Below are 114,900 nucleotides of genomic sequence, written 5' to 3'. Positions count from 1 at the left end.
GCGGGGGTTACACCTGGCACCGCTTCGACACCTCACGCTCGGTCAATTACGGCATGCAGTCAGATCGTGAAACCGCGAAATACAGTGCACGCACGGAGCAGGTGTTTGCCGAAGCGGGTTACAGCGTGAAGGCGGGCTGGGTCAATCTGGAGCCGTTCGCCAACCTGGCGTACATCAACTTCCAGAACAACGGTATCGCGGAAGACGGCGGGGCGGCGGCATTGCACGGCGACAAACAGCACACCGACGCCACGGTATCAACGCTGGGTCTGCGTGCGGATACCGAGTGGCAGGCGAGCAAAACCACGTCGGTGGCGCTGCGCAGCGAACTGGGTTGGCAGCATCAGTACGGGGATCTGGATCGCGGTACCGGGCTGAGATTCAACGGCGGCAGTTCCCCGTTTGTGGTGAACAGCGTGTCGGCATCGCGTGACGGTGCGGTGCTGAAGGCCAGTGCAGAAGTGGCGGTGAACAAGAACGCTACCCTGTCGCTGGGCTATGGCGGTCTGCTGTCGCAAAACTACCAGGACAACAGCGTTAACGCCGGTTTTACCTGGCGCTTCTAATCCTTTTACCTGAGTGGTCATAAGGGGGTCAGCTTGCTGGCCCCCTTTTTTGCATGAATTAACCGCTCATGCTCAGAAGGGCGCAGGTTTATCTCTCGTCGTCTTAGGGTAAAAAAGGCAAGAAAAAACCGGGACCCTTGCGGATCCCGGTTCAAATGCGGGTAAAACAGATTAGCGCTTACGGCCCATATTTCGGAGAGAGTCTGGTGCATACATTCTCTCAGAGTAACAACCGAAACGAGCTTTCCCTGGTGTCATTATGATTATTTGGTGGTGCGATTTTACTGTTGTTATATTTTTATTGTGGTGTTGCTGTGTGTCTCTTCTGGTACCATGTTTGACTATATAATGTGGTATGTCAAGCAATGTTTAGATTGTACATTGTATGATATACCAGTTTTTGAGCGCTTTTTTTGCACGGCAAGTACGAAAACGACTGAAAAAACAGCAAAAAAAAATCGAAGGAAAAAATGGATAATAATCACCAGAAATTCGATTCACAGTCGATTGCAAACCGGGTTAGGGAACTGTTTGTACATTATGGGATTGGTAAGCGTCAGCATGCGAAAGAGCTCAGTCGGATTCTGGATCTCAGTTTTTCACATGCACACCGTAAGCTGAAGGGCCAAAGCCCTTGGACGCTGGAACAAATTAGCCACGTCGCGGCGGCATTAGGGGAAAGCCCGGCAGCGATAGTGGATACGGGTACAGAACATGACATCTCTGCACAAACTATTGCACGGGATGCCATCTTTTATGTTGGCGGTGTGGAATTAGCCTGCGTTGGCTATATCGGTCATGAGTTGGTTGGCGGGCGGACATCGGAATATGTCGCGTTACAACAGGCTGGGCAGTGGTGTCTTTATCGTTCAGATGATGCACCGCAAGGGCAACCGTATTGTGTGGAGCTGATTGAGCTCCGTCCTGCTGCCGTTGAAGACGAGCGGTTAAGCATTGCGGTACTCGACGACTCACACCAGGCCGCTGACGAACTGACAAAATACCTTAACGGGCGTGGTTTCCATGCCGTCGCTTTTTACGATGTCAGCAGTTTCTGTTTGGCGCTGCAACAAAGTCTGTTCGATGGTTATGTGGTCGACTGGTTGATTGGCCAGGAAACGGTGGTGCGATGCATCGAAACCATCCGTGCTTCGGACAACCCGGATGCGCCGGTTCTGGTGCTCACGGGCCAATTGGGGACCGATCAGCGCGAATCCGAAATCGCCAGGGCGATGCGTGACTATGACGTATTGGGGCCGTATGAAAAACCCGTGCGGCTCCATGTCATTGAAGCCGCACTGTTGCGGTGTTTTAATCTTTAACGAGCAGTGAAGCCAGCGTCGTTGACAAGGCATCAAGCCGTACTGGCTTCATTAAATAGCTGTCGAACAGCGCCCGCTGCTCGGCAGACAGCTGCTCCGGGGTATAGGCGCTGATGCCAACAATCGGAATATGACGATTGGGGCCACGCTGGCTACGCAGTTGTTTCGCCAACGCAGCGCCATCAATACCCGGCATTTGCAGGTCTAACAGCAACGCGTCGTAAGGACGTCTAAGCAACTTTTGCAGCGCACGTTCGGGTGAATTGCACAGTTCATGTTGATAGCCCAGTTTGTCCAGCAGCGCGGCAAAGGCGTCGCTCACGGATTTATTGTCATCCACCACTAAAATATGTTGCTGCTTGTCCATCAGGCCACGCTGGTGCGGCAATTTTTCGCCTTGCTCCTCGTCGTCGGTAATGTCGACGGGAATACTGACGATAAAGGTACTGCCTTTTTTGATCTCGCTGTAGACAGTGATCGTGCCATTGAGCAGCGTCACCAGCCCATGCACAATCGCTAATCCCATGCCTACACCGCCATACTGGCGGGTATGAGATTGATCCAATTGAGTGAAGGGCCTGAATATTTGGTCAAGCATCTCCTTTTCAATACCAATACCGGTATCAGTCACTTCAATAATCAACGAATTACCCGTGGGCTGGCGTCGCAGGCAACTGTGCAGCGTGATGGTGCCGCTTTCGGTATATTTGAACGCGTTGGTCAGCAGGTTGACGATAATCTGCCTGATGCGCAGCGGATCGGAATGTATCTGCAGATGACCGCATTCAATTTCGCACAACAGTGTTACCTGTTCTTTCTGGCTGAGCGTCTCGATTTCATGCGCCGTGTCTTCGATCAGCCGTTGAGCGTCAAACGGTGCGAGACGCAGCTCCATCATGCCGCTGTCCAAATGGGCATAATCGGTGAGGTCTTTCATCTGGCTTTCAATTTGCTGTGCGGCAATCTCCAACCGTTGGAAAGTATCCGCATGTTCGGCCGACACCTTGGTATTCACCAGCACGTCAATGGCAGACATAATGCTCTGCAGCGATGTGCGTAACTCGTGGCCAATGGCGCCCAGAAAGGCATTCTTGGTGCGGGTGGCTTTCTCCGCTTCTATTGCTTTGGCTTGTTGCCGGATGGTCAGGCGCTGCTGGCGGAACATAATCAGCGTAATGGCAATAAGCGCAATCACTGAAAACATCACGATCACCAGACCATAAAAAATGATGTGTCGTTTTTCGATATAGTCTTCGTAGGCGGCGGTGCGCTGCTTCACTTCTGCGTGATCGGTCAGGTTGGCCATTTCAATCGAGTAGGGCTTGATTTGCCTCATGGCCTGCGAAATGAGTGAGAAATCAATCTTCGGGCTGTTCAGCAAATTATCAATCTGATCCATTTTCTGGCGCATATGTGCGACAACCTCGGGGTAGCCCGGTTCGGCATACAGAGGTTGGGTCGACTCAGACACCGTTTCCAACACGTAGAAACGGGAATAAAGGATTTCAAATTTGAGACGCAGATCTTCGCTATCGACCTGTGGTGCGTTTTTCTGCTGTTCGACCAGCGTTTCAAATTCGGCAAGCTTGATAGCAAATTTGGCGATCGACCAAGAATAATTTTCCTGCGTGCCGGCAATAGCATACAACCCTTTTTTGGACAGCGTTGCGCTGTAGTAATACAGCGTCACCGCGGAGGCAACCAGGAAAAGGGCAGCAAAAATAGCCGGGATTGCCAGCCTGCTGTTGTTTTTAAACCCTGTGAATTTCATTTAATCACGATCCTGTCCACTTGCCAGATAAAGCGTGAGTTGTAGAGCGGGGAGTTCAACTCAGGCCCAGCGGCATCCCTGGGATAAACCAAAAACAGCGGTCCGAAGTTTCTGATCTTCAGCATTTCGCCGTCCATCTTGTAGGCCAAAATCATATTGTATTTCTCAACGTCAGACAGCGGGACGTCGATGTAATAATCGTTTAACGCATAAAATGTCAGCGTACTGCCCTTGGCGCCAACCCGGGCCAAAATGTCCGCGACGGCAATCCCTTCAAACTTTCTTTGGGGCGTCCAAGAGGTTGACGTGGTGATGCTGTGCACCGGCATTGCCAACAGTTGTTTATCGGTAAAAAGATAGCTTTTCTTTACCGGATCGGTCGTATTTTGGATGTCTCCCGCAACCTCCAAAGTAAAACTGAGTGCGCTGGATTGGACGATCGCCAGCGAAAAAAGTGCCAGCGTGAAGTTTTTAAAAAGAGTGAACAGCATCGGTGTTCTCCAGTGTTGCGGGTGCTTATATGAGCGCCGTCCATGTGGTCAGGCAAAATAATGGCAGAAAATGGACGTTTGTGTTGAGGGGAATGGTAAAGAGCACGAAAAGAAAAGGCCAGGAATTACCCTGGCCTGATGTTATGCCGTTTTTAATGCTTAGCGCATGGTAACAAACTCTTCCGCGGCGGTCGGGTGGATCGCGACGGTGTTGTCGAAGTCTTTCTTGGTTGCACCCATCTTAATGGCCACGGCGAAGCCCTGCAGGATTTCGTCCATACCGAAGCCGATACCGTGCAGGCCGACGATCTTCTCTTCTTTGCCCACGCACACCAGTTTCATGCGGCACGGCTGGCGGTGCTGCGTTACGGCGCTGTACATGGCGGTGAAGGAAGATTTGTACACTTTCACGTTGTCTGCACCGAACTTCTCAATCGCTTCCGGTTCGGTCAGGCCAATGGTGCCGATCGGCGGGTGGCTGAAGACCACGGTAGCGATGTTGCTGTAATCCAGGTGCTCTTCCGGCTTGTTGTTAAACAGGCGCTCGGACAGGCGACGGCCGGCGGCCACGGCGACAGGCGTCAGTTCGACGGCACCGGTGTTATCACCCACGGCGTAAATACCCTTAACGTTGGTATTTTGGTATTTATCGACGTCGATATAGCCTTTTTCGTTGGTTTTCACCCCGGTTACGGCCAGGTTCAGGTTATCGGTCGCAGGTTCGCGGCCAATCGCCCATACCAGGCTGTCGACGGTGAATTCCTTGCCGTTTTCCAACTGCAACGTCAGGCTACCGTCAGCGTTTTTGACGATGGCTTTCGGTACCGATTCGGTGTGCAGGCTTGGCCCTTCGGTGTTCATCACTTCCACCAGGGTGTCGACAATCATCGGATCGAAGGTGCGCAGCGGTGCGTGTTTACGCACGAACAGGTGCGTTTCGGCCCCCAGCGCGTTCAATACACCGGCGATTTCCACCGCGATATAGCCCGCGCCGACAATGGCAACGCGTTTTGGCATGGCGTCCAGGTCGAAGAAGCCATCAGAATCGATACCGTATTCTGCACCCGGAATATTAGGGTGGCTCGGGCGGCCGCCGGTGGCGATCAGGATATGGTCGGCGGTGATTTTCTCACCGTTGACTTCCACCGTGTGCGCGTCGATAAAGCGTGCAAAGCCTTTGATCACGTCGACTTTGTTTTTGCCGAGCACGTTGTCGTAAGACGTATGGATACGGTCGATATACGCAGTGCGGTTAGCGACCAGCTTTTTCCAGTCAAACGCGTTGACGGTGGTATCGAAGCCGTAATCTGGGCCGTACATATGGATGGCCTCGGCGATCTGCGCCGCGTGCCACATGACTTTTTTCGGTACACAACCCACGTTGACGCAGGTGCCGCCCAGTTCTTTGGCTTCAATCAATGCGCATTTCTGGCCATACATGGCTGCCCGGTTGATCGATGCGATGCCGCCGCTGCCGCCGCCAATTGCTAGATAATCGTAATGTTTGGTCATCTGGGATTTCCATGAATTGTGTGAATCGAAGAGCGTAAGAGTTTAACGCCTGATCCAGGTTTGTCGCAAAGGTTGCGTCGATGGTTGTGATAGGTCGGATAAAGGCGCGGCTGGCCGCGCCCCGGACGCTTATTCCGGTACCACCCAGTTCACCAAATGGTGGCCATGCCCTGACGGCACCAATATTTTGTGCAACCATGGCAGCACGTTTTTCATCTGTTGTTCCAGCTTCCACGGCGGGTTAATCACGATCATGCCAGAAGCCGTCATACCGCGTTGGTCACTGTCGGGTTTAACCGCCAGTTCGATCTGCAGAATATTGCGGATACCGGTAGCTTCCAGCTCTTTTAGCATGCGCTTGATCTGCTGGCGCATAACCACCGGATACCACAGCGCGTAGGTGCCGGTGGCAAAGCGCTTGTAGCCTTCCTGCAGGCCTTTGATCACGTCCTGGTAATCGGTTTTCATCTCGTACGGCGGGTCCATCAGGATCAGCCCACGGCGTGACAGGGGGGGCAACTGCGACTTCAACTGTTGGTAGCCATCGGCGCGTTGCACCTTGGCGCGTTCGTCCTTTTGGAACTCACCGCGCAGGAGCGGGAAGTCGCTCGGGTGCAGTTCTGTCAGGTGGATTTTATCCTGCGGGCGCAGCAATTCGCGGGCAATCAGCGGCGAGCCAGGGTAGTAGCGCAGCTTTTCGGTACGGTTAAAGTGGTGCACGACACGCATGTAGGCCGCCAGTTCTTCCGGCAGATCGTCTCGTTGCCACAGCAGACCGATGCCTTCCAGGTATTCCCCAGTGCGTTCGGCATGCTCACCGCTGAGCTGATAGCGCCCTGCGCCGGAATGGGTATCCAGATACAGGAAGGGCTTCTCTTTTTCTTTCAGCGACTCAATGATCAGGCTCTGAACGGTGTGCTTGAGCACGTCGGCGTGGTTGCCGGCGTGGAAACTGTGGCGGTAACTTAACATGGCTTGTGGTAATTCCTTGTGCTCCTGACGGAGCCGGCTGAACAGAATAAGGCTTATATTCTGCACAGTATAAACTGTCTGGGCGGGAAAAACTGAAATGCGTTACCGCAGACCCTCTATCAAGGAGCAGGGCAATGACTGAATCGGCAATTTTAGCTAATTATCCCGGCGCATCGCGCTGGTCATTCGGCGACAGCCCGGCACTGGCGGACGCGCTGTTGCAATTGGTGCTCGACGGCCAAAAAACCGCAACCTGTTGTTCATATGCTGCTTATCAACAAGAGCAGGCGCCGTTGGTCGGGGATTATAACGTCGTTCTTGATGGCCGCGGCAAACCGGCCTGCGTTATCAGGATCCTGTCCCTGAGGCGGGTTCGCTATGCCGATGTCACGGCCGAAATGGCGGCGCTGGAAGGCGAGGGAGATCAGAGCCTGGCATTTTGGCGGCAGGAGCATCAGGCGTTTTTTACCCGGGAAGGCACCTTTTCGCCGCAGATGTGGTTGATGTTTCAACAGTTCGAGTTGGTTGACGTCCTAGAGTGATGCCGCAGGTGGCTCCAGGGCGGCAACCACCTGCTCGCGCAACCAGCTGTGGGCTGGGTCGAGGTGAGAACGTTCATGCCAGACCATCACCATGTCATAGCCTGGCAGTGCCAGCGGTGCTGGGCAGGTGCGCAGATCGCCCAGCAGTTCACCCAGCATGCGTGAAGGCAGCATGGCCACCATATCGGATCTTGCCAGCAGCGTGGGGATAAACAGGAAGTGCGGCAGCGACATCACGACGCGCCGTGCTAATCCCTGTGCCTCCAACAGCGTGTCGATCAGGGTACGAAAACCGCCTCCGTCCTGTGAAACCATGACAAATTCAAGCTGGCAGAACTGCTCCAGCGAGGGCGGGGTTTGTAATAACGGGTGGTCATGACGGCCTACCAGCAGGTAGTTCTCGTGAAACAACGGGCGATGACGCAGCTCGGCAGGGGCTTCTTCACGGGCCAGAAAGCCCAGATCGATCACGCCGTCGGCCAGGTCGCGACTCATGGTTTTGGGTGAGGCTTCACGGATCGCCAGACGAGATTTCGGCGCTGCCAGCCGCAGTGTGGGCAGCATCGGCAGCAGAATGGCGTATTCGGCCGCGTCGGCGGCGGCCAGTTGCCAGGTCATTTCGGCCTGCAGCGGATCAAACGGCTGTTCTGCGGCCACTAAACGGCCGAGATCGGCCAGCGTTTGGCGCAGCGGCGTTAGCAGACCGAGTGCGCGTGCCGTGGGCAACATGCCGCGTGAGCCAGGTAGCAGCAGCGGATCATGGTAAATCTCGCGCAGTTTGGCGAGCTGAATGCTGACCGAAGGCTGGCTAAGATTAAGGCGTGCCGCCGCCCGCGTCACGTTACGTTCAGTGAGCAGCGCTTCCAGCGTGACCAACAAATTGAGATCGACTCGCTTTAAATTGTTGATAACTATCCCTCGTATTAAATCTATCAATTTCAACTATAGCGCTAATCCCCCTACCGTGAAATGGACGTCGGAAAAGCCGACGAAACCGCAACGGATAAGGGCGAGATGATGAAATTGAGCGAGTATGTTAACTACGATGCGCTGGGGTTGGCCGAACTGGTACAGCACGGCGAAGTCAGTGCGCAAGAGTTGCAACAGACGGCGCAGGCCGCCGTCGCGGCGGTAAACCCAAGAATTAATGCGGTGGTGGAATATTGGGGGCAGCCGCAACCTGAGGGTGAAGGCCCACTGTCAGGCGTGCCTTTCCTGATTAAGGACATCGCCATCAGCATGGCCGGTAAGCGTCTCGAGTTGGGGAGTCGATTGGCGCAGGGCAATATCGCAGCGGCAGACAGCCATCTGATGAGCAATGTTCGTCGAGCCGGGCTGGTGACTTTCGGTCGTACCACTACGCCAGAGATGGCATTCAGCACCACCACCGAAGCGGTGCTTTACGGCGCGACGCGTAATCCCTGGAACCCGGATTTTAGCGCGGGTGGCTCCAGTGGGGGCGCCGGCGCGGCGGTTGCCGCCGGGATCGTGCCAATCGCTCATGCCACCGACGCCGCGGGATCGATCCGGGTTCCCGCCTCGTCAAATGGGCTATTTGGCCTCAAACCGACACGTGGGCGGGTATCCCATGGCCCGGCGATGGACGAAGTGTTCAACGGTTTTGGTGTTCAACTGGGGCTCAGCCGCACAGTGCGCGACAGCGCAGCGCTACTGGATGCCCTGCAGCATCCGCATCCCGGCGACCCCTATTACACGGCACCGCCAGGGCACACTTGGCTGTCACAGGTTACGTCCGAACCCGGCCGACTGCGTATTGGTATGATGACTCAGGCGTGGAACGGCGGGAAAACCGATCCGCAAATCGCCCAGGCCACGGCCAATACCGCCGTGCTGCTGAGTGAGTTGGGCCATCAGGTGAGCGAAGTCGACATGGCGATTGGCGTCAGTTGGCAGGCGTTGGTGTTCGCCAATGCGCAAATCTGGTGTGCCAATCTGGTGGGTTGGGTCGATGGCCTGAGCCAGGCGACAGGGCGGCCTGTATCAACCGACACGCTGGAGCCGGAAACGCTGGCCTGTTACCGCTACGGGCTGGCCGCTAGGGCGGTGGATATGGTGGCGGCGCTTGAGGTGCGTAACCGGGTGACCCGTGCCGTCGCGGCGTATTTTCAGCAGTACGACCTGCTGCTGACGCCGACCCTGCCTGACTTGCCTTGGCGGATCGGCCGTTACGGCACAGGGACGGCGGACATGAGCGGCCTGGAGTGGACGGCGCACTTATTCGATCACTCGCCTTTTACGCCGGTATTTAATGTGGCTGGCGTGCCTGCGATGTCAGTCCCTCTGGCGCACGATAAACAACATAACCTGCCGATAGGCATGCAATTTGTGGCCGGTTTTGGCCGTGAGGATCAGCTCTTGCAACTGGCAGGGCAACTGGAGCGGGCAGCGCCCTGGCATCATCGGTCTCCGGCCATTTGGGCAGGAAATGCAGGGGAATAGCAGTCAAAAGGCAAAATATCGGCTATGTTGCTGAAGGGCCTTTTACGGCGGGCCGTTGGCTCGCCGCTGCATTCAGGAGGGGACGATGAACTGCATATTTTGCGAAATGGTGGCGGGCAGGGTGCCGTGCCATAAAATCTGGGAGGACGATAACCATATGGCGTTCCTTTCCATCTACCCGAATACCGAGGGTTTCAGCGTGGTGATCCCCAAGGCGCATTATGAGAGCTACGCCTTTGCACTGCCGGATGAGGCGCTCAGCGAATTGATGCTGGCCACCAAGCGGGTCGCGCAATTGCTCGACCGGGCGTTTGACGACGTGGGGCGCTGCGGCATGGTATTTGAAGGCTTTGGCGTCGACCATGTGCATGCCAAGCTGATCCCGATGCACGGCACCGCTGTGCTGGCGGAGTGGCAACCGATTGAATCGAAATCAGTGAAGTTCTTCGAACGCTATGAAGGCTACCTGTCTTCCCACGACGCAGCGCGTGCCGATGACGAGCATCTGGCCGCGTTGGCAGCGCAGATCCGTGGTTATCAGGACTGAATCGATGGATAGGTTTATAGGGCGGCTGTGTGCGGCCCTGTTTTGTCTGGCTGCGTTTCAGGTTCAGGCAACGGAGAGTTGCACGACCAATAAGCAGGGCAATCCTCCGTATAACCGTTCGTTTTAGCCGCGATGAAAAAGCCAAAGTGAGGCTAAGTGGTGTACCGTTCCGTTAGACGGCACTATCTATCAACGCCCGGCCATTGATTTTCCTGCTACTTGGCTCCATGTTAGATATTCATACGCATTTTAAGGCCTGCCCGTTGCGGCGGGCCCCAACGCTAATCAGGACTGCCCTATGACAAATCCGTTGCTGACCCCGTTTTCCCTGCCGCCGTTTTCCGCCATTCGCCCTGAAGATATCGTGCCTGCGGTGCAATCCGCGTTGGCCGATTGCCGCGCTGCGGTAGAGCGCGTTGTCGCGCAGCCGGGGCCATTCACCTGGGATAACCTGTGTCAGCCGCTGGCGGAGTCTGACGATCGCCTGTCGCGCATCTGGTCGCCGATTGGGCATCTGAATTCGGTAAAAAACAGCCCGGAGTTGCGCGCGGCCTATGAGCAGGCGTTGCCGTTGCTGTCTGAGTACGGCACCTGGGTTGGGCAGCACGAAGGCTTGTACCAGGCTTATCGCAGCCTGAAAGAAGGGGCGGCATTCAATGACCTGAGTGCACCACAGCGTAAGTCGGTAGAAAATGCGCTGCGTGATTTTGAATTGTCAGGCATCGGCCTGTCACCGGAAAAACAGCGTCGCTACGGCGAGATCGTCGCGCGTCTGTCCGAGCTGGGTTCCACATACAGCAACAATGTTCTCGACGCGACGATGGGCTGGAGCAAGCTTATCACTGATAAAGCTGAGCTGAGCGGCCTGCCGGAAAGCGCATTGGCTCAGGCTCAGGCAATGGCGCAGGCCAAAGAGCAGGACGGCTGGTTGTTGACGCTGGATATGCCGAGCTATTTGCCCGTGCTCACCTACGGGGACAACCGTGCACTGCGTGAAGAGATGTATCGCGCGTTTGCTACCCGTGCTTCCGATCAGGGGCCGAATGCCGGCAAGTGGGACAACAGCGACGTGATGGCGGAAACGCTGGCGCTGCGCCACGAACTGGCCCAGTTGTTGGGCTTTGACAGCTACGCCGACAAGTCGTTGGCGACCAAAATGGCCGAAAACCCGGAGCAGGTGCTCGGTTTCCTGAACGATCTGGCCAAACGTGCCCGTCCTCAGGCTGAGCAAGAGCTGGCTCAACTGCGTGCCTTTGCCAAACAACATTACGGTGTGGATGAGCTGGAAGCCTGGGACATCACCTATTACGGCGAAAAGCAGAAGCAACATCTGTTCTCGATCAGCGACGAGCAACTGCGCCCCTACTTCCCGGAACAGCGCGTGGTGGAAGGGCTGTTCGAAGTGGTTAAACGTATTTACGGCATCACTGCCAAAGAGCGCAAGGATGTGGATACCTGGCATCCAGAGGTCCGCTTCTTTGACCTGTTCGACGCGAGCGGCGAGCTGCGCGGTAGCTTCTATCTTGACCTGTACGCACGCGAGAACAAGCGCGGTGGGGCATGGATGGACGACTGTGTCGGCAGCCTGCGCAAGGCCAACGGCGAGTTGCAAAAACCGGTTGCTTACCTGACCTGTAACTTCAACCGGCCGCTGGGCGACAAGCCAGCGCTGTTCACGCATAACGAAGTGACTACGTTGTTCCATGAGTTTGGTCACGGTCTGCACCATATGCTGACTCAGATCGACACCGCGGGCGTTTCCGGCATCAGCGGTGTGCCATGGGATGCCGTCGAACTGCCGAGCCAGTTTATGGAAAACTGGTGCTGGGAGCCGGAAGCGCTGGCGTTTATCTCCGGTCATTACCAGAGTGGCGAGCCGTTGCCGAAAGAGATGCTCGACAAGCTGCTGGCCGCCAAAAACTACCAGGCGGCGCTGTTCATTCTGCGTCAGTTGGAATTCGGTCTGTTCGATTTCCGCATGCACGCCGAATACAACCCTTCACGGGGCGCACAGATCTTGCCAACACTGGCGGAAGTGAAAAAAAGGGTAGCAGTCGTGCCTTCACCAAGCTGGGGCCGTTTCCCGCATGCTTTCAGCCATATCTTTGCCGGTGGTTACGCAGCGGGTTACTACAGCTACCTGTGGGCGGAGGTGCTGTCGGCCGATGCGTATTCGCGCTTTGAAGAAGAGGGGATTTTCAACGCCGAAACCGGCAAGTCCTTCCTCGACAACATCCTGTCGCGCGGCGGTTCTGAAGAACCGATGGAACTGTTCAAACGCTTCCGTGGCCGTGAGCCGCAGCTGGATGCTATGCTGCGCCATTACGGCATTAAAGGATAACCCCACCGGTGAGCGTGTGTTTATTGTGTGAAGAAGGCGCCGATCCCGGCGCCTTGTCTATTCTGGCGGAACGCTGGCAGTTAACCTCGGACGACGACGCGCTGATGGCGCTGGTATTGACGCCTGAACGGTTGGAGCTGCGTAAGCGTGACGAACCCAAACTCGGGGCGATCTACGTCGATTTCATTTCCGGCGCTATGGCGCATCGGCGCAAATTTGGCGGCGGACGGGGTGAGGCTGTGGCGAAGGCCGTCGGCATCAAGGGCAGCTATCTGCCGGACGTGGTGGACGCCACTGCCGGTCTGGGGCGCGATGCTTTTGTGCTGGCGTCGCTGGGCTGCAAGGTGCGGATGCTGGAACGTAACCCTGTGGTGGCGGCATTGCTGGACGATGGCCTACAGCGCGGCTATCAGGATGCGGAAATCGGCCCGTGGTTGCGTGAGCGTATGACGTTGTTGCACGCTTCCAGCCTGACGGCGCTGGGTGATATTGAGCCACGGCCGGAGGTCGTGTATCTGGACCCGATGTACCCGCACAAGCAGAAGAGTGCGCTGGTGAAGAAAGAAATGCGGGTATTCCAGTCGCTGGTGGGCAGCGACGATGACGCCGATGGCCTGCTGGAACCGGCACGCCGTTTGGCGACCAAGCGCGTAGTGGTAAAGCGCCCGGATTACGCCCCGCCGTTGGCTAACGTGCCGGCGCATGCGGCTTCGACCACCAAGAGTCACCGTTTCGATATTTATATGCCCTATCCACGGTAATTTGGACGCAGCATGCTGCGTCCCTGCAAGCCGCCTTGATACAACGCCAATTATTTAGGGCATAGAGGGCGAAATAGGGAGGTATTCATTGATCCACCTCCCAATTTTATTTTTTACCTTGCAAAGATACTAGCAAGCTTGTGTTCCAGATCGCATGATTCCTTTTCATTTCCCTTCCTATAATTAGATAAATATGAAGAAGACACTCCTTGCCGCTTTGCTATGCCTGGGTACCTCTGCGATGGCCTCTGAACCTGTCAATATCACCATTCTTGGCACGTCTGATCTGCACGGCACCTTTGTGCCCTGGGATTACTCAACCGATACCGAAAACCTGGCCGGCAGCCTGAGCCAAATTGCGACTCAGGTGCATCAGGTGCGCGCTCAGCAGCCGAATGTGATCCTGGTCGATGCCGGCGATACCCTTCAGGGTAACTTTGTCGAAACCTTTAAGAACGATAAAACCAGCCCGATGATCCTCGGCTTTAACGCGCTCAACTACGACGTTTGGGTGATGGGTAACCATGAATTCGACTTTGGCCTCAAACCCCTTTCCACCTCACTGAACCAGTTCAAGGGCACGGCATTGGCCGGTAACATTCTGTGGGACAGCGGTAAACCCTACCTGCCGGCGTATAAAATCATTGAACGCCAAGGCGTGAAAATCGGGATTATCGGCATGGATACGCCGATGACCGCAGAATTTGCCAAGGGCACCGACCGGGTGAAAGGGCTCAACTTTACCGACCCAGTGCAGGCGGTAAAGCAGGTGATTCAGCAGATTCAGGGTGAAGTAGATGCCATTGTGCTGGTCGCGCACATGGGGATCGACAACGAAAACCAACGCCCAGGCACCGGTGTGGGCGACATTGCTCGCGCTAACCCGGAACTGGCGGCGATTGTTGCCGGGCATATGCACGTGAAAGTCGATAAAGACGTGATCAACGGCGTGATCGTTACCGAGCCGGACAAATATGGCCGCGCACTGTCGCGTATTGATTTACAGTTTGAGCAGCACAACGGCAAGTACGTGCTGATCAACAAAGACAGTTATACCTACCCGATCAAAGGCATCACGTCGGATAAAAAGCTGGAAGAGATTTACCGGCCGTACCACAAGATTCTGCGAGCGAACGCCAACCGACCTATTGCTCAACTGACCGGCCAGGATCTGGTACCACCGGATGCGATAAAGGGGATTCCGCAGGTTCATGTGCAGGACACCGGCATCAGCAAACTGTATCAGGAAGCCAGCCGTTACTATGCGCCTAAGGCGCAGGTGATTGCGTTGCAGATTGATAACGACCGACCAAAATTGAACGTCGGTACGATCACGGCCAAAGACATCGCTTTTAACTACCAGTATGCCGGCGGTGAGATCACCGTCTATCAACTCAGCGGTAAAGAATTGAAGAAGTACATGGAATGGTCGGCAGGTTACTTTAACCAACTGCATGATGGCGATGTGACTTACAGCTTCAACCCGCAGCGTCGTGCGTCAAAATACTCCACCAATGATTTCTTCGATGGCGTGACCTACAAAATCGACCTGCGCCAACCGGCCGGGCAGCGTATCCGCGATCTGCGCATGGCCGACGGCACGCCAGTGACCGACAGCACGCCGATCCGTCTGGGCATGAACAGTTACCGCATGGGGCACCTGACGCAAAAAGGCGGTGCGTTGGAAGGCATGCAGTTCCCGGTCCTGTCGGACAGCAAGGTGGAATACGGCGAAGAGGCAGGCACCATCCGCAATCTGACTATCCGTTATTTGACCGAGGTGAAAAAAGGTCAGTATCAGGGACAGGCGGTGCAGCGCTGGCAGTTGGTTGGGCTGGAAGGTTATGACCGTGAGCGTAAAATCGTCGAAAAGTTGCTGAACGACGGCAAAATCAGCGTACCAACCAGCGAAGATGGGCGTTACGGTAATGTCGCGTCATTCAACGTGAAACAGCTACTGATCGGTGAGCCACAAGCACGCCAACAGCAACAGGCAGCGTTGAAGGCACAGTTAGCCACCGCCAGCGATCCGGTGGAGAAAAAACGTCTGAGCGATCGGTTAGTGATTATTGAAGCGATTAATAAGGCCTGATAGTTGCAGGCTCAGCATGCGTAAGGGCTCAGCATGCTGAGCCCACATCATACCGGCTAAAGCTTAATTCCCCTCCAGCAGGCGCTTGCCGACGTCCCCTCCAGGGTGTACCGCCAGCAGCGTTTCTTTGTCGTAGCCACTGCGTTCCATCAGGCAGGCGCAGGCAGCATCGAAAATTGCCAATACCAGCACGATAGAGGTCGTTGCCAGCATATTCAGCGGATCTATTTCATTTTCCACGCCTGTGCTTATCACCAATGGCGAGGCTTTGGCGATCGCCGAATCCGGGTTTTCCGTCACGCCAATCAGCGGTACGCCCTTGGCTTGCAACGTGGGTAACAGGCGGGTCAGTTCGTCGGAATTGCCCCCGCGTGAAATCAAAATCATCAGATCATCACTGCGCAGAAAACCCAGATCGCCGTGTGCCGCGTCGGTGGGATTGAGATAAATGGCCGGTCGTTCCACGCAGGCCAGCATATGGGCAATCTTGCGCGCCGCAATGCCGGAAGTGCCGACGCCAGTGACCACAATTTTGCCCTGACACTCCGCCAACAACGTCAGCAACTTTTGCCAGGTCTGCGCGTCGATGCGTTGTCCCAACTGGGCCAGCTCCTGGCTGTAGATTGCCCAGGCCTCAGTTGCTCGCTGCCATTCCTGTTGCATCAGGCATCCTCCTGCATCAGTTGGCGGTATTTCATATGGTCGTTATACAACTCATGGAACACGCGGTATTTACGGTCATAGTATTGTTTGATTTTGTTGGTTTGCGGCGTGACGGTTTTACCGATACGGCTCATGGCGCTCATCGCTTCCGGCAGGGTATCGAATACCCCGGCGGCCACGGTTCCCATCATCGCGCCGCCCAACAGCATCGCCTCGCTCTCTTCCGGCAACAGCATGGCGCAGCCGGTGGCATTGGCATGTTCCTGCACGAAGATTGGGTTCTTGGTGCCGCCACCGCTGGCCATGATGGTATCGATGCTGTAACCGCTTTGATTCATGGTTTCAATAATATGGCGAGTGCCGAGCGCAATGGCCTGGATCGTTGCCAGATAATGCAGCGCCATGTCTTCCGGCGTGCGGGACAGTTTTAGCCCGGTCAGGGTGCCGGTCAGCGTCGGATTGGCGCGCGGCGAGCGGTTGCCGTGGAAATACGGCAGCATATGAATGTCTTTGGTCAGATAGGCAATATCCTCCGGCTCGCCAGCCATACGGCGCAGCAGGGCGTTCAGCACTTCATAGATGGTCTGACCCTGCGTTTTTGCCTGCGCCAGCAGTTCCTGATAACACGGGTGCGACTGGATGACGTGGTCAATCAGTGCACCGGTGGCGGACTGGCCGCCTTCATTCAACCAGTATTCCGGCAGAATGGCCGAGTAATAGGGCCCCCACACGCCGGGAATAAACCGGGCGGTGCGTGACATGGCCATATGGCCGGTGGAGGTGCCGCCGATCAGTGCGACGCGGCGGTTAAAGTCTGCCACTTCACCGGAGGCCCCGGTGGCGCCCAGCGTGCCGAGGGTGCCGGCATGGGCATCGATAATCGACACGCTGACCGCCGTGCCGGCGATCAGCCCCATTTCACTGGCGGCACGCAGAGTCAGGCCGTGGCCGAGCGGTTCGCCCATCATTTTGACGTCGCTGCCGATCTTGGCCGCATCGTGCTCTAGCACGTCCTCCAACCCAATTTGTTTGAAATAGCTTTTGTCCCAGCGCTGTTCATGACCAAGATAAGTCCATTTACATACCGTCGAACACAGCGAACGGGTGGCGTCCTGGGTGGCACGCCAGGTGAGGAAGTCCGGCAGGTCGAACAGGTAACCCGCATTGGCCCAGGTGGTCGGCATATGCTGCTTCAACCACAGCATTTTGGGGGTCTGCATCTCCGGCGAAATGATGCCGCCGACGAAATCCAGCACCCGGTGTTTGGTGGCGTTAATACGCTCGGCCTGAGTGATGGCCCGGTGATCCATCCACACAATAATATTCTGTTCGGTACGGCCGGATGGGCTGACGGTCAGCGGTTGGCCTTCTTTGTCCAGCACCACCAGAGAGCAGGTGGCGTCAAAGCCCAACCCTTTGACCTGAATGGGGTTGATGTCGGCCTGGTTGACTGCATCACGCACTGCGTTGCATACCGCCTGCCAGATATTGTCAGATGACTGCTCAACAAAGTCCGCCTTCGGGCGGTACAAATCGATAGCCCGGCTGGCCTGCCCGACCATGTGGCCATTGAGATCGAACACCCCTGCGCGCGCACTTCCGGTGCCTACGTCTACGCCAATAAAATAGCTCGCCATTATTTTTCTCCTAAAGGTTGTGTCCGCAACCTAAACTTTTCGATTCTGTAACGCGATAAACAAGATCAGCACCGCACCCCACAGGGCCATGGTCAGATAGCTGCTGACGCCCAACAGGTTGAGACCACTTTCCAGCATTTGCAGTACGATCAGCGCCAGCACCAAGCCGAGCACCCGACCAAACCCGCCGTCTGGGTTAATGCCGCCGAGCACCGAAGCCAGAATGGTCACCAACAGGTAGGATTCGCCGTAACCGGCCTTGGCCGAGTTGAATTTGGCCATCATCAGCAGCGCCGCGCCCCAACCGAGCAGGGCGGACAGGATATAGACCGCGATTTGCACTCTGGCCGTGTTCACCCCGCTAAAACGGGTGGCTTGCTCGTTGGAGCCGATTAAATACAGGCTTCGCCCCAGCGTGGTGTGTTCCAGCAGCAGCCACAGGCCAACGGCGACCAGCAGGAACAGCAGCAGCGCCACCGGGATGCCGAGCAGGCTGCCATTACCCAGATACTGAATCGCTGCCGGGAAGCCGGAGATCACCGCCCCGTTGGACAGCAATATATTCAGGCCGGTGATCAGCGTCATGGTGCCGAGCGATGCGAGAATCGGCGAAACGCCGATCCAGGCCACCAGCACACCGTTAAGTGCACCAATGGCGACGGCAACCAGCAGCCCGGCAAGCAGGGCTAGCACCAGGAACAGGGGGTGATCCGGATGGCTGACGATAATGGCAGCCATCACCAGTGAGCAGGCGTTGGCACCGGCGATAATCGACAAGTTGATGCCGCCGGTCAGCATGGTAATGCCCATGCCAAGCGCCAGCATGCCGAGGATCGGTAACTGCGAGGCGATCGACTGGAAATTGCCAAGACTGAAGAAGCGCGATCCAAGCAGCCCGGCGAACAGCAGCGCCACAACGACAATGATCGCACTCTGCAGGCGGATGATCCGATCGTTCGGGATCAGGCGGGTTAACTGAGTCATGTCATAGCTCCTTGGCCAGCTTACGTTTTTCATTCCAGGCGGTGCTGCTGATGCTGATCAAAATGATCGCGCCGCTGAATACCTGGTGCCAATAGGCCGATACGCTGAGCAGCGTCAAACCGTTCTGCAGGAAAGCCAGCAGTACCACACCGAGCAGCGTGCCGGTCAGTGAACCGCGACCGCCCGTCATGCTGGTACCGCCCAGCACCACCGCCGCCAGCACCGTCAACTCAAAGCCGAGCAGGGAGTTGGGCGCCACCGACTGGGTGATCTGTGCCTGCACCACGGCGGCGATGCCTGCCAGAATGCCCATGTAGCCGTAAACGTAGAAATGCAACCGCAGCAGGTTTAGCCCCAGGCGCGACGCGGCATCGCGGTTGCCGCCCATGGCGAAGATCTGGCGACCAAGGCGAGTAAAGTTCATCAGCACGCCAGTGACGATAATCACCGCCAGCAGGCACAGTAGCGGCAGCGTCAGGCCATAGTCATAGCCGTCACTCCCCTGGAACGAAAACCAGCTGATGCCATCCATAAACCAGTCGGGGAAACCGTATAACCAGGTACCCTTGGTGGCATACACCAACAGGCCGTAGAACAGGTTCAGTGTGGCAATGGTGATGATGATCGCCGGCACCTTCAGCCAGTAAACCAGAAAACCGTTCACCAGGCCCAGCAGCAAGCCGACGCCGATCGCCAGGCCAAAGGCCAATGGGAAGCCGCCGCCGTGCTGAATCACCCAACTGGCCATCACATACTGGGCGATGGCGGTGATGGCCGGGAACGAAATATCGATACCCCCGGCAATCAACACCACGAAAAGGCCGCAGGCGAGGATGCCGAGAATGGCATAGCTGGTGGCAACATCGGTCAGGTTGCCCAGCGTCAGAAATTCGCTGGTGCTGACGCTCAGGCCAATGGCCAGCAGTAACACCAACAAGCCAAGGTAAAACTCGTGCCGGCCAGCCAGGCGGGCCAGTAATGACTTATCCATTCACCACCTCGGCGATCTGTTGTTCGGTACTCTGGTGCGGCGAAAACTCGGCGATCAGCTCGCCTTTACGCATCACCATCACCCGATGGCTGTTGTAGTAGGCTTCTGGGATCTCATCGCAGATCATCAATACGGCCATGCCGAGTGCGGCCAGATCTTTGGCGATCTGGTAGATCCCCTCTTTGTTAGCGATATCGACCCCCACGGTGGGGGAATCGAGGATCAAAATCTTCGGTTTGGTCGCGACCCACTTGGCGATAGCGATGCGTTGGGCATTGCCGCCTGACAGGGTTTTGACCGGCAATGCGCTGTCGGAAACTTTAATGTTCAGATCGCGGATCAGCCGATTGACCAACTCGGTGGCTTTGGCGTGATCCAGCAGCCCGAGCGAGGTGTGCAATTGATCAAACACCGTGACGATGGTGTTGTCGTAGATCGACTGATCCATGATCAGCCCTTGCGTCAGGCGATCCTCAGACACATAGCCGATCCCATGACGTACAGCTTCGCGGTTGTTATGCAGTTGCACCGGCTGGCCGCCTATCTTGATTTCACCGCTGTCGGGACGCGTCATGCCGAACAGGCTAAGGCACAGCTCGGTACGGCCCGCGCCAAGTAACCCGACGATCGAGACGATCTCGCCGCCGTGGAGTGACAGATTAATCGCCTGATATTTTCCTTGCCTGCTCAGGTTGCGAACCTCAAGCAAGGGGGCGCCGTCGGTCGGTGGCAGCGCGGGCAGTTGGCTGTAGTGGAAGCGTTGGCCGGTCATCAGGAACGCCAGTTCATGGCTGTCCAACTGGCTTGCCGGGTAAGTGCCGACCAGTTTACCGTCGCGCATTACGCTGATCCGGTCGGCGACTTCCATCACTTCGTCCAGTCGGTGGCTGACAAACACCACGCAGATGCCTGCTGCTTTCAGCTCGTTAACGACCCGCAGCAGGCCGTCGACCTCTTGGCGTGTGAGTGAGGCAGTGGGTTCATCCATGATCACCAGCCGTGCTTCGGCGGCAATGGCGCGGCAAATCGCCACCAGTTGGCGGTCGGCAATCGACAGTTTTTCGACTTTCGCGTCGGGATCGATATGCACGCCGACGCGTGCCATGGCGTCCAGAGCCGTCTGGCGCATAACCCGTTTTCGCACCCAGAAATGGCCGCCCGGCAGATAACGGTGAATGGCGATATTTTCCGCCACGGTCAGGTTGGGGAATAAAGACAGATCTTGATAAATCACCTGAATACCGTAATAGCCAGACAGCTGCGGTGTCAGGGAATGAAAGAGTTTTCCTTCCAACGAAATATTGGCGCCTTTTTCCGGCTGATAAACGCCGGAAATAATTTTAATTATGGTGCTTTTGCCACAGCCATTTTGTCCGGCCAGGCAGTGCACTTCGCCAATATTTAGCGTCAGGTTGATCTGGTCCAATGCCAGCACCCCTGGGAATTTTTTACTGATATTCTCCAGGGTAATAAATGCGGAGGATGTAGCCATAGCGTTAACCTGTGCAGGTTTTTATTATTGTCGGGCGCGGTAGGCTGCGCACCGACGTTATTTAATAACTTTCCCGGTGTGGCGTAATATTACTGAAAATTAAAATCCTAGTGATTTGGCATTATCTTTGGTGACTTCAAGAATTTTATTAAACCGAATCACTTTCTTATCCATATCGACGTCGGCTTTACCCAACCCTTCGATCGACAAGTCTTTCGTCACTTCTTTGCCCTGTAACAACCGATCGGCGATCGTCACCAGCGCATAACCCGCGTCTTTCGGGTCCCACAGCAGCGCTTTCTTGATGTCACCGCGTACCAGGTAAGGTGCAGCCTGTGCCGGCATGGCAATACCGACTACGGCAATCTTGTCCTTGGCGCGCTTCTTGGCGACTGCCTGGCCGGCACCGATCGGGCCGAGAGAGCCGAAACCGATAATGCCTTTCATCTGCGGGTAGGTTTTCATCAAATCCAGCGTGGTGGCGTAGGATTTATCGATGCTTTCCGCCACCGGCAGGCGCGAAGTGACCTCGAACATGTCCGGGTATTTGGCTTTCTGGTACTTGATGGCGGAATCCGCCCACGCGTTGTGCAACGGCACGGTCAGTGACCCGACGTAAATGGCATAGCCGCCTTTGCCGCCCATGTCTTTTGCCAGCTCATCGACGTTGGCCTGTGCATACTTCTCGCTGTCGATGGTTTCAATGTCCCACTGGCCAATCTGCTGATCCGGTGATTCATGCGTCAGCACCACGATGCCTTTTTCACGTGCCTTCTTCAGCACCGGCTCCAGTACCTTGGCGTCGTTGGGTACGACGATGATGGCGTTAACGTTCTTGGCGATCAGGTCTTCAATCACTTTGACCTGTGCGGCAGGATCTGGGGTAGAAGGCCCTGTCTGATAGGCATTCACATCGAGCTTTTTCGCCGCGTCATTGACGCCGACTTCCATACGGTTAAACCAGGGAATGCCGGTCACTTTGGCGACCACGGCAATCTCGTACTTTTCAGCCGCTAAGGCAGGTGTTGTCGATAACATGCACGCAGAAACCACACATGCATTTAATAATGCGAGGTTAAATTTCATTCGCTGTACCTTTTTTATCTGTAGGGGTGGTTTTATTCCACCGGAGCAGATTACAAAGGAATGGAAGAGGGCGCGTAACGAGAGTTAGGGAAGTGTGATCTGCACACATTTAGGTAAAATTATGACGGTTTTAATGTTAATTAAATGTTTAATAATTTAGGGGTGGTAATTTTACCACGTAAAAACACCATAAAATTAACAATTAATTAAATTAAGAATAACAAATAAGAAACAAAATGAGTGTCGATGCGGGGGTGTTGAGGGGGTAAAAACGCCGGCCTGGGGGCCGGCATTGAAGCATTTATCTGTTGTGTGAACAAGATCACCTTACGGCGATGTTAGAGCACGCCCTGTGCCAGCATGGCGTCGGCGACTTTGACGAATCCAGCGATATTGGCGCCGTGTACGTAGTGAGTTTGCTTCCCTTCACCGCCATATTCCACACAGGATTGATGAATATCCGCCATGATATGTTGTAAACGTACATCCACTTTCTCCGCCCGCCAGCCAATGCGTGCGGCATTCTGCGCCATCTCTAAACCAGACGTCGCCACGCCACCGGCGTTGGCGGCCTTGCCTGGCGCAAACAGCACGCCGGCGTCCAGGAATGCATCGGTTGCCTGAATGGTGGTTGGCATATTGGCGCCTTCAGCCACGGCTTTCACGCCGTTGCGGATCAGCATCTGCGCGGCGTCCAGATCCAGCTCATTTTGGGTGGCGCAAGGTAGGGCGATATCCACCGGCACGCTCCACGGCTGCTGACCGGCCAGATACGTCAGACCGCGCTCGCGGGCGTAATCTTCCACCCGGCCATAGCGCTGGTTCTTGATCTCCGCCAAATGGGCCAGTTTTTCGGTAGTGAAACCGGCCTCATCGACCAGCGTGCCACCGGAGTCTGACACGGTGATCACACGCGCATCCAGCTCCAGCGCCTTCTCAATGGTGTACTGCGCCACGTTACCTGAACCGGAAACGGCGACTCGCATGCCTTCAAAACCTAGCCCATGGCGTTGCAGCATGGCATCGGTAAAGTACACCAACCCATAGCCGGTAGCCTCTGGGCGAATCAGACTGCCGCCAAATGAAAGCCCTTTGCCGGTAAACACGCAGGCAGTGTTGTTGGACAGTTTTTTCATCATGCCGCTCATAAAGCCGACCTCCCGGCCGCCAACGCCGATATCCCCGGCAGGCACGTCGGTATCTGGCCCCAGATGGCGATACAGCTCTGTCATCAGTGCCTGGCAGAAACGCATGATCTCTGCCTGGCTTTTGCCTTTGGGATCAAAGTCCGAACCGCCTTTTCCGCCGCCCATTGGCAGGGTGGTCAGCGCATTTTTAAACGTCTGCTCAAAGCCAAGGAATTTCAGAATCGACAAATTCACCGATGGGTGGAAGCGCATACCGCCTTTGTAGGGGCCGATGGCGGAGTTGAACTGCACGCGCCAGGCACGGTTGACCTGCACCTGGCCGCGATCGTCTACCCAACTGACGCGGAACTGGATGGTGCGCTCTGGCTCCACCAAGCGTTCCAGCAGTGCATATTCGCGATAGCGCGGGTTGCGCTCGATAAACGGCCACAGCGAGGTGAAAACCTCTCTGACTGCCTGCAAATATTCCGGCTGATGGGGATTATGCTGTTGTAACGAAGACAGGAATGATTCTACCGATGAAGCATTTTCCATGGATAACTCCTTTTTACCCTTCGTCTTCCACACTACAGCGTGGTTGGCTTCCCGCCCTCACCCCAGCCACTTGATATAGCCAAGTTATTGGGGATTCATGCGTTTGCCGCCTGGCTGTAACCTGTAAGCGATTGGGTATAGCGTGATTTTTCCCCCATTATTTTTATAAATATGGGTATGGATAACCTCTGGGGGAGGATGTTGTGTCTTTAGCGACTATATCATTGGAGGGCGGTTGATTATCAAGCGATTAATGATGACTGCGGAACAAAAAACGCCCGCGAAAGCGGGCGTAGGCTAATTATGTTAGTGTGTGCTTACTTAATCTTCGGCTTTTTCGTCTTCGTCACGCAACGGCACAATCAGCATGTCGATGTGCACGGTGTTGATCAACTGACGTGCGGAGGACATCAGCTTGCTCCAGAAATCCTGATGGTGGCCACAGAGTACCAGGTCCATATCGTATTTCTTGATGGCATCGACCAGCACCTGCGCCAAATCGCCACTGCCGCTCAGGGTTTCAGTAATTGGATAGCCGGCATTTTGTGACAACTCGGTCAACGCGTGGTGCGTTTCTTCCGAGATACGTTTCTGCATGTCGCCGAGATTAACGTCGATCAGGCCGGTGTACAGGTCGGAATAGTTAACATCTACGTGGATCAGGGAAACTTTGGCGTTGTACGGACGCGCCATAGATACGGCTTTTTCCACCAGGATTTTGCTCTCTGGTGATAGGTCTACCGCGATCAGAATGTGTTTGTAAGCCATGAGAATACTCCTTCCATATAATGCCGATTAAAAGGTTAGCAGGCATTCAGCGTACCAGCCTGGCGCTTCAGGTTTACCTGCATTTTATCATTCAGATAACGTAATGATATGTTGGGGCGATCACACTGCATCGCATCAAAAAATCTCTTTATCTCTACTCAGTCAGTTGTACACCCACCAGGCAGGAAATCCTATCGCCTATAGGGCTGCGTGAAGGTTGACCGATTGAAATATAAGCATTCTTGAACAGAGTATAGCCCTAAATACCCCTTTGGGCAGAAGAAAAGACCGTCAGCGTCTGTCAGGGCGGTTATGAGTTATAACCCATCGGCAGATGACAAAATGGCGGGTTGCGGTAAATTTTATCTACTGCTCAGGCCAGTTTGTGTTTCGTTAACCTACAATAATGACTATGGGCCTTATCATTTCCCCTCTGAGCTAAAGCTGCGCGATAGGTATCCGCATGGCGATAGGCTGTCTCCAGAGGCGGTGGGTTATGCGCGGCCTGTGCGGTGACAAGGGGATCGGAGCGGTAGGCTCCAGCAGTAATGCGTGTATAGAGGTAGGGCAGTTGGACCCGGCGGAGCGCCGTGGATAACAACGCCTTGAGGAGGCAATCATGATCAGTACCGTCGCGCTATTTTGGGCTCTGTGTGTGGTGTGTGTGTTAAACATGGTGCGGTATTACTCTTCTCTGCGTGCGCTGCTGGTGGTTCTGCGCGGCTGCGACCCGCTGCTGTACCAATATGTCGACGGTGGCGGCTTCTTTACCGCTCATGGCCAGCCGAGCAAACAGATAAGGTTGGTGCGCTATATCTTCTCGCAGCGCTATGTCGAGCATCATGATCCGGAATTTATTCGCCGCTGTGAGCGGGTGCGCGGGCAGTTTATGTTGACGTCCGCCCTGAGCGGGCTGGTGTTTATCAGCCTTATCGCGCTGATGATCTGGTATTAAGGCCGTTTGTTTTCCGCGTAGCAGACAAAGAAAAGGCGGCCACCAGGGCCGCCTTTCTCATGGAGCAAACTGCTTAGATCAGCTTAAGTGCCAACCAATACAGTGAACCGGAAAGCAGTATCGAGATCGGCAAGGTCAGTAACCAGGCCAACAGGATGTTCTTCACGGTTTTGCTTTGCACGCCGCCGCCGTCCACGATCATCGTCCCGGCAACCGCCGAAGAGAGTACGTGGGTAGTGGACACGGGCATGCCGGTATAGCTGGCAACACCAATCGACAAGGCTGCGGTCATCTGAGCCGACACGCCCTGGGCGTAAGTCATGCCTTTCTTACCGATTTTCTCGCCAATGGTGGTCGCCACACGCTGCCAACCCACCATGGTGCCGAGTGACAACGCCAGAGCAACCGCGACGATAATCCAGATCGGTGCATACTCAACGGTTTGCAGCAGATCTTGACGCAGGTTTTTCAGGAAACGTTGGTCCTGGCTTGAGGTTTCAGGCAGCTTAGCGATCTTGTCTGCAGTATCCGTTACGCACATCAGCAGGCGACGCAGATGGCTGCGCTGATCTACCGTCAGTTGATCGTAACTTTGCAGGTTGTTCAGCAAGCCGGAAGCAAGCTGAATCGCCGGCATAGCGCGGGCACTGTCACAGTGGAACTCGGCGGGTTTATCCGACGATACGTCCTCGTCCGGGCTTGGCACCAACGGAGTGAGAGCGACCACGTGCGACAAGGCATCACCGTGCTGTTGGTAATATTGCTGCAGGTGGGCAACGGCATCACGTGTACGGGTGATGTCATAGCCGGTTGCATTCATATTGAGCACGAAGCCCGCTGGCGCCACGCCGATCAGCACCAGCATAATCAGGCCGATACCTTTCTGGCCGTCGTTAGCGCCATGCGAGAAGCTGACGCCAATAGCCGACAGGATCAATGCGATGCGCGTCCAGAACGGCGGCTTACGTTTGCCGTCGACCTTTTCACGTTCCGCAGGGGTCATGTGGATACGCTGGCGTTTCTTGGTGCCACTCCAATAGCGGCGCAAGGCAAACACCATCAACCCGGCGACCATCATGCCGACCAGCGGCGAGATGAGCAATGACAGGAAAATACCAATCATTTTCGGGACGTTAAGCGCATCCACCACCGAAGTGTGTGTCATCAGTGCGTTGGTCAAACCCACACCAATAATTGCGCCAATCAGCGTATGGGAGCTGGAGGCCGGCAGACCGAAATACCAGGTGCCGAGGTTCCAGATGATAGCCGCCAGCAGCATGGAGAACACCATGGCTAATCCGTGTGCTGAACTGACGTTCAACAACAGATCTGTTGGCAACAGATGAACAATGGCGTAAGCAACACTCAAACCGCCGAGCATAACGCCAAGAAAGTTAAACAAACCAGCCATCACGACCGCAAGTTGCGAGCGCATGGCACGGGTATAGATTACTGTAGCAACCGCATTGGCCGTGTCATGAAAACCATTGATGGCTTCATAAAACAACACGAACAACAATGCGAGAATTAACATCAGGCCGGTATGGAAATCCAGGCCAGCGAACAAATGCAGCATAAGCGTTACGCCAGTTTGTGGACATGAACGCCGCGCATTATCAGTGACAACCGGGGCCGGGGAAAAGGAAAATATGACGTTTTTTTGATTTAGATATGACGAAACGATGGCGCCGATATGACAAAGATATGAAATATCAGCGCGTTATGCTGTCTGGCTCGTTGTAATATTTTCTTACTATGGCGTTGCCGGCGTCATGGCTTTACAATCTGCCGCCGTAAAGTTGCCGGTTACCGGTGGCGAAACGGCGTAATATGGCGGCCTTTTGTCGCGATTGTGGTTTTTACACCCAAAATAATTGGAGCTGCAGCTTCAAGTATGCAGGGGATATTCAGAGAGGCGCAGGTGGAACAGTTTGATGTCGTGGTAATAGGTGCGGGCGCAGCGGGTATGTTTTGCGCGGCTCAGGCAGGGCAACTGGGTTGCCGGGTGCTGCTGCTCGACAACGGCAAAAAACCGGGGCGTAAAATCCTGATGTCCGGCGGCGGGCGCTGTAACTTTACCAATATGTACACGGAACCGGCCGCTTACCTGTCGAATAACCCACATTTCTGTAAGTCGGCATTGGCGCGTTACACCCAGTGGGATTTTATCGATCTGATCAACCGCTATGGCATCGCCTATCACGAGAAAACGCTGGGGCAACTGTTCTGCGATGACTCGGCACAGCAAGTGGTCGAACTGCTGGTCAAAGAATGTGAGTTGGGCCAGGTGACGACCCGTCTGCGCAGCGAAGTGCTGAGCGTGGAAAAAACCGCGGATGGCTTCGAGTTGACGCTGAATGGCGATAAAGTAAGTGCTTGCTCACTTGTGGTGGCCAGCGGCGGTCTGTCGATGCCGGGCCTGGGCGCTTCACCCTTTGGCTACAAGTTGGCCGAACAGTTTGGCCTGAAGGTGCTGCCAACGCGCGCCGCGCTGGTGCCTTTCACGCTGCATAAACCGCTGCTGGAGCACCTACAGACCTTGTCCGGTGTGTCTGTGCCGGCGGTGATCACCGCAGAAAACGGCGTCAGCTTCCGAGAAAGCATTCTGTTTACCCATCGCGGCCTGTCTGGCCCGGCGGTGCTGCAGCTGTCCAGCTACTGGCAACCTGGTGAGTTTGTGAGCGTTAACTTACTTCCTACGCTTGATTTGGCGGGCTTCCTCAATGAGCAACGTCAGGCTCATCCTAACCAAAGCCTGAAGAATACCCTGGCGCTGCACCTGCCAAAGCGCTTGGTGGAGTGTTTACAGACGTTGGGGCAACTGCCGGAAGCCACGCTCAAACAGCTAAACCCGACGCAGCAGGCTGCGCTGGTGGAAACATTACAAAACTGGCGTGTACAGCCTAACGGCACCGAAGGTTATCGCACGGCGGAAGTGACGCTCGGTGGCGTAGACACCAAAGCGCTCTCTTCCAAGACCATGGAAGCTGCCAAGGTGCCGGGTCTGTATTTCATTGGTGAAGTGGTGGATGTGACAGGGTGGCTGGGGGGATATAACTTCCAGTGGGCCTGGAGCTCGGCGTGGGCCTGCGCTCAGGCGCTGGCGGCGGTGCCGAGACAACAAAGCCGTACGGAGCATGAAGGCCGATAATCAGGCATTACTACATTCACCCTGTGATAAACGTGGTTATGGCGTGATGTTTTCTTCACAAATGCGTAAGTATGATCGCGATCAGTTTGAGAACGGCCTGGACACTTCAAAAATGCCGGTCGATCAGGCGTCATTCAAAGGTGTCTTTAAAAAAGACTCATCTAATACTTCAGTATTACCGGATAAGCTAAGTTAATTTTTGATAGCTTATCCGGGGGCTAAGTAGGTATTTCGCCCTTGTGCAACGGACGCTCAGCTATCGATTTTCTCGGGCAGTGACACCAGCAAGACATCGGTTTTGGCATTGTTAATCAAATGACGGGATGTCGGCATGAGTCGGCTCAGGAAATTATGCCGATGCCCGCAAATCAGCAGCTCGATATGTTTTTCAAACAGGATTTTCTCGATTTCCCGATTAAAGTCACCGACGACCTCCAGTGCTTCGACAATCGAGGATGTATCATAGCCGCCATCGAGTAGAAATTTCTTTAACAGGTTAACGTCATCGTTAATCACCCGAGTTTGAAAGCTATCCAGAGGATCGATAACCACGCCAGAATACAGCTCACTGACATCGACGCCGACATGCACGACATACAACTTCGCCTGGGTGGCATGGCTGAGAGAAAGGGCGCGGTCGAGCAGTTTCTTGTTGTTGTCTTTTAAGTCCAATGCCACAAGTATATTTTTATAAAGCATACGGCTCTCCTTTTCTATTCTGATTGTCTTGATAATAGCGTCTACCCAGAAGGGTTTTAAATCAAACCTGAATAACCGGTCAGGGTAACGACTTTTTTGTATTAATGTGGTCGTTGAATTTAAAGGTTAACAATGTTTATTATCAATCGTCGAAAGCAAAGTCATCGAGAAGCGTAATATCAAAGGAGGTGATTATCCGTTAATCCTAGGTAGCTGGCGTTAAGTATGCAATTTGTGAATCCAATTTTCTGGTTTTGGGGGAGTGATGACTTCCGACTTTTGCTCCCTCATTTTTTTAACGATAAAAATTTATTATTAACATGATGCCAACAACATACTGACGAGGAAATAAGATGAAAGATTTGCTGGATAAATGCAGTGATAAAGGGTGTTCCATTGATATGGGCTCGGTACTGGACAACGAGAATTGCACGGTGACCGTCACTAACCATTTCGATACCTATGAGCAGGCCATGGCACACTTTGAGGAGATGGAGATCCGTGCCAACAACGTGGCATCTGAAAAGTACCCCTGCCATTTGTCTCATACCGTCAAGATATTGAATAAAAAGTATATTGCCAGGATCGACATGACGTTTTCCTGCCAGGCAGAAGCGATTATCTTTGAGTTGGAGATGCAGCATCGTATCCACGACTAATCCCGCCGTTTAATTTTCCAGGTTATGAAATCATGAAAGATATGACAATAGCGATCGTCATTTGTGAGAGAGAACTGACTCGTTTTATTCAGGGGCGAATTTGCGACATCAATCAGGGGACGGAAACGCCTCGTCTGGCGGTGGCTTTTATCCAGAAATACGGCAGAGGCATGGCCGATGCGTTGTCATCGGTCTATGGTACGGCGGTCGCGGGTGAAAGTATTATTAAAATAACCGAAGGAAAGTTAAGCCTGATAGACCCTGACTGGAGTGAACATAATAAAGACAGGTTTTGTGCACGCCCAGCCGATCTAAAGTTAACGCCTCCTTAATTTATAGACAAAATACCGGGAAGGATAATGCAATGGATTATGCTGTTGCTGGCCATATTATTTGAGGTGATGGGAACCATTTGCATTAAATACGCGCAGGTCTATCAGTGCGATAAACTTTACCTTATTACATTAATAGCGATATGTATTTCCTATTTTTTCTTTGCCAAAGCAATCAGAACCATTCCTCTGGGCATTGCTTATGCCCTATGGGAAGGCATTGGCATTATACTGATCGTTTCTTTGAGTTATCTGCTGTTTCATGATTCGGTATCGCCCCTCAAGCTATTGGGTTTTTTATTCATTATCTGTGGTATTGCCTGTCTAAAATGTGGGGTAGTCAAACCTGCCGCGAGCCGTTAAGCCTTGTGCGTCGAGAGAAGAATGCTGGTTTCGGTGCTGGAAATGCCATCGATACGGCGGATGCGGCCCAAAATTTTATCGAAATTCTCCAGGCTGTCGGTGCGGATTTCCACCAAAATATCCCATTTACCGTTGGTCGTATGCAGGGTGAAGACCGACGGTTCGATACGTAATTGCTGCAACACACTTTGTGCACGGGTGCCTTCAACGGCCACAGACATCCAGGCGCGAATGCGGTTATGTTCCACGCCTGGCTTTATGCGGATGGTGTAGCCGGTAATGATTCCCTGCGCTTCCAGCGCCTCAACTCTTTTTTGTACCGTAGCGCGCGAAACTCGCACCTTATTGGCGATCTCGGTGATCGAAGCACGGGCATTTTCACGCAGCAGGGCGAGGATCTGGCGGTTGTAGCGCGGCGATTTATTTTGCATAGATTAGCGGCCTATTTTGCATAGACCACCACTACTAGCAACTTATACCTAGGTCAGTTATTCATGCCCTCTTGGGCCGCGAGCAGCTTGACCGCCAAGGTAATCGCTAACCGCCTCACCAATAGTGCGCTCATCAAGTTTAACAACAGATGTTAGATGGATTTTTAGGTCATCCTTCGTTAGTGAGGCAGGCTGTCTTTTTAAGTAATCAGGAACACCGAAATTAGCAGTATCAGGTAAGGAGCCGAATGGGTCGACACTGCCACTGGATACCTTCGGCACCTTAATTCCACTGGAAGGGTTATCCCAGCGATTTTTTATAATTTCAGTAGCAATATCAACAAAGCTATAACCAGATGTTCCCGCTTTAATTGAACTGACTTTACCGGACATGTCGTTATTCTTAAATTCATCGCGAAGATAATCACGTGTACTTGTTAGAGCAACAGAACCCGCTGTTACGTAAAGTGCTGGTATAGAAATACCCGCAGCATTTGCAGCCCCTGGGATAGGTGAAGACGTTTTAGGTAAACCAATATTAGTCCCACCCTGTAATAGTCGTATGCCACCAAAAACGACAGCAGCCGCTGTCATTGCCTTAATACCAAGTTCAGCGCCTGCTAACGCAGTAGTTAACCCCGGGTATTGACTAGAGTAATCGGAAAGTTCTTTTGATAATCGCCCCAAAACATCAGATACAGTTTTCATTGAGTCGATCTCTGCAAAATCCTTATCATTCTGGAACTGTTCAGTTTTGAAGTCATTACTAGATGATATGACTTTAAACGCAGCCTCGCCTGCACCAAAGGAATTCTCAGTTCCGGCAATTTGTTCCTTAATGAAATCCCGCTTTAAAATCTTTGTCTTTAAAGCCATCCCCGCTTGCTGGTCTGCGACTATATTTGCAACTAAAGATGAAACCAGCACATCCATAGCGGCACTTAGGTCAGCTTCTTTACTTGTACCCTTATATTTATTTAATTTATTTTCGAGCGCTTTATAATCCTTATTGCTCTCGACAATTCCAGTTATGGCTTTCATATTGGCATCAGCAGTGTTGACCCCCTGAGAACGCTGAGAAACAAGATACTGCTCATAAGACAATGCCTTCCCATCTTTACCCCTGAACTTATAGTTCTTGAGTGAATTTTTAATATCAGCGCTGACAATTTTATCCATTAGGTTATTGATATTAGTCGAGGCAGCACTGTTATCACCAGCTGTAAGGGCGTTTGCTTGGTTTTCTGCTAGCAATTTATCTATATCCTTTAACCCTCCCATCCCTAAAGCTTTACCTTTTGACATTTGCTGAGGAAGTCCTCTTGCCATGTCAGCTAACTCATAGCTGCCGTTTTCGCCAGAACGAATTAATTTATCAAAGAGTTCTGGCAATTGTTCTTTAGTAATACCGAAAAGGGCAATAGCCGCAGAAGCAACTTTTGCAAGGTCTTGAGGGGCAGCACCTGACGCAGTAGAATAGCGCATTATTGATGGCAGCATCTCCATGGCAGTTTCAGAGTCAACCTGCCCATCAGCAAAAATATTATTTAATGTTTCCGCCGCTGTTTCTCTTGTTCCACCACCATATTTTACAGCCTTTTTTATAGCATTATTCATGACGGGAACTTTTTTAATACGCTCCTCCGGGCTAAGGTCATTGAAACCGGTATTTGACATCATGAGAAGCCGTCGCTCATAACTCATCTGGTTTTTCACTGGCTGAGCTATCACAGATGCACCCGCCAAAATCCCACCACCTATGGCTAATGCATTAGAGCCAATGCCACGGGCGCGCTCCATGCGACTCATAGCTAGGCCTGCACCATTAAGTTCTTCCCGCAACCGCCCAACTTTTTGCGTCATTGCTGTGAATGCCCGGCTTTGGTCGTTTGCCGACATTATTCCGCTACGAGTCAAACGCATATAAGCTGCTTGTGTTTGTGTTATTTCACGCTGAATTTCACGTTCTGATCGGACTCCAAGTGTAGACCTTGCTGAAGCTGCTCTTCGATATTCATCTTGCAGGGCTCTGGATGCCTGAATGCCTCGAGAAGCATTCTGTTGCTGAGATTTGGCAAGTTGATCCCCTTGCTTCTCAGCAGCCTTCGTTTGTTGTATAGCGTCTTGCATTGCTTTGCGTAAAACCTTTGAACCAGTATCACGCGCCGTTAATTGCAGGGCTAAAGAAAGATTTCTAGACATGATTTTTCCTTTCTATAGGAACATAATAACGTTAATTAATAACTTACATTAACTATGCAAAATAAATCGCAAAACAATGCAGAATAAATCGCAAATTAAGTGAAGTCATTCACAACAAAAAGATACCATAATGTGATAATGACAAAGAAGGAAAAACAAAAAGCCATGATTTCTAATATAAAATAGCCAGCTATAAAGCTGGCTTTAGGTAGTTACCCTTTAGGTGTTATTCCTCGAGCATGTAATTCTTTTCGCAAAACACGTTTAATCCAAGTTGCTAAAGATGAATCTCCATCGAGCCTAGCTTGCTCCTCTAACTGCGATCGGAACTCCTCCGGTAGTCTCATCTGATACTGTGGAGATCTCTTCTCTTGCTGTGTTGACATGGTCGTTACCCGGGTCTATTATCATTTACATGGTAACGACCATTGTAATTACAGTTGCCACACAAAGCAACGCCTCTGAGTGTTACCAGCACAGCAGAGGCGTCTGACCACTACGTTACGGAGATTAACGCTATGGCTAAGTTCCATTGTACTCATACTCAACCAAAATATCAGTATCGCTTTCTTGCGATAGCTCGGCTTGACTTGGCCGCTGTTCCTTGTCGCCTGAGTGTCGAAGCCGCTTCGGAAAGCGAGGCAAGACAGATTTTAGCTCAACAATTCATCCTGTCGCTCGCTGCACGCCTCCCATCTAAGGAGACCACTCATGGATAAAAGAGAGGTAAGTTCGTGTGTCGACCTGCTGAGAAGCGGCGATCTACTCAAATTATCGGGTGAGGAAGCTAAGAACATTCTATCTGATGCGGAAAATACGAAGGACGCCTTAATCTGCGGGATGGAATCGATAGGAACATTGATGGAACACTATTCCGCCGAATGTCTTATCAGGCGTACAGCTCATGATATGAGCGCTCAAGATATGCAATCCATTGGTATGTTTTTAATGACAGCGACAAAGCTGGTACGTGCACTAGACGATGTCATCACGAGAAGCGCTGACAGTACCGAATGAATTATGCATTGATTGTTCACCTTAAGGCTCCCGGCACTGTCGGGAGTTTTCACATTGCCACATCAAAACCGCCTATTTTCAAATTCGCCATGTAAGCCACTACAAGAAGACATAACCTTATAGCTGTAGGTTAGGGTGAGTGACAATCAATAAAGCTAAATTAAAGCGATTTAAACGGGTTTTAAAGTAGCATTCTAAGGTGGTCTTAGCGAACTTTAACGTTTTTATTGAATCGGTGTATTTTCAGAGGGCAGCGCTGTACTAGTTGGCATGGATAAGGATGGCACTAGATGGTAGTTCATAGCCAGAAAGAGAAAAAAGAAACCCCGGGCATACTGATTATATGACCGGGGTTTTAGGGATAAATACTCGAACGATTAAAACTTAGTGTATGTTATTTATAATGTCAACTGCTGTGTTAAATTTTTTCCAAATATCCCACCCATGCCTGTCGCTTATCTGGTGTGATATTGAAACGCTTTTGATTGCACTGGTAAGAGATGAACCTTTCATAATTGCCTTTTTCACATCGCTTACAAAACGTAGATGTCTCACCCTCGTCAGTAAGATATTTTCCCTTGGAATATATAGTTTTTCACCACTAAAATGGTTACATAATGCGCGGGCGGCTTCTAGACCAATAGCATTAGAAAGCTTTGAAAAAGAATCGCAATTCCATTTGCGTTTTGGAAAATCAAAGTAAGCACCGCCGAAACTTCCAAATAGTTTTCTTGCGTTTTCAATACCAATAACCTGAACAATCAATTCACCTGTTGGTGTAAGTAGTTTTGATAATTCTTGATTACCAAATTTATCAATACAATAATTCATTTTAGCACCCACTTTGAAAATCCAAAATTACGTGGCAAGCATGGCTCGCCAGAAATATTTAAGGAAGGTGTGGTGAAACAACTACCTCAACCAACCCGTAATTTGGGTTTGGTTTCTGATTATCTAAGGTCTCAGCCTTCGCAATATAAAACGCCGCCTCCCTGTTTGATTGCCCTACTAACAGAATTTTAGGTTGAATAGCCAAGGGGCGTTCTTCTTCTGTTTTTTGTGATGACATTCTATCGTACAATTCTGCAAAGTTAGTGGGGGTTAGGGCTAATTTACTTGCAAATGCTAACTGCCAGAAACTAAAGCCCATATTCCCACGGGCACGAACACCGAAAATAAACTCATCGCGCATAAACGTATTATAATCATCGATTTCGTTAACTCTGGCAAGTTCATACTTTTCGCGCACTTGAAAAATGAACGGTTTAACTGCTCGTGAGTTATCCAAAAGATACCATGCGGGCATTTCATCTTCACTGCTTACCGGTAATTGAACGTTGGATGCTTTAGATTCTTCAACGCCGTTCATTACCGGATGCTGTTCACTGAAAAACGGTTTACCATCATAACAACGAGCAACAAAACCAGACTTAATTAGCTCAAATAGTAATTCATCCGGATGCCGAGCGGCAGCGCCACCCATTTCCTGGAAGAATGCCGCATACAATCCTATTTGGTCGTCGGCAATATCATCACGCTTAATTTTAATTGTTGATTCAAACTTTCTATTTTTAATATTATAGCTATAAGCGCTTATGTTTTTTACTATGCGTTCACCCACCCATTCACGCAGTGACGGAAACCCACTCAACCATGCATAATTCGTTTCACTGGTTGATGATGGGATTATTGTTGAAATCTGCGGATAGAGAGTTTTGACTGATTCAAACTCTTTCTTATACAGAACTTGACCATTGATAAAAAGGCCGCCGATTGTTTGCTTGTTAACTAGCATGTGGAGATATCCTTTGGTTTAAACGGGTAGGTTACGTTAATACAGAGCAAGGATATCACCACTGAACTCGTTCACCTGCATGAAGGGGTTCAGTGCCTTTAATTGGCTCGCTTACCTTTCAAAAAGAAAGGCACGATTTATCTATATTGGTTTCTTGATCAAAATCATAGAGTTAACTAAAAAGAAAGGAGCGAGGTAAACTTTATCATGATTTTCTTTTCACTAAAACAATAAAGAAAGCCTTCGATCACAAGGCAAGATAAAAATCATCCACTACTTAAACTCACACTCTTATCTCTAAGCTACTGTTTAAGATCGATTTTATTATTGTTGCTCAATAGTTTTAAAAAAACGTTCAAAATCCTTTAAAAGATGCTCAGATTTATGCAAATTAAAACGCAAAACTTGCCTATATTGATCATTTTATTATCAGCTATGCAAAATCAAATAAGTCGTCCGGAATCCTTATTTTCACTGGCCTCGCGGCGAAATTCCCCCACCTCACCAAGTGTGCAAAATAGATCACTCCCCCACACGGTCGGTGTCATTCATGTTGTCAAAGTGTCACGGGTTGGTGTCGGTTTGTAAAAATATAGAGCAATTTAGCCAGTTATCACACTGTTTGGCGTCAAATTGATTTTCCATAATGGGGGCGCATTTTCATCCCCAATCCCAGTGAGAAACAGCATGCAAACCACCCAATCCGTTTTTATGGTTCGGCCATCTGGCTTTGCCGCCAATCAAGAAACCCGGCACAGTAATTTCTTCCAGAAAAACGCGGTGAATCATGAAGATCACGCGGTGGGAGCCTTAGCTGCCTTTAACGGTTATGTCGACGCGCTGACGCAAGCTGGCATCGAGGTGACGGTGATAGAGGATACTGGCGGACAGGAAACGCCGGATGCGTTATTCCCCAATAATTGGATTGCACTGCTGGCTGACGGCAGCCTGTACACCTTTCCGATGGAAGCCAATAACCGACGACGGGAGCGCCGCGAGGACATTATTGCGCAGCTCGCCAACGATTTTAAGGTTGAACGACAGATTGATCTTTCGGCCTACGAGCTGACAGGGCGTTTTTTGGAAGGCACCGGCTCGCTGATCCTGGATCACGTTCACAAGCTGGCTTACGCCTGTCTGTCGTCACGAAGTTCGCCGGACGTAGGGCGCGAATTTGAGCACCACTCCGGCTACCGGATTATCTGGTTCGACGCTGCAGACCGCCTCGAGCGGCCCATTTATCACACCAACGTGATGCTGAGCGTCGGCGCGCAATATGCCGTTGTTTGCCTTGCCAGCATCCGCGACCAAGCGCAAAAAAGCGTGCTGATCGCCACGCTGAAGCGCAGTGGAAAAACCGTTATTGACGTCAGCTTCGCTCAGATGGAGGCCTTTGCCTGCAACGTGCTGGAACTGCGAGCCAAAGACGGCCACCCGGTTTACGCCATGTCGACCCGGGCCTGGGCCAGCTTCACGCCACAGCAGCAAGCGCTGATCGGCGGCTATGCCCGCCTGGCGTTAGGGCCGATCGATATCATTGAAGATCTCGGCGGCGGCGGGGCGCGCTGCATGTTGGCGGAGATTTTCCTGCCAAAGAAGCTCTCGCTGGCCTGAGCCGGCCTGTACTCAGCCTAATCCCAATTGATTGAGCAACATTTTGTTCAGCTCGGTGCTCTTGTTGACGTTGAGCTTGCGCATTGCCGAGCGTTTATGGGCGCTGATTGTCTTTTGGCTGCGGTGCAACATGCCGGCGATGGTGCAGGCAGACATGCCGGTGCTCATCAGCCTCAGCACTTTTTTTTCGCAGTGGCTCAGGGCGGCGATGCGGCACTGCCGGCATTTCCAGATGCCGCTGGCGTGCAAGGCGACCCAGGGTTGCTGGCAGAAACGTTCCAATGCCAGTTGTAGCTTGCTACGGATGACGGCGTCATCGTCGCGCCGATTAATGCAAAACAGCGCCGGATGCTTATGCGCATAGTGAGCTTCGCGATCGTTGAGGATCAGCACGGTCATTTGCCGGTGGCGTGGCGTCTGATAAGGGCTTTGATAACAGCGGGCACAGCCGCAACCCTCTTCCAGCGTGCGGAAGATAATTTCTATCGGCTCCAGTTCCTGCAAATCAGCCGAATAACCACGACGGCTTGCATTGAGACCATTAAGGTAATCTTCGACCAACAGGCGCAGACCAAGCTGATAAAATTTATCGTTACCCAACAGGGTGAACCGAATATTAAGCATAGTTACTCCTCAAAGCGCAGATCGTGCGGAAACAGTCGCTTGGCTTGACGTTGCAGACTGGCGGCTCGCTCGGGGTGTTGCAGCAATCGGCTGACGGCCATCAGGTTGATGTAAATATTGGCGTCCGGACGCACGCGGATTTCGTTTTCCGCCCACTGTTGGTAGCTCAGCAACGTCGACGTATCACGGGTTTGCGGGTATTGCAGCAGCCGTTGTAACTGCACGTCGTAGTCGTAACGCACCTGCCAGGGCGTCGGCGTGATGACCCGGCCCATAGGGTCGAATTGCCGCAGGCCACTTTTTTCCACGGCGGTAATAATCAACGCGCTGTGCAGGCCATTGAGCAGATAAGGCACCATCAATGCCGCGATGCCTGCGGCGGCCAGCCGCAGCGGGGTTTGAGCACGGGAGCGCAGCGGCAAACGGCGGCGCACGTCGGCGGCGCGCAGGATCGCCAGCAGCAGCACCGCATGGGCAGCAGAAAGGTAAAGTGGGTACTCCACCATCATATGTAGCAGGATGGGCAGCGCCGCCATCCAGGGGGCAGGGCGCAAAGGCAGCGCGTACGTGCGTTGCAGTAAGCGCCAAAACCCCCAGCAGATCACGGCGACACCGCCCAGGCTCAACAAGCCGCCTTCGATGCCCCACAGCAATATTTCGTTGTGCGGGTGGCTGATAGCGACAGTTTCCATACCCGTGCTATGGGTGGTGTAAAAGTGATGCAGGAAATCGTGCTGGAAATGCCCATAGCCCCAACCGAACCAGGGGCGCTCGGCGATCATGCGCAACGCCTCCAGCCAGTAGGCCAGTCGATAAACAATCGGCTCCGCCACGGTGATTGCCCTTGTGGCACCGTTAAGCATTACCAGCAGCAGTCCAGCGGCTATCCCGGCAATCAGTAAAAGCACGGCGACGGCGGCACGGCGGCGATGAAGGCGGTACAGTACCCACAGCTGGAACGGCGACAGCAATATGGCCGCCAGCACCCCAACGCGTGAGGCAATAACGATCAACAACAGCGGTGCCAGCACCAGCATGCTTGCTGCCAGCCATTGCAGGCGGCGCGGCAAAGGGCGACGGGTGCTCAACAGATACAGCGCCAACGCCAGGCCGGTGGCCATAAAACTGGCCATCAGGTTCCATTGTTGGAAGATGCCGTAAGGGCGATTTTTCAGGCTGTTGTAACCGATCCAGTTACCCGGTTGCAGCAGCGCGTATTGCACCAGGCCGAACACGGCTTCGATCACCGTTGCTGCCAATAACAGCATCAGCAGGTTGCGCCTGCGTACGCGGTCGAGCGGAATTTGCAGCAGTGCAAAGTAAGCGAGCACGCCGAGTACCAGCCCCATCAGACGCGGCAGGGCTTCACTGAGCCAGGGTTGCTGTGCCCATAACAACGGCAATAATAGAATCAGGCCGCCCAGCGCCAGCCGGTTAAAAAAGGCCGAAGTCACTAACGGCGGGCGGCTGAACAACATCGCGCCGATAACTGTCAGGGCGATGAAAATCCCGCCGACCAGATTCCACGGCAGGTAAAACCCGCTGCCGCCGCGATTGGGCCAGTAAATGTGCATGGCGATCAGGCAATAAAATGCCGCCAGCCCGAATAACCAGGCCGCTTTGGGTTTGGACATCATGACGTTTTCCTGCAACCGCCGGGCTTACTGGTAAGCCAGTACGAAGTTGGCCACCGAGCTGAATTCACCCTCGGTAATGGTTTTATTCTGTATCGCGCTGGGGTGGCCTTGCACATAGGCGGTGAAATTCAGGATATTGGCACCGTCCTGCAATGCCACTGCGCTGGTGGCCTGGTTCAAATCAATGTCGGCCCCCTTGCTGTCAAACAGGGCGATGGCGGCACCGTTGGTACCGTTATTGATCGCCAGTTTGCCCGGCAGTTCGCTGTCTTCGGTGCCGCTGAAGGTGACATTGACCGATTTGAACACCGACGTTTTACAGTCGGTCAGCTTGATGTTGAACGGCACCGGGTTGCTGTGACCGTAGCGATACAGGGTTTTGACGATCACGGTGTCCATCTCCACCACCTGATCGGCCGATTGCGGCTCAATATTGCACGGCCGGCTCACGACGGTGCCGTGAAACTGTAATGGCGAACCGACCAGTTCGGTATCTGCCAGGGTGGGCAGCGTTGCAAACAATAAGGGTGTGCAACTCAATAGTGCTAAGGCACGCAAACGCATCGTCTTTTCTCCCTGGGCTACTCGAAGGCTGCCACTATGGTGGCTGAGGCGTTAAATTCCCCTTCCGCGATTTCCTTACCGCCGTTGGCCAACGGTGCGGCAACCAAATTCCAACTGCCGCCGTTACCGATGTTGGGCACCGGGTAAAACTCATTGGGGATCACCAGGCTACCGTTATGTTTGATCTCGATACCGAGATCGGTTTTATCGGTTTTAAACGCGTTGTTGCTGAAGGACGCGGGGGTGCCGGAAACCGCCAGTTTGATATTCAGCGTGCCGTCTTCGAAGCTGCCGCCTTCACACTGAAAACGCACCGGTATGCTTTGTGGATAGCTGGTGCCGTTCAGGTTGCTGCCGCTGATTTCACCGAATTCGACGTTGATCAGCTGGCCCTCATTCACCACGCATTTATCCGGCACATACAAAATGGCGGACTGAATAAACACCTGCGCCATCGGGTTAGGGCCGAACCCTGCGTCGGTTGATCCTAACCGGCCATACATCTCGATGATTTGCCGGTCATTAATCTGCACGCCGTTGATGATTTTTTTGCGCACCCGGAAGGTGACCTTGCCCTTGGATCCGCTTTCATAGTTATTGATCTGCGCATAAGGCGGATTACATGAGTGGTTGGTGTATTCATTGGAGACGTTGTAAAAAGGCACGGTGACATAGGCCTTTTTATTACCGGCAATCCACACCTCGGCTTTTAAATCCAGGTAGTCATTCAGTTTTAAATAACCGTTGCCGTATTCGGAAGGCGGCAACGCCGAATCCGACTTATAAAAGTGTGGGCTGCGGGGGATTGGCGTATCACAATAGGCTTTGCCGGTATATTGACCGCCTAATGAGTAGGTGAACTCTTTGGTAAAACCGACGGTATTGGTAATGTTGGTTTCGTTCAGATCGATATAAAACGGCTTCGGGCCGCCGTCTGGCGTCACATAGCCGTTAGCCCAAACTGCAGGGGCCGACAGCGCCAGTGCCAGCGGCAGGCAAACGTTCAGGTAGGTTTTTTTCATCGCGTTTTTGAACCTCACAGGTAAATCACCTGAATGTGCGCCACGCCGGAAAAGCCGGCCGCCATCACTGCCCGCTGCGTTGATTCCACGCTGGCACTGAACCACAACGTATTGCTGCCGGGTTGCAGAATGTAGGGCTGGCTCTGTTGGTTGAGTGACAGCGCACGCCCCTGCTGATCCTTCAACCGCAGGCCAATACCTTGCACGCCGCCGTTAAGTTTCAGCAGATCCGGGTTGTTGATATCGCTGTCGCCGAGAAACACCAGCGTGGCCGCTTGCTCACCTTTTAAATAAAGCTGTCCGGCATCGCCGTTTCGCTGGCCTGCCGGGTTATCCGCGAGAGCCTTGGCTCCCAGCAGACAGTTGCGGAACGAGAGGCGAAAACGCACCGGCGTGCTCTGGTCGCCGGCATTTTGGAAGTCACGTGCGTTGACGTCGCCCAAATCAATGGCCTGATCCTGGCTGTCCGGCGTCAGGCTGCAGGGGGAACTGAGCAGGCCGCCATGAAAGCTGACGGTGCCCGTGGTGCCTTGGATTACGCCCAGTGGCGTCGCCGCCGTTGCGCTGCCGGTGAACAGCAACACGCCGAGCAGCAGGGGCCGCAGACGGCCGCCGGTGAATTCAGCCATGTGGGATCTCCTTATTTTTTCGCATCGGGCACGGCGTTGCAGACGCTGCCATTACAGGCAAAGCGCAGCTCAGGGTGGCCGCCGTAGTCATTGATATAGGTGATGACAAAGCTGTTGAGGCCGTTGTCGCGCAGCTTGAGGGTTTCGCTGGATTTCGGTTTCAGCATGACGGGCTGGAAATCGCTCAGTGCGCCGCCACCTTGTTTCTGCGTCTGACGGGTCATGCCGGTCAGGGTGATATAAAACGGCGTAGGGTTTTCAACGGTGAAGCCGCCAGCGCTTTTGTGGAACACCAGCTTTTCCTGCCACACGTCACCTTTTGGCGCGACGATAGCCTTTGGCCGGTAAAACAGTTTGATCTGGGTTTGCAGCGCCAACTGCATCACATTGGTTTTGCTGCTTTTTGGCGGAATTTCACGCAGGTTGAAATAGAACACCGATTCGCGATCCTGCGGCAGGCGATCGGCCTCCGGGGTCTTGGTGATACGCACTACGCTGCGTTCGTTGGCCTCAACCCGCTGCAATGGCGGCAACACCACCAGAGGCGACGTGATTTTCTGGTGCTGTTCGTTTTCCAGCCAAGACTGGGCCAGGAAAGGCAGTTCCTTGTTCTCGTTGACAATATTCAGGCTGATGGATTTCGCGTCGCTAAGGTAGACGGCACGCGTACGATCCAGCGATATTGCCGCATTGGCGACAGGGGCTGCAGCGGCCAATGCCAGGCCCAGCGCGGCCATTTTTGCTAACGGTGAGTTATTCATAGTCATCAATTCTCTGTGTTACGGATTACAGTTTGGCGCACGGCAGCAACAGCTGGTCCAGCGGCTTGGCGGCGCCCGGTATGACAATGCGGCACTGGCGCTGGCCTTCCCAGGCGACATCCAGTTGCTCTTGCGGCTGTACACCGGTCAGATAGACCGAGCCACCGTCGTTCACTACCGCCACTTCGCGGCCACGCTCGCTCAGCACCGTGGCACCAAACGGCGGCTCGCTGCCGTCGGCCAGTTTGATGGTGGCCAGCAGTTTGCTGCCTTTCACGACCTCAAAGTGGCGGTAACCGATGGCACCTTCGGTCAGCGTGCCTTGCACCACCGCGCGGGTGGCTTCAACATCGTCTGCCAGCGTATTGACGTCGATACGGGTGTCGGTGTTGTAGTAACTGGTGATGTCGGAGATCACCGCCAGGCCGAAGCGGTTGCTGTAGGCGCGGCCGTTGTTGATTGGCACCCCGGCAATACCGTCGGTATCCAGCATCATCCGGCTGCCGCCGTTGCTGGAGTTTTGGTGCGCGGCAACGCCATGTCGGGTAGCGGTAATGCCACTGCGGAAAGTACCGCCAATCGACGAGTAGCTGTCCTGCTGGTAAGACGCGCTGGCGTTGAGCGAGCCAAATGACGCGTTATGGCTGTAGTAGCCACGGGCCAGTGATTTACCGGATTGGTTAAAGCCGCCGCTGACCTGCCAGGTGTTGTTCGGATCGGTGTAGTCGTTGTAGGACGCCATCTGTGTAACGTCGCTGTTGCTGGTTTGCAGCGAGTAACCCACTCGGCGGCGATCGCCAATGGGCACGCTGAAGTTCACCATCACGCTGTCATCGGTACGGCCGTGGTAGGTCGTGCGATACGCCGACAGCGATGCGGTGATGTTGCTGACATTGCCGACGTTGAATAATTTGCTGGCGGACAATCCGTAACGATCCTGTGCCCTCGCGTCCCAATAGGTTTGGTGCGAATAGGTCAGGTAGGCGGTGATCGCTTTGGCGCTGTCTTCCGCCATAAAGGTTTTGCTGGCGGTAATGGTGTACAGCTCTTTCTGGCGCCCGTCGTAGCGTTCATCGTAGTCGCTGTAGCGTTCTTGCAGATACTGCGACATGTTCATGAATTTACGCTGTGAGAAGCGGTAGCCGGCGAAGGTAATCTGGCTGTTCAACTCATCGAAACGTTTGGCGTAGTTGACCTTGAATGACAGGCCACTGGCGGTCGGTTCGTTGGGCAGGCGGGCGATGGACTGAGTCACATCCACCGACATGGCGCCAAACACGTTCAGGTCACGCCCCAGGCCGAGAGCCCAGGCGTTGTAATCACCCCCAATCAGTGCCCCGCCGTACAGTGACCAGGCGCTGGTCAGCCCCCAGGAGAAATCACTGGCGGAGAACAACGACCCCTGCATGCGATGATCGTAAGCTGAGGGTTTGCCCACGGCGACGTTGTAGCGCACATAGCCAGGGCGAGTCAGGTAAGGGATGGTCGCGGTATCTACCTGGAAAGTGGACACGCTGCCATCCTGCTCTTCCACTTTCACGTCCAGTCGACCACGTACCGAGCTGTTGAGATCCTGGATGGCGAACGGCCCTGCGGGCACGGTCGTTTCATACAAGGTGCGGCCTTCTTGCGACACGGTAATCTTGGCATTGCTTTTGGCAATACCGCGAACTTCCGGCGCATAGCCCTGCAAGTTTGGCGGCAGCATGCGTTCGTCGCTGGCCAGATTCAGGCCGGTAAAACGGTAGGAATCGAACACGCCCGAGTCGAGGAAAATTTCGCCAAGGGTCAGTTTGGCGGCCTGCATCGGCAGCGCGCGGTAGGCGTAGATCTGGTTCCAGTCGAAATGACTGTCGCGTTCGCCGGCCTGCTGGTTGTAATTGGCCTGATAATCAGCGCGCAGGCGCCAGGCACCCAGGTTGGCACCTACGGTCCCGTAACTGCTGAGATTTTCTGCGGTGTTGTTATTGTGGCTCTGTTTACCGACCTGGCCGCTGATGCTGTAATCCAGGAGCAATCCGGGGATGCCGTCATCCCATTGTTCCGGTGGCGTCCAATCCGGATCGGAATATTTCATCCAGGCCTGGGGGATAGTGATCGCCAGTACGCCGCCGCCGATACGATCGGAAATCGTCGCCCCTTTGATGCCACTGATATCGGCGCAGCTGTTGTCGTGCCACAGGGTGATTTTCTTGGCGGCCTCTTCTTTCAGCGCCATTTTTTCGACCAGATCCGGCGGCAGGCAGACACGGGAGCGATCCTGTTTATCCGACGACGGATAATAGTGAATGCTGCGCTGGGGCAGGGTTTTCTGGTTGATTTTAATATCCAGCAGATAGGCGCCGGGCATGACGTAATCGGCGTCGGAAAAGCGTGATAAATCCACTTTACTGCGTTCGCCAATATCTAATACGTCGGTATTAAATTCCGTGGCGGAAAAAGCCGAATGCACCCAGAGGAAAGATAGAATGACGGTGAGGGGTATTTTTTTCCGTGTCAGTAATGACGTCATAGAATAATCACTCATGGCAAATCCGCGCCCAATAGCAGGTCATCCTGTACGACCTGAATACGTAATACGTGATGTCATTCAGTGCCAAAAATCGGCACTCGCCTATCAAGGCGTTACAGATAAGACAGGGTAAATTTTGCCAGTGAGTTGAATCCGCCGGCTCGGGCCCTGTCAGGCTGAATGCGTAGCTGGGCGCCAAAGCGCAGCGTATTGTCGCCGGCAACGATCTGGTAATCCGCGGTGGTGCTACCTAAGGGGATCGGGGTACCGGCTGCAGTCAGCAGCTCAATGGCTACGCCCTGTGCTTCACCATAAACACCCAATAACGCGGGATCCCGGCTGTCTGCGGTACCGTCGAAAGTGACGGTGGCGGCGCGATAGATAAAGTCGGGTTTTACAATGCTGGCCAGTTCGCAATTCACCAGCTTGATCTCAAAATTGCGTCGGCTGCCGATCAGGACCGGCTGTGAACCCAAGGAGGCATCGGTCATGGATACCAGCCCGAAATCGACGGTCTGATCCAGGCTTTCACTGGCAATGCCGCACGGGGTTTCGACGATTTCGCCGCCCAGACTGAGCGTGCCGTGGCCCTGATTTTTTGCCGCCGCTTCTGCGCTACACACGCTGAGCGTGATAAGCAGTACGCCCAAAATTGGGTTTGTCATGCTGGCGTCTCCCTGTTGCCTTTGGTCCCGTTACCCACTATCCGTACAGGTAAAACGGGGACACCAATACGGCGTCCCCGAGGGGATTACAGGTATGCCAGAGTGAAGTTTGCAACGCTGGTGAATTCGCCTGGAACCACGGCGCCAGAAGCGCTGCTGCCTTGCAGATAGGCGGCGAATTTCAGGGAGTTGTTGCCTTCGGTCAGGCCCTGGCCGTCGGTTGCTGTACCCAGCTCAACATCTTTGGAATGCAGGTTGTCATAGATCATGATGCCAGCGCCGGTTGCGGTGCCGCTCAGAGCCAGAAGTTTGTTGTTATCTGGATCCGGGGTACCTGTAAAGGTCACTTGGACGTTCTTCATCGTCGCGATGGAGCAGTCTTTCAGTTCGATGCTGAATGGCTCGGAGCTGGATTTACCTTCTTTAGCCAGCAGACGGCTGCTGATTTGGCCCATAGGTACAGTCTGATCAACAGATTCCGGTGCTACGCTGCATGGCGCATCAATAATTTCACCGGTAAAAGTGACTTTACCGCTACCCTGGTTAGATGCGGCATGAGCAACAGATGCGGAAGCGAAAGCAATCACAGTTGCCAGCATTAATTTATTCAGTTTCATTTCTCAAGTTCCTGTAGAGAGTATTTAAATAAAAAGAACAGCACATCTAAATCCCCCACAACAGCAGCAACGTCATGTCGCCGACGCCGTAGTTGGAGCCAGATCCTTTTGCTCTGGGCAATACGCCACCCTCCATTATTCATGAGTGAATAACGAAAGTTTTCAGAATTCGTAAAATCGAAATCCTTAAAAGAAAAATAGGTATATCACCATAGCGTCTTGCTGGGATTATTCTTGCAAATAATAGGCGTGATTGGGAATAGCTTTTATTAATTTAAGTCAAATACAGAATATAAAACCAAAAGGAAAAAGAAATATATATGATTGAAAATCAATAGATCGTATACAAATATTATCCAGAATAAATGACTATATAAATGGCAATATGCGAGATATTAGATCGACAGAATTAGCGTTCACACTACAATTAACAATATTGTTTTGATAATATCGCCATCAGACAGCAGATGATGAATTCTGGCTGTTAATCATGGGGTAAAAGTTAACTCTTTGTTTTGAAAGGTAAGCAGGTCAGTAATACTGGCTTGAAATGCGGCTTTTATTCATCGTTGCGACGATAACTTCTTTTCGGTGTTTAACAAAATTATAACAATGTCAGTGGGGCGGGATTATTACCCATTCCCTTCCGTTATTGCGATTTTTTGTTATTTAACTCGTTAGGATTAATCAGAAACGGTCAGATCCCGCAGGGCTTCGCGACATAATAATGACCTAAGTGATAATTAAGAGATGATAAACGGAATGATTACCATAATTAATGATTCAATGCGCCGTTCTGCAGTCACTACATCTGTACTGATAATGTCTTTCTTACTGCTGTCAGGTTGTGCAGGGAAAAACAGTGTTGGTACTGTTGCTGTGAAAAATGTTTCACAGAACAATCCTAAGGAAAAAACCGATGAGCAACGTATCGCGCTCTGTCAGCAGCGGGTTAATTCACTTAAGAATATTAATCCGCAAAGCTATCAGAAACGGATTGCTTATTTTAATGGATTACTCACCAACGCTTCTGGATATGCCGGTATTCGCAGCAATGTTGATGAAAGTACGCGTAAGGCGATAGACGCGCTTTATAAGTATAAAACCGAGAAATTCTGCGCTGACGTTGAACATGAGCTGATGTCCGATCTGTCCAGCCGGGTAGAGAGCTTATAGCGATGAGAAAGTGCGCGGAAGGAGCCGCTGCTTTGCTGTTGTTATTGGCGGGACAGACGGCGTTTGCGGGGGATGACGGTATTCCCGCGCTGTTGAAATTTGCCGAGCAGCAGGCGGCGCCGGTGGCGGAAAAAGCCCCACCTGCGACGCAGAAGCCGGCTATCGCCAAGCCCAAACTTGCCACGTCAATGGGGGCGGAGAGGGCTCGGTTGGCAGCGTTGAATCAGACCTTACAGCAACAGGCTGACACTATCCGTCTGCTGGAGCAGAAATTGGCGGCTCAGAATGCGCTACCTATGCCAGTCATCGAGGCACCCGTTGTTGATATTCAACCACTGGTGGCGGCGCTGAAGGGGATCCGTCGGGCCATCGCACCTCCCCCGGCGCTGGTCGCCATGGCGGCATCCCTGGCACGGCAACAACGGGTCGCCACAGAGCAAGAGCGGCAGTTGCAGCGGCTTCGCCATCAGTTGGCAACCCTGCGGCAACCGCCATCGCTGGCCAGCGATGTGGATAAACAGGCCTATGCCGCTGGCGTTTCGCTTGGGCGTGACATCGTGCAGCTGCAAGAAGAGAACCGCCTGCTGGGTATCGATGTCGATCGATCACGTTTGCTGGCGGGCATCGCCGATACGCTGACGGGCAAGCCGCGGCTGGATGATGCGGCCGTTGACAGCGCGTTGCAGGCGGCAGACGAGGTACTGCAACAGGTTCAGCAGAAACGGCAGCAGGCCATTGGGCAGGATGGCAAGGCTTACCTTGCCGATTTCGCCCAACAACCTGGGGTGCAAAAGGATCCGCTCGGCTTCTATTACCGCGTGGATTATGCCGGCAGTGGTGAGATAGCCGCAGATGACAACGTCGATATTGTGGTGCGCGAGAGCCTGCCGGGTGGGCAAGTGATTAAGGATATGGACGTCGCCGGCACGGTGATTTCACAGCCGTTAGCAAAATACCCACCGTTGTTTCGCGCAGCCATCAGCAAACTGAACAAACACGGATCCATTACGCTGGTGGTCCCCCCTGCGCTGGCGTATGGCGATAAGGGAAGTCCACCTGCTATTCCACCGGGAGCAACCATGATTTACACCCTGCGCGTAGCCGACGCGTTACCGCAGGACAGGAGTAGGCGAAAGTAACTCAAGGAGAACGCGATGGCCAAGGTGCCGGTAACATATGAAATCAGGAAGTCACATATGCTAAACGTGTTACGAAAACTGTGTATGGAACGTGCCGCCGGGGCGGGAGGGCATCATCCACCCGCGCCGGAACACTGGCCTAAAACCCGGGAACTGGCGGATAAATGCGGCGAGAATATTTACACCACGCGCACATTATTATTGGCATTGGAAAAAGAGGGTAAAGTGAGCTGTACCCATCGCAGTATCAATAACTCGTTACGCTGGTATATTTGCGTATCGCCAAAAAAAGTGTAATTCCTTTCCTGCCTTGTGTTTTTGACTATCTTTCACAGCGGATTAGATTAATAGAGGGCTGTGGGGCGACACGCTCCTCAGCCCGAATCCTTTGTTACGACTCATGACCAGCCATTGCCAGTGTGTTTTTCGAAGCCCTATACTGGCCGCCTGAGTGAAAATATTGCTATGAGGGATACGGGCTAATAATGAAGGAAAGCAAAGAACTACTGTTATTGGATGATATTCATTATCAAATAGGCGAGCAGGTTATTCTGGATTCTGTCTCTTTCGGCTTGAATCAGGGGGAATTTAAACTGATTACCGGCCCCTCTGGCTGTGGAAAAAGTACCCTGCTTAAAATCGTCTCCTCTCTGATCGACCCGACCCGGGGACACATTATTTTTGCCGGTAAGCCCATTACCGATATATCGCCAGAAGAATACCGCCAACAGGTCTCTTATTGTTTTCAAACACCCGCGCTTTTTGGCGACAGCGTGTATGACAATATTGCATTGCCTTACCAGATTCGTAAGCAAAAGCCGGATGAGCAAAAAATGCGGTCCGACCTGGCGCGTTTCGGTTTGCCGGAGAATATGCTGAAAAAAAGCGTTAACGAATTATCGGGTGGAGAGAAGCAGCGTATTTCATTGATCCGTAATCTGCAGTTTATGCCCAAGGTGTTGTTATTGGATGAGATTACCAGCGCGTTAGATGAAGATAACAAACGCAACGTCAATGAAATTATTCATCAGTTGGTCGTGCAGCAGGGCGTCGCCGTGCTGTGGGTGACACACGATAAAGATGAAATCACCCATGCGGACGATGTGATTACCTTGCGTGCACACGGCGCTCGGGCACAGGAGAAAACCGATGAATCAGCATAATATCAGCAATGAATCCTTAGCCCTGTCGATGGTGTTGGTGATTATTGCCATTTTAATCAGCCATAAAGAAAAGCTGGCACTGGAAAAAGACATTATCTGGAGCATTTGCCGGGCGGTGGTGCAGCTGATTATTGTCGGCTATGTACTGAAATATATTTTTGATGTGAATAACGCCATTCTTACGGTGCTGATGGTGCTGTTCATCTGTGTTAACGCCGCTTACAACGCGAAAAAACGCAGTAAATATATCGATCATGCGTTTGTGACGTCGTTTATTGCCATCACTACCGGGGCCGTATTGACCTTGGTGGTGTTGGTGCTGACCGGCTCGATAGAGTTTACCCCCATGCAGGTGATCCCTATATCCGGCATGGTAGCCGGCAACGCGATGGTCGCCGTCGGGTTGTGCTACAACAACCTTGGGCAGCGTTTTAAAAGCGATCAGCAAAAGATTCAGGAGATGCTCAGCCTGGGGGCCTCGCCGAAGTTTGCCTCGGCGGCGTTGATCCGTGACAGCATCCGCGCGTCGTTGATCCCTACGGTCGATTCGGCCAAGACCGTGGGTCTGGTCAGCCTGCCGGGCATGATGTCAGGCTTGATCTTCGCCGGCATTGATCCCGTCAAAGCAATTAAGTACCAGATAATGGTCACCTTTATGTTGCTTTCTACCGCTAGCCTGTCGACGATTATTGCCTGCTATCTGGCGTACCGTAAGTTCTACAACACGCGTCACCAATTGGTGATTAGCCACTTGAAATAACCCCGAACGGCCAGAGGGAAGGGGAGGGGCTGCATGCTGCGCCAGGTTAAATCGGGCCGAGCATGCTCGACCCCTACCCCTTTGACACTGACGTGCGCATTACCCTTGCAGCAGGGCGATACTCTGGCGGATCTCACGTGCTATATCGGCTTCTGTCCAGGTGTCCAACTGTGAAGAGAACGGCTCGAAGGCGTAAATGCCGGTGTAACCGAGGCGCTCCAGATTCTGCACCTGTGCTTTGCTCTCCAGTCTGTCTTTGTCACTCAGCATGATGCGTTCTTCATCGCTTAACGCATTTTTTGTCCGTGGATCTTCCACCCCGGAAAGGTGCACCAAACCAATACCCTCTATCTGAATCTGCGCATCAAACTCAGGCTGTGCGACACCGCTCAAATAATGGTGGAAGGTATCCAGCACGATTTTATAGGGTGCGCCGGAATCGCGGATCAGAGACTGTGTCAGTAACGATGAGCGCAGCGAACTGATACCGAACCCCAGAGGCTCAACATAGGCCTGCACACCGTATTGTTTGAACAGGGGCGCCAGTAGCTTCAGGGCGGCCAATGTATCGGTTTTTTTCTGCTCTTCGCTGCGTGAATCCCCTGCGCTGCAATGTGGGCACAATACCACCGCCTGACTATGAATGGCCCGAGCTTGCGACAACAGCGCCTCGGCGTTGGTTAACAACCGAGTCTGATCGTCCAAGAGGTTAAACATACCGAGGGCGTTGATCGTGATAATGTCGATACCGTATTGTGCTGCCAACGCATTGACTTGATCGTTGCTCAGGTTATCGGTCACCTTGCCGCTCGGCATATCGTTGCGCAGCTCAACTTTGCTGAGCCCGCACTTTTTCACCAGCGCGAAAAAGTGTTCTATATCGAGATTTGGCGCGATCTTACGGTTGATGCAAAAGCGGTCTGGCGCAATGGTCATGATGCATGACTCCTGAGATAGGGGCGAAAACCTAAGATTGACCGACTTACAGCGGCGTGCGTTGTGTTTCGGGCCGTGGCTGGCGATAGCGTTTGGCCATCACCACGTCTTCCATTTTCTCCAGCGATACGCCTTTGGTTTCGGGAATATAGCGGCCGATAAACCAGTAGCTGAACAGGCAGCAGGCGGCGAAAATCCACATTGGGAAGGCCCCGTGGAAACTGGAGAACAGGTAAGGGTTGTCGTTGATCATCGGGAAGGTTTGCGACACGACAAAGTTGGCCAGCCACATGCAGCCGACGGCGATGCTCATACCCTGTGCCCGCATGCGGTTAGGGAAGATTTCTGATACCAAAACCCATGCTCCGACCCCCCATGACAGCGCGTAGAACACCATAAAGAACAGCATGCCGAACAAGGCGAAATAGCCAGTGGCTTGGGTGTAGAGCGCATAAGAGGTGATCAGCAACCCGGCGATAGCGCCGAGCGTGCCGTAACGCATCAGCGGAATACGACCGATGCGATCCATCAGCATGGCGCCGATCACCGAACCCACCAATTGCAGCACGCCGATCCAAATCGTTTGGAAGAGTGCTTCCTGGGCATTTTCGGTGACGGTTTTCAGCACCATCGGCGCGTAGTACATCATCACGTTAACACCGGTAACCTGTTGCAACATGGCGATCATGCAGCCGACAAACAGAATGAAACGTACCCGTATGTCACCGTAGTTCAGCTTCTGCTGGTGTTGTTTCTGGTCTTGATGCAGTGAGTATTTGATTTCTTGCAGCAATCTTTGCGCATGCGTTGCGTTGGATATTTTGGTCAACATTGCCAAAGCCTGATCGTCGCGACCGACCATGACGCTCCAGCGCGGTGATTCCGGGATGATGAATACCAACATCAAGAACAAAATGCAGGGGATGACTTCTGAACCGATCATCCAGCGCCAGCCCATTTCGACCAGCCAGGCTTCACTGGCGATGCTGGCGATTTTGAAGTTAACGTAGAAAATCACGATCTGGCCAAACACGATGGCAAATTGCTGCATGCTGAGCGCACGGCCACGCATGTCTTTTGGTGAGACTTCCGACATGTACATTGGGGAAACGGTGGCGGCAATACCGACGGCCAACCCCCCGATAATGCGGTAAATCACAAACCAGCTGAAGGTGTTAGCCAGGGCCGCACCAATGGCCGAGATGGTGAACAGCAAGGCTGCCAGCATCAACGCTTTTTTCCGGCCGTAGCGCGCGGCCAGCGGCCCGGCGCCAAAAGCCCCGACCACACAACCTATTACCACGTTAGAGACGGCCCAGCCGGTTTCGACCGGGCTGAGATTAAAATAGACTTTTAGGGCTTCGATTGCGCCGGAGATCACGGCAGTATCGTAACCGAATAAAATGCCGCCGAGTGCCGCAATGCCGCAAATTCGCAATATATACCCGGTGTTGTGTTTACGCTGAGATGACATGTGTTGCTCCGATTTTTATCCTGGCTTCCACCCGCGCAGTAGGTTGTCGGTAAGAGGGAGGCGGAAGGGTGTGAACCGTGCCTGTCATTAGGCGGTGACATTGGAATAGGTCTTCTCTAAACAAGAACATTTATTCCATAATTAGTGAATAATGAAATATTGATTTTTAGATCCAGTTCAAAAAAAAACGCGCACATCCCACAAGCACGGCAGCACTATCCTTGATCAACCCTTTTCAACGTATTCCCGAGCGGATCGCCTATTTCTGTATAAAAGTCAGGGCTAATCCCCACGACCCTACGGCGGGCCGACATCACAGGTTTTTTCCTCAAATGTAACCGGCGTGCCTGATGTCCTGGCAAAACTGCTACCTCTCTCACTAAAAACAAATTTTCTAAAATAATTTATTTGAAACTTTTTTTTCAATGAAATAGAGTTTGCTTCATCAGGTCAGGATTTAGCCTGCTTATGGGGTTAACCCGGTAAGCGGTGTGATGAAAACGCCAGGGTGTGCGGCACTGCGCACAGCGTTCGGCGACAGCAGACTTAAAAGAGGGCGAGACATGAAAACCGTGGGTAACTTTATTGGCGGGCAGGTGTGCCTGAGCAGCAGCAATCAAACCGTCGACGTGCACAACCCGGCCACTGGGCAGGTTGAGCGTCGGGTCACGCAAAGCACCGCCGCCGAGGTAAAGCAGGCCATCGATGTGGCCCACCAGGCGTTTGCCGATTGGTCACGCACCACACCGCTGCGCCGTGCGCGCATCATGTTCAATTTTAAGGCACTGCTGGAACAGCATCGCGATGAGCTGGCGGCGTTAATCGTCAGTGAACACGGCAAGGTTTACTCTGATGCCTTGGGCGAGCTGACCCGCGGGATTGAAGTGGTTGAGTTTGCCTGCGGCATTCCGCATTTGATCAAAGGTGAATATTCAGCGGATGTAGGCAGCGGCGTAGACAGTTTTTCGTTGATGCAGCCATTAGGTGTGGTGGCGGGCATCACCCCGTTCAATTTCCCGGCAATGGTACCGATGTGGATGTTCCCTATCGCGTTGGCCTGCGGTAACACTTTCGTACTTAAACCACCGGCATTGGTGCCTTCGGCATCGGTACGGATGGCGGAACTGCTGAAAGAGGCTGGCCTGCCGGACGGCGTATTCAACGTGGTGCATTGCGCTAACGAAGACGCCGCGCAGCTGTGTACCGACCCGTACATTCAGGCGGTGAGCTTTGTGGGGTCGTCGGCCGTGGCGGAGCATATCTATACGACGGCCAGTGCCCACGGCAAACGGGTGCAGGCTTTCGGCGCGGCAAAAAACCAGGCCATCATTATGCCGGACGCCGACTTGGATGCGACAGTCAATGCCCTGATGGGCGGCGCGTTTGGCTCTGCCGGTGAGCGTTGTATGGCGTTGCCCGTTGCCGTGGTCGTCGGTGATGACACGGCGGATAAGCTGATTGCCAGGTTGAAGCCCTTGATCGCCCAATTGCGTGTGGGTCCTGGGATCCAGCAGGGCGGTGAAGAAAACGAAATGGGGCCATTGGTTTCCTCTGCTCACCAGAAGAAGGTACTGGGTTATATCGATCTGGGCGTCGAAGAGGGCGCAACGCTGGTCGCCGATGGGCGCAATTATCGGGTGCCGGGTTACCCGGACGGCTACTATGTTGGCGGCACGCTGTTCGACCACGTCAAACCGCACATGCGTATCTACCGTGAAGAGATCTTCGGACCGGTGCTGGGCATTGTCCGCGTACCGGATTACCAGACGGCGATCGATACGGTAAATAGCCATGAGTTTGGCAACGGCAGCGCCATCTTTACCAGTAACGGCCACTACGCGCGTCAGTTTGTGCACGAAGTGCAGGCTGGCATGGTCGGGGTTAACGTCCCGGTTCCGGTTCCGATGGCATTTCACAGCTTCGGTGGCTGGAAGCGCTCGGTGTTTGGGGCATTGAACGTCCATGGCACTGACGGCGTGCGTTTTTACACACGCATGAAAACGGCCACTGCCCGCTGGCCGGCGGGGCAACAAACGGTGTCTGAATACAGTATGCCGACGTTGGGTTAACGTCCTTATACCCTTCACAGTCACCCTGTAGGGGGCGAATAAATTCGCCCCGATGAATGCGGGCGCAGCATGCAGCGCCCCTACGATGATGCAACTCCAATTATTTTGGGTATATTTATTCTCAAAAGGGAGGATTTCCATGTCTTCACTACTTGCCAAGTGTCAGCAGCCGGACGATCAGGGCCGCATTCAGCATGTCACCCCAGAGAATGCCGGCTGGCGCTTTGTCGGGTTCGATGTTTATCGCCTTGAGGCAGGCCAATCGCTGCGCCTGGAAAGTGGCGACAAAGAGCTGTGCCTGGTGTTAGTCGCGGGCATCGCGTCCGTTTCCACCCTGCGGGCGGAATACCCGAGCATCGGCAAACGCATGAGCCCGTTCGAACGCACACCGCCTTATGCGGTATACGTGCCGCATCACGACAAGATTGAAGTGCGGGCGGAAAGCGCCCTGGAATTGGCGGTCTGCAGCGCACCGGGTCATGGCCACCTGCCATCGCGCTTGATCACGCCAGCGGAGGTCGGCGTCGAACGTCGAGGCAAGGGACGCAATCAGCGTCTGGTACACAATATTCTGCCCGATAGCGAACCGGCAGACAGTTTGCTGGTGGTAGAGGTGTATACGGATGAAGGCAATACCAGTTCGTACCCTAGCCACAAGCACGATCAGGAAGACTCGCCGGATGAAACCTATCTGGAAGAGACCTACTATCACCGGATTCAGCCGGAACAGGGTTTTTGTATGCAACGGGTGTATACCGACGATCGCTCACTGGACGAGTGCATGCCGGTGTATAACCGTGACGTAGTCAAGGTACCGCGCGGCTATCATCCGGTGGCGACGTTGGCCGGGTACGACAACTATTATCTCAATGTGATGGCAGGGCCGGTGCGGCTGTGGAAATTCACTTGGGAAAAAGACCACGCCTGGATTAACACCGACGGTTACCCGGCGGCTAAATAATCCTTATCAGGCCCGGTTTTCCGGGCTTGGCTATACCCAAAATAATTGGAGTTGCCTCCAGGCGGCAAGGGAGCTTATCCCGATGAGCTTACACTGGTCAGTGATTCGGGTAAGTGAATGCAGCCAACACAGAGGCAGCTTCAAGTATGACGGGTATATTACTCTTCTTTGGCGTTATTCAATGCCAGCGATACCGCCAGCGTCTGCGCCAGACACATTGACGCGACCTGGGAACGGAAACCGTCCACCTGTGCTTCACGCACGACAAAGCACACGTCGCTGAAGGCGGCCAGCGGGCTAACCTGGCTGTCGGTAATCGCGATTTGTTGTGCGCCGCTCTTGGCACCCAATTCAACCAGTTCCAGCGCTTCTTGAGCATAAGGCGAGTAACTGATGGCGATCACGACGTCATTAGGTTTCACCATGCTGAGCTGCTCGGTAAACATGCCGCCCAATCCGTCGATCAGAAATGCCCTGCGTTCCAGGTGGCGTAACGCATAGGTGAGGTAGGAGGCGACGCTGAATGAGCGGCGCAAACCAATCACGTAAATATTCTCGGCGTTGTTCAGTAACTCAACCGCCCGATCCAACTGCTCTGGGCTGGTTTGCATTGCCAACTGTTGTAACGCCTGAGCGTTGACCATGGTGAAAACGTTAAGGATTTCCGCCGGCTTTTCCGGTGCGACGTTATCGTCGGTCGAGGTCTGACGGAACAGGCGCGCCCGCTCGGTATAGTTGACGGTTTCTTCCATCAGGTGCTGGCGAAAAACCTGTTTCATTTCGTTGAACCCGCTGAAGCCAAAGGCATTGGCGAAGCGGATCAGGGTGGAAGGCGGGACGCTGGCCTGTGCGGCAATGGAGGCGACGGTATCGAAAGCAATGCTGTTACTGTTATCCAAAATGTAACGCGCCACCTGCTTTAAACGCTTGCTCAGCGTTTCATAGCGGTGGCGGATTTCGTCCTGTAACAGCGAAAGTTGAGTTGGGTTGTTCATCCATTCGGCTCGCAGTGTGGGCTAAGGCGTATCGGCCTGACGCCTGAATTATTGACATGACATTCTAACAGATGGAGTGGAAATTTCATTTCACCAAAAAGCGATTTATTCGATTGCAAGTTGCGTGACTTCACAGAAAACAGGCAAAAAAATCCCCTTAAAGCGGCGAAAATCCGTTTAAGGGGAGGGTTCTGCGCTTAAGGCTGGTGGGAAGTTGGGCGATATTGGTGCCAGAAACCGATCAGCGTCAGGTATTTTTGTTTCACCTGCTCAATTAACGCCGCGTCATCGAGTTCACCCTGCAACCAACGCCGTGAAGGTTGGCCGAAGATGGTGCGGCCAACGGCAAAACCTTTCACCCAGCGTGCGTCGGCAGCCGCAGCGAAGCCGGCCTTCAGCGTTTCTTCCGGTGAGTCCAGCCCCAGGATAAGTACGCCACGGCAGAAAGGATCGTTAGCGTCGATCAAGGCGCCGACCTGCTGCCAGTTCTCTGCACTCAACGGCGGCAATTTCCACCAGTCCGGCTTAATGCCCAGCGCGTAGAAATGTTGCAGCATGTCCAGATAATAGGTTTCGTTCTTGTCGGTGTTGCTTTCCGGCAGGATCACTTCCAGCAGCAGTTCATGGCCAGACTTGCAGCAACCGCGATACACATCGCTAATCAGCTCATCCTGTTCGCGACGCAGCTCAACGGCGTCATGTGGGTGGTAAAACACCAGACATTTCACCACGTGTTCCTGTGGCCAATCGATCAGTTGAGATCCAATGCTACCGTGTTCCAGCCGCAGCGGGCGTGAACCTGGCAGTTCGACTGGCCGACCGATCCACCATCCCTGACCGGTAATCTCGTTCAGTGCGGCCTGGCCATAGGTGGTATCGGCCAAAATCCCGCTATTACCCCGTAGCCCAGCCACTTCGGCGGCCTGTTGTGCCGCGGTCAGCAGCAGGGTCTTCAGTTTAGGGATGCGTTCTTCACTGACGTTGGCTTCTCGCGCCATATCCGCCAATTGTTTGCGATGATCAAAGGCGAACACGCACAGTTCGGGCCACTGCTGTTTACGCGTGGTGACCCGGTGAAGATGGTTAAGTCGCTCATCACGGTCAGGGCGTTTCACTTCCTGTTCGCGTTGCAGATAATCATCCAGTTCCTGTTTGCTGGGCATCGCAGGTGCGCAACCGTGGCGTGAAACCACCAGTGCGCCACAGGCATTGGCATAACGGCATGCCTGATCCCAGCCTTCATCATTCAAATAGCCACGTAGCAAACCCGACATAAAGGCATCACCTGCACCTAACACGTTCAGGACTTCAACTCGCACGCCGGAATGCAGTTTTACCTGTTGCCAGTCGGCGGCGATCTCGCCTTCGAACACTGAACAGCCTTGTGCGCCTCGCTTACAGACCAATGTCGCCTGTGTTGCCTTGCGCACGTTTTTCAGGGCGGTCAGGGTATCGGTACTGCCACCGGCAATATGAAATTCCTCTTCGGTGCCGACGACCAGATCAAAGTGGTGCAGCACTTCCTGCAGCTCGCGGGTCACTTTTTCTGACTCGACAAAGCGGGTTTCTCCGTCGCCCAGGGACGTCAGGCCCCACAGTACTGGCCGATAATCGATATCCAGTGCGGTGCGCAGTCCGTGGCGGCGGGCGTATTCCAGTGCTTTTAATACCGCGGCGCGGGTATTTGGGTGTGACAGGTGCGTGCCGGTAATAGCCAGCGCGCGTGATGACGCGATATAGGATTCGTCGATGTCGTCCGGCGTCAGCGCCATATCGGCACAGTTTTCGCGGTAGAAAATCAGCGGGAAGGTTTCCTGATCTTTGATACCGAGGATCACGAGCCCGGTCAGACGGTGTGGGTCAGTGATCAGGCTTTGTGTGTCGGCACCGACGCGTTGCAATTCTTCGCGCAGAAAACGGCCCATATGCTCATCGCCGACGCGGGCCAACATGCTGGACTTCAGGCCCTGGATTGCGGTGCCATAGGCCACGTTGCCGGAAGAGCCGCCGAGATATTTTGAGAATGTGCTGGCATCTTCCAAGCGTGCGCCGATCTGTTGTGCATAGAAATCGACGGCAATACGCCCGAGACAAATGACATCAAGCTGTTTTTCTTGTGTAGCCATACCCGTTTCCTTCTGTATTAAGCCAAACCCCGACTGCAAAGCATATTTCGAAGTATGAGGAATAAAAATTTCAATTTCAAGATTGAATGAAATTTATACCCCGGAAATGTGATGCATTTAAAACAGCCTCACTATCGCGGTTAAATCAGCGTAAAACAGCGCCCTGCTTGCCGGGAAAGCCTCCGCCAACGGCGGAGACAGACCTTGCATGACGGCCAGACCCTATCAAGGGTTGCGGTGATTTCAGCGACGACGGGCAGTCGGTTGCAACGGAGGAAAGGACGGCTAAGTCAGTGAATTATAAAGGCATGGATGAAACGGGGTTTTCATCATAATGCGATCTTTATCGCAAAATGAAATGTTTCTTCTGTAATGTGATTTTATGAAAAATATATTTGTTTATAATCGCTTCACGTTTCACATCGTCGCTTAAGTTGAACAATTCGCGTGAAAACGACAGGCATCACAGAGTTTCCAGGGTTCGGCACGCGAGTGGTGTCGGAGCGGGCGTGACTAATCTAAAAGGGTGAGTAAATGGGCAAGATTCGGTTAACCATGGCACAGGCACTCGTCAGGTTCCTCGACAACCAGTATCTGCTGGTCGACGGTGTGGAAACCAAATTCGTTAAAGGCATCTTTGCGATTTTTGGCCACGGCAACGTTCTCGGTCTTGGGCAAGCGCTGGAACAAGACAGCGGTGACCTGATCGTGCACCAGGGGCGAAACGAGCAGGGTATGGCTCACGCAGCCACGGGGTTTGCCAAGCAGAAACTGCGCCAGCAGATCTACGCCTGTACCTCTTCCGTCGGTCCGGGTGCCGCCAATATGATCACCGCCGCTGCCACCGCCACCGCCAACCGTATTCCTTTATTGCTGCTACCCGGCGATGTTTACGCGTCGCGTCAGCCAGATCCGGTGTTGCAGCAAATCGAACAAACTTACGATCTCAGCATTAGCACCAACGATGCCTTCCGCGCGGTGAGCAAGTACTGGGATCGTATTGTACGGCCAGAACAGCTGATGAGCGCCTGTATCAACGCGATGCGTGTGTTGACCGACCCGGCTGAAACGGGGGCGGTGACGCTGAGTTTGCCGCAGGACGTGCAGGGCGAAGCCTACGACTACCCTGACTATTTCTTCCAGAAGCGAGTGCACCGGCTCGATCGCCGACCGGCAACGGAAGGTATGCTGGCCGATGCCCTGGCGCTGCTGGCGACCAAACGCCAACCGTTACTGGTGTGCGGCGGTGGGGTGAAATACTCACAGGCTGGTCAGGCGCTGCGCGAGTTTGCCGAACGTTTCCAGATTCCGTTTGTGGAAACACAAGCAGGTAAGGGGACCGTGCCGTCCAACCATCCCTTTAACCTGGGGGGCGTTGGCGAAACCGGCTGCCTGGCGGCCAATACCCTTGCCCGGCAGGCCGATCTGGTGATTGGCGTGGGCACCCGTTATACCGACTTCACCACCTCGTCAAAATGGCTGTTCCAAAATGCCGACGTCGATTTTCTCAATATTAACGTCAGTGCCTTTGATGCCGGCAAGCTCGACGGCGTGCAGGTACTGGCCGATGCCCGGGAAGCGCTGTCCGCGTTGGCTGCGCTGTTGGCACCTTCCGATTACCGTGCGGGTTGGGGCAATGCGATTAGCGACGCGCGTCACGCTCAGCAACAAGAAACAGCTCGCGTTTACGCGGTGGAATACACCGGAGAGGGTTTTGTGCCGGAAATTGACGATCATCTCGATCGCGACAGCGTGTTTGCCGAGTTCATCGAAAAAACCGACTCGCTGCTGACCCAAAGCCGGGTTCTGGGGGTACTGAATCAGCATTTGCCGCAGGACAGCGTGATCGTGGCCGCCGCGGGCAGCTTGCCGGGCGATTTACAACGCGTGTGGCAGAACCATGGTGAGCATGGCTACCACGTGGAGTATGGCTATTCGTGCATGGGTTACGAAGTGAATGCAGCACTGGGGGTCAAACTGGCCGAGCCGCAGCGTGAGGTGTACGCCATGGTGGGCGATGGTGCCTTTATGATGCTGCATTCCGAACTGGTCACGTCGATTCAGGAAGGGTGCAAAATCAACGTCGTGCTGTTCGACAACATGACCAACGGGTGCATCAATAACCTGCAGATGGAACATGGCATGGACAGCTATACCACCGAGTTCCGCTTCCGAAACCCGCAGGGGGGCAAGCTTGACGGCAAGTTAGTACCGGTCAACTTCGCCATGCTGGCGGCAGCCTACGGCTGTAAAACCTACAGCATAACGACCGAACAGCAGCTGATCGACGCTTTGGCCGATGCCCGTCGGCAGACCCTATCTACCCTGCTGGATATCAAGGTGCTGCCAAAAACCATGGTGCACAAATATCTCAGCTGGTGGCGCGTGGGGGGAGCCCAGGTTGCCGACAATGAAAAAATTGTCGCCGTGGCTCGCAAGCTGCAAGAGAACATCGACAAGGCCCGCGACTACTGATTTACGCATTGCTTGATTACCCAGACCTTGCGTCTGCCGCAACTATTTGAAGAGGATAACGAAAATGACACTGAACATTGGGGTTATTGGCACCGGCGCAATCGGTCGGGATCACATTCGTCGCTGCAGCAAAGTGTTGCAGGGCAGTCGTATCGTGGCCGTCAACGATATCAACCGTGACAACGCCGCTAAGGTGGTGAGCGATCTGAAACTGGACGCCAAGGTTTATGACAAGGGTCACGACCTGATCAACGCGTCGGACGTGCAGGCGGTGTTGGTCACATCCTGGGGCCCAAGCCACGAAGAGTTTGTATTGGCAGCCATTGCTGCCGGCAAGCCGGTGTTCTGCGAGAAGCCGTTGGCGGTGACGGCTCAGGGATGCAAAAACATCGTTGAGGCTGAAGCAAAACACGGCAAACGTCTGGTGCAAGTGGGCTTTATGCGTCCTTACGATCAGGGCTACCGAGCGCTCAAGCAGGTGCTGACCAGTGGACAAATTGGTGAGCCGTTGATGCTGCATTGCGCGCACCGCAACCCGACCGTTGGCGAAGCTTACACCACGGATATGGCGATCACGGACACCCTGATCCACGAAATTGACGTCCTGCGTTGGCTGCTGGATGACGACTATGTTTCGGTACAGGTCGTGTTCCCGCGTAAAAGCCCCAAGGCGTTCCCGCACCTGAAAGATCCGCAAATTGTGCTGTTTGAAACCGCGAAGGGCACGCGTATTGATGTCGAAATCTTCGTTAACTGCCAATACGGTTACGACATCCAGTGCGAGGTCGTGGGTGAAAGTGGTATTGCCAAGCTGCCAGAACCTTCATCAGTGCAGATGCGCAGCGGTGCCAAACTGTCGACCGAAATTCTGACCGACTGGAAAGATCGCTTCATTGATGCTTACGACGTTGAGTTACAAGGCTTTATCAATGACGTCCTGGCAGGTTCGCTGACAGGCCCCTCCGCTTGGGACGGTTATGCGGCGGCGGTGACGGCTGATGCTTGCATAGCCGCGCAGCTCAGCGGTGAGATTGTCCCTGTGACCTTGCCACCACGTCCGTCGTTTTATAACAAATAGTGTGCTGACCGCCGTATCCACGTTTAACGAGGAATGACCATGAAGATCGCTTTTGATGTTGATGTCATCAGGGACCTGGGCATCACGAAAATGGTTCAGCAGGTGGCGGACTGGGGCTATCAATATATTGAGCAGTCACCGCACCCGCAGATCAATCCTTTCTATAAGCATCCGAAAGCCGGGCGTGAGGTCATGACGGAGTACAAAAACGTCCTGAAGGCTACCGGCGTGGAGATCTCCTCGTTTATCGTCGTTTATCGCTGGTCTGGCCCGGGTGAAGATCGCCGTCAGGCGGCAGTCAAAAATTGGCGTCGGATGATCGAAATCGCGGTAGAAATGGGTGTGCAGGTGATCAATACCGAACTGGCCGGCAATCCCAATGAGCCGGAAATCTGTGAAGAGTTGTGGTATCGCTCAATGGAGGAACTGTTGCCGATTATCGAGCGGGAAGGTATCCGCATGGAGATCCAGTCACACCCATGGGACTTCTGCGAGCTGAGCAACGAAACCGCGGATATCGTCAAGTCGCTGCGTAGCGATCACGTTAAATACCTCTACAGCGTTCCCCATACCTTCTACTACGACAAAGGCCAGGGTGACGTGGCTGGCATGTTGCAATATGCCGGTGAGGATCTCTCGCATGTGCTGATTGCCGACACCATGAACCATACCAAACACTGTCGCTATATCGTCAACCCGCCGGGTGTAGACGCCGCCGTACATCAGCATATGGGTATCGGCGAAGGGGAGGTGGACTTCGAAACCTTGTTCCAGACCTTGCGTGATATGGCGTTTGCGACCCGCAACTTTAAGGTCGGCGGCGAGTCGATTATCTGCACGTCACTGTTTGGTTACCCGGAAAGAATGAAAACCCAGGCTGTAGCGACCCGAGAGCGCATCGAAAAAGAGCTGTTGGGTAAATAATTTCCCGGCTGCGCGGGTGAAAATAGCCTACAGACGGGCTCTATACCCTGCGGCTTAAAAGACGACGGTATATTACTGAGGCTGAAAATGAATAAAGACAATGTAAAACTGGCCATCGCCCCGATCGGCTGGACCAATGACGACATGCCCGAGTTAGGTAAAGAGAACACCTTCCAGCAGTGCGTCAGTGAAATGGCACTGGCCGGGTTCACCGGTAGCGAAGTGGGCAGCAAGTACCCGCGCGATCCGGCCGTGTTGAAGCCGATGTTGGACATTCGCGGCATTCAAATCTGCAATGCCTGGTTCAGCACCTTCTTTGCCGATGGCCTGAAAGACAAAACTGTCGATGAATTCATTAACCATATGAATTTCCTGCATGCGATGGGGGCAAAGGTGATTGGCTGCTCCGAGCAGAGCAAGAGTATTCAGGGCACCACCAAAGGGGTGTTTGAAGAGAAGCCGTATTTCAGCGATGAAGAGTGGCAGCGGGTGGCCGACGGGTACAATGAACTGGCAAAAATTGCTGCCGACAAGGGGATGCAGGTCTGCCTGCACCACCATATGGGCACCGGCATCCAGACGACCGCAGAGATCGATCGTTACATGAGCATGGTGAACGACGACGTCTACCTGCTGTTTGATACTGGGCATGCTTACTATTCGGAAGGCAGCCAGCAGGCGATGATGGCGATACTGGAAAAATACCTGCCGCGTATTAATCACGTACACCTGAAGGACGTGCGTGATGAGGTTGTTGCAGAGGTGAAGGCCAACAAATTGAGCTTCCTCGACGGCGTGAAGAAAGGCACCTTCACCGTGCCGGGGGATGGGGTGATCGACTTCCTGCCGGTCTTTAAATTACTCGATGAGCGCGGTTACAAAGGGTGGATGGTGGTCGAGGCTGAGCAGGATCCGGCGTTGGCTAACCCGTTTGAATATGCGGTGAAAGCGCGTCGTTATATCAAAGAGACAGCCGGTATTTAACCGGGTTGAGAATGTCAAAGGGCGCTTGAGCAATCAATGCGCCCTTTTTAATGGGTATCAGCTCAGTGTTTTCCAGGTAGTGACGTGCTCACCAGGCCAGGGGGTGGCTGCGTAAACGCCACGGGCTATCGCTCGTGCCAACGTATCCGCTGCCAGTGCGCCAATTTGCAGCACCGCCAGTTCTCGGCTGCCCTCGACGTTGCGCTGCCCGGTGGATAAGGCGAATACCACGTCGCCGTCGAACGGGCTGTGCAGTGGGCGGATGGCGCGGGCCATACCATCCTGTGCCATGATCGCGACGCGTTTAAGTTCTACCCGAGTGAGGGCCAGATCGGTGGCGATACAGGCCAAAGTGGTGTTCTTTCTACCGCCTGTCGGCGCTTCTGGCATCCAGTCTTCGCCCTGACCGTGCAATTGCGCGAGCGCGGCTGCACCCCCGTTGCCAAACTCACCGTTGATTTCATAAGGTGTGGCCCAGAACGCACGGGTGCCCGGGGCAACGACGGAGCCCAGGCTGTTTACCGCCACCAGTGCACCGACGGTAGCACCATTCGCTGCAACGATAGAAGCTGAACCCAGGCCGCCTTTCAGCTTACCCATGCCGGTCATGGCACCATAACCCGCGCCAACGGTACCTAGCGGGAAGTCGAGACCCACTTTGCCGACGGCCTCTATCCCCAGTTGGCGATAAGGCGGGGTGAGCTGCCAGTCTTTATCACCTGCGTTGCTTAAATCGTATAGGCAGGCGGTGGGGACGATTGGGGACACCGGCACACCCGGTGCTGGACGAAGGGCGTAACCCCTGCCTTGCTGCCCCAGCCAGGCGGCCACCCCATCCGCTGCCGCCAGGCCATATACCGAGCCACCGCTAAGCACTAAGGCATCGATGGTCTGCACCAGATTATCCTCTCCCAGCGCATCGGTTTCTCGGGTGGCAGGGCCACCACCGCGCACGTCGACCGCGGCGATCGCCGGGTGATCCGGCAGGATCACCGTCGTGCCGGTTCGTACGCGGCTGTCTTGGGCGATGCCGACCCGTAGGCCAGGCACGTCGGTAATCAGGTTACGGGTGCCGGTACGTACGGCAGGAGAGGTTGGCATGGCAGCCCCCAAGAGTGCAGTAGGAGAAAGGATGCCAATAGCACCCGTTACGCAGGCCAGCGTTTGTACAAAGGTGCGGCGGCTGACGGCTAAGGGGCGGTATACCGCCCCTGATCTACTTTTGGCATCCTTCATGATGATGCGTTTTTCTGCTGTTCACCGCGAAAGCGTGCCATGTGATAGGAGTCTACCAGTTTGCCGTCGCGCATCGCATAGGCGCGGCTGGTGCCTTCAATGTCAAAGCCGAACTTGCGGTAGAGCGCAATCGCGGCCTGATTGTCGGTGAACACCGTCAGTTCGATGCGCTCAATGCCTGCCCAATTGTCGCAAAGGTCGATCATCGCCTTCATCAGGCTACTGCCAACGCCCTTGCCGTGGTGGCGGCTATCGACGCCAATGCCAAAGGTCGCCACATGGCGGCGGCGCACGCGCTGGTTCAGCATCACGCTCAGTTGGCCGACGACTTGCCCATCAATACAAGCCACCAGGTTGTGGGTGCCCGGTTCGAGATTGGCGAGGCGCTTGTGCCACAGCTCGATTGACGGTAGTGGAAGTTGTAGCGTGTCACGGTAGGCCTGTGGTTGAGAGTAAAGCTGATGCAGGGCTTGTGCATCTGTTGTTTCCACGTGACGAACTACGATTTCACTCATTACGCTGCTCCTTTGGCTTACCGGTTGAATAACCTCTGAATTTATCCGTTTATTGTGTCGAGTCAATATTATTACGTGTTGGTTAAAAAAACGCTTTACAGGTGCGAATGATAATGATTATTATTGCGATGCGTTCCGGGGAGAGTATCAACCTTTGATATCCTCACTGCGAAGGCACGACATTGCTCACATTGCTTCCAAGTATTACTTAGCCAGCTCGGGTGCTGGCTTTTTTTTTGCCCGTTTTCAGCCCGGCATGCCCTCAACAAATTCTCTGCCAATGGTTTCACCACTCCATCTAATTTTTTGAACAGAGGGATGAGTTTTTTACGCTTTCTTATTCTGCTGCCAGGACTAGACTGTAAAAAACATTGAGGAGAGTTGAATATGATTTATTTACGTAAGGCAGAAGATCGTGGTCATGCCAATCATGGTTGGCTGGACAGCTGGCACACCTTCTCATTTGCCAACTATTACGATGCTGATTTTATGGGGTTCTCGGCGCTGCGGGTGATCAACGAAGACATGATCGATGCAGGGCAGGGGTTTGGTGCTCACCCGCATAAAGACATGGAAATCCTGACCTACGTGCTGAGCGGCACGGTCGAGCATCAGGACAGCATGGGCAACAAAGAGCAGATCCAGGCCGGTGAATTCCAGATCATGAGCGCGGGTACCGGAGTGCGTCATTCTGAGTACAACGGTAACAACGATCGTCCGTTGCACCTGTACCAGATTTGGATCATCCCTGATCAGGTCGGGCTGGAGCCACGCTATGAACAACGCATGTTTGATGCGCCGCAGGGCCGTCAGTTGGTGTTGTCACCGGATGCGCGTGAAGGTTCGCTGAAGGTGTTCCAGGATATGACACTGTCCCGCTGGGCGTTGAATAAAGACGAAGAGGCGGCGTGCCCAATTGAAGCAGGGCGTCGTGTTTGGATCCAGGTGGTACGTGGCAAGGTTGTGGTTAATGGCCAGCAGGCCGGCACCAGCGATGCTTTTGCTGTGTGGGATGAAGCCGAGTTGTCGATTCATGCCGATGAAGACAGTGAAATCCTGCTGTTTGATCTGCCACCCGTCTGATTAAGCGGTAAATATCAAGGGCTCACAAGGTGAGCCCTTTTTGCGTTCAGCTTCCCAGTAACCAACAATATCGGCCCCGGTTTTTTTTTGCTAAAATGAGCGCCCATTCACGGTTAGCCAGTTCATTGATAATGAAGAAAAAACGGCCGGTACTCCAAGATGTCGCAGACAAGGTAGGCGTGACCAAGATGACGGTGAGCCGTTATCTGCGTAATCCCGATCAGGTTTCTGTCGCCTTGCAGCAAAAAATTGCCGTCGCGCTTGATGAGCTGGGCTACATCCCCAACCGTGCGCCGGATATCCTTTCCAACTCAACCAGCCGTGCTATTGGCGTATTGTTGCCATCGTTGACCAACCAGGTGTTCGCCGAAGTGCTACGCGGCATTGAGAGCGTCACTGATGCGCACAATTATCAAACCATGCTGGCGCACTACGGCTATTTGCCGGAGCGCGAAGAACAGCGCCTGACTTCGTTGCTGTCTTACAATATTGATGGCTTGATCCTGTCTGAGCGGCACCATACACCCCGTACCATGAAGATGATTGAGGTTGCGGGGATCCCGGTCGTCGAACTGATGGACTGCGTATCACCTTGTATCGATCTGGCCGTAGGCTTCAATAACTTTGAGGCGGCACGCCAGATGACCCAGCAAATCATCGCACACGGCCATCGGCACGTGGTGTACTTCGGTGCACGCCAGGATGAACGTACCCTTATCAAACAGCAGGGCTATGAGCAGGCGATGCGCGAATCCGGTCTGGAACCCTACAGCGTCATGACGGCACGATCGTCGTCCTATTCTGCCGGTGGTGAGCTGTTGCGCCAGGCGCAGCGCGATTATCCGCAGATTGACAGTATCTTTTGCACAAACGATGACCTGGCGATCGGTGCGACCTTTGAGTGCCAGCGACAAGGGCTGTCGATCCCCAATGACATGGCTATTGCCGGTTTCCACGGCCACGATATCGGCCAGGTGATGGTGCCAAAACTGGCGAGCGTATTGACGCCGCGTGAACGCATGGGCCAAATCGGCGCTGAACGCCTGCTGGCTCGCCTGCGTGGCGAAACGGTCAGCCCACGCATGGTGGATGTCGGTTTTACCGTGATCCCCGGCGGCAGCATCTGATCGGGTTTAACCCGATGTTTGAACGATTTTAATGATGAAAGCGCGCCGTTTGGCGCGTTTTCGTTCCTGCCTGTAAGTTTGCCGCCCGTTACCTTCATAAGTTTGATCTCTATCCCAGAACGCGAATTTTAGCCCGCCCCCCGGTTCCGGCAATCATGCTGTTACCGGTATCATGATACCGGTAACAATGAGTGTGCGGTTATCTTGCTCAAGATAGAACCTTTACCTCAGCACCACCTACAGCTCGTCTTCTAACACCGGGAAGAGCCTAAAAATACAACAAACGCGCGCTTTACGGCCTATCGTAAAGAGGGTCTGCGATAAAAAGGTTGGAGAAAAATTATGCCATTAGTGATTGTTGCAGGCGGGGTAGCGCTGCTGTTGCTGCTGATGATCCGCTTTAAGCTGAACGGCTTTATCTCTCTGGTTCTGGTTGCTCTGGCGGTAGGTATCGCTCAGGGAATGCCAGTCGATAAAGTGATCGGTTCCATCAAGGCCGGCGTGGGCGGCACGTTGGGCAGCCTGGCGTTGATCATGGGCTTTGGCGCCATGCTCGGCAAGCTGCTGGCGGACTGCGGTGGTGCTCAGCGCATTGCCACTACGCTTATCGAGAAGTTCGGCCAAAAATATATTCAATGGGCAGTGGTACTGACCGGGTTTACCGTCGGTTTTGCTCTGTTCTATGAAGTCGGTTTTGTGCTGTTGCTGCCGCTGGTCTTCAGTATCGCCGCTTCTGCACGCGTGCCGTTGCTGTATGTCGGCGTGCCGATGGCGGCTGCGCTGTCTGTGACCCACGGTTTCTTGCCGCCGCACCCAGGCCCAACGGCGATCGCCACCATCTTCCATGCGGATATGGGCAAAACGCTGTTGTACGGCACGCTGTTGGCTATTCCAACGGTGATCCTGGCAGGCCCGGTCTATGCCCGTTTCCTGAAAGGCATCGACAAGCCCGTACCTGAAGGCCTGTATAACCCAAAAATCTTCACCGAAGCAGAAATGCCAAGCTTTGGCATCAGCGTTGCCACCTCTTTGGTACCGGTGATCCTGATGGCACTGCGTGCGGTAGCGGAAATGGTGCTGCCGAAGGGCCATAGCCTGTTGCGCTTTGCCGAGTTCTTCGGCGATCCGGTCATGGCGACGCTGATTGCAGTACTGATCGCTATCTTCACCTTTGGTCTGAACCGCGGTCGTACCATGGATGAAGTGATGGGTACCATCACCGACTCAATCAAAATTATCGCCATGATGCTGTTGATCATCGGCGGTGGTGGTGCATTCAAGCAGGTACTGGTCGACAGCGGCGTAGAGAAATACATCGCCGCTCTGATGGAAGGCAGCAACGTCTCGCCGATTCTGATGGCCTGGTCCATTGCCGCCGCACTGCGTCTGGCGTTGGGGTCTGCTACCGTGGCAGCAATAACCGCGGGGGGGATTGTCGCACCGCTGATCGCGACTACCGGAGTCAGCCCGGAACTGATGGTGATTGCCGTTGGGTCGGGCAGCGTGATTTTCTCTCACGTCAACGATCCTGGTTTCTGGTTGTTCAAGGAGTACTTCAACCTGAGCATCATGGAAACCATCAAGTCCTGGTCGGTGTTGGAAACCATCATCTCAGTCTGCGGCCTGGTGGGCTGTTTGCTGCTGGCGACGGTCGTTTAATATATCCGCTGCCTTTTAAGTCGGTATATAGCGAGGTTATCCGGCACCCCCAGGGTGTCGGACATTCTTTGGAGTTTGGGGCGCATTTGATGGCGCAGGGGGCGTAACCCGCCGCCGGAACGTACATCTGATCCCATAAGGGCATGACATATGAGTAATTCACAGCACCACGTATTTATTCTGATGGGGGTTTCAGGCAGCGGTAAATCCGCAGTGGCCAACGCCGTCGCTCATGAAGCCAATGCCGCGATGCTGGACGGCGACTACCTGCACCCGCGTGCCAACATCAACAAAATGGCGGCCGGGCATGCGCTGGACGATAACGATCGCGCCCCCTGGTTGGCGGCATTAAATGACGCGATCTTTGCCATGGAGCGTACCAACGACGTTTCCCTGTTAGTGTGTTCCGCGCTGAAAAAAAGCTATCGTGACCGCCTGCGTGAAGGCAACCGCAACCTGCATTTCATCTATTTGAAGGGTGACAAGGCGGTCATTGAGGAGCGTTTGAAACAGCGTAAGGGCCATTTCTTCAAGCCACAGATGCTGGTTTCCCAGTTTGCCACGTTAGAAGAGCCTAACGAGCAAGAACAAGACGTGCAGGCGATCGAGATAGATCAACCGCTGGACGCTGTGGTCGCGGATACGCTCGCTTATATTCGGCGTGTTGCAGCCCAGTAAACCGGGCTGCCATTTTGTACCGGCGCCGAGCTGGCGCCAGTACCCCATTACAACTTCATATAAGCCCGCACGCCGTCCAGGAACATCTGGGTCGACAACATCACCAAAATCAGCCCCATCAGCCGTTCCAGCGCGCTGACCCCCTTGCTGCCCAGCAGGCGCAGGAACAGGTTAGACATCAGCAAGATAGCGGCGGAAATCCCCCAGGCAATCAGCAGGGCCCCCACCAGATACGAAATGTGGTTTGGATACTGGTGCGAAAGCAGCATCAACGATGCCAGAATCGAAGGCCCCGCAACCAGTGGGATGGCCAGCGGCACCAGGAAAGGTTCTTCACCGGCGGAAAGCCCGCTGCTATCGCCCTCTTGCGAGGGGAAAATCATCTTGATGGCGATCAGGAACAAGATAATCCCGCCGGAAATCGACACGGTCTCGGTACGCAGGTTGAGGAACGCCAATATTTTCTCGCCGGCAAACAGGAAAATCAGCATCAGCAACAGGGCGATCAGCAGCTCGCGGATCAGCACCATCCGCCGACGGCGCGGCTCCAGGTGCTTGAGCACCGACATGAAAATGGGCAAATTGCCCAACGGGTCCATGATTAAAAACAGCAAAACTGTGACTGAAATCATCTCTGTCATCATTACCTCTGGATCTGAAAAACACCTCGGTCATCCCGACGGCGTCCTTGCCTATAAGAAGGATTGCTGAGAATCGCTCACCCATCGAATAAATTCACTTTGCGCCTGCGCCGACATTTTGTAAGGTGGAGAGATATTGCACACAACTTATAGCAGTCATCCTCCAAGGCAGGACAGTCATTATGAAAAACGTTGGTTTCATCGGTTGGCGCGGAATGGTCGGCTCCGTACTCATGCAACGCATGACGGAAGAGCGCGATTTTGACGCCATTCGCCCGGTCTTCTTCTCTACCTCGCAACACGGTTCAGCGGCGCCGGTATTTGGCGGCCAGCAGGGCACGCTGCAAGATGCTTACGATGTTGAGGCGTTGAGCGCGCTCGACATTATTATTACCTGCCAGGGCGGCGATTATACCAACGAAATTTACCCGAAGCTGCGTGCAACTGGCTGGCAAGGGTATTGGATCGACGCAGCTTCTTCTCTGCGTATGCAAGACGACGCGATTATTATCTTGGATCCGGTCAACCGTGCGTTGATTCAGCAGGGTCTGGATAAAGGCATCAAGACCTTTGTTGGCGGCAACTGTACCGTTAGCCTGATGCTGATGTCTCTGGGTGGCCTGTTTGCCAATGATCTGGTTGAGTGGGCGTCAGTGGCGACTTACCAGGCGGCTTCCGGCGGCGGCGCGCGCCATATGCGTGAGCTGTTGACCCAAATGGGCATGCTGCACGCCGATGTGGCGAAGGAGCTGCAGGACCCGGCTTCGGCCATTTTGGATATCGAACGTAAAGTCACCGCCGCGACCCGCAGCGGTAAATTACCCACCGATAATTTCGGTGTGCCGCTGGCCGGTAGCCTGATTCCGTGGATCGACAAGCAACTCGATAACGGCCAGAGCCGCGAGGAGTGGAAAGGCCAGGCGGAAACCAACAAAATCCTGAACAGCGGTAGCCTGATCCCTGTCGACGGTTTGTGTGTGCGTGTTGGTGCGTTGCGCTGCCATAGCCAGGCGTTCACCCTGAAGCTGAAAAAAGACGTTTCACTGCCGGAAATCGAACAGATGCTGGCGACGCACAATGACTGGGTACGCGTGATCCCGAATGACCGCGAACTGACTATGCGTGAATTGACGCCAGCAGCGGTAACCGGGACGTTGAATACGCCGGTCGGCCGTCTGCGTAAGCTGAATATGGGGCCGGAATATCTGTCTGCGTTCACCGTGGGTGACCAGTTGCTATGGGGCGCGGCTGAACCGCTGCGCCGCATGCTGCGCATCCTGCTGTAACCTGAACCGTACTTCCCGGGGGCTGGCCTCTTTCAGCCCCCAAAAGCCTTATTTTCTTCCTTTTTCTCCGTTTCGGCGCGCTATGGTCTATGCCGTTGTAAAGGAGATAAAGCGCACCAGACATCGGTACACCTCCATGCGGGCAGCAGCGCAAAGACGTTGTCAGGCTGGCAGTTTTCTTAATGAAGAGTTTTCCTTGGTAATGGGCAATGTTTTTAACTGACATTAGCTATGCTTAAAGGACTGGCGGATAAATTTCAACCAGCGCTAAAAATAAGCATAAAGAGCGGAATTCGGACCGGGAAGGTGAGAATTGATCAATAACCGACCGCAATCACGCTTTAGATACCGAATGAATTGCATGATAACCAAAACGGCTATGGATTAAGCGTTATGCCCTGTGGATCTCAAGGTACAGCGTCTTCGTTGTAACCTGAAAGGCGATGGGCTTGCGCGGCCTCTTATAAATCATGCTCTTAATCTTAGGAAGAAGACTATGCCTGTACTTCCCGATCGTGACGTGATTGATCAGCTTTTCTCCGGCAACTCTGCCGATCCCTTTTCTCTGCTGGGCATGCATGCGGCTGATAACGGCCTGCAGGTACGTGCACTATTGCCTGACGCCAGTGAAGTCTGGTTGCTGGAACAGCAAACAGGCCGCCGGTTGGTACAGCTCAACTGCGACGATGAGCGCGGCTTTTTCAGCGCCACGGTCCCACGCCGCAAAACCCCGTTCCGCTATCAACTCGACGTCCGCTGGCACGATCACCAGCAGATCGTCGACGATCCCTACCGTTTTGGCACGCTGCTGCAAGATATCGATAGCTGGCTGTTGGCCGAAGGTACCCATTTACGTCCTTATGAACGCTTGGGTGCGCATCTCGCTACGCTTGATGACGTTGACGGTGTCAGCTTTGCGGTCTGGGCACCGAACGCCCAGCGTGTGTCGGTGGTCGGTGAGTTCAACTTCTGGGATGGCCGACGTCACCCAATGCGACTGCGCCGTGAAAACGGCATTTGGGAGCTGTTCCTGCCGGGGGTGAAAGCCGGGCAGTTGTACAAGTACGAAATCATTGATTGCTATGGCAATACCCAGTTGAAGGCCGATCCCTACGCTTTTGAAGCGCAGATGCGACCGGATACCGCGTCGCTGGTGGCGCCGTTACCTGCGGTGGTGGAAAACGCGCCAGAACGGCGGCGTGCGAATGATTTTGACCGACCGATTTCGATCTACGAGGTACATCTTGGCTCGTGGCGTCGTCACACCGACGATAACTTCTGGCTCAGCTATGGCGAACTGGCCGTACAGCTGATCGATTACGTTAAATATATGGGGTTCACCCATATTGAGTTGCTGCCGATTAACGAGCACCCGTTTGACGGCAGCTGGGGTTATCAGCCATTGGGGCTGTATGCCCCGACCCGGCGTTTCGGTACCCCGGCCGACTTTAAGGCGTTTGTGGCGGCCGCACACCAGGCAGGGATTAACGTGATCCTGGATTGGGTGCCGGGGCATTTCCCCAGCGATACCTATGGTCTGGCGAACTTCGACGGTACTGCATTGTATGAATACGCCGATCCGCGCGAAGGTTTCCATCAAGACTGGAATACCCTGATCTATAACTATGGCCGGCATGAGGTTCGCAACTATTTGGCGGGCAATGCGCTTTATTGGCTTGAGCGTTATGGCATAGATGCGTTGCGTGTCGATGCGGTGGCGTCAATGATCTACCGTGACTACAGCCGCGCCGACGGTGAGTGGGTGCCAAACTATTACGGCGGTAACGAGAATCTGGAGGCCATCGCCTTCTTGCGTTACACCAACCATACCCTTGGTAAGGAGCGCCCCGGTGCAGTCACGTTGGCGGAGGAGTCCACTGACTATCCGGGCGTAACGCTGCCGCCGGAATCCAACGGGTTGGGATTCCACTACAAATGGAATCTGGGCTGGATGCACGACACGCTCACCTACATGCAGTGTGACCCGGTGCACCGCAAGTATCATCACAATCAGATGACCTTCGGCATGTTGTACGCCTACACCGAAAACTTTGTGCTGCCAATCTCTCACGATGAAGTGGTGCACGGTAAAAAATCCATTCTCGATCGCATGCCCGGCGATGCCTGGCAAAAGTTCGCTAACCTGCGCGCCTATTACGGCTTTATGTGGGCGCACCCAGGCAAGAAACTGCTGTTTATGGGGTGTGAGTTTGCCCAAGGGCGCGAGTGGAATTTTGATAGCAGCCTCGACTGGCATCTGCTGGAAGGCTTAGATAACTGGCATCACGGTGTGCAGCGGCTGGTGCGAGATCTGAACCATTGCTACCAGCAACACGCCCCGTTGTATGAGCGGGATTACCGCCCAGACGGCTTCGAGTGGCTGGTGGTGGATGATCACGATAACTCGGTTTTTGCCTTTGCCCGCTATGACGCACATGGCAATGAACTGATCGTCGTCAGCAACTTTACCCCAGTCCCGCGCCATCATTATCGCATCGGTATTTCACGCGCCGGTGAATACCGAGAAATTCTCAATACCGATTCACACCATTATCACGGCAGCAATACCGGCAACCAGGGCCGCGTAGTGTCCGAGCAAACTGGCCATCACGGCCGCGAGCATTCTATTAGCGTGACCGTACCGCCGCTGGCGACCATCTACCTGCTGCGGGAGGCGCCATGACTGAGCTGACGCCGGGTATCGCCGCGCCTCTCGGGGCGCATTATGACGGTAATGGCATCAACTTTAGCCTGTATTCCTCCCATGCCACGGGCGTGGAACTGTGTCTGTTTGACGAACAGCAGCGCGAAATCCGCCTGCCGCTGACGACGCGGAGCGGCGATATCTGGCACGGTTACTTACCGGGTGGCAAGCCAGGTCAGCGTTACGGTTACCGGGTGCATGGCCCGTTCGATCCTGCGCACGGGTTGCGTTTTAATCCCAATAAACTGTTGTTGGATCCCGCGGCCCGGGCGGTAGAGGGACCCGTGGCGGACGATCCTTACCTGCACGGGGGTTATGATCGGCCGGATAAGCATGACAGCGCTGAATTGATGCCGAAATGCGTGGTGATCGACGAGGTTTACGACTGGCAAGATGATCGTCCCCCGGCCACGCCGTGGGGGAAAACGGTGATCTACGAGGCGCATGTGCGCGGTCTGACCCTGCAGCACCCGGATATTCCGCCGGTGTTGCGCGGCAGTTTCGCTGCGCTCGGCCATCCGGTAATGATCGCGTATTTCAAGCGCCTTGGCATCACCGCGCTGGAACTGCTGCCGGTCCAGCAGCACAGCTCCGAGCCACGTTTGCAGCGCCTCGGGTTGATTAACTACTGGGGCTATAACGTGCTGGCGCCTTTTGCGCCGGACAACCGTTATTCCAGTTTGCGGACAGAGATGACGCCGCTGCGTGAGTTTCGCGATGCGGTTAAAGCGCTGCACAAAGCCGGCATTGAAGTGATTCTCGACGTGGTGTTCAACCATAGCGCCGAGCTTGATATCGACGGGCCAACGCTGTCGTTACGCGGTATTGATAACCCGGGCTACTACTGGCTGACACCGGATGGCGGCTACGTGAACGATACCGGTTGTGGTAACACCCTGCGATTGGATCAGCCGCAAGGTGTGGCTTGGGTGATGGACTGCCTGCGTTTTTGGGTCGGCGAATGCCATGTTGATGGTTTCCGCTTTGATCTGGGCAGCGTACTCGGTCGCACGCCGGCGTTTGATCGTGATGCACCGCTGTTCCAGGCGATGCTGGCGGACGATCTGCTGTCGCGCTGCAAACTGATTGCCGAGCCGTGGGATATTGGCCCCGGTGGGTATCAGGTAGGCCAATTCCCAGGGCGCTTCGCCGAGTGGAACGATCATTATCGCGACGATATACGCCGTTTTTGGTTGCAGGACGGCGTATCGCTGGGGCAATTCGCCCAACGTTTCGCTGCTTCCAGCGATCATTTTAACCAACGCGGGCGTGCGCCGTACGCCAGCATCAACATGCTGACCGCTCATGACGGGTTTACCCTGCAGGATCTGGTCAGTTTTAACCGCAAACACAACCAACTGAACGGTGAAGGTAACCGTGACGGCAGTGATCGTAACTTTAGCAATAACCACGGTGTTGAAGGCCCGATTGCCGACGACGCCATTTTGCAACGCCGTAGGGCTAGCCAGCGGGCACTGCTTGCCACGCTGTTACTGTCCCAGGGTACGCCGATGCTGCTGGCCGGCGACGAGCATGGACACAGCCAGCAGGGCAACAACAATGCTTATTGTCAGGACAATGCTATCACCTGGCTCGACTGGGCCACGGCAGATGACTCACTCACCACGTACACCGCTGCATTGATCCGTCTGCGTCAACAAATCCCCGCTCTGCAGCATGACCGCTGGTGGCAGGAAGGCGACGGTAACGTGCAGTGGCTGAACGCGCAGGGGCAACCGCTCGGCGCACAACAGTGGGAGCAAGGGGCTCTGCAGTTGCAGATCCGCTTGTCGCAACGCTGGCTGGTGGTGGTAAACGCCACGCAGCAAGCCGCGGAGATGACGTTGCCCGACGGCGATTGGCAGCTTGTCGCCCCTTTTACTCAGGAAGATTCGCGGGCGGTTTTACCCGCCTGGAACCAGGCTGCGCACTCGATTTGCGTGCTGGTAAAGAAATAATAAAAGGAGTCAGCTATGGTTAGGTTTGAAAATAAAGACCCCCTGATGTTGGCACGCCAACTGCCGATTAAGTCTGTCGCCCTGATTCTGGCGGGGGGCCGCGGTTCGCGTTTGAAAGATTTAACCTCAACCCGGGCCAAGCCAGCCGTTCATTTTGGCGGTAAATTCCGCATCATCGATTTTGCCCTGTCGAACTGCCTGAATTCGGGGATCCGCCGCATTGGCGTGATCACCCAATACCAGTCCCATACTTTGGTACAGCATATTCAGCGCGGCTGGTCGTTCCTCAATGAAGAGATGAACGAGTTTGTCGATCTGTTGCCGGCACAACAACGCCTCAGTACCGAGCACTGGTATAAGGGCACGGCGGACGCGGTATACCAGAACCTGGATATCATCCGTCGTTACGAGGCCGAGTATGTGGTGATCCTGGCAGGCGATCACATCTACAAGATGGATTACTCGCGCATGCTGATCGACCATGTGGAAAAGGGGGCGCAATGTACCGTGGCCTGTTTGCCGGTGCCGCGCGAGGAGGCCAGCGAGTTTGGTGTGATGGAAGTAGACGAAAACGACCTGATCCTCGAGTTCCTGGAGAAACCCAGTAATCCACCGCCGATGCCGGGTAACCCGGATATGTCGCTCGCCAGCATGGGGATCTACATCTTCAACGCCGATTACCTGTTCCAATTGCTGGAGGAGGACATGTCTACGCCGGGCTCCACCCATGACTTCGGCAAGGATCTGATCCCGAAAATCACGGCCCAAAAGGCGGCATGGGCACATCCGTTCACGTTGTCCTGCGTCACGTCCAACCCCGATCTGCCGCCATACTGGCGCGATGTGGGCACGCTGGAGGCTTACTGGCGTGCCAACCTCGATCTGACTTCCGTGACGCCGGAGTTGGATATGTACGATCGCGCCTGGCCAATCCGCACCCATATGGAGCCGTTGCCACCTGCCAAGTTCGTACAAGATCGTTCCGGTAGCCACGGTATGACCATGAACTCGCTGGTATCCGGTGGCTGCATCGTCTCCGGATCGGTGGTGGTGCATTCGGTGCTATTCCCGCGAGTGCGGGTGAACTCGTTCTGCACCATCGACTCTACCGTATTGCTGCCCGACGTTAACGTCGGCCGTTCCTGCCGTCTGCGGCGCTGCATCATCGACCGTGCCTGTCATATTCCCGAGGGCATGGTGATTGGCGAAAACGCCGACGAAGACAGCAAACGCTTTTATCGTTCAGAAGGCGGCATCGTGCTGGTCACGCGCGAAATGTTGTCAAAGTTGTGAGTTAAGGTAGTCGGCAGCAATAACGACCCAACGGATTTTTAGTCGCGGCTAGGTGGCCAGGACGAGAAGCCCCGGGAGTTTACTCAGGTAAGCGACTGGGGCGAGTCAACACAGCCAACAACACAGCGGTTTTAAAGGCGAAGGGTAGACCTGCCGCCATATATAAACGGACTGATGGCTTGCACAACGCGGGATTAATAACAGCGGCAAGCCTGCTTTTCCAGAGTAATTTAGCCGATTCTCAGGAGTGATAATGCAGGTTTTACACGTATGTTCTGAAATGTTCCCCCTGTTGAAAACCGGAGGGCTCGCAGACGTGGTTGGCGCATTACCGGCGGCTCAGATCGCCGAAGGCGGCGATGTTCGGGTGTTATTGCCCGCTTTTCCTGACGTGCGCAACGGCATACCGGATTCGGTGCTGGTGGCGGAGATCGATTCGTTCGCCGGTCGCGTTGGCCTGCGTTACGGTACCTACCACGGTGTGGGCATCTACCTGATTGATGCCCCTTGGCTGTACGAGCGGCCGGGCAGCCCATATCACGACCAATCCATGAATGCCTATTCCGATAACCATCGGCGTTTTGCCCTGCTGGGCTGGATAGCCTGTGAACTGGCTAAGGGGCTGGATCGCTACTGGCGCCCGCAGGTGGTGCATGCTCATGACTGGCACGCCGGGCTGGCCTGCGCCTATCTGGCGGCTAACGGCCACCCTGCACGTTCCATTTTTACCGTGCACAATCTGGCCTATCAGGGGCTGTTTTCCGCCCACCACGTACCGGAATTGTGGCTACCGCCATCGTTCTACAATGTTTACGGTCTGGAGTTTTACGGCCAGATGTCATTCCTGAAAGCAGGCTTGTATTACGCCGATCACATCACTGCCGTTAGCCCAACGTACGCGCGTGAGATTACCCGACCGGAGTTCGGCTACGGCATGGAAGGGTTATTACAAGAACGCCAGCGGCAAGGGCGGTTGAGCGGCATTCTCAATGGCGTGGATGACAAGATTTGGGACCCGTCCCACGATCCGCGCCTGACCGCCCGCTATGACGCCGACAATTTGAAAAACAAAGCCAAGAACAAGCTGCACCTGCAAAAAGCCATGGGCCTGAAGGTGGACGAGTCGCTGCCGGTGTTTGCGGTAGTGAGCCGTCTCACCAGCCAAAAAGGGCTGGATCTGGTATTGGAAGCGCTGCCTGCACTGCTGGAGCAAGGCGGCCAATTGGCGCTGTTAGGGGCCGGTGATGCGGTGTTGCAGCAGGCGTTTTTGGCTGCGGCCGCGGACTACCCGGAACAGGTCGGCGTTCAGATTGGCTACCATGAGGCCTTTTCACATCGCATTATCGGCGGAGCGGATGTGATCATGGTGCCCAGTCGCTTCGAACCCTGCGGGCTGACCCAACTCTATGGCCTGAAATACGGCACGCTGCCGCTGGTGCGCCGCACCGGTGGATTGGCGGACACGGTGGTCGATTGCGCGCTGGAGAATCTGGCCGATGGCAGCGCCAGCGGATTTGTCTTTGATGATTGTGATGCCGCCGCACTGGGCAACGCCATTCGGCGCGCCATGGTGCTGTGGAGTAGACCTAAGCATTGGCGTCACGTCCAGCGCCACGCGATGAGCGTGGATTTTGGCTGGCAAGTCGCGGCAAAGGAATATTTGTCGCTTTATTCCCGTCATATTTGACGCTACCTCAGTGTTGGCTGCATTCACTTACCCGAATCACTTACCTGTGTAAGTGATTCGGGATAAGTTCCCTTGCCGCCTTGATGCAGCGCCAATTATTTTGGGTATATCAACACCTATTGTAATGCCCTATGAATTTCAAATTGCAGCCGGGTGGCCAGCTTACTCATCCCCAGATACTTACTTTAGTCAGTCACTGGGGTGTCAAATCTGTCGGGAACAGATTTGAACGCTGCTTGCAGCGGCCCCTTAAGGGGTGTGGCCCACGGATGGGCCACGTAACTGAGTGCAGGTAACACGGCTGTGGTTTGAAAGGCGACGGGCAGTCACGAACTTGGGATCGAAAAGCTATGACTTCACCGATTAGTTACACCTCACCCACGGTCAGTGTTGAAGCGCTGAAACACTCCATCGCTTATAAGTTGATGTTTATTGTCGGCAAGGACCCGGCTATCGCCAACCAGCATGATTGGCTGAACGCCGTGCTGTTCGCGGTGCGCGACCGCATGGTGGAACGTTGGTTACGCTCTAACCGTGCACAACTTTCACAGGATGTGCGTCAGGTGTATTACCTGTCGATGGAATTTCTGATTGGCCGCACGTTGTCCAATGCCCTGCTGTCGATGGGAATTTATCAGGATATCGACGATGCACTCAATGAGATGGGGCTGAGTCTGAGTGACTTGCTGGAGGAAGAGAACGATCCGGGTCTGGGCAACGGTGGGCTGGGGCGTCTGGCCGCGTGTTTTCTTGATTCGCTGGCAACGTTGGCATTGCCGGGGCGTGGCTACGGCATTCGCTATGAATATGGGATGTTCAAACAAAATATCGTCAATGGCCAGCAAATGGAATCGCCAGACTATTGGCTGGAATACGGTAATCCATGGGAATTCCCACGCCATAATACCCGTTATAAGGTGCGTTTTGGCGGTCGGATCCAACAAGAGGGTGCCAAGGCGCGGTGGGTGGAAACCGAAGAGATCATTGCTACCGCTTACGATCAGGTAATCCCCGGTTTTGATACCGATGCTACCAACACCCTGCGGCTGTGGAGTGCGCAGGCCAGTAATGAAATCAACTTGGGCAAATTTAATCAGGGCGATTACTTTGCGGCGGTGGAGGATAAAAACCACTCGGAAAACGTATCACGCGTACTGTACCCGGACGACTCAACCTCTTCCGGGCGCGAGCTTCGCCTGCGACAGGAGTATTTCCTGGTGTCGGCCACGGTGCAGGATATTCTCAACCGCCACTGGTTGATGCACAAAACCTTCGATAACCTGGTCGATAAGATTGCCATTCACCTGAATGACACTCACCCGGTGTTGTCTATCCCGGAACTGATGCACCGGTTAATCGACGAGCATAAATTTAGCTGGCTTGATGCCTGGGCGGTGGTGGAGCAGGTATTCTCCTATACCAACCACACGCTGATGAGCGAAGCGCTGGAAACCTGGCCGCTGGATATGATCGGCCGGATTTTGCCGCGTCACCTGCAGCTGATTTTCGAGATCAACGATCACTTCCTTAAACACGTGCAGGAGGTGATACCGGACGACAATGAATTACTGGCACGCGTGTCGATCATTGATGAAACCAATGGCCGCCGGGTGCGCATGGCCTGGCTGGCGGTGGTGGCCAGCCATAAGGTTAACGGTGTGTCCGCGCTGCATTCCGAACTGATGGTGCAGTCACTGTTTGCCGACTTCGCCCGTATCTTCCCCGATCGCTTCTGCAATAAAACCAATGGGGTAACGCCACGCCGTTGGCTTGGGTTGGCTAACCCGCCGCTGTCCGCCGTGCTGGATGACAGCATTGGCCAGACCTGGCGCACCGATCTCAGCCAGCTGAGTGAGATCAAGGCGAATGTTGATTACCCGAGCTTCTTGCAGGCGGTGCAGGCTGCCAAGCGAAAGAACAAGGAGCGACTGGCGACTTACATCGCCAAAACGCTGAATGTGGTGGTCAACCCAGATGCGTTATTCGATGTACAGATTAAGCGCATTCACGAATACAAACGGCAACTGCTCAACGTGTTGCATGTGATCACGCTGTATAACCGGCTGCTGGAGGATCCGGAAACTGAACGGGTACCGAGGGTAGTGATCTTTGCCGGTAAGGCGGCGTCGGCTTATTACGCCGCCAAACAGATCATCCGCCTGATCAACGACGTGGCCAAGGTGATCAACAACGATCCGCGGGTGCATACCCAACTGAAAGTGGTGTTTATCCCGAATTACGGTGTCAGTTTGGCGCAGATGATCATTCCGGCGGCGGATCTTTCTGAACAGATCTCGCTGGCGGGCACCGAGGCGTCAGGCACCAGTAATATGAAGTTCGCTCTCAATGGTGCGCTGACCATAGGTACGCTGGACGGTGCCAATGTCGAGATGCTGGAGCACGTGGGTGAGGAGAATATCTTTATCTTCGGCAACACCGCCGAGCAGGTCGAGGAGCTGCGACGCAACGGTTACAACCCGCATCTTTATTATGAGCAGGATCCCGAGTTGCATCAGGCGTTGACCCAGATTGCCACCGGGGCTTTCAGCCCGGAAGAGCCAAAGCGCTACAGTAATCTGTTTGATTCGCTGGTGAACCTGGGCGATCACTACCAACTGCTGGCCGATTATCGCAGCTATGTCGATACGCAGGATAAGGTGGATGAGGTGTATCGCAATCAGGATGACTGGACGCGGCGAGCGATATTGAATATTGCCAATATGGGCTACTTCTCGTCCGACCGTACCATTCAGGAATACGCAGACGAAATCTGGAACATCAAACCCATCAAGCTGTAATGCAAAAGGGCCGGATATCCGGCCCTTTTTACGTTTAGCGATTTACGATGCCAGAGACAGCGTTTTCGCTTTCGCGTGTTCCGCCAGCCAGGTTTTGACCCGTGCCTGCTGTGCTTCATCCAACCACATACCTAATTTGGTACGACGCCAGATAGCATCTTCCAATTCCACCACCCACTCTTTGTCGATCAGGTAGCGCAGTTCAGCTTCGTACAAGCCGTGGCCGAATTCTTCCCCCAGATCGCTGAGGCTTTTGGCATCGGCCAAAATCAGCTCGCTGTGGCTGCCGTAGGTGCGTGCATAGCGGCGAGCCAATGACTCAGGTAACCAGCTGTGTTCACGACGCAGTTTCGCCGCGTAGCTGTCGCGATCGCCACCGATGTCGCCACCTGGCAGTGAACCGTTTTTGGTCCATGCCGGGCCGCAGCCAGGGTAGTAGTGTGCCAGTTTTTCCATCGCATGCTCTGCCAGCTTGCGGTAGGTCGTCAGCTTGCCACCGAACACGGACAGCAGTGGGGCTTTACCTTGTTCGTCATGCACGTCCAGCGTGTAGTCACGGGTAACGGCCTGTGGCGAGTCTGACTCGTCATCACACAGCGGGCGCACGCCGGAGTAGGTCCAGACAATATCGTCACGGCCCAACTGCTTCTTAAAGTGGTCGTTATACACTTTCAGCAGATAGTTGATTTCGTTATCGTCGATCTTCACGTCTTTTGGATCGCCATGATATTCCACGTCAGTGGTACCGATGATGGAGAACTCATCGTTCCATGGGATGACAAAGACGATACGGTGGTCTTCGTTCTGCAGAATATAGGACTGCGGCTGGTCATGCACACGCGGTACCACGATGTGACTGCCTTTGATCAAGCGGATACCGTAAGGGGATTTCAGCTTCAGGCCATCATCGAAGAAGTGTTTCACCCATGGGCCAGTGGCATTCACCAGGCCCTTGGCACGCCAGGTGAAGGTTTTACCGCTGTCGACGTCAACCGCTTCCACCATCCACAGCCCGTTTTCACGCCATGCGCGGGTCACCTTGGTACGGGTACGGACTTCACCGCCACGTTTTTCGACTTCCTGGGCGTTGAGTACCACCAGGCGAGCATCGTCGACCCAGCAGTCAGAATATTCGAAACCGCGCTTCAATTCTGGCTTCAGCACCGATTCTGGTCCAAAGCGCAACCCCTTGCTGCCTGGCAGGCTGGTGCGTTTACCCAGGTGATCGTACAGGAACAGACCGATGCGGATCATCCAGGCTGGACGCAGGTGAGGCTGGTGCGGCAGGCGGAAGCGCATTGGGAAGGCAATATGCGGTGCCAGTTTTAACAGCACTTCACGTTCGGCCAGCGCCTCGCTCACCAGACGGAATTCGTAATGCTCCAGGTAGCGCAGGCCACCGTGGATCAGTTTGGAACTGGCGGAAGACGTAGCACAGGCCAAGTCTTGCGCTTCCAGCAGCAGAACGGACAGGCCGCGCCCGGCAGCATCCGCCGCGATGCCGGCACCGTTGATGCCGCCACCGATAACGATCAAGTCTTTGGTTTCCACGTCAACTTCCTCCAGATGTTCGAAATAGCTCTTTCATGTTCGTTTTCGCTCATGATTGTAATCAAAAACCAACAAACAAGCCAAGACTTAACCAAACAAAAACATTTAGGCGTGATAGAGGTAACAGTTTGATGATGGTAGTTATACAAAGTGAAGGGGTATTTTCGTTCTGGAACTGCAGGGTTCAGCAGGCTGAACCCTGTCTATAACGGCAGGTCTGGCGGGGCGGAGTGGGGTTAAATGAACGGTAAAAGACTCAGCACAACTCCAGCTGCACATCGTACTGTTCGATGATTTTCATCACGCTTGGCGGCGGCAGTTGATCGGTAAACAGGTAGTCGATCAGGTTCATATTGCCGAGGTTAACCATGGCATTACGGCCGAATTTGGAGTGGTCGGTCACCAGCATGACGCAGCGCGAGTTTTCGATAATTGCGCGTTTGGTGCGCACTTCGTGATAGTCGAATTCAAGCAGTGAGCCATCCATATCGATGCCGCTGATGCCCAGAATGCCGTAATCGAGACGGAATTGAGAGATAAAATCCAGCGTGGCTTCGCCCATGATGCCCCCATCACGCGTACGTACTTCACCGCCAGCCAGGATCAGACGGAAATCTTCTTTGGCGGTCAGCAGGGTGGCGACGTTCAGGTTATTGGTTACCACGCGCAGGTTCTTGTGATTCATCAGCGCATGAGCCACGGCTTCCGGGGTCGTGCCGATGTCGATAAACAGCGTGGCGCCGTCAGGGATTTGACTGGCGACGCGTTGGGCGATACGCGCTTTCTGTTCCGACCACATCACCTTGCGATCGTTATAAGCGGCGTTAACTGAGCTGGAAGGCAACGCCGCACCACCGTGGTGGCGCTGGATTTTGTTTTGATCGGCCAGGTCATTCAAGTCACGGCGAATCGTTTGCGGGCTGACGTCAAAATGTTCGACCAGTTCTTCCGTACTGACATAACCTTGCAGGCGCACCAGCTCGATAATTGCGTCATGACGCTGTGTTTGCTTCACGGTAATCCCCTAAAACGCCCGGCTTGTACCTGGCTGTTATTGTTCGTTGTGCGCGCGATGACGCGTGTCCCAAAATGCCATCAATAACCCTAACACTAAACCGGCAACGTGTGCCGCGTTAGCGATCGACATTCCTAAAATATCGAAATACCCGGCCACCAGCCACAGAACGGAAAACACCATCAGGCCGCGCGGCAGCATCAGGCCACGTTCCGGTGCCCGCTCCCCGCTGAGCCAGCAGTAACCCATCAACGCGTAGACCACGCCGGACAGGCCACCGAACAGGGCTCCGCTGAACAGCGACTGTGCCCAGCCGCTGAAGAAGGCCGAAACCACCGCCAATACGAACAGTTTGCCGGCACCGAGACGTTTTTCCATCGGACCACCGAGATACCACCACCACATCAGGTTAAAGGTAATATGCAGCAGTGAGAAATGCAGGAAGGCGTGGCTGACCCAGCGCCACAATTGCAGGTATTGGCTGCTGTCTTGTGGCCAGGACAGCCAGTACATCACGGTGTCGTCACCCAGTATTTGCATCAGGATATACACCGCAATGCACAGCACCATCACACTCAACGTCAGTGGCCCGGCTTTGCTGTACAGCGTTTGCAGATAGGAATAGCCCTGATAGTGGAGTTCGGCGTTGGTACTTCCGGCCTGCCAACTGGCCGCCCGATAGCGACTATTGAGCGGATCGACCAGGAACTGCTGGAGTTCGTGCTGTACTTGCTCCAGATGGCTGTCGTCAGCCAGCCAGATTTCTGCCGCTTCGTCAGTATTGTGCACCCTAAGCTCAATGTGTTGTGTCGCCATGTAATCGACAAAGGCCTGCGCCAGGCGGGGATTGGAGACGGCGATAACTCGAACCATAGGTATTCCGTTTAATGAGATGATTTTAGCCGTCGGTTTACCCCGGCGGCGTTGACGGCTGATTATACCGTCGAAATCCTGAGCGCAGGCAACGGATCTGCGTAAAACCAGCAAAAACACGCACTAACGACGCGAGAAAGAACCCCGCCGGCGGCGGGGAGAATTAGGCAGAGGTTTCAACGTCCTGCGGATACTGACGAGCCCAGGCTTCAAAGCCGCCGTCGATGCTGTACACCGCATCAAACCCTTGATGCAGCAGATATTGCGCCGCGCTGCGGCTGCTGTTGCCGTGATAGCACATCACCATCACCGGACGATCGAAGTCGTTCTGCTGCATGAAGGTTTGCAGGCTGGCGTTAGTAAGGTGAAAGGCGCCTGGCGTGTGCCCGGCTTCAAAACTTTGCGGATCGCGGATGTCGACCAGGGCGGCGCTGTCATCTTTCCAACGGCTGTGCGCCTGCTCAACGTTGATCGCTTCAAACTGTTCCATGACTTCGGACTGCCTCGTAATATGAATATGCCGCCATTGTAGTCAATTTCGCGGCAATTAAGACCAGAGCATTAATGTGGTTTTTAGGCGCCGTAGCCCATCATCTTCAGCAGTTGCTGCGCCTGTTGCACCGCCTCTTGACGATGGGCCACGCCCAGCTTCTGATACAGATTGCGGATGTGGGTTTTGATGGTGGTGGCCGCCACGTCCAGTTCGCCAGCGATTTGGTCGTTGCTGTAACCCGAATAAATCAGCCCCAACACCTGCCATTCACGCTGCGTCAGCGGGCTGGTGCGGATCAGTTCGGGTACCTGCGGATGGGTCAGCAGTTTATCGACGAAATTCTCGTCAAAATGCGCGAACTTATGCCGATGATGCTGGTTGATGTCGCGCAGAATACGCTGGGCGCGATGGTTTTCCAACTCCGGCAGCGTATTGAGTTGGATCAGTTGGCGTAGTTGCTGCGCCATCGCTTCGCCTTCAATGACGAAGTGGCTGATAAAGCCGGTGCGGCTGGCCAATGACAGAGCTTCCATCAGGACCTTTTGCGCGTCGCTTTTGCGCTCCATCTGCCAATAAAGCTGGTTGCTGAGCAACAGGTTACGGTTCAAATCGCTGACCAGCCGCAGGCGGCGGGCATTTTCGTTGAGTTCATCCAGCACCACTTCGGCTTCTTCATACTGACCCAGCATGATTTGCACCCGCGCGATATTACGCCACTGGCCCTGCATAAAGTGGTTATCCGCCATACCGGGTTTTTCCGTCTGGCGCAGCCATTGAGCCGCAGCGGCAGTATCGCCGGTCATCTGCCAGTGGATCACGCGTGGTTTGTCCGCGTTGGTGAGCCAGTCGCGGTGGTATTGGGTGCCGTGCAGCAGCACTTCGCACCGTTGCATATGCGCATTGGCATTATCCAGATCGCCACGCGCCAGCGAACACTTGGCCAGCATGGCGATACACTGCAACTGTTGCTGAGGCTGGTAGTTCGCCAGGATTTTTAGGCCTTCGCGAGCGGCATCTTCCGCTTCGTCCAGGCGCGCCCATGACCACAGGATCTGCGCGCGAATGCGCAACAGGAACTCATGCATCGGTAACTGTTCCAGATGCTGTTCACGTACCAGTTCAAAGGCTTTGTCCTGTGTTTCGTAAGCGGCCTGCAGGAAACCTTGAGCAATCAGGATCTCGCTTTGCTGCAACAGCGCCCACAGCGCGTAGTGGTAAGCCTGATGGCGCCGAGCCATTTGTTCCGTTTGTTGCATCATCGGCAGCGCACGGGCCAACTCACCCTTGCAATGATGGACTTCGCCGGTCACCGAGGTCGCGACGATGCGGCTGTAATAGCTGGAAAGCGGCAAGAACTTCAGCGCTTCAGTGGCCAAGCGTTCGGCCTCTTCCGGCTTACCTGCGTTGATGGCGACCTGTGCACGCAGGGCGTCAAATTCGGCATGCAGGGTGCGATCGACGTCAATTTTTTGTTCGCGCATTGCTTGCTCTGCGCGTTCCAGCAGCGTGTTCACTTCGATATAGCGGTGCTGGCTTTGTGCTAACCAGGCCTGCAGCAGCGCCAGTTTAGGATTTTGGATCAAGCGCTCATAGGGCAGTGCATTCAAACACTCTTCCAACAGGGCCAATTCACTGTGGTGGAACAGTGACCATGCGTGTTGCAGCAGAATATCACGCAGCATGCTGACATCACTGGCTGCCAGTGCATGATGAATCGCCTCCGCCGGGTAGCCCAGCGCCAGCCAACCTTCGGCAGCGGCGCGGTGCAGGCCCGGTAATTCCAACGCCAGCTCCCATTGGCAGCGTTGACGCAGGAAGGTGGCGAACAAAGGGTGGAAGCAGAACCACTCACCGCTATCGTCCATGCGGTGGATAAACAGCCCCTGGCGCTCCAGCTCTTCTAACCGTTGCTGGCCGTTGTCTTCGCCGGTCAGACGCACAATCAGCGCATCATTCATCGAGCGCAGTACCGAACAACGCAGTAAGAAGGCACGCGCATCGGCATCAACGTGATCCAGGACTTCGTCCACAAGATAATCGGACAGATGGCTGGCGTTCAGCCCGGCCAGGCGTTTGGCCGATTGCTGTGCGGAAGAGGTGGATTGCCGTGCGGACAGCGCAATCAGCTGCAGCGCAGTGGCCCAGCCTTCGACCTCATCACACAGGCGGCTGCTGTCTTGCTGTTCCATGGGGGCAACCAGACGGCAGTCGAAGAACTGCTTGGCTTCATGATGGGTGAATGCCAATTGCTGCGTGCCCATCTCCAATAACTGATCGCGCACGCGCAAGTTGGCGATGCCGAGCGGCGGCAGGGTGCGCGAAAGCAGGATCAGCGTCAGGTTTTCTGGTTGATGGCGCAGGAAGAAGCGCATGGCTTCGTGGATGACGTCGTTGGTGATCAGGTGGTAGTCGTCAATCACCAGGTATAGGGGGTGATGCCAATCAGAAAGTTCAATAAACACCTGGGCGAACAGCGCTGACAAACTGGCGTACTGATGCTTTTGGCTTAGCGCCTCGCTCTTCACACAGTGGCCACCGCTGGCGTGCTGCAACGCTGCGATCAGGTAGCTGGCGAAGCGCTCGGGTTGGTTGTCGCTTTCATCCAGCGAATACCAGCCTAAATCTGACTTGCCGGCCGCCCACTGTGCGACCAGCGTCGTTTTCCCGTATCCCGCAGGGCAATTGACCAATGTCAGGCGATAGTTGGCCGCGCTGGCTAATTTGGCCAACAGGCGATCGCGGATCACGGTATTTTGCAGCCGTACCGGACGGCTCAGTTTCGATGGGATCAGCATAGTATTCCAGAGTGAAAATCGCGGTGCCCGCCGCCGAGGCTTGCCCGATGGCGTTTATGTCATCACTACGCCTGCCGGGATCTGAGGGGGTTAATTATTTTATGGCTCGTAATTAATCCCCCTCCTAAGTTCTGACAACGTTAAACGTATTGCAACAAGGTTCAGCATTGGCTTGGAGTTATATTGCTATTGATCACACTTTTTTACGTTTGCAGGCAATTCCTTGCCGAATCGCAGTGCAGTGGCGCGGTTTGGTGACGCAGGTGCAGGAAAGCATTTCCGGGTGTGTGCGACACTACAGACGCTGCAATAACTATGCTAACGTTATTGAACAAGTTTTCACCGTATTCTCAGTGCTCGTCGCGTTCGTCGGTGGGCTTTTTTGCATGATGCAAGGGAGTCAAAAAGTGCCTGAGATCACAATTTTAGCTACGCCCCAATCCTCCTCCCCAGCTAATCCCCAAGCGGGATGATGCCTTCACGCTTTCTCCCCGGCACGATAACGGTAATTTGACCCACTTACTGGATAGAGAGTTTTCCTTATGTCACAGCCTACGCTTAAAAAGGATGCTTTTCTGGCGGCACTGACCCGTCAGTGGCAACAGTTTGGCCTCAGTTCCGCACAACAGATGACCCAGCACCAATGGTGGGAAGCGGTAAGCCGCGCATTGGCCGAACAGTTGGCAGCGCAACCGGCACCGCGCAAAAGCAGTAAGCCGCTACGCCATGTGAACTACATTTCGATGGAGTTTCTGATTGGCCGTTTGACGGCCAACAACCTGATTAACCTGGGCTGGTATGACACCGTCGAGCAGGCATTGGCGGAACAGGATATCAAGCTGGCAGATCTGCTGGAGCAAGAAACCGATCCGGCGTTGGGCAATGGTGGGCTGGGGCGTTTAGCGGCCTGTTTCCTGGATTCGATGGCAACGGTAGAGCAACCGGCCACCGGTTACGGGCTGAATTACCAATATGGCCTGTTCCGTCAGTCGTTCAGCGGCGGGCAGCAACAAGAAGCGCCGGATAACTGGCAACGGGAAAGTTACCCGTGGTTCCGTCACAATGCCGCGTTATCCGTCGATGTCGGCATTGGCGGCAAACTGGAAAAACTGGCCGATGGCCGCGAACTGTGGCGCCCGGCGTTTACCCTGCGCGGTGAAGCCTGGGATCTGCCGGTACTGGGCTTCCGTAATGGCGTGTCTCAGCCCCTGCGTCTGTGGCAGGCAACCCATCAGCATCCATTCGATCTCAGCGACTTCAACGACGGCAAATTCCTGCAGGCGGAGAAACAGGGTGTAGAAGCGGCCAAACTGACGAAGGTGCTGTACCCGAATGATAATCATCAGGCGGGCAAGCGTCTGCGCTTGATGCAGCAATACTTCCAATGCGCCTGTTCGGTGGCAGATATCCTGCGTAAGCACCATCTGGCGGGCCGCAAGATTGAAGACCTGCCGAAATTCGAAGTGATCCAGCTTAACGATACCCACCCAACCATCGCCATCCCGGAAATGCTGCGCATTTTGCTGGATGAGCACCAGTTGGACTGGGATGCGGCCTGGGCAATCACCAGCAAAACGTTCGCCTACACCAACCACACTCTGATGCCTGAAGCGCTGGAATGTTGGGATGAGAAATTGGTACGCAGCCTGCTGCCGCGCCATTTCTCCATCATTAAGCAGATCAACGCCAATTTCAAAAAGCTGGTGGATAAACACTGGCCGGGCGATGCCGCCGTGTGGGCCAAGCTGGCGGTACACCATGATAAACAGGTGCGTATGGCTAACCTGTGTGTCGTCAGTGGTTTTGCGGTCAATGGGGTGGCGCAGTTGCACTCTGATCTGGTGGTGAAAGATCTGTTCCCGGAATACCACCAACTGTGGCCGAACAAATTCCATAACGTCACTAACGGGATTACGCCACGCCGCTGGCTGAAGCAGTGTAACCCGGCGCTGTCAGGGCTGATTGATGAAACGCTGAAGGTGGAGTGGGCTAACGATCTCGACGCGCTGAAAGGGCTGGAGAAATACGCCGATGATGCGGCGTTCCGCCAGCGTTATCAGCAGATCAAACGTGATAACAAAGTGGTGTTGGCTAACTACGTGCACGACGTCATGGGGCTGAAGCTGAACCCGGACGCCATCTTCGACGTGCAGATCAAACGCCTGCATGAATATAAACGCCAGCATCTGAACCTGCTGCACATTCTGTCGCTGTACCGTCAACTGCGTGATAACCCGCAGCTGGATATTGTGCCGCGCGTGTTCCTGTTCGGTGCCAAGGCGGCTCCGGGCTACTATTTGGCGAAGAACATCATTTACGCGATCAACCAGGCGGCGGAAAAGATCAACAACGATCCGCTGGTGAAGGATCGGCTGAAAGTGGCGTTCATTCCTGACTACCGCGTGTCTGTTGCTGAACTGATGATCCCGGCTGCGGATATCTCTGAGCAGATCTCCACCGCGGGCAAGGAAGCCTCAGGCACCGGCAATATGAAGCTGGCGTTGAACGGTGCGCTGACGGTTGGCACGTTGGATGGCGCTAACGTGGAAATCGCCGAGCAAGTCGGTGAAGACAATATCTTTATCTTCGGCAATACCGTGGATCAGGTGAAGGCGCTGCTGGCGAAAGGCTATGATCCGCTCAGTTACCGTAAGAAAGACAAGCATTTGAAGGCAATCCTGGACGAACTGGCGAGTGGTGCATTCAGTCATGGCGACAAGCATGCATTCGACATGATGCTGCACAGCCTGCTGGAAGGGGGGGACCCTTATCTGGTGCTGGCGGATTTTGCTTCTTACTGCAAAGCTCAACAGCAGGTAGATGAACTTTACCGTGACCGTGATGAATGGACGCGACGTACTATTCTTAACACCGCGCGTGTCGGTATGTTCAGTTCGGATCGCTCGATCCGCGACTACCAGCAGCGTATCTGGCAAGCCAAGCGTTAAGGAGAGTGAATGGATCGCAAGGTCATCGATCAGGCGGCTGCTCAGGCGGGTATCGCTGCTGACTATATTAATGCTCATGGTAAACAACAGGCAATTGACGAGGACACCAAGCGTAGACTGCTAGACGCAATGGGGCGGGGTACGGCCCCGTTGGAAGCGGTAATGACGCCGCTTCCGGCGGTGAAGGTATTCTATGAAGGAGCGCCGGTGGCGTTACCGCTCGCGGGCAGTGGCGAATATCTCTGGGCGTTACAGCGTGAGGACGGCGGTCAACAACAGGGGCGTGCCAGCGCACGCAAAACATTTACCCTGCCAGGTGAGTTACCGACGGGTTATCACCAGCTGACGCTGACACAGGGTGAACAGCAGTGGCAGTGCCGATTGATTGTGGCACCGAAACGCTGCTTTGAGCCCGATGCCTTGCTGACCGGAAAAAAACTGTGGGGGGCCTGTGTCCAGCTTTACACCTTGCGATCCGATCGTAACTGGGGCATTGGCGATTTCGGCGATTTGCGGCAGATGGTTGAGCAAGTGGGGGAGCGGGGGGGCGCTTTTGTCGGGCTGAATCCGATCCACGCGTTGTACCCTGCCAACCCCGACAGCGCCAGCCCGTACAGCCCGTCATCGCGCCGTTGGCTGAACGTGATCTACATCGATGTCAACGCGGTAGAGGATTTTCAGCGCAATGACGCGGCACAGAAATGGTGGCTGAAGCCGGCCACGCAAAAAAAGCTGGCCCAAGCGCGCAACAGCAAGCTGGTGGATTACAGTACGGTAACGCAGTTGAAGCTGGCGGCGCTGAAGTTGGCGTTCCCGCTTTTCCAGGCGCGTAAAGCCGGTGACGGACTGCGTCAGGCATTTGAACAGTTTGTTATCGAGGGGGGTGACAGCCTGTATCAGCAGGCTGCATTTGACGCGTTGCATGCCCATCTTGCCGCAGAAGACACGAGTCTGTGGGGTTGGCCTGCCTGGCCGGAACATTATCAGCAAGGGGACAGCGCGGCAGTTAAGCAGTTCTGCCAGCAACAGCAGGATCAGGTAACCTTCTACCTGTGGTTGCAGTGGCTGGCTGCCAGCCAGTTTGCGGATTGTTTTCGTCAGAGCCAGCAACAGCACATGCCGATTGGTTTGTACCGCGATTTGGCGGTCGGTGTGGCAGAAGGCGGCTCGGAAACCTGGTGTGAGCGTGAGCTGTATTGCCTGAAAGCCTCTGTCGGGGCGCCGCCGGACATTTTGGGGCCACTGGGACAAAACTGGGGCCTGCCACCGATGGACCCGCACGTAATGGCAGCGCGCGGCTACCAGCCGTTTATCGATCTGTTGCGCGCCAATATGACCAGTTGTGGTGCGTTGCGTATCGACCATGTGATGGCGCTACTGCGTCTGTGGTGGATTCCTTATGGTGAAACCGCCGTTCACGGTGCCTATGTAAAATACCCGGTGGATGATTTACTGGCGGTATTGGCGCTGGAAAGCCAGCGCCATCGCTGCATGGTGATTGGTGAGGACCTTGGCACCGTACCGGTTGAGATTGTGGGCAAGCTGCGCGACAGCGGTGTCTATTCCTATAAGGTGTTGTATTTCGAACGCGACGGTGAGAATCACTTCCGTGCGCCGCAGGCCTATCCTGTGCAGGCCATGGCGACCATCACCACGCACGATCTGCCCACGCTGCGTGGCTATTGGCAAAGTGGCGATCTGCAGCTTGGCAACTCGCTGGGGTTGTATCCAGATGCCGAGGTCTTGAAAGAGCTGTTTGCCGATCGCGAACGTGCCAAGCAAGGGTTGTTGGACGGGCTGCATCACTATGGCTGTGTACCGCTGAAGGTGGGTAAAAAGGCGGCATTGTTGAAGATGAGCCCATTACTTAACCGGGGCTTGCAGCGCTATGTTGCCGACAGCGCCAGCGCGTTATTGGGGCTTCAGCCGGAAGATTGGTTGGACATGGCTGACCCGGTCAATATTCCCGGGACCAGCGATCAATACCCTAACTGGCGGCGAAAACTGACGCACACTTTGGAGGAAATGTTTGCCGATCAGCAGGTTAACCGGCTGCTTAAGGATTTGGACAAGCGGCGGCGTAAGGTGTCGGTAGGCTAATCATGGGTCCAAGATTGCATTAAAGATGAGATCTGAACACTATGATTCTTATCCTTAATGTTGGGATACCTGAATTAATTGGAGTTGCAGCCAGGCGGCAAGTGCCTCAATCCCCAGGAGCTTACTTTCGTAAGTGACTGGGGGGACGCACCTAGCCAACAACGCTGCAACTTCACGTCAAAAGGGTATCAGTAATAGGAGTGCTCGCCGCGCTGGTGTTCGGTCAGATCGCGCACGCCTTTCAGTTCAGGGAACTTCTGCAGCAGCTCTTTCTCGATGCCTTCCTTCAGGGTCACATCGACCATGGAACACCCGTTACAACCGCCGCCGAATTGCAGGATAGCCAGGCTGTCGTCGGTGATTTCCATCAGCGTCACACGGCCGCCGTGGCCTGCCAGCTGTGGGTTAATCTGTGACTGCAGCACGTATTCAACACGCTCCATCAGCGGGGCATTGTCATCAACCTTGCGCATTTTGGCGTTTGGCGCTTTCAGTGTTAACTGGGAGCCCAATTGGTCGGTGACGAAGTCGATTTCGGCATCGTCCAGATACGGTTTGCTCAGCTCGTCGATATAGGCAGACAGTTTTTCGAACTTCAGCTCGGTGTCTGTCGCTTCAACGGCGTCCGGCGGGCAATAAGAGACACCGCATTCGGCCGTAGGCGTACCCGGATTGATCACGAATACGCGGATTTGGGTGCCTTCCTCTTGGTTTGCCAATAGTTTGGCAAAGTGTTCCTGTGCAGTATCTGTTATACGAATCATGGCATTAGCTCGTTAGTTCAAATAGTTGACTTCTATACTAGGTTATAATACGCCCATTGCCGTGGCACTACAACGTGCGGCAAACGCACCAGATCTGTATTGATGCAACGCCCTGCCGCTGTAGTAGCTTAGCGATTTCCGCCACCGTGCTGCCCGTCGTGACCACATCATCCAACAAAGCAACATGCCGACCCATCAAGGGTTCATTGCAGCGGAATGCACCGCGCAAATTGCGCCGCCGCACACGAGCCGTTAGGTGCTGTTGTGGTGCGGTTTTACGTACCCGACTCAGGGCCGCGGGGAGATAGTCGCACCCTAACCAGTAGGCCAAAGGCCGTGCCAGCAGGTCGCTCTGGTTATAGCCGCGCTGCCAACAACGTTTTGCCTGTAAGGGTACAGCTAAAATGACATCGGGTCTGTTCAGATATTGCTCTCGATGTGCCTGTTGCCAGTTTAGTAATATTAGCCGTGCCAACAGCGGGGCCAGTTCTGGTGTGTGTTGAAACTTGAATTTTCCGATCAGCTGGCGCAGCGGGGCTTGATAGTCGCTGACGAACACCAGTGACTGCCAGGGGGGAGGTTGTTGCAGGCAGCGACCGCAGGGCCGCGCGGTGTCACCTGCAGGCAGGCCGCAACGTGGACAGCAAAGCGGTTTGGTGGGTAAATGACGCAGGCAGTAGCTGCAGATGCCGTGACAATGAAGGCGTAGTGGTTGTCGGCATAGCCAACAACGGCTTTGGATTGATAGCATAGCCGTCCTCCCTGACGGATGAGAATGAAGGACAATAACTGATGACTGCGTTGTACTGGCAAACCCTAGGTGAAGGCGATCGCGATCTTGTGCTGTTGCACGGGTGGGGGCTGAATGCGCAGGTGTGGAGTTGCATGCTAGAGCGACTGACGCCGCATTTTCGCCTGCATCTGGTTGATCTGCCTGGATATGGCCGTAGCCAAGGTTTTGGGGCTATGTCGCTTGAGCAGATGGCAGAGACCCTGTTAGCTGCCGCCCCGGCAAATGCCTGGTGGCTAGGCTGGTCGCTCGGCGGGCTGGTGGCCAGCCAGATTGCGCTCATGCAGCCGCAACGGGTACGTGGGCTGATTACCGTGGCGTCTTCGCCATGCTTTGCGGCTCAGGAAGACTGGCCAGGGATCCGCCCTGACGTGTTGAGTGGTTTTCAGCATCAGCTGGGGCAAGATTTTCAGCGTACCGTAGAGCGTTTCTTGGCATTACAAACGCTGGGTACGGAAAGCGCGCGGCAGGATGCCCGCTTGTTGAAGTCTGTGGTGCTTGACCAGCCGATGCCTGGCGTTGACGTTCTGAACGGCGGGTTGGAGATGCTGCGTACCACCGATTTTCGCGAGCCGCTGGCGGGGTTGACGCTCCCATTACTACGCATTTACGGTTATTTGGATGGATTGGTGCCACGTAAAGTCGCTGGTTTGCTGGATGTCATGTGGCCGCACTCGCCCTCTGTCATCATTGCGAAAGCGGCCCATGCGCCATTTATTTCCCATCCTGATGAGTTCGCAGAAATTATTTGCACCTTTGTGGCTGAAAACGGGATCCGACGCCAAAACGCACAATAAAGCGCTAAAAAAAGAGCCGCTTAGTGGATAAAAAATAAACCTGTTCAATACTTAGGGGGGTAACTGCGTTGGCTGGAAAATGAAAAAAACGCTCACGGTTTTTTCATTTTGACGTTTCGTCTCTGGGAAAACGGCTCTCGTCAGGGAAAGCAACGAGGTCTGAAGATGTCGCGGCAGCCGGTGTTATTACGCATTTACTCTGGACGGCTTTCATAATAAATAAATTATCCATTGAGAGGTATTGTAATGAAATCTTTGAAAATGATTATTGCCGCGTTGGTTGTGGGTTCAGTGTCCTTCAGCACCCTGGCAGCAACCATGCTGACCAAGGAAGATCTGGACAAGAACCCAGGTAAATACGAGAAAGTGGGTACCGTAACCACCACCGCCCAAACCACGTCGCCGATGGATGCGAAAGAGGAATTGTCCAAACTGGCCGATGAAAAAGGTGGGCAATATTACGTTATTCTGGCAGGTCGTGAGCACGGCAAGTTCAGCGCTATCGCTGACGTGTACAAAGACAAGAAATAACGATTGATTAAGAAGGGGCGCGCCTTTGTGCTGCGCCCCAATCTTCACTTCTTCAGACGATACACCACCGTACTGCACCCCTGGCCTTCCGGGCAGCTTTTGCAACTAACGCTTAGGCAGGCGCTGTTATCTTGCTCAATACGCTCCACTTTACCCATCGCCATTAACCGTTCCAGCATGGCCTGCACCAGCGGCAATGGGGTTGCCAACTGACGGCTGAGCTGCAGCGCCTGCACGCTGCCATGCAGCGCCAAGGCATCGCGGATCTGCAACAGGCTTGCCATCAGTGACAGTCACCCTTGCTGCCCTGGCAACAGGCCGCTGGGGTAGCATTGCCCAGACGCACGGTGACCCGGCTGCGAGCGCGACGCAGGCCAAACAAGATCAACAGATTGAACAGCACCACAATGGTGATTGCCGTCAGGCTGTACTGCGGGTGCTGGGCAAAAGTGGCGGTTTGATAAAATAGCGTGGCCAACGAGTAGGCGATATTCAGCCCCCAGAGAATGGAGAACGTCATCCAACCGCGGCTGGACTCACGGGCGATGGCTCCCATCACCGAGACGCAAGGTACGTACAGCAGCACAAAAATCAGGTAACTGTAGGCGGAAACCCCGGAACCGAATTTGCTGCTCATCACCCCCATTGAACCGACGTCCATTTCCCCGTCACCCTTACTCGCCTCAATCGGGTTGGACAGTACGCTCAGGCTGAACGTGTCTTTCAGACCCTGCCAGGTGGTTTCCACCGCACCGCCCAGTTCGTCCAACAGGTTAAAGTTAGCGGCATCAAACTCGGTATTATTGATGCGCTCGGCGGTGTACAGGGTGTTCAATGTGCCGACCACAACTTCTTTTGCCATAGCACCGGTCACCAGACCGACGGTGGCCTGCCAGTTATCGTTATGTACGCCCATTGGCTGCAGCAGCGGTGTCAGCACCTTGGATACCGACGCCAACGCGGAATCATTGATGTCATCTACCGGCTTGCCGCTGAACGAAAAGCTGTTCAAGCCGCCAATGAAGATACTGGCAATCACGATCACTTTACCTGCGCGCAGCACGAAGCCTTTCAGGCGTTGCCAGGTCTGCAATAGCAGGCTCTTCAAGTGTGGGACATGGTAAACCGGCAGTTCCATGACGAAGGGAGACGCTTCCCCACGCATGATGGTGTATTTGAGCACCAATCCGGTAAGGATCGCGACCACAATGCCGAGCATGTACAGTGAGAACACCACGCCTGCGCCGTCCTGACCAAAGAAGGCGGCAGCAAACACGGCGAAGATCGCCAATCGGGCACCGCAGGACATGAACGGGGCCATCATGATGGTAATTAAACGCTCCCGCTGCGCATCCAACGTACGGGCACCCATGATGGATGGCACGTTGCAGCCGAAGCCGACAATCAGGGGCACGAAAGATTTGCCCGGCAGCCCGAGCGCTTGCATCAAGCGGTCCATCACGAATGCCGCCCGTGCCATATAGCCGGAATCCTCGAGGAAAGACAGGAACAGGTACATCATGCCGATTTGCGGCACCAGTGGCAGCACGGTGTTGATACCGCCGCCGACGCCCTGAGCCAGGAAAATGGTCAGCCATTCAGGGAAATGCAGGGTGTAACCCAGCCATTGAATGCCCTGGATAAAGATCGCTGCCGAGCCGATATCGAAAATCGGCTGCAGGGCGCCGCCGAGGTTAATCGCCAGCAGGAACATCAAATACATCACCAGCAGGAAGATAGGCACGCCCAGCCAGCGATTCAGGATCACCTTGTCCAATGCTTCGGTCAGGCGGTTTGGCATGGCGTGTTGTGAGTTGCTGACCGCGTCACACAGGGAGGCAATCGACTGATAACGCGCATCGGCTATTACCAGTGCCGGGTCTTCCTGATGTTGCTGTTGGAGCGCCTGCCGAGCGGCCGGCAGCAGTGCAGCCGCAGGACCGGCTAAGGTATGACTGTAGATATCGCCTTCCAGCATTTGCAGGGCCAACCAACGGCGTTGCTCGTTTGGAAGGGTTTGCGGCATGGCATCGGTCAGCGTTGCCACTTCTTTTAGCAGGAGCTGCGGGTAGTTCACCAGCGCTTTTAATTCGTTGAACTGATGATTGTCGATCATTTGCTTGAGCACACCAATGCCGTCGGCTTTGGTGGACACCAGCGGTACCACTGGGCAGCCAAGGCGGGCAGACAGCGCAGCGATATCAATCTCAATCTTTTGGCTTCGGGCGATATCCAACATATTCAGCGCGACAATGCAGGGAATACCCAGTTCCAACAGTTGCAGCGTCAGGTACAGGTTACGCTCCAGGTTGGACGCATCGACCACGTTGATCAGCAAATCGGCGTCGCCACTGAGAATGTAGTGGCAGGCGATTTGCTCATCGAGTGAGGTTTGTTCCGAGATGGTGGTCAGAGAGTAGGTACCGGGAAGATCAACCAGTTTGACCTGTGACTGTGGTGTAGTGAACAGGCCCTCTTTACGCTCTACCGTCACGCCTGCCCAGTTACCGACCCGCTGGCGCGCCCCGGTAAGCTGGTTGAACAGCGTAGTCTTACCGGAGTTGGGGTTGCCTATTAAGCCAATAGTGAGTTTTTTCATAATTTAGCGTGATATCAGTCAATGGAAATGGGGCCAGGCGATGCGCATGGCCAAGGCAAAATGGTTCAGGATCAGGATTGGCCGTCGAGCAGAATCAAGGCCAGATCCTTTCTACGCAGCACCAGGCTGACGCGGCGAGTTTTGATTTCTATCGGGTCGCCCAATGGCGCGACGCGGACGACCTCAAATGACGACCCCGGTAGCATGCCGAGTGAGAGAAGTTTCTGGCGATAAGCGGGGCCAATGTCAGTAGCGAAGCCGGCAATCTTATATGACCGTTTAGGCAGAAGATGCATATAACCTTCTCTGAGCCCTTGTTATTGGGCTGGTGATGATAAAAGAACGTTCTAAAGGAAATGCCGCAGTAACCACACAGGGTTACCGACGTTTTCAATCCATGAGGCTATGCAGTGAACACGCAAAATAATAATAGTGAGAATAATTATCGTATTCAATACAAAAAATAGGGGTATTGGTAACCAAAGGTTGTAGCGATCACATTTAGCGCTCAGGGTTGCCTGGCAGGACTCTTTTATCACCCGGTTTCGTGGGGTGCAAATGCGAATGGCGAGTTAAATCAGTTACGTAATTGCAGCGTTTTTTTCTACTTTGAAAAAATTAGCGACAGATTCGGCAGCTTTGATCCGACAGCGTCAAAATCCGTATTTATTTGGCAACATTTCTCGGGCTGAATACGAGCAGTAACCATTTGTGTTTAGCAGGGAAATACTGAAATGAGAACGCGGTGTTAATAACGATGTTAACAAATGGCTATTCACCCCTCTTTTATGGCGTAATGCACCCGAATATTATTTCCGCCGGGAAGATCAAAAAAATTGCAGCTTTATTGAGGCGGGTCAAAAAAGGCTGGGGGATATTTTTGCGGGAAAGGGCGGAGTTAACTCCGCCCTTGGTACCTTTGGTCGTTCAAATTTGCGGCGTCTTTAGCCTTTTTTGCCAAATGCTGCCGCCAGTGCATCACCCATTGCGCTGTTGCCCGCAGGTGTGTTGCCGCCACGCGGCTTGGCCTTATTAGCCGGTGCACGGGTTGCATTGTCTTTGGCCGGTGCGGTATTGCCGCCCCGGCGCGGAGACCCTTCGCCCGGTTGCTCATCCAGACGCATGCTCAGCGCGATACGTTTGCGCTGCAGGTCAACGTCCATCACCTTCACTTTAACGATGTCGCCGGCTTTCACCACGGTATGTGGATCTTCGACAAACTTGTCCGCCAGTGAGGAGATGTGCACCAGGCCATCCTGGTGAACGCCAATATCGACAAAGGCACCGAAGTTGGTGACGTTAGTGACCGAACCTTCCAGAATCATCCCCGGCTGTAGGTCATTGAGGGTTTCAACGCCGTCGGCAAAGGTCGCCGTTTTGAATTCAGGACGCGGGTCGCGGCCCGGCTTCTCCAGCTCTTTCAGGATGTCGGTTACCGTCGGCACACCGAACTTCTCGTCGGTGAAGTCGCCGGCTTTCAGGTTACGTACGGCAGCCGGGTTGCCCATCAGATCTTGAAGCGCTTGCTGGGTGGCGGCCAGAATGCGTTCGACCACGGGGTAGGTTTCCGGGTGAACCGTTGAGGCATCCAGCGGGTTATCGCCGTGGTTGATGCGCAGGAAGCCAGCGCACTGCTCAAAGGCTTTTGGCCCCAGGCGGCTGACCTTTAACAGTTGTTCACGGTTACTGAAGCGGCCGTTCTCATCACGCCAGGTAACGATGTTTTGCGCCATCATGCGTGTCAGGCCAGCCACACGGGTCAGCAGCGGCACGGAGGCAGTATTCAGATCGACACCGACGGCGTTTACACAGTCTTCAACAACGGAGTCCAGCTTTTTCGCCAATTGGCTTTGGCTGACATCGTGTTGATACTGGCCGACACCGATGGATTTCGGGTCGATTTTTACCAGTTCGGCGAGGGGATCTTGCAGACGGCGGGCGATGGAGACGGCACCACGCAGCGAAACGTCAAGGTTAGGGAATTCCAGCGCCGCCAGCTCGGAAGCGGAGTACACCGAAGCGCCAGCTTCACTGACGATCACCTTTTGTGCTTTGACCTCGCTGAACTGCTGTTGCAAGTCAAGGTAGAAACGCTCGGTCTCGCGTGATGCGGTGCCGTTACCGATAGCAACCAGCTCCACTTTATGTTTGATACACAATGCAGCGACGATCGCGGCGGCTTTAGCGGCCTGACCGGTGTGCGGGTAGACAGTGTCGGTGGCGACCAGCTTGCCGGTCGCATCCACGACAGCGACTTTTACGCCGGTACGCAAGCCGGGATCCAGCCCCATGGTGGCGCGCATGCCGGCAGGTGCCGCCATCAGCAGATCATGCATGTTACGGGCGAAGACGTTGATCGCTTCGTCTTCCGCACGTTCGCGCACCGTACTCATCAGTTCGGTTTCCAGATGCAGCAGCACCTTGATGCGCCAGGTCCAGTTGATCACCGCTTTACGCCAGGCATCCGCCGGGGCGTTATTCAGGCGCAGATCGAGGTGGCTGATGATGATTTGCTCCGCCTGGCTTTCGCGCGGGGCTTCTTCAAACTGGGGATCGGCATTCAGTGCCAGTTGCAGTACACCTTCGTTGCGGCCACGGAACATCGCCAGCGCACGGTGTGACGGCACCTGAGAAATAGGTTCGTGGTGATCGAAGTAGTCGCGGAACTTGGCGCCAGCCTCTTCCTTGCCTTCCACCACTTTGGAGACCAGATGTGCGTGTTTCCACAAGTAGTTACGCACCTTGGCCAACAATGCAGCATCTTCGGCAAAGCGTTCCATCAGGATATAACGCGCGCCGTCGAGGGCGGCTTTCACGTCTGCAACGCCTTTGTCTGCGTCAACGTAGCCTTCGGCCAGTTGTTCTGGTTGCTGCTGAGGGTCCTGCCACAATGTGTCCGCTAAAGGCTCCAGACCGGCCTCTATCGCGATCTGACCGCGGGTGCGGCGCTTGGGCTTGTAGGGCAGGTAAAGGTCTTCCAGTTCGGTTTTGCTTTGCGTGGCGGTGATCGCCCCCGCCAGCTGTTCGGTCAGTTTGCCCTGCTCGTCGATCGATTTAAGGATGGTCTGACGGCGGTCTTCCAGTTCACGCAGATAACCCAGGCGGGTTTCCAGCTGGCGCAGTTGGGTATCGTCCAAACCCCCGGTGACTTCCTTACGATAGCGTGCAATAAAAGGCACGGTATTACCTTCATCCAGCAGACGGATGGCGGAGTCAACTTGCTCCGGCCGGGCCTGCAGTTCTGTTGCAATAATGCGGCTCAGTGGGTCATTCATAAGTCTGGTATCTGTTGAGAACGGTGAGTAAACAGGGGGACAGTTATACGGATTGATCGGGGAAAATGCCAGTGGAGCAGGCCGCCTCTCGGCAGTCATGACGCGCAAAGCGGCCTGTACTGCGGCGGTGGGCGACCGCTCGGATAAAACTGAAATCTTATTTAACGTACTCAATCTCGTTCACATACCACAATGCATCACCCACAGGGGTGTTGACGGTGGCAGCGTCACCCACTTCTTTTTTCAATAAGGCGCGGGCCATGGGTGAGTCGATGGAGATGTAATCGCGGCGACCAAAAATCTCGTCATAGCCGACGATGCGAAAGCGTTTAATTTCACCGCCCTCGTTTTCCACTTCAACCCAGGCGCCAAAGAACACTTTGCCTTCTTGTTGCGGTGAGTAATCGACAATCTTCAATTGCTCGAGGCATTTGGTCAGGTAACGCACCCGGCGGTCGATTTCCCGCAGCCGTTTCTTGTTGTACTGATAATCGGCGTTTTCACTTCTGTCGCCGAGGCTGGCTGCCCAGGTCACTTTCTTGGTGACTTCGGGCCGTTCTTCGCGCCAGAGGAAATCCAGTTCCTGTTTTAGCTTGTCATAACCTTCACGGGTTATCAGCTGCGTTCTCATCGTTTTTCCGCCTTCATGAGCATATCAAAGGGAAGGGAGTCATTGCGTTGGCAGAGTGTCGCACAAACTCACGCCGGGCTGTAGGCTGCCGTTGCATAAAGAAATGTGAGTTCAACCATCCGCAGTGCGCAAAATTGCTGGCGCTCGCGTTTCTTATCGCGCTGGCTGAGTTACACTGCGAATCAAATACCGGGCGTGCCCGTTGGGCGAAGAGACAGCGATCATAAATTTAACCAATGAGCATCGGGATTTTGGCGAACCTTCGCGGGCATTTTGATGAAAATTGTTGATAAATGGGCAAAAGAATAAGCTTTGTAACAATTTCGTCTAGAATATATACCATTAAACGCTGTCCGAAATGACAGGGTTTTTTAACAATATTCACGTCAGGCAATAAAGCCTTTGGGAGTAATACAATGCAAGAGAATCATAAGATTCTGGTCGTCGATGATGACATGCGCCTGCGTGCGCTTTTAGAGCGTTATTTAACCGAGCAGGGTTTTCAGGTTCGCAGCGTCGCCAACGCTGAGCAAATGGATCGCTTGCTGACACGTGAATCCTTCCACCTGATGGTGTTGGACCTGATGCTGCCTGGCGAAGATGGGCTTTCCATCTGCCGTCGTTTGCGCAGCCAAAGCAACCCTATGCCGATCATTATGGTGACCGCCAAAGGTGAAGAAGTCGACCGTATCGTTGGCCTGGAAATTGGTGCCGACGATTACATTCCAAAACCGTTCAACCCGCGTGAACTTCTGGCCCGTATCCGTGCGGTTTTACGCCGTCAGGCCAATGAACTGCCGGGCGCCCCTTCACAAGAAGAGGCGGTGATAGCCTTTGGCAAATTCAAACTGAACCTGGGTACTCGCGAAATGTTCCGCGAAGACGAGCCGATGCCGTTGACCAGCGGTGAGTTTGCCGTGCTCAAAGCGCTGGTAAGCCATCCGCGTGAGCCGCTTTCACGCGATAAGCTGATGAACCTGGCTCGTGGTCGTGAATACAGTGCAATGGAACGCTCCATCGACGTGCAGATTTCTCGTCTGCGTCGCATGGTTGAGGAAGATCCCGCGCATCCACGTTATATCCAGACCGTTTGGGGTCTTGGCTACGTCTTCGTCCCGGACGGCAGCAAGGCATGAGGCGATTGCGCTTTTCACCGCGTAGCTCGTTTGCCCGAACCCTGCTCTTGATCGTCACCTTGCTGTTCGTCAGCTTGGTGACGACCTATCTGGTGGTGCTAAACTTTGCCATCTTGCCCAGTCTGCAGCAGTTCAACAAGGTATTGGCCTACGAAGTTCGTATGCTGATGACTGACCGGCTGCAACTGGAGGATGGCACCTTGCTGGAAGTGCCACCGGCATTCCGCCGCGAAATCTATCGTGAACTGGGAATTTCTCTCTACACCAACTCGGCGGCGGAGGAGAGCGGTCTGCGCTGGGCGCAGCACTATCAATTCCTCAGTCAGCAAATGGCACAGCAACTGGGTGGGCCGACCGACGTTCGTGTGGAAGTGAACAAGAACTCGCCGGTCGTGTGGCTGAAGACGTGGTTGCAGCCGGATATTTGGGTTCGTGTCCCGTTAACTGAAATTCACCAGGGCGATTTCTCGCCGCTGTTCCGTTATACCCTGGCGATCATGCTGCTGGCGATAGGTGGCGCTTGGCTGTTTATACGCATTCAGAACCGTCCTCTGGTTGAACTTGAGCACGCCGCTTTGCAGGTCGGCAAAGGCATTATTCCCCCGCCGTTACGTGAGTATGGCGCATCCGAAGTGCGTTCGGTCACGCGGGCTTTTAATCAGATGGCGTCGGGCGTCAAGCAGCTGGCGGATGACCGTACGCTGTTGATGGCGGGGGTCAGCCACGATCTGCGCACACCGCTGACGCGCATTCGTCTGGCTACCGAGATGATGAGCGCCGAAGACGGTTATCTGGCGGAGTCGATCAATAAAGACATTGAAGAGTGTAATGCCATCATTGAGCAGTTTATTGATTACCTGCGCACCGGCCAGGAAATGCAAACGGAGCTCTGCGATCTGAATAGCATTCTGGGCGAAGTGGTCGCGGCCGAGAGTGGTTATGAGCGGGTTATCGAAACGGCCATGGCACCAGGTGAACTGATGATGAATGTGCATCCGCTGTCGATCAAGCGCGCGGCAGTCAACATGGTGGTGAATGCGGCACGTTACGGCAACGGTTGGATCAAAGTCAGCAGCGGTCGTGAATTGCAACGCGGTTGGTTCCAGGTGGAAGACGACGGCCCAGGCATTAAACCTGAAGAGTTGAAACATCTGCTGCAACCCTTTGTCCGCGGTGACAGCGCGCGCAGTACCAGTGGCACCGGTCTGGGCTTGGCTATCGTTCAGCGCATTATAGATGGGCACCATGGCGCGTTGGAAATAGGCACCAGCGAACGTGGCGGGCTGTTGATCAGGGCGTATATTCCGTTACCGATGGAGAGAAAAGAGTCGTCTAACGGGCATCAGGCAGCAAAAGACAACGCCTAATCCCTGACAGTGTAGCTGCCCTGTCAGGGTTTTCTGCTCATGACGTAGTATTCCGCCGCATCTTCATGCAGACGACGGTCTGTACTTGCCTGCCAAGGGTCGATTAATTCAATTCCGCAATGGATAAAGTCTTTGGTATTACGCGTGGCCAGGGCGGCACCGTAATGCAGGCAGGTCGCGGCAATTTGAGTATTCACCCTGCTCATTAACCGGCCCTCACGCTGATTTTTACCCATAAGTTCCGCATATTGCAGTGCGCAGAGTGTATCAAAGGGCAGAGTTTGCTCGTCAAATCTTATCTGTACCGCCTCCGCCAGCTTATGTTTGAGTATGCGCTGCCGTTTCCCATCGGGCATACAGGCAACGCCACCGAATAACTCGGCGAGAACTATCGCGCTCAGATAAAGTTCATCGTTGTCTTTTTCATTCAGCCATGTGAGGACGTTGTAGTGTGGGTTGGGGCGCAACGTTTCTGCAATCACATGGGTATCGAGAATAATCATACCTGGTCGTCGTCAAAGGTGGCCGTGCGGGGTGGCGTTTCATCATGCGGCGGGATCTCCAGCTCAACACCGCCCAACTCGGCAAAGTGTTGATGCATCCAGGTGCCCAAACCATAGCGCGGTGGTTGTTTCACTAAGGCCTGTTTCAGAATAATTCGTGCTTCCTCTTCCATGGAATGGCCGTTTTTCGCTGCCGAGATCCGCAGTAACTCCTTTACTTCGTCGTCCAGATTTCTAACGGTTATGGTCGCCATTGAACCCCCTTTGCTATCAATGATTGCACTGCATTATTACCACTTTGGCCTGGCTAAAAACAACCATCAAAAAAAAGGCGTGGTATCCACGCCTTAGCTGAAGCTATAAAGAAGGTATTACAGTTTTGGACCGGCGCTGACCAGGGCTGCGCCCGCTGGGGTGTCGGTGTATTTGTCAAAGTTGGTGACAAAACGCTCGGCCAGATCCTGTGCTTTCTCTTGCCATTGCTCAATGCTGGCGTAAGTGGCGCGTGGGTCCAGGATATCCGGGTTAACGCCTGGCAGTGAGGTTGGCATCGCCAGGTCGAAAATAGGCAGAGTAATGGTTTCTGCCTTATCGATTTCACCGCTGAGGATCGCGTCGATAATGCCGCGAGTATCCTTAATGGAGATGCGTTTGCCGGTGCCGTTCCAACCGGTATTGACCAGGTAAGCCTGAGCGCCGGCCGCTTGCATGCGTTTCACCAGCACTTCAGCGTACTGCGTTGGGTGCAGCGACAAGAAGGCTGCGCCGAAGCAGGCGGAGAAGGTTGGGGTAGGCTCGGTTACACCACGCTCGGTACCGGCCAGTTTGGCGGTAAAGCCAGACAGGAAGTGGTACTGAGTCTGGTTAGCTGTCAGGCGAGATACCGGCGGCAATACGCCGAAAGCATCCGCGGTCAGGAAGATCACCTTGGTGGCATGACCCGCTTTGGAAACCGGCTTCACAATATTCTGGATGTGATAGATCGGGTAGGAAACACGGGTGTTCTCGGTTTTCGACCCGTCGTTGAAGTCTATTGTGCCGTCAGCCAGAACGACGACATTTTCCAGCAGCGCATCGCGTTTGATGGCGTGATAGATATCCGGCTCCGCTTCTTCAGACAGCTTGATGGTTTTTGCGTAGCAGCCGCCTTCAAAGTTAAACACGCCGTCGTCATCCCAGCCGTGTTCGTCATCGCCAATCAGTTGGCGTTTTGGATCGGTGGACAGGGTGGTTTTACCGGTGCCGGACAGGCCGAAGAATACGGCCACGTCACCTTTCTCGCCCACGTTGGCCGAGCAGTGCATGGAGGCGATGCCTTTCAGCGGCAACAGGTAGTTCATGATAGAGAACATACCTTTTTTCATTTCGCCGCCGTACCAGGTGCCGCCAATCAGTTGCATGCGTTCGGTCAGGTTGAAGGCGACAAAGTTTTCCGAGTTCAGGCCCTGTTGCTGCCAGTTCGGGTTAGTGCATTTGGCGCCGTTCATGACAACGAAGTCTGGCTCGAAATCCTGCAGTTCTTCGTCGGTCGGGCGGATGAACATGTTTTTAACGAAGTGCGCCTGCCAGGCTACCTCGGTAATAAAGCGGACTTTCAGACGGGAGTCGGCATTGGCGCCGCAGAAGGTATCCATTACAAACAGGCGTTTGCCGGAGAGTTGCGTGGTGACCAGTTGTTTCAGGTTTGCCCAGGTTTCCGGGCTAAGGGGTTTGTTGTCGTTTTTACCTTTACCCTGATCGGCCCACCAGACGGTGTCGCGGGTGATGTCGTCACGGACGATGTACTTATCTTTCGGGGAACGGCCGGTAAAAATACCGGTGTCGACGGATACAGCACCCAGCTTGGTTACGACCCCACGCTCAAAACCTTCCAGAGATGGGTCTGTTTCTTCCTTGAACAGCAAGTCATAACTCGGGTTGTGAACGATTTCGCCAACGTTATGAATCCCATAAGCGGCCAGATCCTGAGGGGTTATACCTTTAACACGCATGTCACTACTCCTTGGTCACAGAATTTCTGGCGCCAATTGTAGGGATTCAGCCGCGAGTAACCGCGATAGGTATCAAATAATTAACGTTTTAGTCGGTTTTTCGTTACGTTATGAGAGATAGCACACGGAAAAAAGCAAACGTGCAAACGGCGTGAGCAGGCGGGCGCTGGGTGCGCCCGCCGATATGAGGTGCTACTTAGTGCAACTGGTCGCTTTCGCCGGTGTTACCGGTGTATAAAGCAGCCACATCCATGGCATCGAAGACATAGTGATTGCCGCAATAATCGCAGTGCATATCAATGTTGCCATCTTGCTCCAGCATTTGAGCCACTTCTTCCGCTGGCAGCGTGATTAATGCATCGGCGCAGCGTTGACGTGAACAGGTACAACGGAAGATCACGTCTTGCGGTTCATACAAGGTGACTTCTTCCTGATGGTACAAGCGATACAGCACTTCGTTGGCGGGCAGGCCGAACAGCTCTTCGCTTTTCACCGTGTTGGTCAGTTGCACCAGATGATCGAAATCATCGGCATTGCCGTCCTGCGCTGGCAACACTTGCAGCAGCATGCCGCCTGCGGCCGGTTGACCTTCGGATTCACCGGTACGGATGAACAGACGGGTTGGCAGCTGTTCTGACTGACGGAAGTAGGCTTCGAGGCATTCAGCCAGTGTTTCACCTTCCAGTGCCACCACGCCCTGATAGCGTTCACCCTCGGTTGGTGCGATGGTGATGACCATGACGCCATTGCCGATCATCTGGTGCAGCGTGCTGTCATCGGCGACTTCGCTTTGTACGCGAGCTACACCGCGCATTTCCTGGCGGTTGTTGCCGTTAATCACCGCCAGTTTCAGCGGGCCGTCGCCTTGCAATTGCACGGTGATGTCGCCGTCGAACTTCAAGGTGGCGGTTAGCAGGCTGGTGGCTACCAGCAGTTCACCCAGCAGTTTTTTTACCGGAGCCGGGTAGTCATGGTTGTTCAGAACCTGCTGATAGGTTTCGCTGACGGTAACCAGCTCACCGCGCACCGCGTAGTTTTCAAACAGGTAACGGTGCAATTGGTCATGGTTAGACATAGTTTTCTCTCATTGCGGTGAGGGTTTATTCCTGCTCACCAAATTTAAATTTAATCAGGTCACGCCGCTCTTTCTTGTCTGGACGTCTGTCCGGATGCGGCATGGTCAGCGCATTCATCTTGCGTGCGAGCGCCACTTTTTCTCGGTTGGCGATGCTGGTCTCAGTTTCCTGATACATTTGCTGCGCCTCGTCGGCGCCACGCCGTTGGCTGTTTAACGCCAGTACAATCACCGTGCGTTCTTCATTACCTTGACGCAATTTGATCTCGGCGTTGAGCTCAACAAGCTTGCTCGGCTTTCCGCGCTGTCCGTTGTAGTGCACCTTGCCGCCATCGATCATGTCCCGCGCCAGCGCACGGGTCTTGTAGAAACGTGCCGCCCAAAGCCATTTGTCCAGCCGGACGCTGTCCTCACGTGTTTCTTTATCTTTCATTCACTCCCCCTTGGCCAGCGCCGGAATCAATAGGCGGTAATCGCGCATTGACGGGTAATGCTGGAAGGTTTTCTCCGCCATGCTGGAGTCCGGGTTTTGTACGCCCAGGCAGTAGCGAATGCCGAAGGTGCGGGCCGCATCCAAAATGGGTTCACCGTCGTCGACAAACAGCGTGCGCTGAGGATCGAAACCGGTGTGCTGCTGTACTGCCTGCCACAAACGCTGATCTTCTTTCGGATAACCAAATGTGTGGGTAGAAAGTAATAAATCAAGGTGTCGATCTAAACCGGTATGCTCAATTTTTACCGCCAGGCTGTGTGGATGGGCGTTGGTCAACAAAATAGTCTGATGACCTGCCGCACGTAATGCCTGTAAAAACGGTTCGGTATCTTCACGCAGACGGGCGCGGCTGCCCACTTCACTGGTCATGCGGTAAATATCAAGATCCAGCCGCTCACTCCAGTAGTCGAAGCAGTACCAGTTCATGGTGTGCTGCACCGCCAGATATTCCTGATGGATAATGCTACGCGCTTCTTCAAAGGGAATCGCGCGCTGCTCGCTCAGGGCTTGTGGCACCAGACTGAGCCAAAAGTGGCTGTCGAACTCCAGATCGAGCAAAGTACCGTCCATATCCAGCAGTACGGTATCAATCTCTGACCAGTCAAATTTGGGAACCATGAAAACTCCATAGGCGAACCGCCTGCGGTCCGCAGGATCAGTGGATAGCCTAACATAAGCAGATGACAGAGCGCAGACCGACGAATGTGGTTTAGGGCATTGGCCTTAATGACATCGGGGAGAGCTGCGGGTTAAAGCAGCTTTCGTAGTAGCGCTGGATATCGGTGATTCTGTGTTGATTGCTGCGGCGACGTTCTATGAGTCGCCAGGTGTTGTAACCCAGAATGACGGCGACCGCGAGCAGTAGCAGACTGGTGCCGAGAAAACGCCAGAGCGTGATAATATCCGGCTCGCTGTGCAGCGCAATGTGGCGCGTGCCGTTGGCATCTACGCTGATATTGGTGATGATGCCCTGCGCTTCAAACGGCGTGTGCAGCAGCATGCTGGACAGGCGCTGCAGCTCATTCCATTGGTCAAGTGCATTGTACTCGTTTAGCGGCACGGTCGGTTGCGGGTGATTCACCAACTGCTTACCTTCGTCGCTGCTGATCAAAAAACCGCCGGGTGGTGGGCTGTTGAGTGCAGCAGCAGCCTGTCGCGTTTCGTTGTACACAAACGACGAGGCGGCAACTTTGGCCAGGCTTTCCAGGGATTCGGCACTTACCGGCCGCAGCAGCACGTTAACGCCTTGCAGCGCACCCGATTTGGCGCGTTTGACCAGCGTGGCCCAGTTTTTAACGTTGCCCAGATTCACCAGTGCGTTCTTCAGCCGGACGCAGTCATTGTCCGTTTGGCACAGATCCTGCGTTTTCAGCACAATATCGGAAAAGTCATCCAGCAGGATCATGCCGGATTTTTCAATGGCGCTGGCCAACTGTGGATTGAGCTTTTGTTCTGTGCCGTCAGGGTGTAACTGGGCATTGACCGTTGCCAGCAGTGCCGAGGCCTTGTCGATGACTTCCGACTCTGGCTGCGGCAATGGTGCGGCATTGTTCCAGTAAATACCTGAACAGTCGAAAGGCATAAAGTTGGCGTCACGCGCACCATTGACCAGCGGCGGCACATAACACATACCGTTGCCTTGGGCTTTCAGGGTATCCCCGATCCGCAACGTCGCACCTTCCAGTGCTTGTACGGTGTTCACTTCAATTTTCTGCGCGCCCTGTAACCAAGCCATGCTTAGCTTGAGCGGCAGGCTCAGTGGGATATAGGTCAACAACAGTACCAGAACCAAGAGCGAACTGGCCATCAACACTGCGTTTCTTCCCCACTGCTGAAGCGGGAAGTTTTTGACCTCATCATGCAGCGAAAGGAACCGCCCCTGGCGCAGCACCTGGCGGTTAAGATAGATGTCTACGTCAGTCGTTTTACCCAAGTCCTGGGTGATGTAAGGCTGCCAGTGCGGCGGGTAAATCAGATCGATAATGCCGAGCGAGATGTTGCTGATCTGCCCCTGGTTGGATTCACCAAACAATCCCCAGCGCTTGGGCGTGCCCCGTAGGCAGTGTACTTCTTTCAGCTCGCGTGCAGATGGCCGGCGGAACAGATTCCAACAGCCCCAGGCGATCATCAGCACGGCGACGATAATCATCCAGGGGATGACCACGACCGGGCTAATCAGGCTGAAGAACAGCAGTAGCAGGGCCGCTGAAATGATCGCGGCTTCTTTGATGCCGTTCGGACGATTTAGCGCATGCTCTTCCTGGGTTTCCTTGCGGATATTGACCAGCTCGACGTGCTCGCTTTCTTCCTTGCGGATCGATGCGTTTTGGCTCGGCGCCGCCTTCACCACCGGCGGCTGTGGCCGATCGTGAATATGATCTTTCAGTGAATGGCCATTGAGCGAGATCACCAGCGGCAGCGTTTGGGTTTTAATCACTTCGACATGGTTATCGGCGCTGATGTACTGTTCCCAAAACGGGGGGAGATGCACCTCTTCAGCGTCCAGATAATAGCGCCACTTATTGGGTTCATCGCTGGCCAAGCCGTAGCGGGTAATCGCGTGGGTAATGGGGTAGACGTTGTCGCTTTGCGGCGTTAACGCCAGTTTGGCGGACGGCAACGCTGTGCTGCCGGGCAACAGCTTGTTGCTCGGCTTATTTTGCCGGCCGAGATAGTGCTCAACAGCGGCGCGTTCTTCGCCGGTCAGCTTACGGTGAGTAGGTTTGATAAAGGGCAGGGCGCGCGTCAGCAGCGGCTGATTGCGAGCTTTAAACCAAAGATACAGGCCGGCAGCAATCAGGCAGGCAAGCACTAAGGCCAATATCAACGCTATTGTGCTCATGCTATCCCCATTCTGTACCCGTGAACCTCACCAACCTGATGAATCGTGGCGCATTATACGCAGTCAAATGACCAAGAGACACCCTGAACAGTCGTGGGAGAACAGATTCTCCACCGGGATCTCATTTCTTCATAAAACGCTTGGTTTTATGGTTGTGTCTTACCTGCGTGATGATAGCAACCTGGTTGCCCTATCGATATCGGCATTATCTTATTTAATGCCCTGTTTTTTGCTTAAAGAAGATAGAAAGTTGGTGGGTGCTGGCTACGCTTGTTAAAAAAAAGTAAATTACTGCTTGTGCTCGTTGCAGCAAAGGTTCTCATTAACGCACAATGTGATCAAGATCGGATTTGGTCAGCGTTTAAGCGTATATGAAGTGCGCGTCACACCAGTCATTATTCTGGTTATCCGTCTCATCACGCCCGGTGCTGTGGCGTACCGCCGGATAACTCATTTGAGGCAATCATGGATAAACAC

General features: G+C 54.1%; 99 protein-coding genes (1 of these 99 only partly in view). 45 read left to right on the top strand and 54 right to left on the bottom strand.

Annotated features, from left to right (window positions below; all coding sequences use genetic code 11):
• Both AC2FC2_RS17730 and AC2FC2_RS17725 read left to right on the top strand, forming a co-directional pair.
• Nucleotides 1–566: autotransporter outer membrane beta-barrel domain-containing protein (locus AC2FC2_RS17730; protein ID WP_490659636.1), on the top strand; the 566-nt coding region annotated here is incomplete at its 5' end.
• A gap of 470 nt (nucleotides 567–1,036) precedes the next feature.
• Nucleotides 1,037–1,888 (top strand): helix-turn-helix domain-containing protein, encoded by an 852-nt coding sequence (locus AC2FC2_RS17725; RefSeq protein WP_490659635.1) that lies wholly within the window; start codon nucleotides 1,037–1,039, stop codon nucleotides 1,886–1,888.
• On the opposite strand, the gene AC2FC2_RS17720 is transcribed toward AC2FC2_RS17725, so the two are convergent.
• The 4 genes from AC2FC2_RS17720 to AC2FC2_RS17705 all read right to left on the bottom strand — a co-directional run bounded on the left by AC2FC2_RS17720 (nucleotide 1,878) and on the right by AC2FC2_RS17705 (nucleotide 6,634).
• Nucleotides 1,878–3,659 (bottom strand): ATP-binding response regulator, encoded by a 1,782-nt coding sequence (locus AC2FC2_RS17720; RefSeq protein WP_265556079.1) that lies wholly within the window; start codon nucleotides 3,657–3,659, stop codon nucleotides 1,878–1,880. The genes AC2FC2_RS17725 and AC2FC2_RS17720 overlap by 11 nt on opposite strands.
• Nucleotides 3,656–4,150, bottom strand: coding sequence for a putative pterin-binding protein (locus AC2FC2_RS17715; RefSeq protein ID WP_209639361.1), 495 nt, complete (start codon nucleotides 4,148–4,150; stop codon nucleotides 3,656–3,658). Before AC2FC2_RS17715 ends, AC2FC2_RS17720 begins: the two co-directional genes overlap by 4 nt.
• A gap of 159 nt (nucleotides 4,151–4,309) precedes the next feature.
• Nucleotides 4,310–5,662, bottom strand: coding sequence for a glutathione-disulfide reductase (gorA, locus tag AC2FC2_RS17710; protein ID WP_209639358.1), 1,353 nt, complete (start codon nucleotides 5,660–5,662; stop codon nucleotides 4,310–4,312).
• Between the two features lie 129 nt (nucleotides 5,663–5,791).
• Entirely contained in the window at nucleotides 5,792–6,634 is an 843-nt protein-coding gene (locus AC2FC2_RS17705) for a 23S rRNA (adenine(2030)-N(6))-methyltransferase RlmJ (protein ID WP_265556078.1), read from the bottom strand.
• Nucleotides 6,635–6,768: 134 nt separating this feature from the next.
• Between AC2FC2_RS17705 and AC2FC2_RS17700 the strand changes: the two genes are divergently transcribed.
• Entirely contained in the window at nucleotides 6,769–7,176 is a 408-nt protein-coding gene (locus AC2FC2_RS17700; RefSeq protein WP_490308695.1) for an ASCH domain-containing protein, read from the top strand.
• On the opposite strand, the gene AC2FC2_RS17695 is transcribed toward AC2FC2_RS17700, so the two are convergent.
• Complete coding sequence (locus tag AC2FC2_RS17695; RefSeq protein ID WP_265556099.1) at nucleotides 7,168–8,085, bottom strand: LysR family transcriptional regulator; 918 nt, start codon at nucleotides 8,083–8,085, stop codon at nucleotides 7,168–7,170. The genes AC2FC2_RS17700 and AC2FC2_RS17695 overlap by 9 nt on opposite strands.
• 105 nt (nucleotides 8,086–8,190) lie before the next feature.
• Between AC2FC2_RS17695 and AC2FC2_RS17690 the strand changes: the two genes are divergently transcribed.
• The 5 genes from AC2FC2_RS17690 to AC2FC2_RS17670 all read left to right on the top strand — a co-directional run bounded on the left by AC2FC2_RS17690 (nucleotide 8,191) and on the right by AC2FC2_RS17670 (nucleotide 15,377).
• Nucleotides 8,191–9,636: an amidase gene (locus tag AC2FC2_RS17690; protein ID WP_265556076.1), complete on the top strand. Its 1,446-nt coding sequence runs from the start codon at nucleotides 8,191–8,193 to the stop codon at nucleotides 9,634–9,636.
• A gap of 85 nt (nucleotides 9,637–9,721) precedes the next feature.
• Nucleotides 9,722–10,183, top strand: coding sequence for an HIT family protein (locus AC2FC2_RS17685; RefSeq protein ID WP_265556075.1), 462 nt, complete (start codon nucleotides 9,722–9,724; stop codon nucleotides 10,181–10,183).
• A 298-nt stretch (nucleotides 10,184–10,481) separates the two neighbouring features.
• Nucleotides 10,482–12,524 (top strand): oligopeptidase A, encoded by a 2,043-nt coding sequence (prlC, locus tag AC2FC2_RS17680; RefSeq protein ID WP_265556074.1) that lies wholly within the window; start codon nucleotides 10,482–10,484, stop codon nucleotides 12,522–12,524.
• Nucleotides 12,525–12,532: 8 nt separating this feature from the next.
• Nucleotides 12,533–13,285, top strand: a complete 753-nt coding sequence (gene rsmJ / locus AC2FC2_RS17675; RefSeq protein ID WP_209639340.1) for a 16S rRNA (guanine(1516)-N(2))-methyltransferase RsmJ — start codon at nucleotides 12,533–12,535, stop codon at nucleotides 13,283–13,285.
• A 193-nt stretch (nucleotides 13,286–13,478) separates the two neighbouring features.
• Nucleotides 13,479–15,377 carry a bifunctional metallophosphatase/5'-nucleotidase gene (locus tag AC2FC2_RS17670; protein WP_265556073.1) on the top strand — a complete coding sequence of 633 codons (1,899 nt, stop codon included), beginning with the start codon at nucleotides 13,479–13,481 and terminating at the stop codon, nucleotides 15,375–15,377.
• 63 nt (nucleotides 15,378–15,440) lie between these two features.
• Here the strand turns inward: AC2FC2_RS17670 and AC2FC2_RS17665 are convergent, their stop codons facing one another.
• The 8 genes from AC2FC2_RS17665 to uspA all read right to left on the bottom strand — a co-directional run bounded on the left by AC2FC2_RS17665 (nucleotide 15,441) and on the right by uspA (nucleotide 24,680).
• Nucleotides 15,441–16,040: a KpsF/GutQ family sugar-phosphate isomerase gene (locus AC2FC2_RS17665; protein ID WP_265556072.1), complete on the bottom strand. Its 600-nt coding sequence runs from the start codon at nucleotides 16,038–16,040 to the stop codon at nucleotides 15,441–15,443.
• On the bottom strand, nucleotides 16,040–17,677 hold the full coding sequence (locus tag AC2FC2_RS17660; RefSeq protein ID WP_265556071.1) for an FGGY-family carbohydrate kinase: 1,638 nt from the start codon (nucleotides 17,675–17,677) through the stop codon (nucleotides 16,040–16,042). Before AC2FC2_RS17660 ends, AC2FC2_RS17665 begins: the two co-directional genes overlap by 1 nt.
• A gap of 30 nt (nucleotides 17,678–17,707) precedes the next feature.
• Nucleotides 17,708–18,661: an ABC transporter permease gene (locus tag AC2FC2_RS17655; protein ID WP_209639328.1), complete on the bottom strand. Its 954-nt coding sequence runs from the start codon at nucleotides 18,659–18,661 to the stop codon at nucleotides 17,708–17,710.
• A 1-nt stretch (nucleotide 18,662) separates the two neighbouring features.
• Nucleotides 18,663–19,652, bottom strand: a complete 990-nt coding sequence (locus AC2FC2_RS17650) for an ABC transporter permease (RefSeq protein ID WP_209639324.1) — start codon at nucleotides 19,650–19,652, stop codon at nucleotides 18,663–18,665.
• A complete protein-coding gene (locus AC2FC2_RS17645; protein ID WP_490659634.1) occupies nucleotides 19,645–21,144 on the bottom strand; it encodes a sugar ABC transporter ATP-binding protein in 1,500 nt (499 codons plus the stop codon). The genes AC2FC2_RS17650 and AC2FC2_RS17645 overlap by 8 nt, the downstream gene beginning before the upstream one ends.
• 99 nt (nucleotides 21,145–21,243) lie before the next feature.
• Nucleotides 21,244–22,230: an autoinducer 2 ABC transporter substrate-binding protein gene (locus AC2FC2_RS17640; RefSeq protein WP_265556069.1), complete on the bottom strand. Its 987-nt coding sequence runs from the start codon at nucleotides 22,228–22,230 to the stop codon at nucleotides 21,244–21,246.
• A 338-nt stretch (nucleotides 22,231–22,568) separates the two neighbouring features.
• Nucleotides 22,569–23,912: an NADP-specific glutamate dehydrogenase gene (gene gdhA, locus AC2FC2_RS17635; RefSeq protein ID WP_209639316.1), complete on the bottom strand. Its 1,344-nt coding sequence runs from the start codon at nucleotides 23,910–23,912 to the stop codon at nucleotides 22,569–22,571.
• A gap of 321 nt (nucleotides 23,913–24,233) precedes the next feature.
• Complete coding sequence (gene uspA, locus AC2FC2_RS17630; RefSeq protein ID WP_012147365.1) at nucleotides 24,234–24,680, bottom strand: universal stress protein UspA; 447 nt, start codon at nucleotides 24,678–24,680, stop codon at nucleotides 24,234–24,236.
• Nucleotides 24,681–25,299: 619 nt separating this feature from the next.
• Here uspA and uspB point away from each other — a divergent pair.
• Nucleotides 25,300–25,635 (top strand): universal stress protein UspB, encoded by a 336-nt coding sequence (gene uspB / locus AC2FC2_RS17625; protein ID WP_061808549.1) that lies wholly within the window; start codon nucleotides 25,300–25,302, stop codon nucleotides 25,633–25,635.
• Between the two features lie 73 nt (nucleotides 25,636–25,708).
• On the opposite strand, the gene pitA is transcribed toward uspB, so the two are convergent.
• Nucleotides 25,709–27,211 carry an inorganic phosphate transporter PitA gene (pitA, locus tag AC2FC2_RS17620; protein WP_209639313.1) on the bottom strand — a complete coding sequence of 501 codons (1,503 nt, stop codon included), beginning with the start codon at nucleotides 27,209–27,211 and terminating at the stop codon, nucleotides 25,709–25,711.
• A 345-nt stretch (nucleotides 27,212–27,556) separates the two neighbouring features.
• Here pitA and AC2FC2_RS17615 point away from each other — a divergent pair, with 345 nt between their 5' ends.
• Complete coding sequence (locus AC2FC2_RS17615) at nucleotides 27,557–28,786, top strand: BaiN/RdsA family NAD(P)/FAD-dependent oxidoreductase (RefSeq protein WP_265556067.1); 1,230 nt, start codon at nucleotides 27,557–27,559, stop codon at nucleotides 28,784–28,786.
• On the top strand, nucleotides 28,773–28,982 hold the full coding sequence (locus AC2FC2_RS17610; RefSeq protein ID WP_265556066.1) for a hypothetical protein: 210 nt from the start codon (nucleotides 28,773–28,775) through the stop codon (nucleotides 28,980–28,982). Before AC2FC2_RS17615 ends, AC2FC2_RS17610 begins: the two co-directional genes overlap by 14 nt.
• A 56-nt stretch (nucleotides 28,983–29,038) precedes the next feature.
• On the opposite strand, the gene AC2FC2_RS17605 is transcribed toward AC2FC2_RS17610, so the two are convergent.
• Nucleotides 29,039–29,485: a universal stress protein gene (locus tag AC2FC2_RS17605; RefSeq protein WP_265556065.1), complete on the bottom strand. Its 447-nt coding sequence runs from the start codon at nucleotides 29,483–29,485 to the stop codon at nucleotides 29,039–29,041.
• 353 nt (nucleotides 29,486–29,838) lie between these two features.
• On the opposite strand from AC2FC2_RS17605, the gene AC2FC2_RS17600 reads away from it, so the two are divergent.
• From AC2FC2_RS17600 to AC2FC2_RS17590, 3 genes are read left to right on the top strand one after another with little or no spacing between them, the layout of a single operon-like run.
• A complete protein-coding gene (locus AC2FC2_RS17600; protein ID WP_265556064.1) occupies nucleotides 29,839–30,144 on the top strand; it encodes a DUF406 family protein in 306 nt (101 codons plus the stop codon).
• Between the two features lie 32 nt (nucleotides 30,145–30,176).
• Nucleotides 30,177–30,476 (top strand): hypothetical protein, encoded by a 300-nt coding sequence (locus AC2FC2_RS17595; protein WP_209639270.1) that lies wholly within the window; start codon nucleotides 30,177–30,179, stop codon nucleotides 30,474–30,476.
• Nucleotides 30,477–30,503: 27 nt separating this feature from the next.
• Nucleotides 30,504–30,839, top strand: a complete 336-nt coding sequence (locus AC2FC2_RS17590) for a DMT family transporter (protein WP_265556063.1) — start codon at nucleotides 30,504–30,506, stop codon at nucleotides 30,837–30,839.
• Here AC2FC2_RS17590 and AC2FC2_RS17585 read toward each other — a convergent pair.
• The gene (locus tag AC2FC2_RS17585; RefSeq protein WP_490659633.1) at nucleotides 30,836–31,270 is read right to left on the bottom strand and encodes an Lrp/AsnC family transcriptional regulator; all 435 of its coding nucleotides are present in this window, start codon (nucleotides 31,268–31,270) and stop codon (nucleotides 30,836–30,838) included. The genes AC2FC2_RS17590 and AC2FC2_RS17585 overlap by 4 nt on opposite strands.
• Before the next feature lie 57 nt (nucleotides 31,271–31,327).
• Nucleotides 31,328–33,472: a phage tail tape measure protein gene (locus AC2FC2_RS17580; RefSeq protein ID WP_209634302.1), complete on the bottom strand. Its 2,145-nt coding sequence runs from the start codon at nucleotides 33,470–33,472 to the stop codon at nucleotides 31,328–31,330.
• Between the two features lie 518 nt (nucleotides 33,473–33,990).
• Here AC2FC2_RS17580 and AC2FC2_RS17575 point away from each other — a divergent pair.
• Both AC2FC2_RS17575 and AC2FC2_RS17570 read left to right on the top strand, forming a co-directional pair.
• A complete protein-coding gene (locus tag AC2FC2_RS17575) occupies nucleotides 33,991–34,191 on the top strand; it encodes a host cell division inhibitor Icd-like protein (protein ID WP_174575360.1) in 201 nt (66 codons plus the stop codon).
• Nucleotides 34,184–34,489: a hypothetical protein gene (locus AC2FC2_RS17570; protein ID WP_490659632.1), complete on the top strand. Its 306-nt coding sequence runs from the start codon at nucleotides 34,184–34,186 to the stop codon at nucleotides 34,487–34,489. The genes AC2FC2_RS17575 and AC2FC2_RS17570 overlap by 8 nt, the downstream gene beginning before the upstream one ends.
• Nucleotides 34,490–34,873: 384 nt before the next feature.
• Here AC2FC2_RS17570 and AC2FC2_RS17565 read toward each other — a convergent pair whose 3' ends face one another.
• Together AC2FC2_RS17565 and AC2FC2_RS17560 are read right to left on the bottom strand one after the other, a co-directional pair.
• The gene (locus AC2FC2_RS17565; RefSeq protein WP_174575358.1) at nucleotides 34,874–35,332 is read right to left on the bottom strand and encodes a Mor transcription activator family protein; all 459 of its coding nucleotides are present in this window, start codon (nucleotides 35,330–35,332) and stop codon (nucleotides 34,874–34,876) included.
• Between the two features lie 46 nt (nucleotides 35,333–35,378).
• The gene (locus AC2FC2_RS17560; protein ID WP_174575357.1) at nucleotides 35,379–36,284 is read right to left on the bottom strand and encodes a Mu-like prophage major head subunit gpT family protein; all 906 of its coding nucleotides are present in this window, start codon (nucleotides 36,282–36,284) and stop codon (nucleotides 35,379–35,381) included.
• 687 nt (nucleotides 36,285–36,971) lie between these two features.
• Between AC2FC2_RS17560 and ctlX the strand changes: the two genes are divergently transcribed.
• Nucleotides 36,972–37,898, top strand: a complete 927-nt coding sequence (gene ctlX / locus AC2FC2_RS17555) for a citrulline utilization hydrolase CtlX (RefSeq protein WP_265556062.1) — start codon at nucleotides 36,972–36,974, stop codon at nucleotides 37,896–37,898.
• A 12-nt stretch (nucleotides 37,899–37,910) separates the two neighbouring features.
• Here the strand turns inward: ctlX and AC2FC2_RS17550 are convergent, their stop codons facing one another.
• The 9 genes from AC2FC2_RS17550 to AC2FC2_RS17510 all read right to left on the bottom strand — a co-directional run bounded on the left by AC2FC2_RS17550 (nucleotide 37,911) and on the right by AC2FC2_RS17510 (nucleotide 46,929).
• Entirely contained in the window at nucleotides 37,911–38,522 is a 612-nt protein-coding gene (locus tag AC2FC2_RS17550) for a helix-turn-helix transcriptional regulator (RefSeq protein ID WP_209639258.1), read from the bottom strand.
• A gap of 2 nt (nucleotides 38,523–38,524) precedes the next feature.
• The gene (locus AC2FC2_RS17545) at nucleotides 38,525–40,159 is read right to left on the bottom strand and encodes a PglL family O-oligosaccharyltransferase (RefSeq protein WP_490659631.1); all 1,635 of its coding nucleotides are present in this window, start codon (nucleotides 40,157–40,159) and stop codon (nucleotides 38,525–38,527) included.
• 24 nt (nucleotides 40,160–40,183) lie between these two features.
• Nucleotides 40,184–40,723, bottom strand: a complete 540-nt coding sequence (locus tag AC2FC2_RS17540; RefSeq protein ID WP_209639253.1) for a fimbrial protein — start codon at nucleotides 40,721–40,723, stop codon at nucleotides 40,184–40,186.
• A gap of 17 nt (nucleotides 40,724–40,740) precedes the next feature.
• Nucleotides 40,741–41,745, bottom strand: coding sequence for a fimbrial protein (locus tag AC2FC2_RS17535; RefSeq protein WP_490659637.1), 1,005 nt, complete (start codon nucleotides 41,743–41,745; stop codon nucleotides 40,741–40,743).
• Between the two features lie 14 nt (nucleotides 41,746–41,759).
• Nucleotides 41,760–42,374 (bottom strand): fimbrial protein, encoded by a 615-nt coding sequence (locus AC2FC2_RS17530; protein ID WP_061808539.1) that lies wholly within the window; start codon nucleotides 42,372–42,374, stop codon nucleotides 41,760–41,762.
• An 11-nt stretch (nucleotides 42,375–42,385) separates the two neighbouring features.
• The gene (locus tag AC2FC2_RS17525) at nucleotides 42,386–43,141 is read right to left on the bottom strand and encodes a fimbrial biogenesis chaperone (RefSeq protein WP_416221889.1); all 756 of its coding nucleotides are present in this window, start codon (nucleotides 43,139–43,141) and stop codon (nucleotides 42,386–42,388) included.
• Between the two features lie 19 nt (nucleotides 43,142–43,160).
• Complete coding sequence (locus tag AC2FC2_RS17520) at nucleotides 43,161–45,662, bottom strand: fimbria/pilus outer membrane usher protein (protein WP_265556058.1); 2,502 nt, start codon at nucleotides 45,660–45,662, stop codon at nucleotides 43,161–43,163.
• A gap of 98 nt (nucleotides 45,663–45,760) precedes the next feature.
• The gene (locus tag AC2FC2_RS17515; RefSeq protein ID WP_404760819.1) at nucleotides 45,761–46,312 is read right to left on the bottom strand and encodes a fimbrial protein; all 552 of its coding nucleotides are present in this window, start codon (nucleotides 46,310–46,312) and stop codon (nucleotides 45,761–45,763) included.
• A gap of 86 nt (nucleotides 46,313–46,398) precedes the next feature.
• A complete protein-coding gene (locus AC2FC2_RS17510; RefSeq protein ID WP_209639245.1) occupies nucleotides 46,399–46,929 on the bottom strand; it encodes a fimbrial protein in 531 nt (176 codons plus the stop codon).
• A 762-nt stretch (nucleotides 46,930–47,691) separates the two neighbouring features.
• Between AC2FC2_RS17510 and AC2FC2_RS17505 the strand changes: the two genes are divergently transcribed.
• From AC2FC2_RS17505 to fetB, 5 genes are all read left to right on the top strand, one after another.
• Complete coding sequence (locus AC2FC2_RS17505) at nucleotides 47,692–48,105, top strand: YuaE family lipoprotein (RefSeq protein WP_209639242.1); 414 nt, start codon at nucleotides 47,692–47,694, stop codon at nucleotides 48,103–48,105.
• 2 nt (nucleotides 48,106–48,107) lie between these two features.
• Nucleotides 48,108–49,244 (top strand): FKBP-type peptidyl-prolyl cis-trans isomerase N-terminal domain-containing protein, encoded by a 1,137-nt coding sequence (locus AC2FC2_RS17500; RefSeq protein ID WP_490659630.1) that lies wholly within the window; start codon nucleotides 48,108–48,110, stop codon nucleotides 49,242–49,244.
• A 15-nt stretch (nucleotides 49,245–49,259) separates the two neighbouring features.
• Nucleotides 49,260–49,541, top strand: a complete 282-nt coding sequence (locus AC2FC2_RS17495; RefSeq protein WP_209639236.1) for a FaeA/PapI family transcriptional regulator — start codon at nucleotides 49,260–49,262, stop codon at nucleotides 49,539–49,541.
• Between the two features lie 188 nt (nucleotides 49,542–49,729).
• Entirely contained in the window at nucleotides 49,730–50,407 is a 678-nt protein-coding gene (fetA, locus tag AC2FC2_RS17490; RefSeq protein WP_209639233.1) for an iron efflux ABC transporter ATP-binding subunit FetA, read from the top strand.
• Nucleotides 50,394–51,167 carry an iron efflux ABC transporter permease subunit FetB gene (gene fetB, locus AC2FC2_RS17485; RefSeq protein ID WP_209639230.1) on the top strand — a complete coding sequence of 258 codons (774 nt, stop codon included), beginning with the start codon at nucleotides 50,394–50,396 and terminating at the stop codon, nucleotides 51,165–51,167. The genes fetA and fetB overlap by 14 nt, the downstream gene beginning before the upstream one ends.
• Nucleotides 51,168–51,266: 99 nt before the next feature.
• Here fetB and AC2FC2_RS17480 read toward each other — a convergent pair whose 3' ends face one another.
• A complete protein-coding gene (locus tag AC2FC2_RS17480) occupies nucleotides 51,267–52,103 on the bottom strand; it encodes a TIM barrel protein (RefSeq protein ID WP_265556054.1) in 837 nt (278 codons plus the stop codon).
• Nucleotides 52,104–52,149: 46 nt separating this feature from the next.
• Complete coding sequence (locus tag AC2FC2_RS17475) at nucleotides 52,150–53,577, bottom strand: sugar porter family MFS transporter (protein ID WP_490659629.1); 1,428 nt, start codon at nucleotides 53,575–53,577, stop codon at nucleotides 52,150–52,152.
• A gap of 563 nt (nucleotides 53,578–54,140) precedes the next feature.
• Between AC2FC2_RS17475 and AC2FC2_RS17470 the strand changes: the two genes are divergently transcribed.
• Entirely contained in the window at nucleotides 54,141–55,646 is a 1,506-nt protein-coding gene (locus AC2FC2_RS17470) for a CoA-acylating methylmalonate-semialdehyde dehydrogenase (protein ID WP_490659628.1), read from the top strand.
• A gap of 139 nt (nucleotides 55,647–55,785) precedes the next feature.
• On the top strand, nucleotides 55,786–56,607 hold the full coding sequence (iolB, locus tag AC2FC2_RS17465; protein ID WP_404760822.1) for a 5-deoxy-glucuronate isomerase: 822 nt from the start codon (nucleotides 55,786–55,788) through the stop codon (nucleotides 56,605–56,607).
• Nucleotides 56,608–56,765: 158 nt separating this feature from the next.
• Here iolB and AC2FC2_RS17460 read toward each other — a convergent pair whose 3' ends face one another.
• Both AC2FC2_RS17460 and AC2FC2_RS17455 read right to left on the bottom strand, forming a co-directional pair.
• Entirely contained in the window at nucleotides 56,766–57,602 is an 837-nt protein-coding gene (locus AC2FC2_RS17460; RefSeq protein ID WP_209639217.1) for a MurR/RpiR family transcriptional regulator, read from the bottom strand.
• A gap of 197 nt (nucleotides 57,603–57,799) precedes the next feature.
• The gene (locus tag AC2FC2_RS17455; protein WP_490659627.1) at nucleotides 57,800–59,728 is read right to left on the bottom strand and encodes a bifunctional 5-dehydro-2-deoxygluconokinase/5-dehydro-2-deoxyphosphogluconate aldolase; all 1,929 of its coding nucleotides are present in this window, start codon (nucleotides 59,726–59,728) and stop codon (nucleotides 57,800–57,802) included.
• Between the two features lie 534 nt (nucleotides 59,729–60,262).
• Between AC2FC2_RS17455 and iolD the strand changes: the two genes are divergently transcribed.
• The 4 genes from iolD to iolE all read left to right on the top strand — a co-directional run bounded on the left by iolD (nucleotide 60,263) and on the right by iolE (nucleotide 65,189).
• Nucleotides 60,263–62,203, top strand: coding sequence for a 3D-(3,5/4)-trihydroxycyclohexane-1,2-dione acylhydrolase (decyclizing) (gene iolD, locus AC2FC2_RS17450; RefSeq protein ID WP_404760824.1), 1,941 nt, complete (start codon nucleotides 60,263–60,265; stop codon nucleotides 62,201–62,203).
• A 64-nt stretch (nucleotides 62,204–62,267) separates the two neighbouring features.
• Nucleotides 62,268–63,281 (top strand): bifunctional inositol 2-dehydrogenase/D-chiro-inositol 1-dehydrogenase, encoded by a 1,014-nt coding sequence (gene iolG / locus AC2FC2_RS17445; protein ID WP_209639211.1) that lies wholly within the window; start codon nucleotides 62,268–62,270, stop codon nucleotides 63,279–63,281.
• A 39-nt stretch (nucleotides 63,282–63,320) separates the two neighbouring features.
• On the top strand, nucleotides 63,321–64,205 hold the full coding sequence (locus AC2FC2_RS17440) for a sugar phosphate isomerase/epimerase family protein (RefSeq protein ID WP_209639209.1): 885 nt from the start codon (nucleotides 63,321–63,323) through the stop codon (nucleotides 64,203–64,205).
• An 87-nt stretch (nucleotides 64,206–64,292) separates the two neighbouring features.
• A complete protein-coding gene (gene iolE, locus AC2FC2_RS17435; protein ID WP_209639206.1) occupies nucleotides 64,293–65,189 on the top strand; it encodes a myo-inosose-2 dehydratase in 897 nt (298 codons plus the stop codon).
• Nucleotides 65,190–65,246: 57 nt separating this feature from the next.
• Here iolE and AC2FC2_RS17430 read toward each other — a convergent pair whose 3' ends face one another.
• Entirely contained in the window at nucleotides 65,247–66,425 is a 1,179-nt protein-coding gene (locus AC2FC2_RS17430; RefSeq protein WP_209639204.1) for a P1 family peptidase, read from the bottom strand.
• A complete protein-coding gene (locus tag AC2FC2_RS17425; RefSeq protein ID WP_490659626.1) occupies nucleotides 66,422–66,940 on the bottom strand; it encodes a GNAT family N-acetyltransferase in 519 nt (172 codons plus the stop codon). The genes AC2FC2_RS17430 and AC2FC2_RS17425 overlap by 4 nt, the downstream gene beginning before the upstream one ends.
• A gap of 387 nt (nucleotides 66,941–67,327) precedes the next feature.
• On the opposite strand from AC2FC2_RS17425, the gene AC2FC2_RS17420 reads away from it, so the two are divergent.
• The 4 genes from AC2FC2_RS17420 (at nucleotide 67,328) to gntK (ending at nucleotide 71,487) form a co-directional block, all read left to right on the top strand.
• Nucleotides 67,328–68,023 (top strand): pirin family protein, encoded by a 696-nt coding sequence (locus AC2FC2_RS17420; RefSeq protein ID WP_490659625.1) that lies wholly within the window; start codon nucleotides 67,328–67,330, stop codon nucleotides 68,021–68,023.
• Nucleotides 68,024–68,154: 131 nt separating this feature from the next.
• On the top strand, nucleotides 68,155–69,150 hold the full coding sequence (gene gntR / locus AC2FC2_RS17415; protein WP_209639200.1) for a gluconate operon transcriptional repressor GntR: 996 nt from the start codon (nucleotides 68,155–68,157) through the stop codon (nucleotides 69,148–69,150).
• A 342-nt stretch (nucleotides 69,151–69,492) separates the two neighbouring features.
• On the top strand, nucleotides 69,493–70,809 hold the full coding sequence (gntT, locus tag AC2FC2_RS17410) for a gluconate transporter (protein WP_037425035.1): 1,317 nt from the start codon (nucleotides 69,493–69,495) through the stop codon (nucleotides 70,807–70,809).
• A 150-nt stretch (nucleotides 70,810–70,959) separates the two neighbouring features.
• Nucleotides 70,960–71,487, top strand: coding sequence for a gluconokinase (gene gntK / locus AC2FC2_RS17405; protein ID WP_209639199.1), 528 nt, complete (start codon nucleotides 70,960–70,962; stop codon nucleotides 71,485–71,487).
• 47 nt (nucleotides 71,488–71,534) lie between these two features.
• Here the strand turns inward: gntK and AC2FC2_RS17400 are convergent, their stop codons facing one another.
• Nucleotides 71,535–72,128 (bottom strand): YhgN family NAAT transporter, encoded by a 594-nt coding sequence (locus tag AC2FC2_RS17400; RefSeq protein ID WP_209639198.1) that lies wholly within the window; start codon nucleotides 72,126–72,128, stop codon nucleotides 71,535–71,537.
• 182 nt (nucleotides 72,129–72,310) lie between these two features.
• Here AC2FC2_RS17400 and asd point away from each other — a divergent pair, with 182 nt between their 5' ends.
• The 6 genes from asd (at nucleotide 72,311) to glgP (ending at nucleotide 83,854) form a co-directional block, all read left to right on the top strand.
• Nucleotides 72,311–73,414 (top strand): aspartate-semialdehyde dehydrogenase, encoded by a 1,104-nt coding sequence (gene asd / locus AC2FC2_RS17395; RefSeq protein ID WP_209639197.1) that lies wholly within the window; start codon nucleotides 72,311–72,313, stop codon nucleotides 73,412–73,414.
• Between the two features lie 496 nt (nucleotides 73,415–73,910).
• On the top strand, nucleotides 73,911–76,097 hold the full coding sequence (gene glgB / locus AC2FC2_RS17390) for a 1,4-alpha-glucan branching protein GlgB (RefSeq protein ID WP_490659624.1): 2,187 nt from the start codon (nucleotides 73,911–73,913) through the stop codon (nucleotides 76,095–76,097).
• On the top strand, nucleotides 76,094–78,076 hold the full coding sequence (gene glgX / locus AC2FC2_RS17385; RefSeq protein WP_490659623.1) for a glycogen debranching protein GlgX: 1,983 nt from the start codon (nucleotides 76,094–76,096) through the stop codon (nucleotides 78,074–78,076). The genes glgB and glgX overlap by 4 nt, the downstream gene beginning before the upstream one ends.
• A gap of 15 nt (nucleotides 78,077–78,091) precedes the next feature.
• Nucleotides 78,092–79,369, top strand: a complete 1,278-nt coding sequence (gene glgC, locus AC2FC2_RS17380) for a glucose-1-phosphate adenylyltransferase (RefSeq protein ID WP_490659622.1) — start codon at nucleotides 78,092–78,094, stop codon at nucleotides 79,367–79,369.
• 253 nt (nucleotides 79,370–79,622) lie between these two features.
• Nucleotides 79,623–81,056, top strand: a complete 1,434-nt coding sequence (gene glgA / locus AC2FC2_RS17375; RefSeq protein ID WP_209639192.1) for a glycogen synthase GlgA — start codon at nucleotides 79,623–79,625, stop codon at nucleotides 81,054–81,056.
• 350 nt (nucleotides 81,057–81,406) lie between these two features.
• Entirely contained in the window at nucleotides 81,407–83,854 is a 2,448-nt protein-coding gene (gene glgP / locus AC2FC2_RS17370) for a glycogen phosphorylase (RefSeq protein ID WP_209639190.1), read from the top strand.
• A gap of 42 nt (nucleotides 83,855–83,896) precedes the next feature.
• Here glgP and glpD read toward each other — a convergent pair whose 3' ends face one another.
• From glpD to malT, 5 genes are all read right to left on the bottom strand, one after another.
• Nucleotides 83,897–85,405: a glycerol-3-phosphate dehydrogenase gene (glpD, locus tag AC2FC2_RS17365; RefSeq protein WP_278431632.1), complete on the bottom strand. Its 1,509-nt coding sequence runs from the start codon at nucleotides 85,403–85,405 to the stop codon at nucleotides 83,897–83,899.
• A 256-nt stretch (nucleotides 85,406–85,661) separates the two neighbouring features.
• Entirely contained in the window at nucleotides 85,662–86,420 is a 759-nt protein-coding gene (locus tag AC2FC2_RS17360) for a DeoR/GlpR family transcriptional regulator (protein ID WP_020837378.1), read from the bottom strand.
• Between the two features lie 36 nt (nucleotides 86,421–86,456).
• A complete protein-coding gene (gene glpG / locus AC2FC2_RS17355; RefSeq protein ID WP_209639186.1) occupies nucleotides 86,457–87,293 on the bottom strand; it encodes a rhomboid family intramembrane serine protease GlpG in 837 nt (278 codons plus the stop codon).
• Nucleotides 87,294–87,456: 163 nt separating this feature from the next.
• Nucleotides 87,457–87,783, bottom strand: coding sequence for a thiosulfate sulfurtransferase GlpE (gene glpE, locus AC2FC2_RS17350; RefSeq protein WP_020837374.1), 327 nt, complete (start codon nucleotides 87,781–87,783; stop codon nucleotides 87,457–87,459).
• A gap of 83 nt (nucleotides 87,784–87,866) precedes the next feature.
• Nucleotides 87,867–90,581, bottom strand: a complete 2,715-nt coding sequence (gene malT, locus AC2FC2_RS17345) for an HTH-type transcriptional regulator MalT (protein WP_209639184.1) — start codon at nucleotides 90,579–90,581, stop codon at nucleotides 87,867–87,869.
• A 542-nt stretch (nucleotides 90,582–91,123) separates the two neighbouring features.
• Here malT and malP point away from each other — a divergent pair.
• On the top strand, nucleotides 91,124–93,529 hold the full coding sequence (gene malP / locus AC2FC2_RS17340; protein ID WP_490659621.1) for a maltodextrin phosphorylase: 2,406 nt from the start codon (nucleotides 91,124–91,126) through the stop codon (nucleotides 93,527–93,529).
• A 9-nt stretch (nucleotides 93,530–93,538) separates the two neighbouring features.
• Entirely contained in the window at nucleotides 93,539–95,629 is a 2,091-nt protein-coding gene (malQ, locus tag AC2FC2_RS17335; RefSeq protein ID WP_490308669.1) for a 4-alpha-glucanotransferase, read from the top strand.
• A gap of 188 nt (nucleotides 95,630–95,817) precedes the next feature.
• On the opposite strand, the gene nfuA is transcribed toward malQ, so the two are convergent.
• Both nfuA and gntX read right to left on the bottom strand, forming a co-directional pair.
• Complete coding sequence (gene nfuA, locus AC2FC2_RS17330; RefSeq protein WP_012147309.1) at nucleotides 95,818–96,393, bottom strand: Fe-S biogenesis protein NfuA; 576 nt, start codon at nucleotides 96,391–96,393, stop codon at nucleotides 95,818–95,820.
• Between the two features lie 67 nt (nucleotides 96,394–96,460).
• Entirely contained in the window at nucleotides 96,461–97,144 is a 684-nt protein-coding gene (gene gntX, locus AC2FC2_RS17325) for a DNA utilization protein GntX (protein ID WP_490659620.1), read from the bottom strand.
• Between the two features lie 41 nt (nucleotides 97,145–97,185).
• Between gntX and bioH the strand changes: the two genes are divergently transcribed.
• Nucleotides 97,186–97,980, top strand: a complete 795-nt coding sequence (bioH, locus tag AC2FC2_RS17320) for a pimeloyl-ACP methyl ester esterase BioH (RefSeq protein ID WP_490308667.1) — start codon at nucleotides 97,186–97,188, stop codon at nucleotides 97,978–97,980.
• 246 nt (nucleotides 97,981–98,226) lie between these two features.
• Nucleotides 98,227–98,511 (top strand): YdgH/BhsA/McbA-like domain containing protein, encoded by a 285-nt coding sequence (locus tag AC2FC2_RS17315; protein WP_209639174.1) that lies wholly within the window; start codon nucleotides 98,227–98,229, stop codon nucleotides 98,509–98,511.
• A gap of 44 nt (nucleotides 98,512–98,555) precedes the next feature.
• On the opposite strand, the gene AC2FC2_RS17310 is transcribed toward AC2FC2_RS17315, so the two are convergent.
• From AC2FC2_RS17310 to greB, 5 genes are all read right to left on the bottom strand, one after another.
• The gene (locus AC2FC2_RS17310) at nucleotides 98,556–98,795 is read right to left on the bottom strand and encodes a FeoC-like transcriptional regulator (RefSeq protein ID WP_490659619.1); all 240 of its coding nucleotides are present in this window, start codon (nucleotides 98,793–98,795) and stop codon (nucleotides 98,556–98,558) included.
• Complete coding sequence (feoB, locus tag AC2FC2_RS17305) at nucleotides 98,795–101,110, bottom strand: Fe(2+) transporter permease subunit FeoB (protein WP_209639170.1); 2,316 nt, start codon at nucleotides 101,108–101,110, stop codon at nucleotides 98,795–98,797. The genes AC2FC2_RS17310 and feoB overlap by 1 nt, the downstream gene beginning before the upstream one ends.
• 71 nt (nucleotides 101,111–101,181) lie before the next feature.
• Nucleotides 101,182–101,406: a ferrous iron transporter A gene (feoA, locus tag AC2FC2_RS17300; protein WP_209639167.1), complete on the bottom strand. Its 225-nt coding sequence runs from the start codon at nucleotides 101,404–101,406 to the stop codon at nucleotides 101,182–101,184.
• 648 nt (nucleotides 101,407–102,054) lie between these two features.
• Entirely contained in the window at nucleotides 102,055–104,385 is a 2,331-nt protein-coding gene (locus AC2FC2_RS17295) for a Tex family protein (RefSeq protein WP_209639165.1), read from the bottom strand.
• Between the two features lie 157 nt (nucleotides 104,386–104,542).
• Nucleotides 104,543–105,016, bottom strand: coding sequence for a transcription elongation factor GreB (greB, locus tag AC2FC2_RS17290; RefSeq protein ID WP_209639163.1), 474 nt, complete (start codon nucleotides 105,014–105,016; stop codon nucleotides 104,543–104,545).
• 416 nt (nucleotides 105,017–105,432) lie between these two features.
• Here greB and ompR point away from each other — a divergent pair, with 416 nt between their 5' ends.
• Nucleotides 105,433–106,152 carry an osmolarity response regulator transcription factor OmpR gene (gene ompR / locus AC2FC2_RS17285; protein WP_004709363.1) on the top strand — a complete coding sequence of 240 codons (720 nt, stop codon included), beginning with the start codon at nucleotides 105,433–105,435 and terminating at the stop codon, nucleotides 106,150–106,152.
• Nucleotides 106,149–107,519, top strand: a complete 1,371-nt coding sequence (gene envZ, locus AC2FC2_RS17280; protein ID WP_490659618.1) for a two-component system sensor histidine kinase EnvZ — start codon at nucleotides 106,149–106,151, stop codon at nucleotides 107,517–107,519. The genes ompR and envZ overlap by 4 nt, the downstream gene beginning before the upstream one ends.
• 23 nt (nucleotides 107,520–107,542) lie before the next feature.
• Here the strand turns inward: envZ and AC2FC2_RS17275 are convergent, their stop codons facing one another.
• The 7 genes from AC2FC2_RS17275 to AC2FC2_RS17245 form a co-directional block, all read right to left on the bottom strand.
• Nucleotides 107,543–108,022 (bottom strand): type II toxin-antitoxin system VapC family toxin, encoded by a 480-nt coding sequence (locus AC2FC2_RS17275; RefSeq protein ID WP_209639159.1) that lies wholly within the window; start codon nucleotides 108,020–108,022, stop codon nucleotides 107,543–107,545.
• A complete protein-coding gene (locus tag AC2FC2_RS17270; protein WP_490659617.1) occupies nucleotides 108,019–108,276 on the bottom strand; it encodes a FitA-like ribbon-helix-helix domain-containing protein in 258 nt (85 codons plus the stop codon). Before AC2FC2_RS17270 ends, AC2FC2_RS17275 begins: the two co-directional genes overlap by 4 nt.
• A gap of 117 nt (nucleotides 108,277–108,393) precedes the next feature.
• On the bottom strand, nucleotides 108,394–110,013 hold the full coding sequence (gene pckA / locus AC2FC2_RS17265) for a phosphoenolpyruvate carboxykinase (ATP) (RefSeq protein ID WP_490659616.1): 1,620 nt from the start codon (nucleotides 110,011–110,013) through the stop codon (nucleotides 108,394–108,396).
• Nucleotides 110,014–110,209: 196 nt separating this feature from the next.
• The gene (gene hslO, locus AC2FC2_RS17260) at nucleotides 110,210–111,088 is read right to left on the bottom strand and encodes an Hsp33 family molecular chaperone HslO (protein ID WP_209639153.1); all 879 of its coding nucleotides are present in this window, start codon (nucleotides 111,086–111,088) and stop codon (nucleotides 110,210–110,212) included.
• 25 nt (nucleotides 111,089–111,113) lie between these two features.
• Nucleotides 111,114–111,521, bottom strand: a complete 408-nt coding sequence (hslR, locus tag AC2FC2_RS17255) for a ribosome-associated heat shock protein Hsp15 (RefSeq protein WP_209639151.1) — start codon at nucleotides 111,519–111,521, stop codon at nucleotides 111,114–111,116.
• The gene (gene yrfG, locus AC2FC2_RS17250) at nucleotides 111,522–112,199 is read right to left on the bottom strand and encodes a GMP/IMP nucleotidase (protein WP_209639149.1); all 678 of its coding nucleotides are present in this window, start codon (nucleotides 112,197–112,199) and stop codon (nucleotides 111,522–111,524) included.
• 91 nt (nucleotides 112,200–112,290) lie between these two features.
• The gene (locus tag AC2FC2_RS17245; RefSeq protein ID WP_404760835.1) at nucleotides 112,291–114,423 is read right to left on the bottom strand and encodes an intracellular growth attenuator family protein; all 2,133 of its coding nucleotides are present in this window, start codon (nucleotides 114,421–114,423) and stop codon (nucleotides 112,291–112,293) included.
• Nucleotides 114,424–114,888: 465 nt separating this feature from the next.
• Between AC2FC2_RS17245 and nudE the strand changes: the two genes are divergently transcribed.
• Nucleotides 114,889–114,900: the 5' end (the start) of an ADP compounds hydrolase NudE gene (gene nudE, locus AC2FC2_RS17240; protein WP_209639145.1), read on the top strand. It continues 543 nt past the right edge of the window; 12 of the gene's 555 nt are visible here — the first part of the coding sequence; the start codon lies at nucleotides 114,889–114,891; the stop codon falls past the right edge of the window.

It is taken from the genome of Serratia sp. CoH_122_TC_1, from assembly GCF_058191755.1.
Note: the sequence above shows the minus strand (reverse complement) of the source record. Positions and strands in the feature narration are given on the sequence as shown.

Excerpts from the sequence above, each read along its gene's own strand:
- AC2FC2_RS17525 (WP_416221889.1), bottom strand. The coding sequence starts at position 43,141 with ATGACTATGAATAACTCACCGTTAGCAAAAATGGCCGCGCTGGGCCTG.
- greB (WP_209639163.1), bottom strand. The coding sequence starts at position 105,016 with ATGAGAACGCAGCTGATAACCCGTGAAGGTTATGACAAGCTAAAACAG.
- gntX (WP_490659620.1), bottom strand. The coding sequence starts at position 97,144 with ATGCTATCAATCCAAAGCCGTTGTTGGCTATGCCGACAACCACTACGC.
- AC2FC2_RS17665 (WP_265556072.1), bottom strand. The coding sequence starts at position 16,040 with ATGCAACAGGAATGGCAGCGAGCAACTGAGGCCTGGGCAATCTACAGC.
- AC2FC2_RS17725 (WP_490659635.1), top strand. The coding sequence starts at position 1,037 with ATGGATAATAATCACCAGAAATTCGATTCACAGTCGATTGCAAACCGG.
- AC2FC2_RS17400 (WP_209639198.1), bottom strand. The coding sequence starts at position 72,128 with ATGACAGAGATGATTTCAGTCACAGTTTTGCTGTTTTTAATCATGGAC.
- glgX (WP_490659623.1), top strand. The coding sequence starts at position 76,094 with ATGACTGAGCTGACGCCGGGTATCGCCGCGCCTCTCGGGGCGCATTAT.
- AC2FC2_RS17530 (WP_061808539.1), bottom strand. The coding sequence starts at position 42,374 with ATGGCTGAATTCACCGGCGGCCGTCTGCGGCCCCTGCTGCTCGGCGTG.
- prlC (WP_265556074.1), top strand. The coding sequence starts at position 10,482 with ATGACAAATCCGTTGCTGACCCCGTTTTCCCTGCCGCCGTTTTCCGCC.
- glgP (WP_209639190.1), top strand. The coding sequence starts at position 81,407 with ATGACTTCACCGATTAGTTACACCTCACCCACGGTCAGTGTTGAAGCG.
- gntK (WP_209639199.1), top strand. The coding sequence starts at position 70,960 with ATGAGTAATTCACAGCACCACGTATTTATTCTGATGGGGGTTTCAGGC.
- AC2FC2_RS17475 (WP_490659629.1), bottom strand. The coding sequence starts at position 53,577 with ATGTCATCTCAGCGTAAACACAACACCGGGTATATATTGCGAATTTGC.
- AC2FC2_RS17500 (WP_490659630.1), top strand. The coding sequence starts at position 48,108 with ATGAGAAAGTGCGCGGAAGGAGCCGCTGCTTTGCTGTTGTTATTGGCG.
- AC2FC2_RS17495 (WP_209639236.1), top strand. The coding sequence starts at position 49,260 with ATGGCCAAGGTGCCGGTAACATATGAAATCAGGAAGTCACATATGCTA.
- AC2FC2_RS17470 (WP_490659628.1), top strand. The coding sequence starts at position 54,141 with ATGAAAACCGTGGGTAACTTTATTGGCGGGCAGGTGTGCCTGAGCAGC.
- glgC (WP_490659622.1), top strand. The coding sequence starts at position 78,092 with ATGGTTAGGTTTGAAAATAAAGACCCCCTGATGTTGGCACGCCAACTG.
- AC2FC2_RS17660 (WP_265556071.1), bottom strand. The coding sequence starts at position 17,677 with ATGGCGAGCTATTTTATTGGCGTAGACGTAGGCACCGGAAGTGCGCGC.
- AC2FC2_RS17685 (WP_265556075.1), top strand. The coding sequence starts at position 9,722 with ATGAACTGCATATTTTGCGAAATGGTGGCGGGCAGGGTGCCGTGCCAT.
- glgA (WP_209639192.1), top strand. The coding sequence starts at position 79,623 with ATGCAGGTTTTACACGTATGTTCTGAAATGTTCCCCCTGTTGAAAACC.
- AC2FC2_RS17535 (WP_490659637.1), bottom strand. The coding sequence starts at position 41,745 with ATGAAAAAAACCTACCTGAACGTTTGCCTGCCGCTGGCACTGGCGCTG.
- AC2FC2_RS17670 (WP_265556073.1), top strand. The coding sequence starts at position 13,479 with ATGAAGAAGACACTCCTTGCCGCTTTGCTATGCCTGGGTACCTCTGCG.
- AC2FC2_RS17690 (WP_265556076.1), top strand. The coding sequence starts at position 8,191 with ATGATGAAATTGAGCGAGTATGTTAACTACGATGCGCTGGGGTTGGCC.
- AC2FC2_RS17550 (WP_209639258.1), bottom strand. The coding sequence starts at position 38,522 with ATGCTTAATATTCGGTTCACCCTGTTGGGTAACGATAAATTTTATCAG.
- pitA (WP_209639313.1), bottom strand. The coding sequence starts at position 27,211 with ATGCTGCATTTGTTCGCTGGCCTGGATTTCCATACCGGCCTGATGTTA.
- AC2FC2_RS17590 (WP_265556063.1), top strand. The coding sequence starts at position 30,504 with ATGCAATGGATTATGCTGTTGCTGGCCATATTATTTGAGGTGATGGGA.
- glpE (WP_020837374.1), bottom strand. The coding sequence starts at position 87,783 with ATGGAACAGTTTGAAGCGATCAACGTTGAGCAGGCGCACAGCCGTTGG.
- gntR (WP_209639200.1), top strand. The coding sequence starts at position 68,155 with ATGAAGAAAAAACGGCCGGTACTCCAAGATGTCGCAGACAAGGTAGGC.
- feoA (WP_209639167.1), bottom strand. The coding sequence starts at position 101,406 with ATGCATCTTCTGCCTAAACGGTCATATAAGATTGCCGGCTTCGCTACT.
- AC2FC2_RS17545 (WP_490659631.1), bottom strand. The coding sequence starts at position 40,159 with ATGATGTCCAAACCCAAAGCGGCCTGGTTATTCGGGCTGGCGGCATTT.
- fetA (WP_209639233.1), top strand. The coding sequence starts at position 49,730 with ATGAAGGAAAGCAAAGAACTACTGTTATTGGATGATATTCATTATCAA.
- glpG (WP_209639186.1), bottom strand. The coding sequence starts at position 87,293 with ATGGTTCGAGTTATCGCCGTCTCCAATCCCCGCCTGGCGCAGGCCTTT.
- malQ (WP_490308669.1), top strand. The coding sequence starts at position 93,539 with ATGGATCGCAAGGTCATCGATCAGGCGGCTGCTCAGGCGGGTATCGCT.
- AC2FC2_RS17595 (WP_209639270.1), top strand. The coding sequence starts at position 30,177 with ATGAAAGATATGACAATAGCGATCGTCATTTGTGAGAGAGAACTGACT.
- AC2FC2_RS17605 (WP_265556065.1), bottom strand. The coding sequence starts at position 29,485 with ATGCTTTATAAAAATATACTTGTGGCATTGGACTTAAAAGACAACAAC.
- hslR (WP_209639151.1), bottom strand. The coding sequence starts at position 111,521 with ATGAAAGATAAAGAAACACGTGAGGACAGCGTCCGGCTGGACAAATGG.
- ompR (WP_004709363.1), top strand. The coding sequence starts at position 105,433 with ATGCAAGAGAATCATAAGATTCTGGTCGTCGATGATGACATGCGCCTG.
- AC2FC2_RS17510 (WP_209639245.1), bottom strand. The coding sequence starts at position 46,929 with ATGAAACTGAATAAATTAATGCTGGCAACTGTGATTGCTTTCGCTTCC.
- AC2FC2_RS17270 (WP_490659617.1), bottom strand. The coding sequence starts at position 108,276 with ATGGCGACCATAACCGTTAGAAATCTGGACGACGAAGTAAAGGAGTTA.
- yrfG (WP_209639149.1), bottom strand. The coding sequence starts at position 112,199 with ATGGTTCCCAAATTTGACTGGTCAGAGATTGATACCGTACTGCTGGAT.
- AC2FC2_RS17455 (WP_490659627.1), bottom strand. The coding sequence starts at position 59,728 with ATGGCTACACAAGAAAAACAGCTTGATGTCATTTGTCTCGGGCGTATT.
- AC2FC2_RS17430 (WP_209639204.1), bottom strand. The coding sequence starts at position 66,425 with ATGAAGGATGCCAAAAGTAGATCAGGGGCGGTATACCGCCCCTTAGCC.
- pckA (WP_490659616.1), bottom strand. The coding sequence starts at position 110,013 with ATGCGTGTTAAAGGTATAACCCCTCAGGATCTGGCCGCTTATGGGATT.
- hslO (WP_209639153.1), bottom strand. The coding sequence starts at position 111,088 with ATGTCTAACCATGACCAATTGCACCGTTACCTGTTTGAAAACTACGCG.
- uspB (WP_061808549.1), top strand. The coding sequence starts at position 25,300 with ATGATCAGTACCGTCGCGCTATTTTGGGCTCTGTGTGTGGTGTGTGTG.
- iolE (WP_209639206.1), top strand. The coding sequence starts at position 64,293 with ATGAATAAAGACAATGTAAAACTGGCCATCGCCCCGATCGGCTGGACC.
- gorA (WP_209639358.1), bottom strand. The coding sequence starts at position 5,662 with ATGACCAAACATTACGATTATCTAGCAATTGGCGGCGGCAGCGGCGGC.
- iolB (WP_404760822.1), top strand. The coding sequence starts at position 55,786 with ATGTCTTCACTACTTGCCAAGTGTCAGCAGCCGGACGATCAGGGCCGC.
- envZ (WP_490659618.1), top strand. The coding sequence starts at position 106,149 with ATGAGGCGATTGCGCTTTTCACCGCGTAGCTCGTTTGCCCGAACCCTG.
- AC2FC2_RS17570 (WP_490659632.1), top strand. The coding sequence starts at position 34,184 with ATGGATAAAAGAGAGGTAAGTTCGTGTGTCGACCTGCTGAGAAGCGGC.
- AC2FC2_RS17295 (WP_209639165.1), bottom strand. The coding sequence starts at position 104,385 with ATGAATGACCCACTGAGCCGCATTATTGCAACAGAACTGCAGGCCCGG.
- AC2FC2_RS17645 (WP_490659634.1), bottom strand. The coding sequence starts at position 21,144 with ATGGCTACATCCTCCGCATTTATTACCCTGGAGAATATCAGTAAAAAA.
- AC2FC2_RS17640 (WP_265556069.1), bottom strand. The coding sequence starts at position 22,230 with ATGAAATTTAACCTCGCATTATTAAATGCATGTGTGGTTTCTGCGTGC.
- AC2FC2_RS17705 (WP_265556078.1), bottom strand. The coding sequence starts at position 6,634 with ATGTTAAGTTACCGCCACAGTTTCCACGCCGGCAACCACGCCGACGTG.
- AC2FC2_RS17575 (WP_174575360.1), top strand. The coding sequence starts at position 33,991 with ATGGCTAAGTTCCATTGTACTCATACTCAACCAAAATATCAGTATCGC.
- AC2FC2_RS17700 (WP_490308695.1), top strand. The coding sequence starts at position 6,769 with ATGACTGAATCGGCAATTTTAGCTAATTATCCCGGCGCATCGCGCTGG.
- AC2FC2_RS17425 (WP_490659626.1), bottom strand. The coding sequence starts at position 66,940 with ATGAGTGAAATCGTAGTTCGTCACGTGGAAACAACAGATGCACAAGCC.
- gdhA (WP_209639316.1), bottom strand. The coding sequence starts at position 23,912 with ATGGAAAATGCTTCATCGGTAGAATCATTCCTGTCTTCGTTACAACAG.
- AC2FC2_RS17600 (WP_265556064.1), top strand. The coding sequence starts at position 29,839 with ATGAAAGATTTGCTGGATAAATGCAGTGATAAAGGGTGTTCCATTGAT.
- malP (WP_490659621.1), top strand. The coding sequence starts at position 91,124 with ATGTCACAGCCTACGCTTAAAAAGGATGCTTTTCTGGCGGCACTGACC.
- AC2FC2_RS17610 (WP_265556066.1), top strand. The coding sequence starts at position 28,773 with ATGAAGGCCGATAATCAGGCATTACTACATTCACCCTGTGATAAACGT.
- AC2FC2_RS17275 (WP_209639159.1), bottom strand. The coding sequence starts at position 108,022 with ATGATTATTCTCGATACCCATGTGATTGCAGAAACGTTGCGCCCCAAC.
- fetB (WP_209639230.1), top strand. The coding sequence starts at position 50,394 with ATGAATCAGCATAATATCAGCAATGAATCCTTAGCCCTGTCGATGGTG.
- bioH (WP_490308667.1), top strand. The coding sequence starts at position 97,186 with ATGACTGCGTTGTACTGGCAAACCCTAGGTGAAGGCGATCGCGATCTT.
- AC2FC2_RS17560 (WP_174575357.1), bottom strand. The coding sequence starts at position 36,284 with ATGCTAGTTAACAAGCAAACAATCGGCGGCCTTTTTATCAATGGTCAA.
- AC2FC2_RS17480 (WP_265556054.1), bottom strand. The coding sequence starts at position 52,103 with ATGACCATTGCGCCAGACCGCTTTTGCATCAACCGTAAGATCGCGCCA.
- AC2FC2_RS17505 (WP_209639242.1), top strand. The coding sequence starts at position 47,692 with ATGATTACCATAATTAATGATTCAATGCGCCGTTCTGCAGTCACTACA.
- AC2FC2_RS17580 (WP_209634302.1), bottom strand. The coding sequence starts at position 33,472 with ATGTCTAGAAATCTTTCTTTAGCCCTGCAATTAACGGCGCGTGATACT.
- gntT (WP_037425035.1), top strand. The coding sequence starts at position 69,493 with ATGCCATTAGTGATTGTTGCAGGCGGGGTAGCGCTGCTGTTGCTGCTG.
- ctlX (WP_265556062.1), top strand. The coding sequence starts at position 36,972 with ATGCAAACCACCCAATCCGTTTTTATGGTTCGGCCATCTGGCTTTGCC.
- AC2FC2_RS17245 (WP_404760835.1), bottom strand. The coding sequence starts at position 114,423 with ATGAGCACAATAGCGTTGATATTGGCCTTAGTGCTTGCCTGCCTGATT.
- iolG (WP_209639211.1), top strand. The coding sequence starts at position 62,268 with ATGACACTGAACATTGGGGTTATTGGCACCGGCGCAATCGGTCGGGAT.
- AC2FC2_RS17720 (WP_265556079.1), bottom strand. The coding sequence starts at position 3,659 with ATGAAATTCACAGGGTTTAAAAACAACAGCAGGCTGGCAATCCCGGCT.
- AC2FC2_RS17520 (WP_265556058.1), bottom strand. The coding sequence starts at position 45,662 with ATGAGTGATTATTCTATGACGTCATTACTGACACGGAAAAAAATACCC.
- AC2FC2_RS17460 (WP_209639217.1), bottom strand. The coding sequence starts at position 57,602 with ATGAACAACCCAACTCAACTTTCGCTGTTACAGGACGAAATCCGCCAC.
- AC2FC2_RS17655 (WP_209639328.1), bottom strand. The coding sequence starts at position 18,661 with ATGACTCAGTTAACCCGCCTGATCCCGAACGATCGGATCATCCGCCTG.
- iolD (WP_404760824.1), top strand. The coding sequence starts at position 60,263 with ATGGGCAAGATTCGGTTAACCATGGCACAGGCACTCGTCAGGTTCCTC.
- malT (WP_209639184.1), bottom strand. The coding sequence starts at position 90,581 with ATGCTGATCCCATCGAAACTGAGCCGTCCGGTACGGCTGCAAAATACC.
- AC2FC2_RS17310 (WP_490659619.1), bottom strand. The coding sequence starts at position 98,795 with ATGGCAAGCCTGTTGCAGATCCGCGATGCCTTGGCGCTGCATGGCAGC.
- AC2FC2_RS17585 (WP_490659633.1), bottom strand. The coding sequence starts at position 31,270 with ATGCAAAATAAATCGCCGCGCTACAACCGCCAGATCCTCGCCCTGCTG.
- AC2FC2_RS17540 (WP_209639253.1), bottom strand. The coding sequence starts at position 40,723 with ATGCGTTTGCGTGCCTTAGCACTATTGAGTTGCACACCCTTATTGTTT.
- asd (WP_209639197.1), top strand. The coding sequence starts at position 72,311 with ATGAAAAACGTTGGTTTCATCGGTTGGCGCGGAATGGTCGGCTCCGTA.
- AC2FC2_RS17715 (WP_209639361.1), bottom strand. The coding sequence starts at position 4,150 with ATGCTGTTCACTCTTTTTAAAAACTTCACGCTGGCACTTTTTTCGCTG.
- nfuA (WP_012147309.1), bottom strand. The coding sequence starts at position 96,393 with ATGATTCGTATAACAGATACTGCACAGGAACACTTTGCCAAACTATTG.
- AC2FC2_RS17315 (WP_209639174.1), top strand. The coding sequence starts at position 98,227 with ATGAAATCTTTGAAAATGATTATTGCCGCGTTGGTTGTGGGTTCAGTG.
- AC2FC2_RS17650 (WP_209639324.1), bottom strand. The coding sequence starts at position 19,652 with ATGGATAAGTCATTACTGGCCCGCCTGGCTGGCCGGCACGAGTTTTAC.
- glgB (WP_490659624.1), top strand. The coding sequence starts at position 73,911 with ATGCCTGTACTTCCCGATCGTGACGTGATTGATCAGCTTTTCTCCGGC.
- AC2FC2_RS17420 (WP_490659625.1), top strand. The coding sequence starts at position 67,328 with ATGATTTATTTACGTAAGGCAGAAGATCGTGGTCATGCCAATCATGGT.
- AC2FC2_RS17440 (WP_209639209.1), top strand. The coding sequence starts at position 63,321 with ATGAAGATCGCTTTTGATGTTGATGTCATCAGGGACCTGGGCATCACG.
- AC2FC2_RS17515 (WP_404760819.1), bottom strand. The coding sequence starts at position 46,312 with ATGACAAACCCAATTTTGGGCGTACTGCTTATCACGCTCAGCGTGTGT.
- feoB (WP_209639170.1), bottom strand. The coding sequence starts at position 101,110 with ATGAAAAAACTCACTATTGGCTTAATAGGCAACCCCAACTCCGGTAAG.
- uspA (WP_012147365.1), bottom strand. The coding sequence starts at position 24,680 with ATGGCTTACAAACACATTCTGATCGCGGTAGACCTATCACCAGAGAGC.